Annotated in this window: 114 protein-coding genes, 1 tRNA gene and 1 other annotated feature (2 of these 116 running past the window's edge); of the genes, 56 read left to right on the top strand and 59 right to left on the bottom strand. The window is 40.5% G+C overall.

Features of this window, described 5'->3' with window-relative positions; genetic code table 11:
- The 52 genes from DWW85_RS03990 to DWW85_RS03725 form a co-directional block, all read left to right on the top strand.
- Positions 1 to 1,131, top strand: partial view of a ferrous iron transporter B gene (locus tag DWW85_RS03990; protein ID WP_117807585.1) — the final stretch only. 1,359 nt of this gene lie to the left of the window's left edge; 1,131 of the gene's 2,490 nt are visible here — the last part of the coding sequence; its start codon lies off the left edge, out of view; it ends in the stop codon at positions 1,129 to 1,131.
- A gap of 333 nt (positions 1,132 to 1,464) precedes the next feature.
- Positions 1,465 to 1,782, top strand: coding sequence for a thioredoxin (gene trxA, locus DWW85_RS03985; protein ID WP_117807584.1), 318 nt, complete (start codon positions 1,465 to 1,467; stop codon positions 1,780 to 1,782).
- A 114-nt stretch (positions 1,783 to 1,896) separates the two neighbouring features.
- Positions 1,897 to 2,610 (top strand): IMP cyclohydrolase, encoded by a 714-nt coding sequence (locus DWW85_RS03980; protein WP_117807583.1) that lies wholly within the window; start codon positions 1,897 to 1,899, stop codon positions 2,608 to 2,610.
- Positions 2,611 to 2,637: 27 nt separating this feature from the next.
- On the top strand, positions 2,638 to 3,816 hold the full coding sequence (locus DWW85_RS03975) for a phosphoribosylaminoimidazolecarboxamide formyltransferase (RefSeq protein WP_117807582.1): 1,179 nt from the start codon (positions 2,638 to 2,640) through the stop codon (positions 3,814 to 3,816).
- A gap of 16 nt (positions 3,817 to 3,832) precedes the next feature.
- Complete coding sequence (locus tag DWW85_RS03970) at positions 3,833 to 4,663, top strand: tetratricopeptide repeat protein (RefSeq protein ID WP_117807581.1); 831 nt, start codon at positions 3,833 to 3,835, stop codon at positions 4,661 to 4,663.
- A 27-nt stretch (positions 4,664 to 4,690) separates the two neighbouring features.
- A complete protein-coding gene (locus tag DWW85_RS03965; RefSeq protein ID WP_117784869.1) occupies positions 4,691 to 5,491 on the top strand; it encodes a GTP pyrophosphokinase family protein in 801 nt (266 codons plus the stop codon).
- A 3-nt stretch (positions 5,492 to 5,494) separates the two neighbouring features.
- Positions 5,495 to 6,877, top strand: a complete 1,383-nt coding sequence (locus tag DWW85_RS03960; RefSeq protein ID WP_117807580.1) for an RsmB/NOP family class I SAM-dependent RNA methyltransferase — start codon at positions 5,495 to 5,497, stop codon at positions 6,875 to 6,877.
- On the top strand, positions 6,874 to 7,632 hold the full coding sequence (locus DWW85_RS03955; RefSeq protein WP_226801008.1) for an SDR family NAD(P)-dependent oxidoreductase: 759 nt from the start codon (positions 6,874 to 6,876) through the stop codon (positions 7,630 to 7,632). The genes DWW85_RS03960 and DWW85_RS03955 overlap by 4 nt, the downstream gene beginning before the upstream one ends.
- A gap of 77 nt (positions 7,633 to 7,709) precedes the next feature.
- On the top strand, positions 7,710 to 8,285 hold the full coding sequence (locus DWW85_RS03950; protein WP_117807578.1) for a hypothetical protein: 576 nt from the start codon (positions 7,710 to 7,712) through the stop codon (positions 8,283 to 8,285).
- A gap of 9 nt (positions 8,286 to 8,294) precedes the next feature.
- Positions 8,295 to 9,281 carry an RluA family pseudouridine synthase gene (locus tag DWW85_RS03945; protein ID WP_117807577.1) on the top strand — a complete coding sequence of 329 codons (987 nt, stop codon included), beginning with the start codon at positions 8,295 to 8,297 and terminating at the stop codon, positions 9,279 to 9,281.
- 58 nt (positions 9,282 to 9,339) lie between these two features.
- The gene (locus DWW85_RS03940) at positions 9,340 to 9,873 is read left to right on the top strand and encodes a Holliday junction resolvase RecU (protein ID WP_008400805.1); all 534 of its coding nucleotides are present in this window, start codon (positions 9,340 to 9,342) and stop codon (positions 9,871 to 9,873) included.
- 129 nt (positions 9,874 to 10,002) lie between these two features.
- On the top strand, positions 10,003 to 11,259 hold the full coding sequence (gene hisZ, locus DWW85_RS03935) for an ATP phosphoribosyltransferase regulatory subunit (RefSeq protein WP_117784865.1): 1,257 nt from the start codon (positions 10,003 to 10,005) through the stop codon (positions 11,257 to 11,259).
- Between the two features lie 67 nt (positions 11,260 to 11,326).
- Positions 11,327 to 11,974 (top strand): ATP phosphoribosyltransferase, encoded by a 648-nt coding sequence (gene hisG / locus DWW85_RS03930; protein ID WP_021943839.1) that lies wholly within the window; start codon positions 11,327 to 11,329, stop codon positions 11,972 to 11,974.
- A gap of 2 nt (positions 11,975 to 11,976) precedes the next feature.
- A complete protein-coding gene (gene hisD / locus DWW85_RS03925; protein WP_021943840.1) occupies positions 11,977 to 13,266 on the top strand; it encodes a histidinol dehydrogenase in 1,290 nt (429 codons plus the stop codon).
- A 110-nt stretch (positions 13,267 to 13,376) separates the two neighbouring features.
- Positions 13,377 to 13,970, top strand: coding sequence for an imidazoleglycerol-phosphate dehydratase HisB (gene hisB, locus DWW85_RS03920; RefSeq protein WP_117784862.1), 594 nt, complete (start codon positions 13,377 to 13,379; stop codon positions 13,968 to 13,970).
- A gap of 9 nt (positions 13,971 to 13,979) precedes the next feature.
- Positions 13,980 to 15,242, top strand: coding sequence for a bifunctional phosphoribosyl-AMP cyclohydrolase/phosphoribosyl-ATP diphosphatase HisIE (gene hisIE, locus DWW85_RS03915; RefSeq protein ID WP_008400812.1), 1,263 nt, complete (start codon positions 13,980 to 13,982; stop codon positions 15,240 to 15,242).
- Positions 15,243 to 15,287: 45 nt separating this feature from the next.
- Positions 15,288 to 17,921 carry an alanine--tRNA ligase gene (alaS, locus tag DWW85_RS03910; RefSeq protein ID WP_179960542.1) on the top strand — a complete coding sequence of 878 codons (2,634 nt, stop codon included), beginning with the start codon at positions 15,288 to 15,290 and terminating at the stop codon, positions 17,919 to 17,921.
- 133 nt (positions 17,922 to 18,054) lie between these two features.
- The gene (gene rpsU, locus DWW85_RS03905; RefSeq protein ID WP_008400815.1) at positions 18,055 to 18,231 is read left to right on the top strand and encodes a 30S ribosomal protein S21; all 177 of its coding nucleotides are present in this window, start codon (positions 18,055 to 18,057) and stop codon (positions 18,229 to 18,231) included.
- A gap of 417 nt (positions 18,232 to 18,648) precedes the next feature.
- Positions 18,649 to 18,831 (top strand): hypothetical protein, encoded by a 183-nt coding sequence (locus DWW85_RS03900; RefSeq protein ID WP_117807575.1) that lies wholly within the window; start codon positions 18,649 to 18,651, stop codon positions 18,829 to 18,831.
- 321 nt (positions 18,832 to 19,152) lie between these two features.
- Positions 19,153 to 20,406, top strand: a complete 1,254-nt coding sequence (yqfD, locus tag DWW85_RS03890) for a sporulation protein YqfD (protein WP_117807574.1) — start codon at positions 19,153 to 19,155, stop codon at positions 20,404 to 20,406.
- Positions 20,407 to 20,428: 22 nt separating this feature from the next.
- Complete coding sequence (locus DWW85_RS03885; RefSeq protein WP_117807766.1) at positions 20,429 to 21,460, top strand: PhoH family protein; 1,032 nt, start codon at positions 20,429 to 20,431, stop codon at positions 21,458 to 21,460.
- An 8-nt stretch (positions 21,461 to 21,468) separates the two neighbouring features.
- The gene (gene ybeY, locus DWW85_RS03880) at positions 21,469 to 21,981 is read left to right on the top strand and encodes an rRNA maturation RNase YbeY (RefSeq protein WP_117807573.1); all 513 of its coding nucleotides are present in this window, start codon (positions 21,469 to 21,471) and stop codon (positions 21,979 to 21,981) included.
- On the top strand, positions 21,968 to 23,053 hold the full coding sequence (locus DWW85_RS03875) for a DUF3048 domain-containing protein (RefSeq protein ID WP_117807572.1): 1,086 nt from the start codon (positions 21,968 to 21,970) through the stop codon (positions 23,051 to 23,053). The genes ybeY and DWW85_RS03875 overlap by 14 nt, the downstream gene beginning before the upstream one ends.
- A gap of 116 nt (positions 23,054 to 23,169) precedes the next feature.
- A complete protein-coding gene (locus DWW85_RS03870) occupies positions 23,170 to 23,634 on the top strand; it encodes a hypothetical protein (protein ID WP_117807571.1) in 465 nt (154 codons plus the stop codon).
- 37 nt (positions 23,635 to 23,671) lie between these two features.
- Complete coding sequence (locus DWW85_RS03865) at positions 23,672 to 24,940, top strand: aminoacetone oxidase family FAD-binding enzyme (protein ID WP_117807570.1); 1,269 nt, start codon at positions 23,672 to 23,674, stop codon at positions 24,938 to 24,940.
- Positions 24,927 to 26,564, top strand: coding sequence for an FAD-dependent protein (locus DWW85_RS03860; protein ID WP_117807569.1), 1,638 nt, complete (start codon positions 24,927 to 24,929; stop codon positions 26,562 to 26,564). The genes DWW85_RS03865 and DWW85_RS03860 overlap by 14 nt, the downstream gene beginning before the upstream one ends.
- A 15-nt stretch (positions 26,565 to 26,579) precedes the next feature.
- Positions 26,580 to 27,437 (top strand): glutamate 5-kinase, encoded by an 858-nt coding sequence (gene proB, locus DWW85_RS03855; RefSeq protein ID WP_117807568.1) that lies wholly within the window; start codon positions 26,580 to 26,582, stop codon positions 27,435 to 27,437.
- Between the two features lie 102 nt (positions 27,438 to 27,539).
- The gene (locus DWW85_RS03850) at positions 27,540 to 27,761 is read left to right on the top strand and encodes a DUF896 domain-containing protein (RefSeq protein WP_117807567.1); all 222 of its coding nucleotides are present in this window, start codon (positions 27,540 to 27,542) and stop codon (positions 27,759 to 27,761) included.
- Positions 27,761 to 28,336: a 5-formyltetrahydrofolate cyclo-ligase gene (locus DWW85_RS03845; RefSeq protein WP_181986494.1), complete on the top strand. Its 576-nt coding sequence runs from the start codon at positions 27,761 to 27,763 to the stop codon at positions 28,334 to 28,336. Before DWW85_RS03850 ends, DWW85_RS03845 begins: the two co-directional genes overlap by 1 nt.
- Complete coding sequence (miaB, locus tag DWW85_RS03840) at positions 28,329 to 29,780, top strand: tRNA (N6-isopentenyl adenosine(37)-C2)-methylthiotransferase MiaB (RefSeq protein ID WP_173783609.1); 1,452 nt, start codon at positions 28,329 to 28,331, stop codon at positions 29,778 to 29,780. Before DWW85_RS03845 ends, miaB begins: the two co-directional genes overlap by 8 nt.
- A 48-nt stretch (positions 29,781 to 29,828) precedes the next feature.
- Positions 29,829 to 32,426, top strand: coding sequence for a DNA mismatch repair protein MutS (mutS, locus tag DWW85_RS03835; protein WP_181986504.1), 2,598 nt, complete (start codon positions 29,829 to 29,831; stop codon positions 32,424 to 32,426).
- A 9-nt stretch (positions 32,427 to 32,435) separates the two neighbouring features.
- On the top strand, positions 32,436 to 34,481 hold the full coding sequence (gene mutL / locus DWW85_RS03830) for a DNA mismatch repair endonuclease MutL (RefSeq protein ID WP_117807564.1): 2,046 nt from the start codon (positions 32,436 to 32,438) through the stop codon (positions 34,479 to 34,481).
- A gap of 31 nt (positions 34,482 to 34,512) precedes the next feature.
- Positions 34,513 to 35,454: a tRNA (adenosine(37)-N6)-dimethylallyltransferase MiaA gene (miaA, locus tag DWW85_RS03825; RefSeq protein ID WP_117807563.1), complete on the top strand. Its 942-nt coding sequence runs from the start codon at positions 34,513 to 34,515 to the stop codon at positions 35,452 to 35,454.
- A gap of 20 nt (positions 35,455 to 35,474) precedes the next feature.
- Positions 35,475 to 36,761 (top strand): methionine gamma-lyase family protein, encoded by a 1,287-nt coding sequence (locus tag DWW85_RS03820; RefSeq protein ID WP_021943857.1) that lies wholly within the window; start codon positions 35,475 to 35,477, stop codon positions 36,759 to 36,761.
- Between the two features lie 61 nt (positions 36,762 to 36,822).
- Entirely contained in the window at positions 36,823 to 37,530 is a 708-nt protein-coding gene (radC, locus tag DWW85_RS03815; protein ID WP_117807562.1) for a DNA repair protein RadC, read from the top strand.
- On the top strand, positions 37,517 to 38,374 hold the full coding sequence (gene mreC, locus DWW85_RS03810; RefSeq protein WP_117807561.1) for a rod shape-determining protein MreC: 858 nt from the start codon (positions 37,517 to 37,519) through the stop codon (positions 38,372 to 38,374). Before radC ends, mreC begins: the two co-directional genes overlap by 14 nt.
- Before the next feature lie 44 nt (positions 38,375 to 38,418).
- Positions 38,419 to 38,925 carry a rod shape-determining protein MreD gene (gene mreD / locus DWW85_RS03805; RefSeq protein ID WP_117807560.1) on the top strand — a complete coding sequence of 169 codons (507 nt, stop codon included), beginning with the start codon at positions 38,419 to 38,421 and terminating at the stop codon, positions 38,923 to 38,925.
- Positions 38,926 to 38,944: 19 nt separating this feature from the next.
- Positions 38,945 to 41,782, top strand: a complete 2,838-nt coding sequence (locus tag DWW85_RS03800) for a penicillin-binding transpeptidase domain-containing protein (protein ID WP_117807559.1) — start codon at positions 38,945 to 38,947, stop codon at positions 41,780 to 41,782.
- A gap of 65 nt (positions 41,783 to 41,847) precedes the next feature.
- Entirely contained in the window at positions 41,848 to 42,645 is a 798-nt protein-coding gene (locus DWW85_RS03795; RefSeq protein ID WP_117807558.1) for a septum site-determining protein MinC, read from the top strand.
- Between the two features lie 50 nt (positions 42,646 to 42,695).
- Entirely contained in the window at positions 42,696 to 43,490 is a 795-nt protein-coding gene (minD, locus tag DWW85_RS03790) for a septum site-determining protein MinD (RefSeq protein WP_117784848.1), read from the top strand.
- Between the two features lie 18 nt (positions 43,491 to 43,508).
- On the top strand, positions 43,509 to 43,832 hold the full coding sequence (locus tag DWW85_RS03785) for a cell division topological specificity factor MinE (RefSeq protein ID WP_021943864.1): 324 nt from the start codon (positions 43,509 to 43,511) through the stop codon (positions 43,830 to 43,832).
- Positions 43,771 to 44,916, top strand: coding sequence for an FtsW/RodA/SpoVE family cell cycle protein (locus tag DWW85_RS03780; protein WP_173783613.1), 1,146 nt, complete (start codon positions 43,771 to 43,773; stop codon positions 44,914 to 44,916). Before DWW85_RS03785 ends, DWW85_RS03780 begins: the two co-directional genes overlap by 62 nt.
- Positions 44,917 to 44,926: 10 nt before the next feature.
- Positions 44,927 to 45,322 (top strand): methylglyoxal synthase, encoded by a 396-nt coding sequence (locus DWW85_RS03775; RefSeq protein ID WP_021943866.1) that lies wholly within the window; start codon positions 44,927 to 44,929, stop codon positions 45,320 to 45,322.
- A 17-nt stretch (positions 45,323 to 45,339) separates the two neighbouring features.
- The gene (locus DWW85_RS03770) at positions 45,340 to 46,311 is read left to right on the top strand and encodes a serine hydrolase (protein WP_021943867.1); all 972 of its coding nucleotides are present in this window, start codon (positions 45,340 to 45,342) and stop codon (positions 46,309 to 46,311) included.
- Positions 46,312 to 46,365: 54 nt separating this feature from the next.
- Positions 46,366 to 46,785, top strand: coding sequence for a twitching motility protein PilT (locus DWW85_RS03765; RefSeq protein ID WP_117807557.1), 420 nt, complete (start codon positions 46,366 to 46,368; stop codon positions 46,783 to 46,785).
- 54 nt (positions 46,786 to 46,839) lie between these two features.
- A complete protein-coding gene (locus tag DWW85_RS12665) occupies positions 46,840 to 48,231 on the top strand; it encodes an HlyD family efflux transporter periplasmic adaptor subunit (protein WP_181986493.1) in 1,392 nt (463 codons plus the stop codon).
- 12 nt (positions 48,232 to 48,243) lie between these two features.
- On the top strand, positions 48,244 to 48,939 hold the full coding sequence (locus DWW85_RS03750; protein WP_117807556.1) for a YggS family pyridoxal phosphate-dependent enzyme: 696 nt from the start codon (positions 48,244 to 48,246) through the stop codon (positions 48,937 to 48,939).
- A gap of 12 nt (positions 48,940 to 48,951) precedes the next feature.
- On the top strand, positions 48,952 to 49,545 hold the full coding sequence (locus DWW85_RS03745) for a cell division protein SepF (RefSeq protein WP_021943871.1): 594 nt from the start codon (positions 48,952 to 48,954) through the stop codon (positions 49,543 to 49,545).
- A 60-nt stretch (positions 49,546 to 49,605) separates the two neighbouring features.
- Positions 49,606 to 50,352: a DivIVA domain-containing protein gene (locus DWW85_RS03740; protein WP_117784844.1), complete on the top strand. Its 747-nt coding sequence runs from the start codon at positions 49,606 to 49,608 to the stop codon at positions 50,350 to 50,352.
- Between the two features lie 89 nt (positions 50,353 to 50,441).
- Positions 50,442 to 50,957, top strand: coding sequence for a signal peptidase II (lspA, locus tag DWW85_RS03735; RefSeq protein WP_117807555.1), 516 nt, complete (start codon positions 50,442 to 50,444; stop codon positions 50,955 to 50,957).
- 3 nt (positions 50,958 to 50,960) lie between these two features.
- Entirely contained in the window at positions 50,961 to 51,878 is a 918-nt protein-coding gene (locus DWW85_RS03730; RefSeq protein WP_117807554.1) for an RluA family pseudouridine synthase, read from the top strand.
- Positions 51,879 to 52,050: 172 nt separating this feature from the next.
- On the top strand, positions 52,051 to 52,665 hold the full coding sequence (locus tag DWW85_RS03725; RefSeq protein WP_117807553.1) for a cytidylate kinase-like family protein: 615 nt from the start codon (positions 52,051 to 52,053) through the stop codon (positions 52,663 to 52,665).
- A gap of 127 nt (positions 52,666 to 52,792) precedes the next feature.
- On the opposite strand, the gene DWW85_RS03720 is transcribed toward DWW85_RS03725, so the two are convergent.
- Positions 52,793 to 53,848 carry a tyrosine-type recombinase/integrase gene (locus tag DWW85_RS03720; protein ID WP_117807552.1) on the bottom strand — a complete coding sequence of 352 codons (1,056 nt, stop codon included), beginning with the start codon at positions 53,846 to 53,848 and terminating at the stop codon, positions 52,793 to 52,795.
- 312 nt (positions 53,849 to 54,160) lie between these two features.
- Here DWW85_RS03720 and DWW85_RS03715 point away from each other — a divergent pair, with 312 nt between their 5' ends.
- Complete coding sequence (locus DWW85_RS03715) at positions 54,161 to 54,916, top strand: ATP-binding protein (protein WP_117807551.1); 756 nt, start codon at positions 54,161 to 54,163, stop codon at positions 54,914 to 54,916.
- 163 nt (positions 54,917 to 55,079) lie between these two features.
- On the opposite strand, the gene DWW85_RS03710 is transcribed toward DWW85_RS03715, so the two are convergent.
- Positions 55,080 to 55,406 (bottom strand): LysM peptidoglycan-binding domain-containing protein, encoded by a 327-nt coding sequence (locus DWW85_RS03710; RefSeq protein ID WP_117807550.1) that lies wholly within the window; start codon positions 55,404 to 55,406, stop codon positions 55,080 to 55,082.
- Between the two features lie 281 nt (positions 55,407 to 55,687).
- On the opposite strand from DWW85_RS03710, the gene lexA reads away from it, so the two are divergent.
- Positions 55,688 to 56,311, top strand: a complete 624-nt coding sequence (gene lexA, locus DWW85_RS03705; RefSeq protein ID WP_008400862.1) for a transcriptional repressor LexA — start codon at positions 55,688 to 55,690, stop codon at positions 56,309 to 56,311.
- A 192-nt stretch (positions 56,312 to 56,503) separates the two neighbouring features.
- Here lexA and DWW85_RS03700 read toward each other — a convergent pair whose 3' ends face one another.
- The 37 genes from DWW85_RS03700 to DWW85_RS03520 all read right to left on the bottom strand — a co-directional run bounded on the left by DWW85_RS03700 (position 56,504) and on the right by DWW85_RS03520 (position 94,175).
- Positions 56,504 to 57,691 carry an HD-GYP domain-containing protein gene (locus DWW85_RS03700; RefSeq protein WP_021943888.1) on the bottom strand — a complete coding sequence of 396 codons (1,188 nt, stop codon included), beginning with the start codon at positions 57,689 to 57,691 and terminating at the stop codon, positions 56,504 to 56,506.
- Between the two features lie 19 nt (positions 57,692 to 57,710).
- Positions 57,711 to 58,064, bottom strand: a complete 354-nt coding sequence (gene rsfS / locus DWW85_RS03695) for a ribosome silencing factor (protein WP_021943889.1) — start codon at positions 58,062 to 58,064, stop codon at positions 57,711 to 57,713.
- A gap of 70 nt (positions 58,065 to 58,134) precedes the next feature.
- Positions 58,135 to 58,734: a bis(5'-nucleosyl)-tetraphosphatase (symmetrical) YqeK gene (gene yqeK, locus DWW85_RS03690; RefSeq protein WP_021943890.1), complete on the bottom strand. Its 600-nt coding sequence runs from the start codon at positions 58,732 to 58,734 to the stop codon at positions 58,135 to 58,137.
- 62 nt (positions 58,735 to 58,796) lie between these two features.
- Positions 58,797 to 59,459, bottom strand: coding sequence for a nicotinate-nucleotide adenylyltransferase (gene nadD / locus DWW85_RS03685; RefSeq protein ID WP_117807549.1), 663 nt, complete (start codon positions 59,457 to 59,459; stop codon positions 58,797 to 58,799).
- A 1-nt stretch (position 59,460) separates the two neighbouring features.
- The gene (gene yhbY / locus DWW85_RS03680; RefSeq protein ID WP_021943892.1) at positions 59,461 to 59,751 is read right to left on the bottom strand and encodes a ribosome assembly RNA-binding protein YhbY; all 291 of its coding nucleotides are present in this window, start codon (positions 59,749 to 59,751) and stop codon (positions 59,461 to 59,463) included.
- A 66-nt stretch (positions 59,752 to 59,817) separates the two neighbouring features.
- Positions 59,818 to 61,107 carry a GTPase ObgE gene (obgE, locus tag DWW85_RS03675; RefSeq protein ID WP_117784837.1) on the bottom strand — a complete coding sequence of 430 codons (1,290 nt, stop codon included), beginning with the start codon at positions 61,105 to 61,107 and terminating at the stop codon, positions 59,818 to 59,820.
- Positions 61,108 to 61,201: 94 nt separating this feature from the next.
- Positions 61,202 to 61,489 carry a 50S ribosomal protein L27 gene (gene rpmA / locus DWW85_RS03670; protein ID WP_004850948.1) on the bottom strand — a complete coding sequence of 96 codons (288 nt, stop codon included), beginning with the start codon at positions 61,487 to 61,489 and terminating at the stop codon, positions 61,202 to 61,204.
- Positions 61,490 to 61,494: 5 nt separating this feature from the next.
- Positions 61,495 to 61,821, bottom strand: a complete 327-nt coding sequence (locus DWW85_RS03665; RefSeq protein ID WP_117807548.1) for a ribosomal-processing cysteine protease Prp — start codon at positions 61,819 to 61,821, stop codon at positions 61,495 to 61,497.
- Between the two features lie 6 nt (positions 61,822 to 61,827).
- Entirely contained in the window at positions 61,828 to 62,136 is a 309-nt protein-coding gene (gene rplU / locus DWW85_RS03660) for a 50S ribosomal protein L21 (RefSeq protein WP_008400876.1), read from the bottom strand.
- 104 nt (positions 62,137 to 62,240) lie between these two features.
- Positions 62,241 to 63,407, bottom strand: a complete 1,167-nt coding sequence (locus DWW85_RS03655) for a ribonuclease E/G (RefSeq protein WP_117807547.1) — start codon at positions 63,405 to 63,407, stop codon at positions 62,241 to 62,243.
- Entirely contained in the window at positions 63,407 to 64,105 is a 699-nt protein-coding gene (locus DWW85_RS03650) for a TIGR03936 family radical SAM-associated protein (RefSeq protein WP_117807760.1), read from the bottom strand. The genes DWW85_RS03655 and DWW85_RS03650 overlap by 1 nt, the downstream gene beginning before the upstream one ends.
- Positions 64,080 to 65,948 carry a TIGR03960 family B12-binding radical SAM protein gene (locus DWW85_RS03645; protein ID WP_117807546.1) on the bottom strand — a complete coding sequence of 623 codons (1,869 nt, stop codon included), beginning with the start codon at positions 65,946 to 65,948 and terminating at the stop codon, positions 64,080 to 64,082. Before DWW85_RS03645 ends, DWW85_RS03650 begins: the two co-directional genes overlap by 26 nt.
- Before the next feature lie 20 nt (positions 65,949 to 65,968).
- On the bottom strand, positions 65,969 to 67,333 hold the full coding sequence (locus DWW85_RS03640) for a PFL family protein (protein WP_008400880.1): 1,365 nt from the start codon (positions 67,331 to 67,333) through the stop codon (positions 65,969 to 65,971).
- Between the two features lie 36 nt (positions 67,334 to 67,369).
- Complete coding sequence (locus DWW85_RS03635) at positions 67,370 to 67,642, bottom strand: ACT domain-containing protein (protein ID WP_008400881.1); 273 nt, start codon at positions 67,640 to 67,642, stop codon at positions 67,370 to 67,372.
- Between the two features lie 116 nt (positions 67,643 to 67,758).
- Positions 67,759 to 68,562, bottom strand: coding sequence for an MBL fold metallo-hydrolase (locus DWW85_RS03630; protein ID WP_021943899.1), 804 nt, complete (start codon positions 68,560 to 68,562; stop codon positions 67,759 to 67,761).
- A gap of 86 nt (positions 68,563 to 68,648) precedes the next feature.
- On the bottom strand, positions 68,649 to 70,049 hold the full coding sequence (locus DWW85_RS03625) for an ASKHA domain-containing protein (RefSeq protein WP_117807545.1): 1,401 nt from the start codon (positions 70,047 to 70,049) through the stop codon (positions 68,649 to 68,651).
- The gene (ilvA, locus tag DWW85_RS03620; RefSeq protein ID WP_021943901.1) at positions 70,049 to 71,278 is read right to left on the bottom strand and encodes a threonine ammonia-lyase; all 1,230 of its coding nucleotides are present in this window, start codon (positions 71,276 to 71,278) and stop codon (positions 70,049 to 70,051) included. The genes DWW85_RS03625 and ilvA overlap by 1 nt, the downstream gene beginning before the upstream one ends.
- 108 nt (positions 71,279 to 71,386) lie before the next feature.
- Positions 71,387 to 72,361, bottom strand: a complete 975-nt coding sequence (ftsY, locus tag DWW85_RS03615; RefSeq protein WP_021943902.1) for a signal recognition particle-docking protein FtsY — start codon at positions 72,359 to 72,361, stop codon at positions 71,387 to 71,389.
- A 13-nt stretch (positions 72,362 to 72,374) separates the two neighbouring features.
- On the bottom strand, positions 72,375 to 75,932 hold the full coding sequence (smc, locus tag DWW85_RS03610; protein ID WP_117807544.1) for a chromosome segregation protein SMC: 3,558 nt from the start codon (positions 75,930 to 75,932) through the stop codon (positions 72,375 to 72,377).
- A gap of 3 nt (positions 75,933 to 75,935) precedes the next feature.
- Positions 75,936 to 76,628, bottom strand: a complete 693-nt coding sequence (gene rnc, locus DWW85_RS03605) for a ribonuclease III (RefSeq protein WP_117807543.1) — start codon at positions 76,626 to 76,628, stop codon at positions 75,936 to 75,938.
- Between the two features lie 2 nt (positions 76,629 to 76,630).
- Complete coding sequence (gene plsX / locus DWW85_RS03600) at positions 76,631 to 77,647, bottom strand: phosphate acyltransferase PlsX (protein WP_021943905.1); 1,017 nt, start codon at positions 77,645 to 77,647, stop codon at positions 76,631 to 76,633.
- 235 nt (positions 77,648 to 77,882) lie between these two features.
- Entirely contained in the window at positions 77,883 to 78,065 is a 183-nt protein-coding gene (gene rpmF, locus DWW85_RS03595; protein ID WP_008400890.1) for a 50S ribosomal protein L32, read from the bottom strand.
- Between the two features lie 13 nt (positions 78,066 to 78,078).
- A complete protein-coding gene (locus DWW85_RS03590; RefSeq protein WP_117807542.1) occupies positions 78,079 to 78,594 on the bottom strand; it encodes a DUF177 domain-containing protein in 516 nt (171 codons plus the stop codon).
- 97 nt (positions 78,595 to 78,691) lie between these two features.
- Positions 78,692 to 79,879: an acetate kinase gene (locus tag DWW85_RS03585; RefSeq protein ID WP_117807541.1), complete on the bottom strand. Its 1,188-nt coding sequence runs from the start codon at positions 79,877 to 79,879 to the stop codon at positions 78,692 to 78,694.
- A gap of 112 nt (positions 79,880 to 79,991) precedes the next feature.
- Complete coding sequence (gene coaE, locus DWW85_RS03580; RefSeq protein ID WP_117807540.1) at positions 79,992 to 80,675, bottom strand: dephospho-CoA kinase; 684 nt, start codon at positions 80,673 to 80,675, stop codon at positions 79,992 to 79,994.
- Positions 80,662 to 83,298, bottom strand: a complete 2,637-nt coding sequence (polA, locus tag DWW85_RS03575) for a DNA polymerase I (RefSeq protein WP_117807539.1) — start codon at positions 83,296 to 83,298, stop codon at positions 80,662 to 80,664. Before polA ends, coaE begins: the two co-directional genes overlap by 14 nt.
- Positions 83,276 to 83,884, bottom strand: coding sequence for a zf-HC2 domain-containing protein (locus DWW85_RS03570; RefSeq protein WP_117807538.1), 609 nt, complete (start codon positions 83,882 to 83,884; stop codon positions 83,276 to 83,278). Before DWW85_RS03570 ends, polA begins: the two co-directional genes overlap by 23 nt.
- A 42-nt stretch (positions 83,885 to 83,926) precedes the next feature.
- On the bottom strand, positions 83,927 to 84,424 hold the full coding sequence (gene greA / locus DWW85_RS03565; protein WP_117807758.1) for a transcription elongation factor GreA: 498 nt from the start codon (positions 84,422 to 84,424) through the stop codon (positions 83,927 to 83,929).
- Positions 84,425 to 84,560: 136 nt separating this feature from the next.
- A complete protein-coding gene (gene ilvC, locus DWW85_RS03560; protein WP_008400897.1) occupies positions 84,561 to 85,583 on the bottom strand; it encodes a ketol-acid reductoisomerase in 1,023 nt (340 codons plus the stop codon).
- Positions 85,584 to 85,674: 91 nt separating this feature from the next.
- Positions 85,675 to 86,163, bottom strand: a complete 489-nt coding sequence (gene ilvN / locus DWW85_RS03555) for an acetolactate synthase small subunit (RefSeq protein ID WP_008400899.1) — start codon at positions 86,161 to 86,163, stop codon at positions 85,675 to 85,677.
- Between the two features lie 102 nt (positions 86,164 to 86,265).
- Entirely contained in the window at positions 86,266 to 88,689 is a 2,424-nt protein-coding gene (locus DWW85_RS03550) for a homocysteine S-methyltransferase family protein (protein WP_117807537.1), read from the bottom strand.
- Positions 88,682 to 89,167, bottom strand: a complete 486-nt coding sequence (gene rnhA, locus DWW85_RS03545) for a ribonuclease HI (protein ID WP_008400901.1) — start codon at positions 89,165 to 89,167, stop codon at positions 88,682 to 88,684. Before rnhA ends, DWW85_RS03550 begins: the two co-directional genes overlap by 8 nt.
- 87 nt (positions 89,168 to 89,254) lie before the next feature.
- Positions 89,255 to 90,142, bottom strand: coding sequence for a purine-nucleoside phosphorylase (locus tag DWW85_RS03540; RefSeq protein ID WP_242996019.1), 888 nt, complete (start codon positions 90,140 to 90,142; stop codon positions 89,255 to 89,257).
- Between the two features lie 59 nt (positions 90,143 to 90,201).
- A tRNA-Ser gene (locus DWW85_RS03535) sits at positions 90,202 to 90,289 on the bottom strand.
- 137 nt (positions 90,290 to 90,426) lie between these two features.
- A complete protein-coding gene (locus DWW85_RS03530; protein ID WP_117807536.1) occupies positions 90,427 to 92,064 on the bottom strand; it encodes a peptidoglycan binding domain-containing protein in 1,638 nt (545 codons plus the stop codon).
- Between the two features lie 12 nt (positions 92,065 to 92,076).
- On the bottom strand, positions 92,077 to 92,940 hold the full coding sequence (locus DWW85_RS03525; RefSeq protein ID WP_117807535.1) for a metallophosphoesterase: 864 nt from the start codon (positions 92,938 to 92,940) through the stop codon (positions 92,077 to 92,079).
- 11 nt (positions 92,941 to 92,951) lie between these two features.
- Positions 92,952 to 94,175, bottom strand: coding sequence for a D-alanyl-D-alanine carboxypeptidase family protein (locus tag DWW85_RS03520; protein ID WP_242996017.1), 1,224 nt, complete (start codon positions 94,173 to 94,175; stop codon positions 92,952 to 92,954).
- A 215-nt stretch (positions 94,176 to 94,390) separates the two neighbouring features.
- Here DWW85_RS03520 and DWW85_RS03515 point away from each other — a divergent pair, with 215 nt between their 5' ends.
- Positions 94,391 to 95,419, top strand: coding sequence for a 3-deoxy-7-phosphoheptulonate synthase (locus DWW85_RS03515; protein WP_021943918.1), 1,029 nt, complete (start codon positions 94,391 to 94,393; stop codon positions 95,417 to 95,419).
- A 162-nt stretch (positions 95,420 to 95,581) separates the two neighbouring features.
- Here DWW85_RS03515 and DWW85_RS03510 read toward each other — a convergent pair whose 3' ends face one another.
- The 6 genes from DWW85_RS03510 to DWW85_RS03485 all read right to left on the bottom strand — a co-directional run bounded on the left by DWW85_RS03510 (position 95,582) and on the right by DWW85_RS03485 (position 100,261).
- Entirely contained in the window at positions 95,582 to 95,908 is a 327-nt protein-coding gene (locus DWW85_RS03510) for an SCP2 sterol-binding domain-containing protein (RefSeq protein WP_117807533.1), read from the bottom strand.
- Positions 95,909 to 95,923: 15 nt separating this feature from the next.
- Positions 95,924 to 96,595 carry a DivIVA domain-containing protein gene (locus DWW85_RS03505; protein ID WP_117807532.1) on the bottom strand — a complete coding sequence of 224 codons (672 nt, stop codon included), beginning with the start codon at positions 96,593 to 96,595 and terminating at the stop codon, positions 95,924 to 95,926.
- Positions 96,596 to 96,750: 155 nt separating this feature from the next.
- Positions 96,751 to 97,197: a D-aminoacyl-tRNA deacylase gene (gene dtd / locus DWW85_RS03500; RefSeq protein WP_117807531.1), complete on the bottom strand. Its 447-nt coding sequence runs from the start codon at positions 97,195 to 97,197 to the stop codon at positions 96,751 to 96,753.
- Between the two features lie 14 nt (positions 97,198 to 97,211).
- On the bottom strand, positions 97,212 to 97,718 hold the full coding sequence (ilvN, locus tag DWW85_RS03495) for an acetolactate synthase small subunit (protein WP_021943922.1): 507 nt from the start codon (positions 97,716 to 97,718) through the stop codon (positions 97,212 to 97,214).
- A gap of 13 nt (positions 97,719 to 97,731) precedes the next feature.
- The gene (gene ilvB, locus DWW85_RS03490; RefSeq protein WP_021943923.1) at positions 97,732 to 99,456 is read right to left on the bottom strand and encodes a biosynthetic-type acetolactate synthase large subunit; all 1,725 of its coding nucleotides are present in this window, start codon (positions 99,454 to 99,456) and stop codon (positions 97,732 to 97,734) included.
- An 87-nt stretch (positions 99,457 to 99,543) separates the two neighbouring features.
- Positions 99,544 to 99,807: a binding site (T-box leader), on the bottom strand.
- A gap of 160 nt (positions 99,808 to 99,967) precedes the next feature.
- On the bottom strand, positions 99,968 to 100,261 hold the full coding sequence (locus tag DWW85_RS03485) for a DUF58 domain-containing protein (RefSeq protein ID WP_226801011.1): 294 nt from the start codon (positions 100,259 to 100,261) through the stop codon (positions 99,968 to 99,970).
- 341 nt (positions 100,262 to 100,602) lie between these two features.
- Between DWW85_RS03485 and asnB the strand changes: the two genes are divergently transcribed.
- The gene (asnB, locus tag DWW85_RS03480; protein WP_117807529.1) at positions 100,603 to 102,459 is read left to right on the top strand and encodes an asparagine synthase (glutamine-hydrolyzing); all 1,857 of its coding nucleotides are present in this window, start codon (positions 100,603 to 100,605) and stop codon (positions 102,457 to 102,459) included.
- A 269-nt stretch (positions 102,460 to 102,728) separates the two neighbouring features.
- Here the strand turns inward: asnB and DWW85_RS03475 are convergent, their stop codons facing one another.
- The 14 genes from DWW85_RS03475 to ylqF all read right to left on the bottom strand — a co-directional run.
- Entirely contained in the window at positions 102,729 to 103,331 is a 603-nt protein-coding gene (locus DWW85_RS03475; protein ID WP_347470669.1) for a dipicolinate synthase subunit B, read from the bottom strand.
- Between the two features lie 163 nt (positions 103,332 to 103,494).
- Positions 103,495 to 104,394 carry a dipicolinate synthase subunit DpsA gene (locus tag DWW85_RS03470; RefSeq protein WP_021943927.1) on the bottom strand — a complete coding sequence of 300 codons (900 nt, stop codon included), beginning with the start codon at positions 104,392 to 104,394 and terminating at the stop codon, positions 103,495 to 103,497.
- A 54-nt stretch (positions 104,395 to 104,448) separates the two neighbouring features.
- A complete protein-coding gene (locus DWW85_RS03465; RefSeq protein WP_242996015.1) occupies positions 104,449 to 105,687 on the bottom strand; it encodes a D-alanyl-D-alanine carboxypeptidase family protein in 1,239 nt (412 codons plus the stop codon).
- Positions 105,688 to 105,864: 177 nt separating this feature from the next.
- Positions 105,865 to 106,596, bottom strand: a complete 732-nt coding sequence (scpB, locus tag DWW85_RS03460) for an SMC-Scp complex subunit ScpB (RefSeq protein WP_347470668.1) — start codon at positions 106,594 to 106,596, stop codon at positions 105,865 to 105,867.
- Positions 106,541 to 107,428: a segregation/condensation protein A gene (locus DWW85_RS03455; RefSeq protein ID WP_242996014.1), complete on the bottom strand. Its 888-nt coding sequence runs from the start codon at positions 107,426 to 107,428 to the stop codon at positions 106,541 to 106,543. The genes scpB and DWW85_RS03455 overlap by 56 nt, the downstream gene beginning before the upstream one ends.
- A 62-nt stretch (positions 107,429 to 107,490) precedes the next feature.
- Entirely contained in the window at positions 107,491 to 108,963 is a 1,473-nt protein-coding gene (gene spoIVA, locus DWW85_RS03450) for a stage IV sporulation protein A (protein ID WP_021943931.1), read from the bottom strand.
- Positions 108,964 to 109,106: 143 nt separating this feature from the next.
- On the bottom strand, positions 109,107 to 110,108 hold the full coding sequence (locus DWW85_RS03445; protein ID WP_021943932.1) for an NAD(P)H-dependent glycerol-3-phosphate dehydrogenase: 1,002 nt from the start codon (positions 110,106 to 110,108) through the stop codon (positions 109,107 to 109,109).
- A 51-nt stretch (positions 110,109 to 110,159) separates the two neighbouring features.
- Positions 110,160 to 110,837 carry a glycerol-3-phosphate 1-O-acyltransferase PlsY gene (gene plsY, locus DWW85_RS03440; RefSeq protein WP_021943933.1) on the bottom strand — a complete coding sequence of 226 codons (678 nt, stop codon included), beginning with the start codon at positions 110,835 to 110,837 and terminating at the stop codon, positions 110,160 to 110,162.
- The gene (gene der / locus DWW85_RS03435) at positions 110,837 to 112,159 is read right to left on the bottom strand and encodes a ribosome biogenesis GTPase Der (protein ID WP_021943934.1); all 1,323 of its coding nucleotides are present in this window, start codon (positions 112,157 to 112,159) and stop codon (positions 110,837 to 110,839) included. The genes plsY and der overlap by 1 nt, the downstream gene beginning before the upstream one ends.
- On the bottom strand, positions 112,152 to 113,027 hold the full coding sequence (gene pgeF / locus DWW85_RS03430; protein WP_347470667.1) for a peptidoglycan editing factor PgeF: 876 nt from the start codon (positions 113,025 to 113,027) through the stop codon (positions 112,152 to 112,154). The genes der and pgeF overlap by 8 nt, the downstream gene beginning before the upstream one ends.
- A gap of 17 nt (positions 113,028 to 113,044) precedes the next feature.
- Positions 113,045 to 113,416: a YraN family protein gene (locus DWW85_RS03425; RefSeq protein WP_278286970.1), complete on the bottom strand. Its 372-nt coding sequence runs from the start codon at positions 113,414 to 113,416 to the stop codon at positions 113,045 to 113,047.
- Between the two features lie 30 nt (positions 113,417 to 113,446).
- Positions 113,447 to 114,220, bottom strand: coding sequence for a ribonuclease HII (locus DWW85_RS03420; RefSeq protein ID WP_117807524.1), 774 nt, complete (start codon positions 114,218 to 114,220; stop codon positions 113,447 to 113,449).
- Between the two features lie 62 nt (positions 114,221 to 114,282).
- The gene (gene lepB, locus DWW85_RS13085; protein WP_347470666.1) at positions 114,283 to 115,191 is read right to left on the bottom strand and encodes a signal peptidase I; all 909 of its coding nucleotides are present in this window, start codon (positions 115,189 to 115,191) and stop codon (positions 114,283 to 114,285) included.
- A 5-nt stretch (positions 115,192 to 115,196) separates the two neighbouring features.
- Positions 115,197 to 115,343: the end of a ribosome biogenesis GTPase YlqF gene (ylqF, locus tag DWW85_RS03410; protein ID WP_117807523.1), read on the bottom strand. Its footprint extends 711 nt past the window's final position; the window shows 147 of its 858 coding nt (coding positions 712-858); its start codon lies off the right edge, out of view; the stop codon is at positions 115,197 to 115,199.

Here is a 115,343-nt window from a genome sequence, read left to right as displayed (position 1 = left end):
GGACTGATCCTTGACGGTATAATCGCCGGTGTTGGTGCTGTACTTGGATTTGTACCTCAGATGCTTGTATTGTTCATCTTACTTGCAATCCTTGAGTACTGTGGCTACATGGCACGTATCGCATTCATCATGGACCGTATCTTCAGAAAATTCGGCCTTTCGGGAAAGTCCTTCATTCCTATTCTTGTAGGTGTAGGTTGTGGTGTTCCTGGTATAATGGCATCTCGTACAATTGAAAATGAAAAAGATCGTCGTATGACGGTTATGACAACAACATTTATTCCTTGTGGTGCTAAGGTTCCGTTTATCGCTATGATCGCAGGTGCGATCTTCGGTGGATCTTCACTGGTTGCTACAAGTGCTTACTTTATCGGTATTGCAGCAATTATCTGCTCCGGTATCATCTTAAAGAAGACAAAGATGTTCGCAGGAGATCCTGCTCCGTTCGTTATGGAGTTACCTCCTTACCATATCCCGACAATCGGTTCTGTATTAAGAAGTATGTGGGAGCGTGGCTGGTCATTCATTAAGAAGGCCGGTACCATCATCCTCCTCTCAACAATCCTTGTATGGTTCACAACATACTTCGGTATTCTGGATGGTAAATTCCAGATGCTTTCAGAAGATCAGATCGACCACAGTATCTTAGCTAAGATCGGTGGAGCAATCTGCTGGATCTTCAAGCCACAGGGATGGGGCGACTGGCAGGCAACTGTTGCATCTATTACAGGCCTTGTTGCTAAGGAAAACATCGTTGGTACTATGGGTATCCTTTATGGTGGTGGGGAAGGCACTGTATACAGCGAGCTTGCAAAAGCATTCACAACAGCAAGTGGTTTCTCATTCCTCGTATTCAACTTACTCTGTGCTCCATGTTTCGCAGCAATGGGTGCTATTAAGAGAGAGATGAACAGTGCAAAATGGTTCTGGTTTGCAATCGGATATCAGTGTGGTTTTGCATACCTTGTATCCCTTGTTGTTTACAGAATTGCAGGACTCTTCACAGGTGCATGTTCATTCGGTATCGGCACTGTTGTTGCAATCCTGATCATCGTTGCTTTCTTCTTCCTGTTATTCCGTCCGGATCCAAACAAGAAGGTCAAGACAAGCAAAGAATTCTTAAATGCATAATTATAAAGGCTAACATATAATACACATACAATACGATGCGCGCTTCCCTTTGTGGAAACGTGCATTTTGTGTATCGGTTATTATACAGAAATCAGATTTATATAAATTCCTGTCTGCCGGCTGACGTTCATAGAATTGACAGACAAGATGACAAATGTAGATATTTATTAAAACTCCGTGAAATGAGTTGACAAATAAATGTATGATAGAGGAAAATGAATGTATACTATAATACAAGAACACTTACTTGTCAGAAATGTTTTTTGAAAGTACAGATGTAAGATGATTGAGATGTCTGTATAATTAACGAATGACGAATTGGAGGTTTTTACTATGGCAGTTACACATTTAAATGAAAAAGAATATGAAGATCAGGTTTTAAAGGCAAAGGGACTTACGCTGGTTGATTTCTGGGCCACCTGGTGCGGACCATGCAGAATGGTTGCACCGATCATTGAAGAATTGGCTGACGAATTTCCAGAGGTAAAGGTATGCAAGGTAGATGTAGATGAGAATCAGGAACTTGCACTTGCAAACAAGGTTGTATCAATTCCGACATTTTTATTATATAAAGATGGAGAAGTTATAAAGAAAATCGTGGGAGCAGTTCCAAAATCCGAGCTGATCCAGGCAATCCGCCAGTTTCAGTAGATAAGAATGCAGTCCAAAACGCTTGCAAAAGAAAGCATATTATTATAAGATGAAAGACAGCGACCAGATAAATGGGTACATGAATTGACTAATTTACTAAACGGAGGTTTACAAATGAAAATGTTATCATTATCAGAGGAACTTAAGGGTAATTCTTATCCCGGCAGAGGAATCGTGATCGGACGTTCGGAAGACGGAACAAAGGCAGTTACTGCATACTTTATCATGGGTAGAAGTGTGAATTCCAGAAATCGTGTATTTGTTACAGAGGGCGAAGGAATCCGTACAGAAGCATTTGATCCATCCAAGCTTGAGGATCCGAGTCTTATCATTTACGCACCGGTTCGGGTTCTTGGCAACCGGACGATTGTAACAAATGGTGATCAGACCGATACGATTTATGATGGAATGGATAAAGAGCTTACATTTGAACAGTCACTGAGATGCCGCGAGTTTGAACCGGACGGTCCAAACTATACACCGAGAATTTCCGGAGTTATGCATATCGAAGGCGGACAGTATGACTATGCAATGTCTATCTTAAAGAGCAATAACGGAGATTCATCGGCATGCAACCGATATACATTTTCATATGAGAATCCAGCAAACGGAGAAGGACATTTTATTCATACATATATGCATGATGACAATCCACTTCCAAGCTTTGAGGGAGAACCGAAGTTAGTTGGTATATCAGGTGATATCGATATATTTGCAAATATGGTATGGGAAAGCCTGAATGAAGATAATAAGGTATCTTTGTTTGTCAGATATATTGATATCGCAACAGGAAAGTATGAGACAAGAATCATCAACAAGAATAAATAATCATCATGAATCGGGAGGAAATACAGAATGAACGAAATTCAATTAAAATACGGATGCAATCCAAATCAGAAGCCATCAAGAATCTATATGGAGGATGGAAGTGATCTTCCGGTTACAGTATTAAACGGTAAACCGGGTTACATAAATTTTCTGGATGCATTTAACGGATGGCAGCTTGTAAAAGAATTAAAGGCGGCAACAGGACTTCCTGCAGCTACATCTTTTAAGCATGTATCACCGGCAGGTGCAGCGGTAGGACTTCCTCTTACAGATACACTTGCAAAGATCTACTGGGTAGATGATCTTGGTGAACTGTCACCGCTTGCATGTGCATATGCAAGAGCCAGAGGCGCAGACCGTATGTCATCCTTTGGTGATTTCATTGCATTGTCAGATGTCTGCGATGCAGATACAGCCCGTCTCATTAAGCGTGAAGTATCAGATGGTGTAATTGCTCCTGGGTATACAGACGAAGCTATGGAGCTTCTTCTGAAGAAGAAGAAAGGTAATTATAATATTATCCAGATCGATGAGAATTATGTTCCTGCTGAGATTGAACGCAAACAGGTATTTGGAATTACATTTGAGCAGGGAAGAAATGAACTGAATATCGATAAGGATCTTTTATCCAATATTGTAACAGAGAATAAAAATATACCGGAAGAAGCTCTTATCGATATGAAGATTGCACTGATCACATTAAAATACACACAGTCTAATTCTGTATGCTATGTAAAAGGTGGACAGGCAATCGGTATCGGAGCCGGTCAGCAGTCCAGAATCCACTGTACAAGACTTGCCGGTCAGAAGGCAGATAACTGGTGGCTTCGTCAGTCTCCACAGGTTATGGGACTTCAGTTTGTTGATGGACTTGGACGTGCAGACAGAGATAATGCGATTGATGTATATATGGGTGATGAATATGAGGATGTTCTCCGTGATGGCGAATGGCAGAAGCGTTTCAAGGTAAAGCCGGAAGTATTCACAACAGAAGAAAAGAAAGCATGGCTTGCCGGAAATCAGAATGTTACACTTGGTTCTGATGCATTTTTCCCATTCTCAGATAACATTGAACGTGCGAAGAAGAGTGGTGTTGCATACATTGCTCAGCCGGGTGGATCTGTCAGAGATGATCTTGTAATCGAAGCATGTGATAAATATGGAATGGTAATGGTATTTACAGGAATCCGTTTATTCCATCACTAATCAGGAGTTTATTGCTATGGCAGGAAGAAATCGTAGAAGACGCAGAAAAAGAAAATCCAATATAGATTTTGGCAAAGTGTTTTTCTTTTTAGTCACCTGTCTGGTCATTGTTTTTGCGGCTGTTGTAATATTATCAAAGATCATATCGCATAAGGACCGCTATTTTGATGAAGGACTGGCATTTTATCAGAATGCAGAATACGATAAGGCACTTGACCGGTTTGCCGATGCACTTTCTGAAAAACAGATCTTTTCTCAGAATAAAGACAAGAATACCAGACTGTATATGGCAGATATTTATATGAAGACCGCTGATTATGATAAAGCGGTAGAAGAATATGATACTATTTTACAACAGACATCTGCAGATAAAAAGAATGTCGGTAAAATGAAGGAGATCGCTCAGGCATTGGCTGACTTTTCGGACAGCAATTATGCCGGGGCACTCCCGGTTCTGGAGCAGTATGTAAAGGATTATCCGGAATTATATCTGTATATAGGAACCTGTTATGCATCTATGAATGATGCAGAGCATATGTTTGAGAATTATGAAAAATACATAGATAAATATGGATATAATTCATATCTGTATGCCCAGTATGCCGCTTATTATATCAGTATCGGTGAGATGGACAATGCATATGGGTATATTAATAATGGACTTGCAAGCGATAATACCTTCCAGAAAGAGTTGCGTTTGCAGGAGATCAGTTATTATGAAAAGATCCAGAACTATGATAAGGCTTATGAACTTGCGAAAGAATTATATGAGCTTTATCCGGAGTATCAGGATGGTGTAGATGAATATAATTTCCTTTATACCAGAGTATCCCGTGATGATGAATAGTTAGAATTGGCAGGAGGCATTTTATTCGTGGAAATACAATTATGGAAAGAGATATTATCTCCGTATGAGCAGGCTGTAGATGAACTGCTCTTGAAATTTAAGCATATTATAAAAGATTATCGAAGTCAGGGACTGTATTCTCCAATTGAGAATGTAACCGGACGTGTAAAAAGAATTTCAAGTATTTTGGATAAGATGCAAAAGAAACATATTCCGATGGATCATATCGTGGAAGAGATGGATGATATCGCCGGAATCCGTATCATGTGCCAGTTCGAAGAAGATATTTACAAGGTTGTAGAGATCATAAGGAATCGCAGGGATATGTCAATCCGGGAAGAAAAAGACTATATCACGAATGCAAAAACAAGTGGGTACAGAAGTTTTCATATTATATTAAATTATGATGTATATACGATTAAAGGGCTTCAGACGATTCAGGCAGAGATTCAGATCCGTACAATGGCGATGGATTTCTGGGCAACGATAGAGCATTCCCTTCAGTATAAGTATCGTCATAATATGCCGGAACATATCCGGAAAAAACTGTTAAATGCAGCAAATGCAACTGTGGCGCTGGATCAGGAAATGTCATCTGTCCGGGGTGAGATTATGGATGCACAGAATTCGTTTAATTATAAGGCATCTATCGTTGCAGATATTTTAACAAATATTCAGAATTTGTATTATGTAGGCAACCAGCGTGAGGTTGTGAAGATACAGAATGAATTTTATGATATTTACCAGAAGGATGATCTGGAAAAGCTGGAGGATTTTTCCAAACAGCTTGATATTATCGCAGAAGGATACAAAGCACAGGGGTTATAGATTATGAACTTACCGGAGTCATTTACAAACAGGATAAAGACACAGTTAGGAGACGACTATGATGCATATATGAATTGTCTGGATCAGGGCATGCATCATGGACTTCGCGTGAATACAAATAAAATCAGTGTGGAAGATTTCTTGAAAATCTCTCCATTTGAATTAAAGCCTGTACCATGGACAACAAATGGTTTTTATTATGATGATAAAGCATGTACACCATCCAAACATCCATATTATTATGCAGGTCTTTATTATATTCAGGAACCGAGTGCGATGGCACCGGCGAGTATTCTTCCTGTTGAAGATGGGGATGTGGTTCTTGATATCTGTGCAGCACCGGGAGGTAAATCAACCGAGCTTGCAGCAAAACTTCATGGCACCGGGTTTCTGATCTCAAATGATATCAGTAATTCCAGAGCTAAGGCATTATTAAAAAATCTGGAATTATTCGGGATCGGTAATATGTGTGTGGTAAGTGAAGCTCCGAATAAGCTGAGCACAAAATTCTATCAGACCTTTGATAAAATTTTGATTGATGCGCCTTGCTCCGGTGAAGGAATGTTCCGTAAATCCCAGTCAATGGTAACAGCGTGGGAAAACAATGGTGTTGAGTTATTTGCCGGTTTACAGCGTGGAATCTTAAATGAAGTTGTAAAAATGTTAAAACCGGGTGGAACCATGCTGTATTCGACCTGTACGTTTTCTCCGGAAGAAAATGAACAGTCAATCGAATATCTTTTATCACTGGATGATACATTAGAATTAGTCGAAGTTCCGAAGTATCCGGGTTTTTGCAATGGAAATCCTGCGTGGGGAAAGACCGAAAATGCAGAACTTGAAAAATGTGCAAGATTATGGCCGCATCATATCGAAGGGGAAGGGCATTTTGTTGCACTTATTCATAAAAAAGAGGCAGAACAGACACAGGTATTTCAGTCATGGATACACAGAGGCTGTAAACCGGATAAAAATGCAGAAGAATTCCTTGCGCACGTTTCATCGGATGCCGGGATCCGGTCTGCATATATTGAGGAAAATAAAGGAAGACTGTATTATATGGCAGAACATATGCCGGATGTATCCGGGCTTCGGATGTTAAGACAGGGATTGTTCCTTGGCGAGATCAAGAAGAACCGGTTTGAACCGAGCCAGTCACTTGCTATGTATCTGAAACAAGGACAGTTTGATAATGAAGTAAATCTGACTTCTTCAGATGACCGTGTTTTAAGATATCTGAAAGGCGAGACGATCGAAGCATCGGATCAGAAAATTAAAAATGGATATGTGCTTGTTCTGGTGGACGGATATCCGCTTGGATGGGCAAAAAATACAAACGGAACGTTAAAGAATAAGTATTTATCTGGATGGAGGATGATGTCATGAGTAAAATAGCAGTCGTTACCGGAGCTTCTTCCGGACTGGGCAGAGAGTTTGTTGTTCAGATCAGTGAAAAATATAAGACAATCGACGAGATATGGGTGATCGCCAGGCGTGCAGAACGCTTGTATGCCTTAGAAAGAGAGATTGAAGGCAAGAAGATTATTGTTCTCCCGCTGGATATCACAAAGCAGGAAGATCTTGAAGCCTATAAGAAGATGCTTGCAAAGGAACATCCATGGGTACGTGTTCTGGTGAATGCAGCAGGATATGGCATTATGGGACATGTAGAAGATGTTGTATGCGAAGAACTTACCGGAATGATCGATGTTAACTGTAAGGCTTTAGTTGCCATGACGAAGATCACTCTGCCATATATGAAAGAACAGAGCAATATCATTAATATTGCATCATCAGCGGCATATCTGCCACAGCCATCCTTTGCTGTATATGCAGCAACAAAATCCATGGTTAGAAGCTTTTCAAAAGCATTAAATAAAGAATTGGAGGACAGAGGTATTACAGTGACAGCAGTATGTCCGGGACCGGTCAATACAGAGTTCTTTGATGTTGCCGAGAAATATTCCCATACAAAGGCATTTAAAAGATTGTTCCGTGTAGAAGCAAAGAATGTGGTAAAACGGGCGTTATTTGATGCGTATTACCTGAAGACAGAATCTACCTACAGCATAACGATGAAAGCGTTTAAGATCGTAACAAAGCTGCTGCCGAATGACTGGATCGTTTCCATGATCAAATAGAGACAGATATCCGGTAAATACAGAGATTTGCCGGGGTATGAAGAACATTATAATAAAAACAGAACAGGACAAAAGCAATGGAAAAAGGACAGTATGGATATATAAAAAAACATAAGAAAAAGATCATAACCAGTATTATTATACTTGGTGTTATGATCCTGACAGGAGTAATTCTTTCGCTTGCCATGTTTAAAACAACAAAAACCTTGATCATCATACTTCCGATATTGATCAGCCTGCCATTTGCCAAACAGATCGTAGCACTTATCATGTGTTCCAAATTCAAGCCTTTAACAGAGGAAGAACACAAGAAGATAGAAAAAGGGATCCATTATGAGAACCGGGACGGCATCCTGTATGATATCTCGCTCAGTCGATATGAAGGAATATTGTTTTTCCCTGCCGTGATCGTGCGGGATGGCAGAATGTTATTCTTATATCAGAAAGCATTTGACAAGAAGATTCCGGATGTGGAATTCCTGAAAAAAGAAATTACACGTTCCTTTGAAATGATAAAGAAACCATATGTTATCGTTACAGCGTTAACCGTGGATGAATTTATAAAGAAAGCGGAAACGATCAAAGAACCGGATGAAGATTATCTGGTAAAGGATCAGTCTATGCGTGAAAAATTATTTGAACTTGGTGTATAGGAGTCGGGCATGAAAGAGATCATTATATCGCAGAACGAAGCGGGACAGCGTGTGAACAAATTTCTTTTGAAATATCTGAATAAGGCACCGTCAAGCTTTGTTTATAAGATGATACGAAAGAAAAACATCAAATTGAACAATAAGAAAATTGAAGGAAACGAATACGTCTATATCGGAGATACGATCCAGATCTATATGTCTGATGAAACGATCGCCAATTTCAGGGAAGATGTCAGTGGAACACACAGCACTTCCTCTAAAAAGAAGATTCCGGTTGAGATCATCTATTTGGATGAAAATATTCTGATCGCAGACAAACCGACTGGCGTCCTGTCACAGAAGGCATCAAAAGATGATTACTCTTTTAATGAAGCATTGATCGACTATCTGCTTGATAGTGGGCATATCACAACTGAAGAACTGAGAACTTATCGTCCGTCTGTATGCAATCGTTTAGACCGCAATACATCCGGACTCATTCTTTGTGGGGTGAGTCTTACCGGAAGTCAGGAATTATCCAGAATTATAAGAGAACATTTATTACATAAATATTATTATACACTTGTACGGGGACGTGTGACACAGAAGCTTGACAGTACCTGTTATTTACAGAAGGATAATGCAAAAAATATAGTTCGGATATCAGATTACCCATGGAAACAGGGCAAGAGTGAAGAAATTCATTCAATCTTTTATCCGGTAAAAAAAAATGATGATTATACATTGGTAAAGGTTGAGCTTATTACAGGTAAGTCTCATCAGATCCGTGCACAGTTAAAGCATCTGGGATATCCGGTAGTCGGCGATACAAAGTATGGCATACCTGTAGTGAACCGGTATTTTGCAGATGCTTATCATGTAAAGCACCAGCTTCTTCATTGCGGAAACATTATATTTAAAGAAACAGACGGTCCGCTTTCTTATCTGGGCGGAAAAGAGTATTCGGCATTTCTTCCGGAACCGTTTCGGACGATCGAAAAAGATTTATTTAGGTAATTTGGAAAATAACTTTGATAAAAGCAGAATCGGATAAAAGATAAAGAGGCAGAATCGGATGGCAACTTGGAATTCCAGAGGACTTCGTGGTTCCTCACTTGAGGAACTGATCAATTATACAAATGAATATTATCGGGAAAAGAAGCTGGCAGTTGTCCAGAAGATCCCGACTCCGATCAAACCGATCCGTATGGATAAAGACAGCAGCCAGATCACGCTGGCATATTTTGAAAAAGATTCTACGGTCGATTACATCGGTGTCGTACAGGGCATTCCGATATGCTTCGATGCGAAGGAATGTGCGGTTGATACGTTTTCTTTACAGAATATACATGAGCATCAGTATCATTTTATGAAAGAGTATGAGGAACAGCAGGGAGTCAGCTTCCTGATCATATTTTTTACGCATAGAAACAAATATTACTATTTACGTTTTTCGGAATTAAAGACTTATATGGATCGCGTGAACGAGGGACATGCAAAGAATTTCAAATATGAAGAACTGAATCCGGATTTCTTTATTCATGCAAAAAATGGAGCACTGGTTCATTATCTGGAGCTTCTGGATAAAGATTTGCAGTTAAGAGCATAAAGGATCAGGAAAAATCTTGACAAATGCCAACGTCTCACCTATAATGAGCACATTGTTGAAATAACTAATTATCGTGTTATCACTTTAATACGATAAAGCAAATAGGCATGGATAAAAGGAGGAAAAGAGATGCAGGATAAACTGTTACAGACTCCGGACGGAGTAAGAGACACCTATGATGTAGAATGTAAAAAGAAAAGAAAGATTATTGAGAAGCTGCATCATACTCTGGAGTTATACAGCTATCATGATATAGAGACACCTACATTTGAGTATTTTGATATATTTAACCGTGATAAGGGATCTGCACCGTCAAATGAAATGTACAAGTTCTTTGACCGTGATAATAATACGCTGGTATTACGCCCGGATATCACACCTAGTATTGCAAGATGTGTAGCAAAATATTACAAGGATGAACAGCTTCCGATCCGTCTGTGCTATACAGGAAATACATATTCAAACCCAAGAAAATTGCAGGGAAAATTAAAGGAAGTTACACAGATCGGTGCTGAGCTTATAAATGATGATTCTTCTGCAGCAGATGCAGAGATCATTGCAACTGTTGTTGATTCTTTTAAGGCGCTTGGAATCGACGAGTTCCAGATCGAGATCGGACAGATCGATTACTTTAAGGGAATCGTTGCAGAAGCCGGAATTACAGAAGCCGAAGAACTTCAGATCAAGGAATACATCAATATTAAGAACTTCTTTGGTTTGGAAGAATATCTGAAGAAACTGGATCTGAGTCCTGTTTTAAAGAAAGCCTTTCTTGCATTTGACTCTTTATTCGGTGGAGAATCCATGTTAGAGCAAGCAGAAAAGCTGGTTACAAATCCGGTATCACTTGCAGCTGTTCACAGATTACAGAGAATCTATAAGGCATTATGCTGTTATGGATATGACAAATATATCGGCTTTGATCTCAGTATGTTAAATGGTTATAACTATTATACCGGCGTGATCTTCCGCGGATATACCTACGGAACCGGAGATGCAGTTGTAAAGGGTGGCCGATATAATAACCTGTTAAAGCAGTTTGGCAAAGATGCACCGTCTATTGGTTTTGCATTTACCGTAGAAGAACTGATCATGGCACTGTCCAGACAGAATATCGAGGTTTCGGTTGAATATTCGAATACGATCATTCTCTATGATATCGAGAATCAGGAGCCCGCGATCAGTCTTGGTAAGAGTCTGCGCCAGAATGATAAGAAGATTGAATTGATACGCAAATCTGTCAGAAAGTCAGTGGAAGATTATCTGGAATATGCAAAAAGAGAGCATTTTTCCGGACTGTTTTATTTTGAAAACAGTGATACGGTCAAGGTATTTGATCTTGTGTCCGGTGATGAGAACGAGGTGGCTATCGCATCCTTGAAATAAGCGGACAAAAACAGAAAGAAATTCAAAATTAGAATTTGATCGATGGATAGATTGGAGAGATAAATCAATGAGATATTTAACATTTGCACTTGCAAAGGGCAGACTTGCAAAGAAAACCCTTGCATTGCTTGAACAGATAGGAATTACCTGCGATGAAATGAAAGACCCGGATACCAGAAAGCTGATCTTTGTGAATGAAGAAATGAAGCTGAAGTTCTTCCTTTCAAAGGCAACAGATGTACCAACCTATGTAGAATACGGTGCAGCAGATATCGGTGTAGTTGGTAAGGATACGATATTAGAAGAAGGCAGAAACCTGTACGAGGTAATGGATCTCGGATTCGGTAAATGCCGGATGTGTGTCTGTGGTCCTCATAAAGCAAAAGAATTATTGAAGAAAAATGAGATCATCCGTGTTGCCAGCAAATATCCGAATATTGCAAAAGATTATTTTAATAATCAGAAGAACCAGACGGTTGAGATCATCAAATTAAACGGTTCGGTCGAGCTTGCGCCGATCGTTGGCTTATCAGAGGTGATCGTTGATATCGTTGAGACTGGAAGTACTCTTCGTGAAAACGGACTGGAAGTTTTAGAAGAAGTTTGTCCGTTATCTGCAAGAATGGTTGTAAATCAGGTAAGCTTAAAGATGGAAAATGAGAGAATCAGAAAGCTGCTTGCTGATTTAAATTCGTTGATTAATAAGGAGGCATAAAAATGAGAATTGTAAATCTGACGGAAGAAACCAGAAAGAACATTTTAAAGGATCTGTTAAAAAGAAGCCCAAGCAATTTCGGATCTTATGCAGATACAGTAGAGAAGATCGTAAATGATGTCAGAGATCGTGGAGACGAGGCATTATTTGGATATACCAAGCAGTTTGATAAAGCAGATATCAACGCCGGAAATGTTCTGGTTACAAAAGAAGAGATTGAATATGCTTATACACAGGTAGATGAGAAACTGATCGAGGTTATCAGAAAAGCAAAAGAAAACATTCGCACCTATCACGAAAAACAGCGTCAGTACAGTTGGTTTGATTCTGATCCGAAGGGTATCATGCTTGGACAGAAGGTAACAGCATTGGAATCTGTCGGAGTATATGTACCGGGTGGAAAAGCTGTGTATCCATCTTCCGTATTGATGAACATTATGCCTGCAAAGGTAGCAGGTGTTAAAAATATTATAATGACCACTCCTTGTAACAGCGAGGGTGAAGTATATGCGACTACACTGGTTGCAGCAAATGAAGCCGGTGCGACTGCTATCTACAAGGCAGGCGGCGCACAGGCAATCGCGGCTCTTGCATATGGAACGGAATCCATTCCAAAGGTTGATAAGATCGTAGGACCCGGAAATATCTTCGTTGCACTTGCAAAACGTGCGGTATACGGACATGTCAGCATCGATTCGATCGCAGGTCCATCCGAAATCCTTGTAATTGCAGATGAGACAGCAAATCCAAGATATGTTGCAGCCGATCTGTTATCACAGGCAGAGCATGATGAGATGGCATCCGCCATTCTGATCACAACTTCAAAAGAACTTGCCGAAAAGGTATCAGCTCAGGTCGATGAATTTATAAAGGTATTATCCAGAAAAGAGATCATTCGGAAATCCATTGATACATACGGCTATATCTTATTAGCTGATAATATGGCAGATGCGGTTGAAGCAGCAAATGCAATTGCTTCCGAACATCTGGAGATTGTAACTGCAAATCCATTTGATGTTATGACAAGGATCAAGAATGCTGGTGCGATCTTCATCGGTGAATATTCATCCGAACCACTGGGTGATTATTTTGCCGGACCGAACCATGTACTTCCAACAAACGGAACAGCGAAGTTCTTCTCCCCGTTAAGTGTGGATGACTTCATTAAGAAATCAAGCATCATCTATTATTCCAGAGAAGCTCTTGAAGAAGTACATGAAGACATTGAAAGCTTTGCAAAATCAGAGCAACTTACAGCACATGCTAATTCTATTGCAGTAAGATTTGAATAGTGGTATAATATGAAACCAAGATTGCACAGGCGTCTGTATTATCAGTCCGCCTGTGCTTGTAGTTGCCAAAGTATCGGGAGAAAAATGTATAAAAACAAGGGAGAAAAGATATGGCGGATAGAGCAGTAAAATGCACAAGAAAAACCAGCGAGACAGATATTGTTCTGGAATTAAATCTGGATGGAAAGGGAGATGCAAAGATCGATACCGGTATCGGATTTTTCGATCATATGCTGACAAGCTTTGCCAAGCACGGATTTTTTGATCTGAATCTGACCGTAAAGGGTGATCTGTATGTGGATTGTCATCATACGATAGAAGATACGGGAATTGTTCTCGGAAAAGCGATCAAAGGTGCGCTTGGAGATAAAAAATCCATTAAGCGATTCGGTAATTTCTTTCTTCCTATGGATGAAACGCTTGTTATGTGTGCGATCGACCTTTCCGGAAGACCATATCTTGTTTATGATCTGAACTTGACAACAGAGCGGGTTGGATATTTTGATACACAGATGGTAAAGGAATTCTTCTATGCAGTATCCTATGGTGCGGAGATGAATCTGAACCTGAAGCAGTTCTCCGGTTCCAATGACCATCATATCATCGAAGCAGCTTTTAAGGCATTTGCAAAAGCTTTAGATGAAGCAACTTCTATAGACGACAGATTAAATGGTAAAGTGTTATCTACCAAAGGTTCACTTTAAGGAGGTACTATGAGTTATAAGAAAATTATTCCATGTCTGGATCTTGAGAATGCACTTGAAATGGCAAAGTTCTATAATGATGCCGGTGCAGATGAGATTGCATATTTTGACAGTAAAGCAACAAAGGAAGGCAGAGAAGCGAATATTGCAGTTATCAAGGAGATCTGCAAGAATGTCGATATTCCATTGATCGCATGTGGTGGAGTAAGAAGACTGGAAGATATCAAGAAGATGTTATATGCAGGTGCTTCCAAGGTTTGTATGAAATCAGCAGCATTAAATACACCGGAGCTTGTAACGGAAGCCGCTGACCGTTTTGGTTCAGAACGTATCATCGTAACGATTGACCTGAGCGAATGTAAAGAGCCTGTAGCCTATGCAGAGCAGCTTAAGGAACTCGGAGCGGGTGAGCTCCTGTTATTACATAATAATATGGTTCCTGAATATATGGATATCGTAAATGAGATCAAAAACCGTGTAGCACTTCCTGTTATTGTTTCCACCTATTCAACAAATGGGGAAGCAATCTGTGAGATGCTTGAAAAGACAAATGCTGAATCCATTTCTTTATATAATCTGAAACAAATGGATATAATGGAGATAAAGCAGGAATGCAGAAAAGAAGGCATTCCGGTTAATACATTTGAAAGTGCAGTATCCTTTGATGAATTCAAGCTGAATTCTGACGGGCTGATTCCATGTATCACACAGCATTATAAGACCGGGGAAGTTCTTATGATGGCATATATGAATAAGGAATCCTTTGAAAAGACGATCGCAACCGGCAGAATGACATATTACAGCAGAAGCAGACAGGAGCTTTGGACAAAGGGTGAGACATCCGGTCATTTCCAGTTCTTAAAATCATTAAAATTAGACTGTGATAAAGATACCCTGCTTGCAGAGGTTTCCCAGATCGGTGCAGCCTGTCATACCGGCAGCCCGACCTGTTTCTTTACGGATCTGGTTAAGAAGGAATACGATAATACCAATCCGTTAAAGGTATTTGAAGAAGAATACGATATTATCGTTGACAGAAGAAATCATCCAAAGGAAGGTTCCTATACAAATTATCTGTTTGACAAAGGAATTGACAAAATACTGAAAAAGGTTGGCGAAGAGGCAACAGAGATTGTAATTGCTGCCAAGAATCCTGATTCAGATGAAATAAAATATGAGATATCAGATTTCTTGTATCACCTTATGGTTCTTATGGTTGAAAGAGGTGTCAGTTGGACTGATATTACCAAAGAACTGGCTGATAGAAGGTAGGAGGAGAAAACAGTGGAAAAATATGGCGTAAATCAGTTAAGAAAAATGTTTCTGGAATTTTTTGAGAGCAAGGGACATCTGAAGATGAACAGCTTCTCACTGATTCCACATAATGATAATAGTTTGTTATTGATCAACTCAGGTATGGCACCATTAAAGCCTTACTTTACAGGACAGGAGATCCCTCCAAGAAGACGTGTGACCACCTGCCAGAAGTGTATCCGTACCGGTGATATCGAAAATGTAGGTAAGACTGCAAGACATGGTACATTCTTTGAAATGTTAGGTAACTTCTCATTCGGCGATTACTTCAAGCATGAAGCAATTTCATGGTCATGGGAGTTTCTGACCAAAGTTGTAGGCTTAGATGAGAACCGTTTATATCCATCTATCTACGAGGATGATAACGAAGCATTTGATATCTGGAATAAAGAGATCGGAATTGCACCGGAGAGAATTTTCCGTTTTGGGAAAGAAGATAACTTCTGGGAGCATGGCGCAGGTCCTTGTGGTCCATGTTCCGAAATCTATTATGACAGAGGCGAAAAGTACGGATGCGGTAAGCCCGGCTGTACAGTAGGTTGTGACTGTGACCGTTACATGGAAGTATGGAACAACGTATTTACCCAGTTTGAAAATGACGGCCATAACAACTATACAGAACTGGTTCAGAAGAATATCGATACCGGTATGGGACTGGAGCGTCTGGCTGTTGTTGTTCAGGATGTAGATTCCATCTTTGACGTTGATACGATCAAAGCGTTGCGTGATAAAGTATGTGAGATGGCTGGCGTGAAATACATGGAAGACGAGAAGACAGATGTATCGATCCGTGTTATTACTGATCATATCCGTTCTGTTACCTTTATGGCATCTGACGGTATCCTTCCATCAAATGAAGGACGAGGTTATGTATTAAGACGTCTTCTCCGTCGTGCAGCAAGACATGGCAGATTACTTGGTATCGAAGGCAGATTCCTTGCAGAACTTTCAAAGACAGTAATCGAAGTTTCTAAGGATGCATATCCGGAGCTGGAAGAAAAGAAAGCACATATCTTTACCTGTATCAATACAGAAGAAGAAAACTTCAATAAGACGATCGATCAGGGATTATCAATTCTGAACGGCTTCGTTGAGGAGTTAAATAACAGCGGCAAAAAAGTAATAAATGGCGAAAATGCATTTAAGTTATATGATACCTATGGTTTCCCTCTTGATCTGACAAAAGAGATTCTGGAAGAAAAGGGCATCGAGGTTGATACGGAAGGCTTTAATAAGGCTATGGACAAGCAGAGAGAGACTGCTCGTAAATCAAGAAAAGTATCAAACTACATGGGAGCAGATTCAACTATTTATGAAGACATCGACACAGCTCTTACAAGTAAATTCATTGGTTATGACAAGGTAGAAGCATCTTCCAATATCATTGCCATAACAGCAGAATATAAAGAGGGCGATCAGGTAACATCCGAACTGGTTGATGTTATTCCCGAAGGCACAAACGGTTCGATCATCACAGCAGAGACACCATTTTATGCTACTATGGGTGGTCAGATCGGTGATTCCGGTGTGATCGAGACAGAGAGCGGACGTTTCATCGTTAAAGATACGATCAAGGTTGCCGGTGATAAGATCGCACATCTTGGCTATGTTGAATCCGGTGAATTAAAGAATGGAAGCACAGCGAAGCTTTCTGTAACAGCAGACAGACGTGCACTGATATGTAAGAATCATTCCGCTACACATCTGCTCCAGAAAGCCTTAAAGATGGTCCTTGGTGATCATGTAGAACAGGCTGGTTCTTATGTATCCGAAGACCGTTTAAGATTCGACTTTACACATTTCCAGGCTATGACTCCTGAAGAGATCGCCAAGGTGGAAGCAATCGTAAATGAACAGATCGATAAGGATCTTAAGGTTAAGACAGAGGTTATGAGTATTGAAGATGCCAAGAAGACAGGTGCTATGGCATTGTTTGGCGACAAGTACGGCGAGAAGGTTCGAGTTGTATCTATGGATGACTTTTCTGTTGAGTTCTGTGGTGGTACTCATGTTCCAAATACCGGTGTGATCGGTACATTTAAGATCATCTCTGAAATGGGTGTTGCTGCCGGAGTAAGAAGAATCGAAGCACTGACTTCTGTTGGCGCATTTAATTATTATAAAGAGATGGAAGATGAATTAAAAGCAGCGGCAAAGGCAGCAAAAGCTGAACCTGCAAAGCTGGCTGAAAAGATCGAGACAATGCTCGCTGAGATCAAAGCTCTTACATCTGAAAACTCCAAGTTAAAGGATAAGCTGGCAAAGAATTCTGCCGGAGATGCACTTGCAGATGCAGTAGATGTAAATGGCGTAAAGGTTCTTGCTACCTGCGTAGAAGATACAGATATGAATGCACTTCGTAATCTGGGAGATGATTTCAAGAACAAGCTTGGAACATCGGTTGTCGTTCTTGCTTCCGCAAAGGATGGTAAGGTAAATCTGATCGCTATGGCAACAGACGATGCTGTAAAGAAGGGAGCACATGCAGGAAATATTATCAAAGCGTCTGCAGCACTTGTAGGCGGTGGCGGCGGTGGTCGTCCAAACATGGCTCAAGCCGGGGGAAAGAATTCTGCCGGTATTGCAGATGCACTTGCAAAAGCAGTAGAAATAGCCAAAGAACAGTTAAATGCCTAAAAATAGAAAATAATAAAATTTTTTGTTGACGTTTCAATAATATATGTTATAATTGACTTCGTGCTTAAATAATACCCAAACAGTTGTTATTTTATTAGCATAGTACACAACTGGAGGGAGGTCAGGTGAGAGAATGTCAAATGTAATAGTTAAAGAAAACGAAACATTAGATAGCGCTCTTCGCAGATTCAAGAGAAATTGTGCGAAGGCTGGTATCCAGCAGGAGATTCGTAAGAGAGAACATTACGAAAAGCCAAGCGTTAGACGTAAAAAGAAATCAGAGGCAGCTAGAAAGCGCAAATATAAATAATCTATAGTTTGGATTAGTAAATATGATTTTTTTGAGTACCGAGCAATCGGTACTCTTTTTTTGCGTAAATGAGCCAAATACAGATTTCGTGTTTACACGAAAATCTGTATTTGGCGAATGAGCGGCATCGAGCCGATAGGCGAGATGGTGCGGCGTAAGAACATGAAATGTTCTTATAGACGCAAAAAAAGAATATATAAAACGGATGCGAAACATTTAGGCGAGATGGTGCGACGTAAGAACATGAAATGTTCTTATAGACACAAAAAAAGAATATATAAAACGTATGCGAAACAATTAGGTATGATGGCACGGTGTAAGAACATGAAATGTTCTTACAAACGCAAAAAAGTTGACGCTGACATCACTATAATATATGATGAAATTAATATACAAAAACGAAGGGGACAAACGAATATGAAAAACGCAATTAATATTCTTGCAATAATCTTTGCCTGGGGAGCACTGATCTTAAGTATTTTTGCATTTGGCGATATGACCGGAAATATATTAAAGGCAGTTACCTATGGAATGATTGTAGGAAATGCCGTTCTGGTTAATTTTATCTGTGTCCATAATCTTAAAGAGAATAAAGAGTAAGTCATAATCTGATACCCAACCAACATAATATAGATATAAAGTTAGTGGGATATCAGATCATGCAGCTTCCATTTAATCATAACAGTCTATATGATGTGCCGGATGTCACCCCGGACATAAAAAAAAGTTCATCCAAAATCACTATTCATGATAATCACATTATCTATATTGAAAACTATAAATGTATTATATCCTGTTCGGATACCCGGATCCTTGTAAAAACAAAAAAAAATACTATATCGATAAATGGAATTTGCCTGAAAATTGAATATTATTGTCCGGAAGAACTGAAGATATCAGGCAACATTCTATATATCAATTATGAATAATATTGTGTACATAGAAGGGGGAAACCGGATGTTTGATATTATATTAAGGTATCTGTATGGATTTGCAAAAATTCATCTTCGCGGCATTCATATCAACCGTTTTGTAAATCTGTGCAAAGCCAGAGATATTAAACTTTGGAATCTGGAGCAGAAAGAAGATGAAATATTCTTTTTTACTGCTTCAAAGGATATAGCACGATTGGAAGAACCTGCACGGAAAACAGGAAGTGATGTAGAGGTTCTAAGAGTATATGGTATTCGCGAGTTTATTCGAAAAAATAAAAAAAGAATTCCGTTTGTGGCTGGGTTTATCTTGTTTGCTGTTCTGATCTATATTCAATCGTTATTTATATGGGAAATTTCCGTTTCCGGTGAATCAGATTATACATCGGATGAGATACTACAACATATCAATGAATATTATGTGCAGACCGGAACTCCAAAGTCAAAAGTAGACTGCGCAGAGCTGGAGAAAAATCTCCGGAAAGACTTTGAAGATATCGCCTGGATATCATGTGCGCTTACGGGAACAAAGCTGTCGGTGGAGATCACGGAAACATTGAATGTATTTACGGATACCTCCATGAAAGAACCATGCAACATCATTGCTTCACAGGACTGTACGATCACGGAGATCGTAACAGCATCCGGAACACCGGTAGTAAAGGCTGGAGATGATGTGAAGAAAGGCGATATCCTGATCTCTGGTGCAGTTTATCTGTATGATGATAATAATGAAGTTCTGGATACAAATTATGTATCTGCAGAAGGAACTGTATATGGAATCTGTGTATATCATTACAAAGATATAGTTCCGTTATCCTGCTATTCCAAAGAATATACAGGAAATGAAAAGAGCTATTATTCCTTTGGTGCATTTCAGTACAGCCTTACCCCTTATGTACCAAAATGCTCTTTCGAAGCATATGATTTGTTCAGTGATACGAGCCGGCTTCATATAGGTAAGAATTTTTACCTGCCATTTCAGATAGAAGCATACACAATAAAGGAGTACCGGTTAAAAAAAGAAACAGTATCCATGGAAGCGGCGGCTGCGTCAGTAAAAGAAAAATTAAGTCGTTATATTGGCAATTTGCAAGAAAAAGGGGTGCAAATAATAGAAAATAATGTTAAAATAACGAATAGCGGAGATGAATGTCTTGCGGAAGGAGATATAACCGTAAGACAGTTGATCGGGATTCCGCATGAATTACAGATTATAAGTGAGGAACAGACGCTTGAGTGAATTCAGCAAATCAATTACAGTTATGTCCGAATACGTTCAGAATGTATTTGGACAATTTGATGTACATGCAAAAAAAATAGAAAAAGCATTTCATGTTTCTATGATCCTGCGCGATGATAAGCTGAAGGTTTCAGGAGAAGAAAAAGACGTGGAGCAGGCGGTTCATGTACTGATTCAGTTATTTGCAGTTGCAGCCAGAGGTACTGCGATCGATGAACAGAAGGTTGATTATACGATTGCCATGTCTAAGGATCATCCTCAGGAAACACAGGAAAATATTGCTGATCTGGATCGGGATATCATATGTCACACGATCAATGGCAAACCGATCAAACCAAAAACACATGGACAGAAGGCATATGTAAATGCAATCGATAAATCCATGATCGTATTCGGTGTAGGTCCTGCTGGAACCGGTAAAACATATCTTGCAATGGCAAAAGCGATCACTGCTTTTAAGAATGGTGAAGTAAACCGGATCATTTTGACACGCCCGGCAATTGAAGCTGGCGAAAAGCTTGGATTTCTTCCGGGAGATTTGCAGAGCAAGGTCGATCCTTATTTAAGACCGCTTTATGATGCATTATATGAGATCATGGGACCGGAGTCCTTTGCCAAGAATATGGAAAAAGGTCTGATTGAAGTAGCACCACTTGCATATATGCGGGGACGTACACTGGACAATGCTTATATTGTACTGGACGAGGCACAGAATACAACACCGGCACAGATGAAGATGTTCTTAACCCGTATTGGTTTTGGATCGAAAGCAATCATTACCGGTGACCTTTCCCAGAAAGACCTTCCGTTTGAGACAAGATCGGGACTGGAAGTAGCTTTGACCGTTATCAAAAATATCGAAGAAATCAGTGTCTGCCATCTGACAAGTCTTGATGTTGTAAGACATCCGCTGGTACAGAAGATCGTAAATGCATATGAGGTTTACGAGGAGAAGCAGAACAGGCAGAAAAAACAGCGTTCGGAGCAGGAAAATCGTAACCAAAACGATGGCAGACGATACGGAGAGAGCCGAAATAATAAAAGAAAAAGGTAAGAAATACAATGTCATTAAATATAGAAAATGAATATGGAGAAATCCAGATCCCTGATTATGAACATGTGATCGAAACAGTGATCGGACAGGCTCTGGATTTTATAAAGTGTCCTTATGAATGTGAGATTTATGTATTGCTCACAGATAATTCGGGCATACAGACTATCAATAATTGTCAGAGAAATATCGATGCACCGACAGATGTATTGTCATTTCCTCTGATTGATTATAAAGAACCGGGAGATTTTAGTGTTGTAGACGGGGATACCTGTGATTATTTCAATCCGGAAAGCGGAGAACTGATGCTTGGAGATATCATTATTTCCATGGATCGCGTATATGAACAGGCAGAAAGCTACAATCACTCGAACACCAGAGAACTGGCATTTCTGGTAGCGCACAGTATGCTTCATTTGTTTGGTTATGATCATATAGATGAAGAAGAGCGCAAACAGATGGAAGATCTTCAGGAACAAATACTTAATGAGAAAGGATACACAAGGGATTATGAAGAAAACTAAATATGCAATTGCTTTAGCAGCATTAGGAGTTTTATCACTTGGTGTTATGGGATGTGGTAAGAAAGAGACATCAACAGAAGCAACCACAGAAACCACAACGACAGAAGCAACAACAGAAGCTACCACAGAGGCAGCAACAGAAGTACAGCATGAGGGCGTATATAACGACCTGACTGGCGAATGGGTTACAGACCGGACGGAAGAGTACGGTCGTCCGATCGCAGTTATGTTAAATAATATTTCTGACGCTATGCCACAGTGCGATATAGGTAAAGCAGATATCGTTTATGAGATGAAGGTAGAAGGTGGAATCACCAGACTGCTTGGTATTTTTAACGATTATTCCAATCTTGAAAAACTTGGATCAATCAGAAGCTGCCGTCCATATTATGTAACCGTTGCTATGGAATATGATGCAATCTATATGCATTACGGTCAGTCACCACAGGGTGAGGAAAAACTTTCAAGCTCAGGAATCAATAATCTGAGTGGCTTAAGTTCAGAAGGTGGAGTAACATACTACAGAGCATCTGACAGGGTATCACCACATAATGTATTTACAGATACAGAAAAGATCAAAGCCGGCATCGAACAAAAAGGATATGAAACAAAGCATAGCGATAGTTTCAAGAGTGTGTTCTCATTTAATGAAGAGATCACAGCTCCTGCTGGCGGCGAAAAGGCAGAAAAGATTACAACTCCGATCAGCAATTACACAACACCTTGGTTTGAATATCATGCAGATGATGGCCTCTACTACAGATTCCAGTATGGCGGAGAACAGACAGATGGAAATACAGGTGATCAGCTTAAGTATGAAAATGTCCTGATCCAGTTTGCTCATTATACAAGCATTGATGATCATGACAGACAGCAGCTTGATCTGGTTGGTGAAGGAACCGGACTTTATGCATCCAATGGAGTGATCGTTCCTGTAACATGGAAAAAATCATCTGAAAATGCGATCACAAAGTATTATACAGAGGATGGCAATGAATTAAAGCTGAATCCTGGAAAAACATGGGTGACAGTATTTGAAAAAGACAAAGCTGACAGCGTAACATGGGAATAAGCAAATAAATATATAAGAAAAAAGGAAAACAGGCAGGTAAAAGCTAATAATTACCAGCCTGTTTTTTGCATAGATCTGATGGATGTGCAGATAATCATGATAAGAGGTGATTATCTGTGAAAAAAATTTTATTGATTCTTGGTGGGATGCTCATTCTGTTTTTGCTTGCTTTTTGCTGTTCCTATACGATATACCAGAAAACTGACAGCTTTTCGGATGATTCATATGCCGTAGAAACAATAACAGGCAAAGGACGATCCGGCAAACGACAAGAGATTCAATACGATCCAATTTCAGAAGAAAAAACATCAGAAGAAAAAACACCAACATATGGAACGACAACCGGAGAACGATCGTTGTCCGAAGATGCTTCCACACAGGTGGCGGCGGAGTCGTATCGTTTTCTGGTAAATGAATTAAATGGATATGTAGCGGTTTTTACAGCAAATGGCAGTTTGTATGAATTTACCGATATCCGGATCAAGGATCTGGACAACATTTTAAAAAACAGGATCATAAATGGTATTAAATTTCAAAAAGAGAAAGAATTGTTTACTTTTCTTGAATCATGTTCCAGTTAATGCTAGAATATGGATGGTTTAAAAGGAGTAAATAAAAATGATATATGACTTGATCGTAGCAGGTGCAGGTGCTTCTGGTATGACTGCAGCTATCTGCGCAACGGATGCAGATATTTACAAACAGTTTCAGCATAAAGCAGATCAGACCCGGAAGCGTTCTGTACTGATCATTGAGAAAAATAAAAAGATCGGAAAAAAACTATATGCAACCGGAAATGGCAGATGTAATCTGTCAAACAGCAGTTTTCGTCTGGAATGTTATAACAGTAAAAATGAATTTTTCCCATATAAGGTGATCGGAGCAAAGGATTATCAGATTGTAAATCAATTTGCGGAACAGCTTGGTGTAGCTGTCAGCGATGAACACGGATATTATTATCCAATGTCCAGACAGGCATCTACGATCGTCTGGGCGTTCAACGACCGTCTGAAGAAAAATCAGATCCAGGTTCATACCGGAGAAATCGTTATAGGTCTGGAAGAACAATCCGATCATACATATTGTATTCAGACGGATCAGGGACACTATTATGCAAGAAATATAGTTCTTGCATGTGGTGGAGCTGCAGCACCTGCCCTTGGTGGTACAGATGCAGGCTGTAGTCTGTTAGATCAACTGGGTATTCCGTATTATCCATTTCAACCGGCACTCTGTAAGCTTCAGGTAAAAGAAAAGATGTCTGGGTTGGCAGGTGTTCGTTCAAAGGCACTGGTAACAGTAATGGATGCATCTTCCGAAATCCACGCACAGGAATTTGGCGAGGTCCAGTTTACCGGTCAGTCATTATCAGGAATTGTTATATTTAATCTCAGCCATACAGCCGGGGAGATGCTGCAGGATGGTGAGAGCGTTAGTCTTTGTCTGGATCTTGTACCGGATATAAATGAAGCTGATCTGTATATGCATTTCAGGAAATTCCGGACAAATAATCCGGAAAGGTCACTTCAGGCGTGTCTGAATGGCTTTGTACATGAAAAACTTGCGACTTATATACTAGAACAATGCAGATGGAAACAGGAAAGAATATCGGAACTAAATGATGTTGAACTGCAGAAGCTGGCAGATCAAATAAAGAAACTGACCTTTCATGTCACAGCAACAGCCGGAGCAGAAGATGCACAGGTATCAAGAGGCGGCGCAGACACTCATTTTATAGATCCGGAAACTATGAAGCTTACTGTACAGGAGCATGTATATGTGATAGGGGAGCTTTTGGATACCGACGGAATCTGCGGCGGCTATAATCTGATGTGGGCGGTCATAACTGGGATGAAAGCGGGATTTAGTATTTATGATTCGAATTAATAATATTAAGTTAAAAATTGGATACAAAAACGAAGATATTGAACAGGCAATCCGGAAAAGTTTAAGGATAAATAGCTTTCTATCCTATAAAATGGCTAAATTATCGATTGACAGCCGGAAGAAGGATCAAATCCATTATGTTGCCTCTGTAGATGTGACCTGCGGTCAGGAAGAGAAAATCCTGAAAAAAGTTCATAATAACAATATTATGTTAATTAAAGGGACGGATTATAAAATCCCTGAGTATGGATCGATGCCGATGCAGTATCGACCGGTTATTATCGGAAGCGGTCCGGCAGGTTTGTTTGCAGGTCTTTTTCTTGCAAGAGAGGGCTATCGACCGATCATTCTGGAACGTGGTATGGCAGTTGATGAACGAACAGCCTGTGTAAATGGATACTGGAAAAAGGAACATCCGTTAAATCCAAACTGTAATGTTCAGTTTGGTGAAGGAGGGGCCGGAACATTTTCTGACGGTAAATTGAATACTGTAATTAAGGATAAATCAGGAAGAAGGACCGCGGTTCTTAAGACATTTGTCGAATTTGGTGCAGATCCGTCAATCCTATATGTGAATAAGCCTCATATCGGTACAGATGTGTTATTGACTGTAGTCAAGAATATTAGAAATGAGATTATAAGGCTGGGTGGAGAGGTGCGATTTGAGCAGCTTGTAACAGATATAGAAGTGATAAATCCTGAGACAACGCTCTTACATATAAAGAAGCTTTTGAAACCGGAAGAAACATATGAATTAAAAAGCAATGCGGTGATACTTGCGATCGGTCACAGTGCAAGAGATACCTTTGAAATGCTCTATAAGCGTGGAATTCCGATGGAACAGAAGCCGTTTGCAATGGGACTCCGAATCGAACATCCAAGAACCTTTATCAATGAAGCACAATATGGATATCATCCCGATTATGAAGATTTACTGCCGACAGCAGATTATAAGCTGGTGCATCAGGCAGCAAACGGACGGGCGGTCTACTCCTTCTGTATGTGCCCCGGTGGTTACGTTGTAAATGCATCCTCAGAATCCGGAAGGATATGTGTCAATGGTATGAGCTACAGTAACCGGAAAGCGGATAATTCAAACAGTGCGATCGTTGTGAATGTTACGCCGGAAGATTATCCGGGAGATCATCCGCTTGCCGGTATGTATTTTCAGAGAGAGCTTGAAGAAAAGGCGTATCAGGCAGGAAAAGGAGCAGTTCCGGTACAACGTTTCGGTGATTTTAGAATGAACAGAATGTCTGAAATAGCCGGCAAGATCAAGCCTTGCATAAAGGGGGCTTATACGTTTTCCAACCTGAATTGTTGTTTGCCAGAGTATATCAGAGATGCTATAATAGATGGTGTTTTATCATTTGACCGGGTGATATCCGGTTTTGCAGATGATGATGCAATATTAAGCGGCGTGGAAGCAAGAACATCTTCGCCGATAAAGATACTACGCGATGCAGATCTGACATCTGCACATACTTGTATTTATCCATGTGGAGAAGGTGCAGGTTACGCGGGAGGTATAACATCCGCAGCCGTTGACGGAATAAAAGTTTTTGAGGCAGTTATGTCGAAATTTATGATACCGGAAGCATCAACCGGAAATCAGAGAATGTGAGGTTTCAGATTTAAAATGGAAGATCGTTTATACTTAAAAAATAAAAAAAGAATCGTGATCAAGATCGGTTCATCTTCATTGATCCATGAGGAGACGGGTGGGCTTGATTACATAAAACTTGAAAAACTGGTACGGATCATCAGTGATCTGAAAAATCAGGATAAGGATGTTGTATTGGTATCCTCCGGTGCAATCGGTGTTGGTTCGAAGTCGTTAGGGCTTCAGAAAAAGCCAAAGACAACATCACTCAGACAGGCATGTGCAGCAGTTGGACAGGGACAGCTCATGATGGTATACCAGCGTCTGTTCTATGAATATCACCAGATCGCAGCTCAGGTTCTTCTGACGTTTGATGTAATCACATCTCAGGAAAGAAGACATAACGCTGTAAATACTTTTAATGAATTATTACAAATGGATGTTATTCCTGTAGTTAATGAGAATGATACAGTTGCAATTGAAGAAGTGGATATAAACTTTGGAGATAATGATACCCTTTCCGCTATCGTAGCCAACATGATCAATGCTGATCTTTTATTATTATTGACAGATATTGATGGCTTGTACACGGACGATCCAAAAAATAATCCGGATGCAACATTGATCCCTGTCGTAGAACGCATCGACGATAAGATCAAAGCAATGGCAAAGGGCGCCGGCTCCGGATATGGAACCGGTGGTATGACGACAAAGATTTCTGCGGCGAAGATTGCTGCAAATTCAGGAGCAGATATGCTTATTTTATCAGGAGATGATATAGGAAATCTCGGTCGGGCATTAAATGGCGAATCTGTCGGAACCTTATTTAAAGCATATAAAGAGCCGAATTTTGATGTCGTAAGATACATTACACATAAGGAATATCTGCAGTAGCAATGGATATAGTGTGTACCATCGTATCATATATAAGATGGGTCTGATCAAACAGAAGCAGTATCCGATTCCGAAATAACAGAAATGAACAGGTGAATAAGAATGGACGAAAAAAAGATTGCAAGAATCAATGAATTATATAAGAAATCCAAGACTCCGGCAGGACTTACGTTGGCTGAAAAGGAAGAACAGAAAAATCTCAGACAGGAATACATTTTTGCCATGAAACAGAATCTGAGAAGTGTATTAAATAACATTGATATCAAAGAACCGGATGGTAGTATTACCAGGCTGGAAGATATCGATCCAACAAAAAAAGTATGATGGAACAGACAAAAGCAGAACTAAGAAAACAATATAAACAAAAGCGGCGTGCCTTAACACCGGAGCAGGTGACCGTTGCTTCAGCGCAGATCAGGAAGCAATTTCTGAATTCACATGAATATAAAGATTGCAATCATCTGCTGATCTATGTCAGTCAGGATAATGAAGTGGATACAGTCGAGATTATAAAGCAGGCACTTACAGATGACAAAGTCGTTGCTGTGCCAAAGGTATACGGAGATCATATGCATTTTCATCGGATCCATGGAATGAGCGATCTAAAGGTAGGTGCGTATGGCATCTTAGAGCCTGCCGGCTGTGAGATGCTTCATCCGACGGAAGGAATTCTGATCGTCCCGGGAATTGTATTTGATAAAAACGGACATCGGATCGGATATGGCGGTGGATATTATGACCGTTATATGAAGCTTCATCCGGAACTTACTGCGGTTGCATTTGCCTATGATTATCAGGTGTTGCCGGAGATTTCATGCGAATCATTTGACGAAAGACCGGATCAGCTTCTGACTCCGTCAGAGATATACAGCTTTATGGAGAACAATAAATATGATTAATGAAATAGATAAAAAAATAGATAAAATCGATATAACAGAACCTTGTCCTGCCGAAGAACCATTTCGGCAATATTATTTTATAAAAAAAGCAAGGGGGTATTACCGGGAGCTTGCGAAAAAAGCAGGAAGAAACCTGACCTGTTCGATCCAGACCTATGGATGTCAGATGAATGTAAGAGACTCCGAGAAGTTGACCGGTATTCTGGAAGAAATCGGATATACAAGCAGTGATTCTGAGGATGCAGACCTTGTTATATATAATACCTGCACAGTCCGTGAGAATGCGAATCGAAAAGTCTACGGACATCTTGGAATCATGAAACATGACAAAGAGACACATCCAGATAAGATGATCGGGCTTTGCGGATGTATGATGCAGGAACCGGATGTTGTAGCTACAATTCAAAAGAAATATCGATTTGTAGATATGGTATTTGGTACGCATAATGTATTTAAACTGGCTGAAATCTACTGCAACCGTATCGAAGCCGGCGGACAGGTAGTGGATATCTGGAAGGATACCAATCTTGTTGTGGAAGATCTTCCGGTTAAGAAAGAATTCCCATTTAAGTCCGGTGTCAATATTATGTTCGGATGTAATAATTTCTGTACATATTGTATCGTGCCATATGTTAGAGGCAGAGAACGCAGCAGACAACCGGAGGACATCATAAGAGAGGTTAAGCGGCTTTCAGAGGAGGGTGTAAAAGAGATCATGCTCCTTGGTCAGAATGTGAATTCTTATGGAAAGACGTTAGAAGAACCGATGACATTTGCCGAATTATTGCAGAAGGTGACAGAAGTTGATGGAATTGAACGTGTTCGTTTTATGACCTCCCATCCAAAGGATCTGTCCGATGAATTGATCGATGTGATCGCGGCAAATGAAAAGATCTGCCGTCACATCCATCTTCCGATGCAATCCGGCTCATCCAGGATATTAAATCAGATGAATCGTCGCTATACAAAGGAATCCTATCTGGAATTAGTAGACAAGATCCGCAGACAGATTCCTGAAATATCACTTACAACCGATATTATTGTCGGTTTTCCCGGAGAAACAGAAGAAGATTTCTTAGAGACAATGGATGTAGTGAATCGGGTAAGGTTTGATACAGCATTTACATTTATATACTCCAAGCGTACCGGAACACCGGCAGCAACATTTGAGGATCATGCAACAAAGGAAGAGATCCAGAACCGGTTTGATCGCTTGATCAAGCGAGTATCAGAGATCAGCGGTGAGGAGATCTGCCGTTATAAAGGGCAGGTCATGCCTGTACTGATTGAAAGCGTCAGCGAACAAAATCAGGAACTCTTAACCGGTCGTCTGTCAAATAATATTCTGGTACATTTTAAAGGTGATCCGTCTATGATCGGCGAGATCCGGGATGTTTCGCTGGATGAATGTAAAGGCTTTTATTATATGGGAAATCTTGTATAAACCGAATTTATAGAATAGGGGTAAAAAACAGTGGCAGCTTTAACACCAATGATGCAGCAGTATATGGAAGTGAAGAATCAGTACAAGGACTGTATATTATTTTACAGACTTGGTGATTTCTATGAAATGTTTTTTGATGATGCCCTGACCGCATCCAAGGTTCTTGAGATCACTTTGACCGGAAGGGACTGCGGACAGCCGGAACGTGCACCGATGTGCGGCGTTCCATATCATGCCTGTGATGTCTACCTGAATAAGCTGATCGAGAATGGTTTTAAGGTAGCGATCTGTGAACAGGTTGAAGATCCAAAGCTTGCAAAAGGCATAGTTAAACGTGAGGTTATCCGGGTGGTAACACCGGGTACCAATATGTCAAATGCAATTCTTGATGAAACAAGAAATAATTATCTGATGAGTATTGTTGAAAACGATGGTGCATTCGGAATTTCACTGGTAGATATCACGACCGGTGAGTTTAAGACAGCGAGAGTTCCATCCTTATCAAAGCTTACGGATGAGATCAACAAATATTCTCCTGCCGAGATCATCGGCAATCATTCTTTCATGAATTGTGATCTGGATTTCATTTATCTTAGGGAGAAAATGAAAATTTCCATTTCTGAAGCGCCGGAGCATTATTTCAATCAAATGCTCTGTGAAGATGCAATTATGAGGCAGTTCGGAGTTAATAATATGGACGGACTTGGACTGAAGGATTTCCCTGACTGTATTTTATCCTCCGGAGTTCTGCTTCAGTATCTGCATGAGACACAGAAGAATTCCCTTGCACATATCAATCATATCGTGCTGTATTCCATCGACGATTTCATGATTCTTGATTCCGCAACCAGAAGAAATCTGGAGCTTTGTGAGACACTTCGTGACAAACAGAAACGAGGTTCTTTGTTATGGGTATTGGATAAAACCAAGACAGCAATGGGTGCGAGAATGCTTCGAAGCATGATCGAGCAGCCTTTAATATATAAAAAGGATATCGAAGCAAGACTTGATGCAGTAGATCAGTTAAATAATGATATGATCAATCGTGATGAGATGCGGGAATATCTGAACCCGATCTATGATCTGGAACGACTGATGACAAGGATTTCCCTACGATCCGCAAATCCACGCGATATGATCGCATTTAAGACATCCCTTTCATATCTGCCGTATATCAGACAGCTTTTACAGATCTATCCGGATGGGCTTCTTGCAGATATTTATGAGAAAATGGATGAATTACAGGATATTTATGACCTGTTAGAGCGTTCAATCAACGACGATCCTCCGATACTGATTCGAGAAGGCGGTATTTTCAAGGATGGTTATCTGGAAGAAATCGATACTTTAAAATCGGCAAAGACAGATGGCAAGACATGGCTTGCAGAATTGGAGGAACGGGAAAAGCAGAAGACAGGAATAAAGAATCTTCGCATCAAGTTCAATAAAGTATTTGGCTATTATTTTGAGGTGACTAATTCCTATAAGGATCTGGTACCTGAATATTTTATAAGAAAACAGACACTTGCAAATTCAGAACGATATACAACAGAAGAATTGGACAATCTTGCAGGTTCGATTCTTGGTTCTGAAGATAAATTATATGCACTGGAATATGAAACCTATGTTGCACTCAGAGATAAGATTGCGGGTGAGATCCTGCGTGTGCAGAATACAGCAAGACAGATTGCTTTATTAGACTGTCTCTGTTCGCTGTCATATGTGGCATCTGCCAATCAGTTTGTTCGTCCGAAGATTAACGAAGATGGTGTAATTGATATCAAAGAAGGTCGCCATCCTGTCGTTGAGAAGATGATGAACAACGGGATGTTCATATCAAATGACACCTATCTGAATAATTTTGAGAGCCGAATATCGATCATAACCGGACCGAATATGGCTGGTAAATCCACCTATATGCGTCAGACGGCACTGATCGTTTTAATGGCGCAGATCGGAAGCTTTGTTCCTGCTGCTTCAGCAAATATCGGTATCTGTGACCGTATCTTCACCAGAGTAGGGGCATCCGATGATCTTGCAAGCGGGCAAAGCACTTTCATGGTAGAGATGAGTGAGGTCGCAAATATTCTTCGAAATGCCACGAAGAACAGTCTGCTGATCTTAGATGAGATCGGACGAGGAACCAGTACATATGACGGACTTAGTATTGCATGGGCAGTTGTGGAATATATTAGTAACAGTGAACTGCTTGGAGCAAAAACGTTATTTGCCACCCACTATCATGAACTGACAGAATTAGAGGGTAAGTTATCCTCTGTAAACAACTACTGTATAGCAGTAAAAGAAGACGGTGATGATATCGTATTCTTACGAAAGATCGTAAAAGGCGGAGCGGATCGAAGCTATGGTATTCAGGTAGCCAAGCTTGCCGGAGTACCGGATATCGTGATCAATCGTGCAAATGAGATCTGCAACCAGCTTATCGATACGGATATAACGACGAAATTAAAAGATATCAAGATAACAAATGATTTTCATAAAAGTGCTTCCGATACCCAGATGTCATTTCTGGCAAATCCGGAAGAGAGTGCCATTCTGGAGGAGATCAAGAATGCAGATCTGTCCAACATGACACCGATGAAAGCATTGTTATATCTGAATGAATTACAGGAGCGAATCCGTTAAGGAGAACCTATGATAAAATTACTGGATCAATATACAATTGATAAGATCGCAGCCGGTGAAGTGATCGAACGTCCCGGCTCGGTTATAAAAGAATTAGTGGAGAATTCCATCGATGCGGGTGCAACTGCGATCACCATCGAGATCAAAGAAGGCGGTATGAGCTTTATCCGTATCACAGACAATGGATGTGGTATCTCAAAGGAGGAAGTTCCGGTTGCCTTCCTTCGTCATGCAACCAGTAAGCTTCAGACGGCGGATGATCTGTTAAAGATCGCATCCTTAGGCTTCCGTGGCGAGGCGTTATCTAGTATAGCCGCAGTTGCCCAGGTAGAGCTGATCACCAAGCAGGAAGATGCGCTTACCGGAACCAGATACCAGATCCACGGCGGAAAAGAGATCTCAAATGAGGAAATCGGCGCACCGCTTGGTACAACGATTGTTGTAAGAAATCTGTTTTATAATACACCTGCCAGAAAGAAATTCATGAAGACGCCTGCAACAGAGGGCTCGTATATCTACGATCTTGTCTGTCGTATGGCAATGTCACATCCGGATGTTTCATTTAAGTTTATTATGAATGGAACAGATAAGCTATTTACATCCGGCAACGGCAGACTAAAAGAGATCATCTATCATATATATGGTAGAGATATTACGAATAACCTTCTGGAAATCCATGCAGCAAATGATCAGGTAAAGATCACAGGATATCTTGCAAAACCGAGTATATCCAGAGGTAACCGTTCATTTGAAGATTATTATGTAAACCAAAGGTATATAAAGAGCAATATATTAACAAAGGCAATCGAAGATGCATATCGTACCTTTGTTATGGTTCATAAATTTCCATTTACAGTTATCAATTTTGAGATTGATCCATCTCTGATCGATGTAAATATCCATCCTGCAAAACGGGAATTGAAGTTCATAAATGAACCGGATATGTATGATTTTACTTATATCAGTGTCAGAAAGGCGCTGTTATTTAAAGAACTTATCCCGACTGTTACACCGGGAAAGGATAAGCGACCGGAGACACTGGCAGAACGAAAGGTGGAGAAGCGCCCGGAGCCATTCGAAACAAACCGGAGGGCCACAGAGCTTCCTCCGCAGCCGGCAAAGCCAGCGCAGCAGGAAAAGCCAGGCATGCCAATGCAACCGGCAAATTCAGGTATATCTGCTCAACCAACGCCGACACCATCTGTAACGATGGAAAACAGAAGCAGCTCGCCGGTTGAAATCCAATATTTGAAAGAAGATAATCAGTCTGGTAAAAATATCACATATAATATGGTTGCTGAAAATATTGTTCCGTATTTGACACAACCGGAAAAGACAGCATTAAATTCTGCTGAAACGAGTGTACAGACTAACGAAACATCAGAACAGAAGAAACAGGAACCGATCACATCGGAAGCTAAGATTAAATACGAGCAGATGGATATGTTTGAAGATAAATTCCTGACACCGGAAGCTAAAAAAAAGCACCGGATCATCGGGCAGTTATTTAAGACATACTGGCTGATCGAGTACGAAGATAAGTTCTTTATCATGGATCAGCATGCCGCACATGAAAAGGTAAAATTTGAGGAATTAATGGCAAACTATAAGAATAAGACTGTCATTCCTCAGTATCTGATGCCACCTGCGATCGTATCCTTGAGCGGAACAGAATCAGAGTTCTTACGGGAAAATCTGGAATTTTTCCAGAATCTGGGATTTCAGATCGAAGGTTTCGGCGGAAAAGAATACAAGCTGTCAGCCGTTCCGGCAAATCTGTTCGGATTAGACGGCAGAGAATTATTTCTGGAATTTATCGGAGAGTTATCCGAAAACGGACAGAAGCAGACGATTGATACATTTATCAGTAAACTTTCCACAATGGCGTGTAAAGCTGCGATAAAGGGGAATACTTCCATTAGCTTTAAGGAAGCAGACATCCTGATCGACCAGTTGATGAAGCTTGAAAATCCATATACCTGTCCGCATGGCAGACCAACCCTGATCTCCATGACAGAGACAGAACTGGAAAAGAAATTCAAACGAATTGTTTAGTAATTAAACTTATATAGAAACGGAGCAGCAAATGAAGCCTCTTGTTATATTAACCGGACCGACAGCCGTAGGTAAAACAAATCTGTCGATCGGTCTTGCAAAAAGAATAAACGGTGAGATCATTTCTGCAGATTCCATGCAGGTCTATCGAAAGATGGATATCGGAACTGCCAAGATCATGCCGGAGGAAATGGATGGCATTCCCCATCATCTGATCGATGTATTAGATCCGAAGGAGCCGTTTAATGTTGTATTATTTAAAGAACTTGCAACAAAGGCGATGGATGATATCTATGCCAGAGGACGGATACCTGTCATTGTCGGCGGAACCGGCTTTTATATTCAGGCAGTTTTATACGATATTCATTTCGATGAAAATGACGATGATAAAAGCTACCGTACTTATCTGGAACAGCTTGCGGAAAAACATGGAAATCTCTACCTTCATCAGATGCTTGAAAAAGTGGATCCGGCGTCAGCCACAGCCATTCATTATAACAACCGCAAACGTGTGATCCGGGCATTGGAATTCTATAAAGAGACAGGAATCCCGATCTCCGAACATAACGAGAAAGAATCCAAACGGATTTCTCCATATAATTTTGAATATTTTGTGTTAAATGATGCAAGATCAAAATTATATGATAGAATAGACAGGCGAATTGACATCATGGTAGAACAGGGATTGATCGAAGAGGTAAAGGCATTAAAGGATCAGGGATATACAAAAGATCTGATATCCATGCAGGGGCTTGGATATAAAGAGATCCTCGATTATCTGGATGGTGTAACATCTCTGGATGAAGCCCTCTATATCTTAAAACGTGATACCAGACATTTCGCCAAGCGTCAGATCACATGGTTTAAGAGGGAAAAAGAAGTCACCTGGGTGGATAAGAGTGAATTCACATCAGAAGATACCATTATGGATTTCATGCTTGAACAGTTGCGGTCAAAGGGAATTATTTCATAAAATAAAATGGAGCAGATAAAATGAACACATTATTAAAAGATTATTATACATCCTTACACATTGATGAACGGGTATTTGATTACTGTCAGAAGATTGAAGACAGCTTAAAGGACCGTTTTGCAGCAATCGATGCCATCTGTGAGATCAACCAGATGAAGGTCATCAAAGCCATGCAGGATAATCGTCTGGCGGAAGCGCATTTTGCAGGTTCCTCCGGATATGGTTATACCGATGACGGACGAGATGCACTCGAACGGATCTATGCTGATGTATTCCATACGGAAGATGCGCTGGTCCGTTCTCAGATCACCTGTGGAACACATGCGATCTGTACGGCGTTATTTGGTAACTTAAGACCGGGAGATGAACTGCTTGCAATCTCAGGAAAACCATATGATACGATGGATGAGATCATCGGACTTCGCCCTTCACCGGGTTCTTTGGCAGAATATGGTGTTACATATGCCCAGGTAGATCTGACACCGGAAGGAGAGTTTGATTTTGAAGGAATCCGAAATGCGATCAATGAACACACAAAGCTTGTGGAGATCCAGCGTTCCAAGGGTTATGCCGTACGTCCGACTTTATCCTGTGAGAAGATCGGAGAAGTGATCACATTTGTAAAGAGTATCCGTCCGGACATCATCTGTATGGTAGATAACTGTTATGGTGAATTTGTTCAGGATAAAGAACCAACAGACTATGGTGCAGATCTGATCGCAGGTTCCCTGATCAAGAATCCGGGTGGCGGACTGGCTCCGATCGGTGGTTATATCTGTGGTAAGAAGGAATATGTGGAAAATGCCGCATACCGTCTTACAACTCCGGGACTTGGCAAAGAGGTTGGTGCATCTTTAAATAATACAAAGGCTTTTGCACAGGGCTTATTCATGGCTCCATCGGTTACGGCAAGTGCTTTAAAGGGTGCGATCTTTGCTGCAAATGTATATGAAAATCTTGGTTTTAAGACAGTTCCGAATAAGACAGAGGATCGTTTTGATATCATACAGGCAGTTGAACTTCAGACACCGGAACGTGTGGTTGCTTTCTGTGAAGGGATTCAGGCGGCTGCACCTGTTGACAGCTATGTAAAGCCTGTACCATGGGATATGCCGGGATATGATTCTCCTGTCATCATGGCGGCCGGTGCATTTGTATCCGGTTCTTCAATTGAACTTAGTGCGGATGCCCCTATGAGAGAACCGTATGCTGTATATTTTCAGGGAGGACTTACCTATCAGCATGCAAAATTTGGAATTGTAATGACATTGCAAAAAATGGTAGAAAATAATCTTATAGTGTGGTAGATTTAGTTCGAATGTCACCTTTCTTTCAGGCATTGGAGAGGCGGAGAGAAAAGGAGGACATATGAATTCTAATTTTACAATGCGGGATATGGCTGTTACAGAGCGACCATATGAAAAATGTCAGCAGAGTGGTCCTTCCGCTTTGAATGATGCCGAACTGCTTGCAGTCATACTTCGAAGCGGAAGCCGAAAAGAAAATGCACTGGTTACAGCCCAGCGTATTCTGAACCGTCATTCGGTTCATAAAGGCTTAGTCGGGTTGAAGCATCTGACATTGGAAGAACTGATGTCGATTGATGGGATCGGACATGTAAAAGCGATCCAGATGCAATGTATCGGTGAATTATCAAGACGGATAGCGGAAGCGGAATATAAGCCATTTCTGACATTTGGCAATCCGCAGAGTATAGCAGATTATTTTATGGAACGTACCAAATATCTGGATAAAGAGCGGGTTTACAGCCTGCTGTTTGATTCCAGACATTGTTTGTTGGGAGAAAACTGTATATCAGAGGGAACGATCGATCATGCAGTTATATCTCCAAGAGATATCTTTATAGATGCCTTAAGCTATCACGCAGCATATATTGTTTTGCTGCATAATCATCCATCCGGGAATCCGGAACCAAGCAGACAGGATATCTGCTTGACAAAGAGAGTAGCAGAAGCAGGCAGAATGCTTGGAATCCTGTTATCTGATCATATTATTATAGGGAATAATTGTTTTGTCAGTCTGGCAGAAAGAGGAATGTTGAATGAGACGTCGTAACAGAAAAAGAATAGAAATAACTCCAAAATATTTTTTGCTTGCATTAACGATAGTATGTGTAGTTTTAATGATCGCATCACTGTTTTTTGACAGTATAATGCCATCAGTCCGTAATGCAACAAACACGTTTATTCTTCCAATGCAAAAAGGAGTAAATACAGTAGGAAGCTGGGTAGAATCCAAGGCAGAAGCACTGAAAAATTACGAAGATATCGTGGCGGAAAACGATCAGTTAAAGGAACAACTGGATACCTATAGATCCACACTTGCCCAATATGAACAGAACTCTTATGAGCTGGACCGGCTGCAGAAGCTGTATGAGCTGGATGCACAGTATACTGATTATGATAAGACAGGAGCAAGAGTTATATCTAAGGATACCGGAAACTGGTTTGATGTCTTTTATATTGACAAAGGAACCGATGATGGACTGTCTATTGGTTGTAATGTATTATATGGAAATGGTCTGTGCGGAATTATCACAGAGATTGGAGCGGATTATGCAAAGGTCCGTTCGATCATCGATGATACAACAAATGTAAATGCAACAATCCTGCCGGCTCAGGCAATCTGTAATGTATCCGGAAGCCTAACGAATTATGCAGACGGCTACCTGCTTGCGGAAAATATAGATAAAGATGCAGATATATCAGAAGGAGATCAGGTTGTGACCTCACATGTTTCGAGCAAATATCTTTCTGGAATCAATATAGGCTATATTGCAAAGATAGAAAATGATTCCAACAATCTGACCAAGACAGCGTATATTACGCCGGCTGCTGATTTTTCTAATATTGAAGAGGTTCTGGTGATCCGCCAGACAAAGAAAAATGTTACAGATTAAAAACAATTGACAGAATTAAATGGTAGAAGAAGGTTGAAACAGAATTGAAACGAGTATTTACATTAGGAATTTTGATCATTATATGTTTTGTATTACAGACTGCATTATTTCCCTATATAGAAATTGCCGGAACAGCACCGGATCTGATGCTGATACTGACAGTTTCTTTTGGTCTTATGCGCGGTAGAAAAGAAGGAATGCTGGTTGGTTTTTTCTGCGGTTTTCTGTATGATCTGTATTTTGGATATGCGATTGGACCGTTTATGATACTTTATATGATTCTTGGATATTGCAATGGATTTTTCCACCGTTTATATCTGGTGGAAGATGTTCTTTTACCAATGCTGATCATTCTGATCGACGATCTGTTTTTTAATTTTGCAACATATATTATCTTTTTCTTGTTGCGGAACAGGCTGGAATTTTCAACCTATCTGAAGGATATCATTCTTCCGGAAATGATCTATACAGCATTGATCACACTCTTTATATTCAAGTTTTTTGTATTTGTGAACAAGACACTGAAGCGTCTGGAAAAAGCAAACGAATAAGAACTGGAAGGAAAATACAATGATAAAAGAATTTTTGGATCTGATAAAAGAAAATATTGTAGAACATGTAAAACACCGGTTGTTTGTTGTGACATTGATCGTTCTGGTTCTCTTTGGTGTACTGGTTTACCGTCTGTTTGATCTACAGATCGTAAACGGAGAAAAGTATCAGGAAAGCTTTACCTATAAATCAGTGAAAACAGTCTCGGTGAAAGCAACCCGTGGAAATATATACGATTGTAACGGAAAACTGATTGCTTATAATGAAGCTTCCTATACATTGTCATATAACAGTGCTACCGATCTGTCAGAGATTGCTGCTGCACAGGGAACAACATCCAACGAACTGCGAAATGATATAGTATATAAAACAATCCTGATTCTGGAGCAGAATGGAGATAAAATATCAGTCAGTCTGCCGATCAAGCTGACAGGAAAAGGATTTGAGTTTACAGTATCAGGAACATCATTAAATACTTTTCTTATGAATGTATACAGTGCCAGCTCTGTCGATAAACTGACAGATCAGCAGGCATCCTCAACAGCAGAAGATGTATTCCGTTATATGAGAGGAAAGGATCTCTTCAATATTTCAGATACTTATTCGGATGAAGCAGCATTAAAGATTCTTGCCGTCCGGTATGAGATCTGGCTGAACCGTTACCAGCAATACATGTCTGTCCAGCTTGCGGATGGTATCAGCGAGGAAAGCTATGCAACGATCAAAGAAAATTCAAATGAACTACCAGGCATGGAAGTAAACGTAGAATCCCACCGTGTCTATAATGATGCTATTTATTACGCACATATTATCGGATATATCGGAAATATCTCAAATGAAGAGATGGACAAATATAACGAGAATCTGGATGATTCCGAAAAATATACGGCTGATGACATGATCGGAAAGGCCGGGTTGGAAAGTGAATTTGAATCTTATCTGCGTGGTAAAGACGGATATCAGAAAATGTATGTAGATAATCTGGGGAAGGTGATCGAGGTTATTGATTCGCAGGATTCTGTAGCAGGAAATGACATTTATCTGACGATTGACTCGGATCTTCAAAAATACTGTTATAATGCTCTGGAAAAGGAAATTACTTCCATCCTGCTTGCACATATTAAAAATGTAACAACATCAAATGACAAAGATGATATCCCGATCACTGACGTTTATTTTGCATTATTTGATAATAACATTATCAGCATTGACGATCTGGCAGCAAAGGATGCCACAGATCTTGAGCGTTCAGTAAATGATACATTTCAGAGTTCCAAAAGCTATACACTTGGAAGACTGGATGATATCCTGAATTCAAGTCATATACCATTATATAATCTGACAGACCAGTATCAGGATTATATGGAATTTATCTGCGAACAATTAAGTGATGCAGGCATTTACAGTCCAAGCAAGATATCAAAAACAGATGATACCTATGTATCTTATATCAATAATAATATTTCGCTGTGTGAGTATCTGAAATATGCGATCAGCCAGGGCGCAATCGACATTTCCGGTATTTCAACGAAAAGTGATTATTATGATACAGATGAAATCTACAATGTGCTGACGGAATATATTTTAAAAGAATTTGAAAATAATACCAGTTTCGACAAACTTGTTTTCAAATATATGATAATATCAGGAGAACTTACAGGAAGTCAGGTTATTAACCTGTTATATGACCAGGGTATCTTAAATATGGCAACAGATGAGGACTATTCCGATTATAAGGCAGGATCCATCAGCAGCTTTGACTTTATGTGTAAAAAAATAGAACAATATGAGATAACTCCTGCCATGCTGGCACTGGATCCATGTTCCGGCTCGATTGTTGTGACTGATCCAAATTCCGGAGCTGTAAAAGCAATGACAAGTTATCCAAGTTATGATAATAATCAGCTCACAAATTCCATTGATGCAGATTATTATGCAAAGATTACGTCGGACAAGACAACACCAATGTACAGTAGAGCAACGATGCAGCAGACAGCTCCCGGATCCACCTTCAAGATGATAACTGCATTTGCAGCAATGAATGAAGGCGCAATCGGTATCAATGACGTGATCCAGACCAAAGGATATTTTGATAAAACAGAAACACCTGCGAAATGCTGGATTTATCCATCAGCACATGGAACGATCGGTATATCCAAGGCAATCGAAGAATCCTGTAACTATTTCTTCTATGAACTGGGTTACCGTATGGCAACACAAGATACCGGAACCTATAGCGATATCACTGGTGTAGAACGGCTTCAGAAATATGCAGGTATGTTTGGATTTGACAGCACCTCCGGCATTGAACTGCCGGAAAGTAAACCGCAGATATCAGATGCGGATGCGATCCGTACTGCGATTGGACAAGGTACAAATAACTTTACAGCAACACAGCTTGCCCGATATGTTACAACACTAGCAAACAGTGGTACATGCTATGACCTGAGTCTTGTTTCAGAGATCAAGGATATTAACGGTAACGTTGTATATAAAAATGAGCACAAGGTTCACAACCAGCTCGATTTTCCTGCCGAGCAATGGAATGTTGTCAGACAGGGCATGCGTCAGGTTGTTTCCGTCCATACGAGCAGCAGTGCTTTGATTAATCAGATCAATGTTGCAGTAGCCGGCAAAACAGGTACGGCCCAGCAGAGTGATGCCAGACCGAACCATGCGTTATTTGTATCATTTGCACCATATAAAAATCCTGAAGTTACGGTTACAAGTGTAATCCCGTTTGGATATTCTTCCGGTAATGCAGTCGAATTGACCGGACTTGTATATGCCTATTTATACGATCCGGATGTACTTGAAAATACAACGATCACCGGTAACAACGCACTTTCAGATTAAAAGATAAGATACGTCGGATAAATTCATTTTTGAACAGTTATATTTATGAAAACGAGGTAAGAAACATGAATACCGACGTTATTATTAAGGCGAACAGCCACGGGATCAGAATTATATTTCATAATGATGATCCATTGGAGCAGCTCCTGATGGATATAAAAGAAAAATTACAGCATCAAAATGCATTTTTAAAAAAAGAAGGAAAAATTTCTGTTTCTTTTGAAGGACGGGAGTTGAGCCGAGAGGAGATTGCGCAGATTCTGTTTGCATTAAATCATCTGCCGGAGACTGAGGTGGAATTTATTTGCGATATTCCTGATAAAGGGAGAACAGAGGATCTCTGCAATCAGATTGATATTCCTCCGCACAGGTCAAAACACCGGCAGCCCGCCGCTGTCGGACATACAGCACATGTGGATCATGTTATTAGACATGAAGCTCCTGCTACAGATACGGCCGCTTCAAATAAAAAAGTATCACCAGATGATACCGCAGGTCAGAATGTTTCATCTTCAGAAGATAACAACCTGTTTTTTTACGGAAACATTCGGAGTGGTCAAACACTTGAAGTAAAAAAAAGTATTATAATAATTGGTAATGTTGAAAAAAGAGCAAAAGTTATTTCCGGTGGAAATATCATTATCCTCGGCAACTTGCATGGAAGTGCAGTCGCCGGAAAAGATTTGCAGAAAAAACGCTTTGTACTGGCTCTTACCATGGAACCGGTTCATATAAAGATCGGAACTGTCAGCTATGCAGCAAAACGCCAGTTCCATGATAAATTAAATACAAAGGATGCAGTGATAGCATACTGTGAAAATGACCAACTGATCTTTCAGCCGCTGTCGCAAGCTTCACTATAAGATAAAAATTCTAAAAATCAGTATGAAAAGATAATTTACGGAGGTGTTTTATGAGTGAAGTAATTGTTGTTACATCAGGAAAGGGAGGCGTTGGTAAAACCACAACTTCAGCCAATATCGGCACAGGTCTTGCAGGTCTGAAAAAAAGAGTGGTCATGATCGATACAGATATCGGACTGCGAAATCTGGATATCGTCCTCGGACTGGAAAACCGTATTGTTTATAATCTGGTTGATGTAGTAGAAGGAAACTGCCGCTATAAGCAGGCATTGATAAAAGACAGGAACAATCCGGAGCTTTTTCTAATGCCATGTGCACAGACCAGGGACAAAACCGCTGTTTCTCCGGAACAGATCATAAAATTGATCGATGAAATGCGTTCGGATTTTGATTATATAATCATTGATTGTCCTGCCGGAATCGAACAGGGATTTAAAAATGCTATTGCAGCCGCAGACAGAGCAATTGTTGTTACAACACCAGAGGTATCTGCGATCCGGGATGCAGACCGTGTTATCGGGCTGTTAGAAGCAAATGAGATTACGTCGATTGACCTTATCATCAACCGGGTACGATATGATATGGTAAAAAAAGGTGACATGATGTCTGTCGATGATGTTGTTGATATTCTAGCCGTCAACCTTCTGGGTGTAATACCGGATGATGAACAGATCGTTATATCAACAAATAAAGGAGAACCACTTGCTGGAAGCAATACAACATCCGGCAATGCCTATATCGATATCTGTAAACGGATTCTTGGTGACAGTATTCCCTTGACTGATTACAATACATCGATCCGGCGAAACCCTTTCAAACGGTTATTTCGAAAAAAACATGCATAAAAGGGGTGAGTGGTAGGAATGAAAGATATCAAGGTAATCAACAATGTTGTAAGTTATAATTCTGGTCATTATGCCAGAGAACGTTTAAAATATATCCTGATGGCCGACCGGATCGGATGTACGCCAGATGTCATCACAAGGATCCGGGATGATCTGTGTAAATGCGTTTCTAATTATGTTAATATTGATTCGCCAAATACAACCGTACAGCTTTCAGAATCCTTCCTGATCGCCAAGATCCCGGTTAAAGGAATACATATGAAAAAGGAAAAAGAAAAAGATGAAACACTTCAAACAGATGGACATATCAACGGAGAAAAAGTACAGACTGATCAATTATAATTTTAAACTGATCCTGTTCGTGATCGCAGCCATGATCATGGGAAGCATTACGATCTGCAGCGTTCGTCCGGACTTCCTGACGAAACAATTGATCGGTGTCAGTGCATGTATCATCGGTATGATCGTTGTATCACTGATCGATTATAATTTTATTTGCAAATATTATATGGTACTCTATGTCATCAATATCGGTCTGTTGTTTCTGGTTCTTGTCGCAGGTTCCGGTGGCGGAGATACAGGAGTTCATCGATGGTTTTATATATCAGATTCGTTCACCATTCAGCCATCAGAATTTGCAAAAATCATTCTGATCCTGTGTACGGCTGTATTTCTGGAAAAAAATTATGAAAATCTTAACACGCCAAAAGTACTTGCAAAGCTTGCAGTATTTTTGGCTGTTCCTGTTGGACTGATTGTGGCCGAACCAGACCTTTCAACCTCAATCTGTGTTATGGCAACGCTTTTTATCATCATATTTGTCGGAGGGCTGAGTCTGAAGCTGATCGGTATCATGATTCTGGTCCTGGTTCCCGCATTTGGAGGATTTATCTGGTATATTCAGCAGGATAATCTGCCTCAGTTTTTGAAAACTTATCAGATTAATCGTATTCTGGGACATATATACGGAAGTGAATATGGTGCTTCGTCTGACCAGCAGGATAATTCAGTTATGGCAATCGGTTCCGGTCAGCTATCCGGAAAAGGGATCAACAATTCAACGGTAGCTACCGTAAAAGATACCAATCTGATTTCTGAGCAGCAGACAGATTTCATTTTTTCGGCGGTCGGAGAAGAATTAGGATTCATTGGAAGTGTTATTATTATTGCAATTTTATGCCTGATAGTGTTACAATGTATTCGGGTTGCCAGGCATGCAAAAGATAAAAAAGGAATGTATATTGCGACAGGTATTGGGGCGCTTGTTGCATTCCAGACATTTATCAACATTGGAGTTGCAACAGCACTTTTGCCGAATACAGGACTGCCGCTCCCGTTCATCAGTTACGGACTAAGTTCGCTTGTCAGTATGAGTGCCGGAATCGGACTCGTTTTGAACATAAACCTGCAAAAGAAAAAGTATTAGGAGGAGAGCTATGAATATAGGGTTAATAGCACATGACGCAAAGAAAAAACTGATGCAGAATTTTTGCATTGCATACAGAGGAATCTTAAGCAAAAATGAATTATATGCAACAGGAACGACAGGACGTTTGATCGAAGAGGTCACAAACCTTAATGTTCATAAATATATCGCTGGACATCTCGGAGGGGAACAGCAGTTAGGTTCCCAGATTGAAAATAATGATATTGATATGGTTATTTTCCTGAGAGATCCATTACATCCAAAGGCTCATGAGCCGGATATCAATAATATATTTTTACTTTGTGATATGCACAATATTCCATTAGCAACCAATCTTGCGACTGCAGAGCTTCTGATCAAGGCGCTTGATCGGGGCGATTTGGACTGGAGAGAATTTTACAAATAAACAATGGAGAGTTTGATATGAAATATCAGATAAAACTGCTGATTTCCATCCTGACAATCGGCATCCTGTTTACCGGATGTGCCAGACGAAGCTATGATACCAGTGATCAGCTTGTGCTTGGAATATCAGAAAATCTGCCGCTGTACAGTACAGACAGTTTCGGAGAAAACCATACGGTCATTCCGGATGGTGAAAGCCTGGCGGATGATAATTATAAAGATACAAAAGCTGCGGTACTGTTGAACGATACAACACAGGAAGCGTTGGTTGTCCATAATGCACATGATAAAATATATCCTGCCAGTATGACAAAATTAATGACAGGACTTCTTGTGATCGAAGCGATTGAAGATGGTTCCTTATCGCTTGATGAAACCATTACTTTAAGTCATACCGTTACCTTTCAGGAAAATAACGTCGGAGCTAGTGACCTGACAAAAGGATGTAAAGTTACAGTTAAGAACCTGTTATACGGATTGCTGATCCGTTCCTATAATGATTGTGGTGTTCTTCTGGCAGAACGGATTGCCGGCAGCGAAGATGCATTTGTTGAAAAAATGAATGAACGGGCATATGAGCTTGGAGCTACGAATACGCATTTTGTGAACTGCCACGGCCTGCATTCGGATGACCATTATACAACTGCATATGATCTTTATCTGATCTTTTCAGAATTTATCAAACATGATCTGGCATATCTGATTGATTCCCTGACATCTTATGATTTTACATATACAGATGCAAATGGTGAAACAAGAAGCGTTACATTAGAAGCGACGAATGGATATATTTCAGGTGAATTTCAGTTCCCGGAAGGATATTCTTTGGGATCCTGGAAATCGGGAACGACGACGGCTGCGGGTAATTGTCTGATCCTTGAATTTGTAAAGGATGATACCGGCGACAAATATATCGCTGTTATCGCAGGTGCAGAAGACCGTAGTACGTTATATAATGATATGACAATGTTGATCAATACTGCAAAATAAACAGTTAATCAAATAACTGTTTTAATATATTTTAAATCATTCAGGAGGTTTATTATGATTCAGATTATTACAGGTGATAAAGGAAAAGGAAAGACAAAGGTTTTAATTGACAAGGTCAATAATGAAGTAAAGGTTGTAGCAGGTTCTGTTGTATTTATCGACAATAATAACAAGCACTTATATGAGCTGAGTAATCGTGTCCGTATGATCAACTGCACTAATTATGAAGTTAATAATCTGGAGATGTTTGCAGGGTTTGTTCTCGGAATAATTTCCCAGACAAAAGATATAGAGAAGATTTACATTGATAATTTTACATCTGTTGCTTATGTCAATAAAGAGCAGGTAAAAGTAGCACTGGATATCATTAATAATATCAGTGAGAAATTTAATATCAGTATTATAATATGTTTTGCAACGGACAGTTCCGATGTTCCGGACGAATATAAAGATAATATCATTGCTGCTTTATAGTTCCATATCAACTGTCTTATACGCACATATTATATGGAGTAAAAGGAGATATATATGGCTTCCATAAGAAGAAAGAAGAGAAAATGGCAGCCGGTGAAGATCAGTTTTGGATTTATCATATTTGCAATTATGTTTGTATACATGTTGATTCGTATCATTATGTCGCTTGGTGACCATGATCTGAGTGTATTTCAGGTGGAAGAGAGCAATTATGATACGAATTTTACTGCCACCGGACTTGCTGTGAGAAAAGAAACTTTGAATTACAGCTCTACCTCCGGATATGTCTGCTATTATATCCGGGATGGCGAAAAAGTTGCAAAGGGTGCCAGTGTATATTCTGTTGATGAAACCGGTTCCATGCAGGATGCATTGTTTGATGTTCAAAATAGCGGAAGCAGTGTGTTATCCGATAATGATTATAAAGATCTGAGCAAACAGATTCAGATTTTTAAAGCAGGATTTTCACCGTCAGATTTTTCAGAAGTATATGAATTTAAAAATTCCATGGACAATAAGGTTCTGGAAATGTATGAAGATATGGCGCTTGAGCAGTTATCTTCAAACCAGTCATTTGATTCAACTTTTTCAGCTTCGAAATCAAATGTCAGCGGTATTGTAACCTATTACATGGATGGCTTTGAAGGTTATGATATCAACAATCTTTCAGCAGATGATTTTGATAAAACAAAATATACCAAAGAAATGCTGAAAAAAAGCGATGTGGTTGAGTCCGGGAAACCTATATATAAGATCATAGATGATGAAAACTGGAAGATTGCAGTCATGCTTACGAAAGAAGAATATGAAAAAATCAAAAAGAACGAAACAATCCGGTTTACAATCAATGATTCATCCAGACGGTTATCTGCAAAGTATGAAACAGTTGAACAGGATGGAAATTATTTCATTATTATAAATATGCACCGTTATCTGGCAGAATATGTCGCTGATCGTTATTTGAATATCACATTTGTATTCTCAGAAACAAAAGGACTAAAGATTCCGAATTCAGCGATTACCGAAAAGGATGTTCTGATGATCCCAGTCAGCTATCTGACTGGAGGAAGCGGAACAACCGAGAAAAAATATTTTAATAAGATCGTATTAACAGCGGATGGAACAACTTCGGTTGAACAGATATCCCCTACTATATATTTTACAGATGATCATTTCTGTTATGTGGACCCGGCAGATATAGATGATAATACCGTTCTTGCAGCAAACGAATCAGATATTACATTTAACACATCTACCGCCGGCACATACAAATTAAAAGGTATTTTCTGCGTTACACAAGGTACTGCAGTATTTAAGCAGATCGATGTTATTGTAGATGGTGATGATTATTCGATCATTGATCCAAATACCGCATATGGTATCTCTGCTTACGACAGGATCGCATTGGATGCCACCTCCGTAAAGGAAAACCAGATCATATATTAGGAGTGATGAATGATGTTACAGGAAAATTACAAAAGCGTAGATAAAAAGATCACAGAAGCATGCAAACGGGCTGGTCGGAACAGGGATGCGGTTACTCTGATCGCTGTCAGCAAGACCAAACCGTTAAGTGATATTGAAGAATTATTACAGAATACAGATGCTGAAAATTTTGGAGAGAACAAGGTTCAGGAACTGGTCGATAAATATGAACATATATCCAGACCGGTCAAATGGCATATGATCGGGCATCTGCAGACGAACAAAGTCAAATATATCGTTGATAAGGTCTGCCTGATACATTCTGTTGATTCCGTGAATCTTGCAAAAACGATTGAAAAAGAAGCAGCAAAGCATAATGTTGTTGTTCCTGTTTTAATAGAAGTAAATGTTGCAGGGGAAGAAAGCAAGTTTGGTGTATCCGTTGAGGAAACGGAAGACTTGATCCGGCAGATCAAAGACTTTCCTCATATACATATTGATGGACTGATGACGATTGCACCATTTGTAGCCAATCCGGAAGAGAATCGCGTGCACTTCCGTCGCCTTAAGGAATTATTACTTGACATCAATTCTAAAAACATTGATAATGTTCATATGAATGTCTTATCAATGGGTATGACAAATGACTATGAAGTAGCTGTCGAGGAGGGTGCTACCATGGTCCGAGTTGGAACCGGTATCTTCGGTGAAAGAAATTATAATATTTAAAGGAGAACCATTATGGCAAAGAATGGAAAAAAAAGCTTTCTGGATTTTTTCAAAGTAGATGAGTCCAGTGATGAATATGAAGATGATTTATTTGAAGATGATGAATATGATGACGATGACGAAGAGGATTTCGAAGAGGATTATGTTCCAAAGACCAAAGCTGTAAACGGACGTGCATCTTCCTTTACCGCTGCATCACAGACGGCAGCCCAGCCTGCAAAAAAGCAGAAATTTACAAAAGCTGCCAGAACATCAGCTCCAGCATCATCAGGCAATTCAAAACTTGTATCTTTTAACAACAGAAGCCAGGGAGGTTCCCAGCAGGTATTTGTTATTAAACCAGATGAATTTGATGATGCCCAGATGATCATTGACCATTTAAAGGGTGGTCAGGCGATTGTGATCAATATGGAAGGTATGGAGTTATCAACAGCCCAGCGTATCATTGATTTCATTGCCGGCGCATGTTATTCCTTAGATGGTTCATTACAGGCGATATCCGGTAATATATTTATTGCAGCACCTGCTGACATCTATGTATCAGGCGATCTCAGAGAAGAGTTATTAAATGATGCTTTTCTTTCTCCTGAATTAGGAAAATATTAAGTCAATTTTGATATCAGTCTGTATCAACATATTCTGAAGGTATGATAGGGAGGATTACAAATGCTTACACCTGTTGATTTACAACAAAAGAAATTTCAGCATGGCATGGGGTATACAAAAAAAGATGTTGACTCATTTTTTGACATTGTTGTCATGAGTTATACGGAATTATATAAGTCTAATGCTGAATTAACAAATCAGGTAAAAACACTTACCGATAGTCTGGTTCATTACAGAACAACAGAATCGAAGCTTCAGAAATCACTTATGCTTGCAGAGAAGAATGCAGAAGAAGCTACGAAGAATGCAAATGACAAGGCTAAGATCATTGAAAATGATGCCAAAATCAAGGCAAATAACATAGTTCATCAGGCACGGGAAGAGCTGGATCGGATTGAAGACAGCATTGAAGGAATCAAACAGCAGTATCGTGATTATACAATGGCATTTAAAAATCTGATGGATTCTCATCTTCAGTTTCTTGCTACCAATCCAATTAATGAAGAATTGGGAGTAGACTTTGATGAGATCATGAAGGATGCCAAGTATTTCAACGGAAATGCTGCCGTCTATACACCAGGTTCATCTGGCAGTGAAAACGCCGGATCAAGTTCCTTTGCATCCTTTGGAGGAGATCCTCAGGGCAGAGAAGAATCTACACTCGGCGGTGGCGGAGGCTCAGGAATGGGCGATTCCACACTTGGTGGAAGTGCAGACAGCGGCAATGTTGCCAGTGATTCTTCTGTTTACACAAAAAATTTAGGTGGTGGATCATTTGTTGATCCATTCAAATTCAGAAACGAATAATATAATAGAATTTTTCTTTAATTCCCTGTCTGAATGAATGTCGGACAGGGAATTGCTAATAAAAGATATACTCCAGAAAGGTAACGATAATGAAAAAAAACAGTATTCTTGCATGTATAAGTATACTTCTTTTGATCGGACTGGATCAGTTTGTGAAATTTCTGATCACAAGTCATATGGCTTTATATGACACAAAACCTGTTATCAAACAGGTTTTTCATATTACATATATTCAAAATAAAGGAGCTGCATGGGGTAGCTTGCAGGGAAAGCGTTATTTTCTGCTGGCAATAACCATTCTTGTTCTGGCATTTCTTGTATATTTTTATGTTCGGATGTTAAAGCTGAATAAGTACAAAGATCTTCGTATTTTATTTATTTTTGTTTTTTCCGGAGCTGTCGGAAATATGATCGATCGTATCCGTCTTGGTTATGTAATAGATATGTTTGATTTCCGTCTGATTAATTTTCCGGTCTTTAATGTTGCAGATATCTATGTAACCTGTAGTATGATCATCCTGTTGGTTTTTATCCTGTTCAAATACAAGGATAATGAACTGGACGATCTATTTGGAAAGTCAAAGAAAGATTCAGAGCAGGAATAATATATGGAAACTTATAATATTGAAGCAGATGAAAACTGGAAAAGCAAACGGGTTGATAAAAGTTTAGCTGATTACTTTAACGATTATTCGCGCTCATTTCTGAAAAAACTGTTAGATGATGGAAATGTACTGGTGAATGATAAAAAGGCAAAACCAAGCTTGAAAATCGCGTCTGGTGACAAAATAGATATTACGATTCCGGATATTTTACCTGTAGAAATTGAACCGGAAGATATTCCGCTTGATATCGTATATGAAGATGATGATATCATCATTGTAAACAAACCAAAGGGCATGGTCGTTCACCCGGCTCCCGGACATTATTCCGGAACACTGGTAAATGGTCTGATGTATCATTTCAAGGATTCTTTATCTGGCATTAACGGAGAACTTCGTCCCGGTATCGTGCATCGAATTGATATGGACACAACCGGGCTTCTTGTTGTCTGCAAAAATGATGCTGCACATAATTTTCTGTCGGAACAGCTTGCCGTTCATTCGATTACAAGAAAATACTATGCGATCTGCTATAATTATTTTACAGAAGATGAAGGTATGGTAGATCTTCCGATTGGAAGACATCCAACCGACCGTAAAAAAATGGCGGTTAATTATAAGAATGGCAGACATGCAGTCACCCATTATAAAGTTCTGAAAAAACTGAAAAACAATTTCTGTCTGATCGAATGTCAGTTGGAAACCGGACGGACACATCAGATCCGTGTCCATATGGCATATATCAAGCATCCGCTTTTAGGAGATTCCGTATATGGCCCTAAAAATCAGCCATATCACCTGCAGGGGCAGACACTTCACGCCGGTGTACTTGGTTTTATTCATCCGTCTACAAAAGAATATGTGGAATTTTCAAGTGAACTCCCTGAGTATTTCCAGAAACTGTTAAAACAACTGGAGCTTTAAAATTCGTTTTCTATTAAAATTAATATAAAACGAATTTTTTGATTTACATTTTTTTGTGGAAATGTTATAATTTTTACTATAAAAAGTAAACAAATTTATAGTTTTTATACAGAAAACAGTTGTTTATTCTTTATAGCAAATTAAAATCATACTTGCAAAGGGGGCTTTTATTATGGCTTGCAACAAAATCATTACAATAGGACGACAGTTCGGAAGTGGCGGAAGAGAAGTCGGACAGAAACTTGCTGAAAAGCTTGGTATTCCATTTTATGATAAGGAACTTTTAAAGATCGCGGCAAGAGATAGTGGCATCTGCGAAGAATTATTTGAGAATTTTGACGAGAAACCAACAAACAGTTTTCTCTATACATTGGTAATGGATCCGTATTCATTGGGATTCGGAACATCCGGCGAGTTACCACTGAATCATAAGGTATTCCTGGCTGCATTTGACACGATCAAATCTATTGCGGAAAAAGATGGTTCCTGCGTATTTGTAGGTCGTTGTGCCGATTATGCTTTAAGAGATTATTCCAATATTGTAAATGCATTTATCTATGCAAATATCGATGATCGTATAAAACGTATTGCGCAGAAATATGAACTGACTGATGCGAAAGCTAAGGATCTGATCCGTAAAGAAGATAAGTCACGTGCATCTTACTACAACTATTACACATCCAAGCGTTGGGGCGAGATGAAAGGCTACGATATCTGCCTGAATTCCAGCCAGTTTGGAATTGATAATTGTGTAGATATGTTATACGATGCCGTTACCAAATATTAATGCAATATATAATACATATAATTAATAACCATTCATACAGGTATTCTTGATAATACTTTATGACTCGGATAAATGACAAATGATTTTACATAATGAAAAATGCGCTGAGAAAAACTCAGCGCATTTTTTAATTGTCGCGTTTTTCCCGCAACTGAACACGATTTCTTGCACTTCGTCGTCTGTCCTCATCCATATCTGCATAATGTTTTCTTGTCGTATTTACATCACTGTGTCCAAGGACATCAGCAACCAGATAGATATCACCGGTTTCCCTGTATAATTCTGTACCATAGGTACTTCTTAATTTATGTGGAGTGATATGCTTCATAGGGATAACACCTTCAGAATATTTCTTCACCAACATTTCAACAGAACGAACAGACATTCGTTTTCTCTGACTGGATAAGAAGAGAGCATTTTCATGTCCGGACACCGGCTCTATATGTTTGCGTTCCTCAAAATAATCCGTCAAAGCATCTGTAACTTCATCACCGAAGTAGACATAAGATTCATAACCGCCTTTTCTGGTTACCTTCACTCGACCATTATTAAAATCCACATCATTCAGATCGATGCCGACACATTCCGATACCCTTATGCCGGTTCCCAGCATAAGGGTTAGAATTGCAAGATCACGAACCTTTGTTTTTGCATGATATGCCTGTTGGTGCTCGGTTAAATGATCACCATATTCAACAGCATCTAAAAAATCCGCAATCTCATTTATGTCTAATCTGGTTATTGTTTTTCCATGAATCTTTGGCATATCTACTTTTTCAGCCGGATTTGAACTTATACGGTTATTTTTATAGAGATATGCATAGAATACCCTTAATGCAGATAATTTGCGTTTAATAGCCCGTTCAGCGTTCGTATAGACCTTTCCATCCTTTTCATAATACTTAAGATATTCCAAATATTCTTCAATATCTTCAGCTTCGAGGGCTGCGATATCCTCCAATGTAATATCAATCGATTTTCGTCCTCGAAACTGTGGGCATTCACTGCATAAAAAGTTATAAAATGTTTTTATATCTCTGGCATATCCAAGCCGTGTTCTGGATGAAGTTCGATTTTCAATTCCACGAAAAACAATCTTAACATATGAAGGAAGCTCTGCTAGAATATTTCGTAGAAGAATTGTATTTTTTATATTGATGTCATTTGTATATTCGTTTGCCATTTGGAATTACCTTTTTCCTTTCTACTAGCAATATATTTACATATTATTTATTGATTCCATGTATTTTTTTTCGTAAAACCTGAGTTTAGCGAATAGTTACGTCTGTTAAATTAGTTATATCACACTCTGACTCCAAATGCAATTCTTTATTTCATGTCAAACAAAAATCCGTTTTATTCTTGTAGAATTTCCTTCATATGTTGTTAAGATTGTCTTTCGAAGAATTGTATAGATATCTCCTTGAAACAAATTTCATTTATAAGTATAATATACACGGTTATGAAACAAATCTTATCATTTTGAGGTAATTATATGAATTTACAAAAGTTATTAAGTTATACTAGACGTGCCATCGATTCATATGAAATGATCGATAATGGTGATAAAATTGCAGTTGGAATTTCTGGTGGTAAGGACAGCCTGACTTTACTCTATGCTCTGGCTGAATTACGACGATTCTATCCAAAAAAATTTGATCTGATCGCTATTACAGTTAATCTCGGTTTTGATAATTTTGATACTACAAAGATCGAACAATTATGCAAAGAACTTTATGTTCCTTATTATATTGTAGATACAGAAATATATGATATAGTATTTAATATCCGTAAAGAGAAAAATCCATGTTCTCTATGCGCGAAAATGCGAAAAGGTGCATTAAATCAGAAACTAAATGATCTCAGATGTAATAAGATCGCTTATGCGCATCATAAGGATGATTTTATTGAAACCTTTTTAATGTCCTTATTATTCGAAGGAAGAATCCATACTTTCTCACCAAAAACATATCTGGATAAAAGCAAATTGATGGTCATTCGCCCTCTTATGTATATAAACGAAGGTGAAATTATCTCTTTTAAAAATGATATGCAGCTTCCTGTGATTAAAAGTCCATGTCCTGCCGATGGATATACGAAACGTGAATATGCAAAACAGGCACTGGCGGAGCTGGAAAAGGAAACTCCCGGTTGCAAACAACGGATTTTTTCCGCTATTGAACGAGGAACTATGGATGGCTGGCCTGTAAAGATTGACAATCCAAGACTTTACAATAAAGATGCCAGATAATCGGATTTAAGTATAGAATTTATTCTGTATTCTATACTTGTTTTATGATTATATATATACTCCTGTTTTTAAAAATAAAAAGTATCTGTTTTTATGTTATATGGTAAATCTTAATTCAAACAGACAGTCAATATAACATTGCATAACAGATACTTTTTATTATTTATTCGTAATCATTTACTTTATAATATGGAATCAGTAAATTAGTTCCATCTACGATGACATCTGTATTCAGATTATTCATCGCAAGCACTTCATCGATATAATCCTGTGTGGAAGCATACTCTTCCGTCTTGTATTCATTTGCGATGTCCCAAAGGGTATCTCCTTCTTCTATGGTGATACATTTATAATATTTCTTACTTGCGTTCGATGCGCTGGTTGACGGTGAATCCTTATGTGATATAAGGATATACAATACTGTAACCAGAATAATACCTGCTATAATGAAAATCTTCTTTGTACTGATAAATCTTACTACGTTCTTCATGTTCTTTTCCTCCTTAAAACTCAATTCTATATATAATATAATCTTCTGAACAAATGTTTGAATAAATTATATCGAACAGTTGTTCATTTGTCAATATATTTTCGAACATTTGTATGGATTACTCGAAAATACATTCGTCATATCCCGATGACTCCTTTATAATACCAATATGGATGGGGAAAAAAACACACACAAGAAAAAGAACATTTGTTTGCAAAACAAACAATTGTGTGCTACTATTATTTATATAAGTTTTTAAATACATTTAGGAGGATTTACATATGGGTAAAGAAAAGCTCACGGATAAGCAAACGCAGATCCTTGAATATATACGTCATGAGATTCTTGCAAAGGGGTATCCGCCATCAATCAGAGAAATCTGTCAGGCTGTTGATCTGAAGTCTACTTCTTCTGTACATGCTCAGTTATCATCATTAGAGGCAAAGGGCTATATCAGAAGGGATCTGACAAAGTCCCGCTCAATTGAGATCATAGACGATGATTTTTCACTTACCAAACGGGAACTGGTAAACATCCCTATCGTTGGAACGGTTTCTTGTGGTCAGCCTATCCTTGCTGAACAGAACATCGAAGACTATTTCCCTGTTCCACCGGAATATATTCATAATACGAATAACCAGACCTTTATGCTTCGTGTAAAGGGTGACAGTATGATCAATGTAGGTATTTATGAAAAGGATCTTGTAATTGTTGAGCAGTGCTCTTCTGCCAGAAATGGCGAAATCGTCGTTGCATTGATCGAGGATTCTGCAACAGTTAAGACATTTTATAAAGAAAATGGTTATATCCGGTTACAGCCGGAAAATGATTATATGGATCCGATCCTTGTCGAACATTGCGAGATCCTAGGCCGTGTGATAGGTCTGTTCCGCAATTTTATCTAATCATACTTAATTTGTTCAAATTTTTTATAAAAATGCACCTCAAACGATATCAGGCATAACAAATACCTGACAAACTGATATTCTACCTGTCTACTCGACAAGAGGAATATCAATTAAGAGGTGCATTTTATTATATCGTGAGCATAGCTCACATTAAATTCTATTTGTGTCTGACATTTATATCATCTTTAATTAATATACCTGTTTATCCGGCTGTCTCTCTGCGATCTCCTTGAATGCGTCAAAGTTCTGCTTGAACAGCTCTACAACCTGTGGATCAAAATGCTTTCCGGACAGGCTTACGATCTCATTATACGTCTCTTCTACGGACCATCCGCGCTTGTAGTACCGTTCAGAGGTAAGTGCATCGAAAACGTCACATACCGCCATTAAACGGCTGATATAGGCAATCTCCTCACCCTTCATACCTAGATATCCTGTTCCGTCCCAGCGTTCATGATGCTCCTTTGCAATCGTTCTTGCAATCTGCATGATCTCACCCGGACAATGCTCCAGAAGTGCATCACCATAGAGAACATGACTTTTCATGATCGCAAATTCTTCATCTGTCAGTTTACCGGGCTTATCCAGGATCTCCTCACTGATCATAAGCTTTCCGATGTCATGCATCATGGCAGCCGTTGACAGCTTATCTACGTAATCATCATCAAAACCGGATGCCTTTCCGAGCACCCGCATGTAATCTGCTACACGTTTGATGTGTTCTCCTGTATATTTGGATTTACTCTCGGATAATTCAGCAAATGCAAATATCAGCTCTTTCTGATTGCTCTTTACTTCTTCTGCGTTATCAATTACGGAATTCAGCATCGTAGAGTTCCTGGATACAATGAAATATGCAACGAGTGACAGGATCAGAATCGTGATCACACATGGAAATACCGATAAGACCATGCTGTCTGTATAGTCCAGATAAATCGGTGCAACCATGAAATCACAGTATGTAAGATTGATAAAATCTGCAAGGATAACACCGACAGTAGACATCAGCGCAGTAAATACGACCAGCGTCTTATTATAATATAACGATGTCAGCAGGATTGGGAAGATCCAGACAACCAGTGCCATATGGGAAAATACAGAGCTCAATATCATACAGTTAAAAACTGCGATACATATGACTACATATTTGATTGCCTCATTCCTGTCATGCTTGAAAAAGTCAATAACAAGTGTTGGAATAAGCGAAAAAATACAGCAGAGAACCATACATATCGTAACCACTACAAGGTTACATTCTCTGCTGAAAAATGCAAATGCCCATAACGCAACTATCAGTGCAACAAAAAAACGCATACACTTCGCTGCTATATGATTGATCTTTATATAATTGTCTTTTAATAATCTGTTATCGTTCATACCTACCCCAAAAACATATCTATGAAAGTAAATCCTTTGTTACATCGGCTGCATCATTCCAGATGCGTTCGATATCATAGAATCTGCGTGCCTCATCCGAAAAGATATGAACAATTATATCATAATAATCTAACAAAATCCATCCTCCCTGTGAATATCCTTCCACACTTTTTAAAGAATATCCGGCTTTGTGCATTTCTTCTTCCACACTGTCGCACATCGCCTGTACCTGATTCTTGTTTGTTCCGTCTGCAATAACAAAATAATCAGCTACAGCAGAGATCTTTTTAATATCAAGTATCTTAATATCAAAGGCTTTTTTATCATCCAGGGCTTTATAAACAATTGCTGCCATTTCCTGTGCTGTATTCATATATGACGCTCCTCCTGCTCTGTATATTGATTTTAATATTGTACCCCATCCGTTTATTTATGTTGCCTGTTTAAATATCGTCTTCTTTCAGCTTATCCGCTACCGATTGATGAGCAACATAATAATTATAGGTATCGATTGACATCGGATCAGTATCATCCGTTGTGGTCTCAAGATACGATAAAGTATTTTTCAGTATATGAACGATGCATTTGTCAATATCGGTAAATGCTTCCTTCCGGATCTCCTCGATCTCCTTTAATGGTTTCCGGTTCGGCTCGATATAGTCTGCAACAAACAGGATCTTCTCAAGCATATTCATTGCCGGTTTTCCGGTGGTATGACATGCGATCGCAGACAGGATATCCGGATCCTTTACATCGTACTTTTCTCTTGCGTAGAATGCCCCAAGCTTGGCATGTAAGAGTTCCGGATTATTATATTCACATTCGCTGATCGGAAGATTATTCTTCGTACAACGCTCGATCTTTTCTTCCGGTGAAAGGCACTTTGCACAATCATGTAACAGTCCTGCAGTCAGTGCTTTTTCTACATTTACACCATGTACCATAGCCAGACAGCCTGATACATATTCTACCCCTAACGAATGCTCAAATCTTCGATCTGTCAGTTTCTTCTGAAGTTTCTCTCTCATTTCCTGTCTGTTCATTGTTCTGCCCCTTCTCCTGTAAATTGTTCCTGAACTATATTATACTGTTTTACCAATCTGCGTCAATTATTTGTCTGTTGATCAAGATTTTGATCAAGGTTTTCATCCGTCTGATATAGCCCATATTTCTTAATATAGCGGCATACTGCCATTGGTACGGCTCCTGATATATCCTGTCCGTTTTTAACAGCTTCCCGGATGCCGGACGATGACACATCAACCGGATGGATCTGCATCTGTCTGATATCCGCATCTGCATATATTTTCTTTAAATGCCGGATCTTGGCATCGATATCTTCCGCCTGGATCTGATCTCTCGTTGTAACGATCAATTTAGAGAGAGAAAGAATCCTGTCCGGTTCTCTCCAGCTGTCAAATGCAAGGATCGAATCCCCACCCATGATGAAATACCATTCCGTATCCGGATACTGTTCATGTAGCTGTGCCAGTGTATCAACGGTATAGGTAACTCCGCCACGCTGTAATTCCAGATCCGAACAACGAAGTCTGTCATGATCCTTTACTGCAAGCTCTACCATATGGAGTCTGTCTTCATTTGTAACCGATCTGTCCCACTTCTTGTATGCCGGGATATGATTCGGCATCAGCCAGATCTGATCCAGTGCAAACTGCGCCAGAGCCTGTTTTACAAGCTCCAGATGGCCGTTATGAACCGGATTAAAGCTGCCTCCTAAAATACCAATCTTCATGTTCTGATCTTTCATATTATTTTGGAAGCTCGATCTTCTTATGCTCTTTGGATGGACGATAGAATACGATCTTACGGCCGATGACCTGAACGACTTCTGATTTGGTACGTTCTGCGATCATGGAAGCCATTTCTCTCGGATCATCCAGACAATTCTTTAATACTGAGATCTTAACCAGCTCTCTTGCCTCTAACGCTTCATTTACAGACTGTGTAAATTCCGGTGTCAGGGAACTCTTGCCGATGTTTAAGATCGGATCGATATTCATTGCCAGTCCTTTTAAATATGCTCTCTGCTTACTTGTCATAGTATACTCCTAACTTATATCCTGTAACCGGCAGAATCACCTGCCGGTTTGTTATCACATTTATCTTTATTTATAATAATCAAATTCCAGTCCATACATACGAACGGTATCGCCTTCGCCGATTCCAAGCGCTTCCAGCTGGTCTAAGATACCGTTTGTCTTTAAGAATTTCTGGAAGAACTCAAATCCTTTTTCTGATTCCAGATTCGTATATCCAAGCATACGTTCAATACGAGGTCCCTCGATCACATATACGTCATCTTCTTCATTGTAGCTGACCTCAAAAGGAAGATCCGGATTATCATGGAAATCGAGATCAACCTCCGGTTCGAATTCGACTACATCATCCGGTGCATTCTTTACAAGGTCGTTGACATACCATAAAAGCTCGGAAATACCCTTACCGGATACTGCTGAGATTGGGAATATCTTCACACCGTCTTTTTCGAATTCTTCCTTTAACATCTCGATCACAGTCTCGTAACCGATCTCATCTAAGGCATCAATCTTATTTGCCGCTATAACCGTTGGACGGCTTTCGATATCCTTGTTGTATTTTTTCAATTCTTCATTAATGATCTTTACATCATTGACCGGATCTCTGCCATCGATGGAAGCTGCATCTACAATGTGGATGATGACCTTTGTACGCTCAATATGTCTCAGAAATTCCAGACCTAGTCCGACACCTTCTGCCGCACCTTCGATAATTCCCGGAATATCCGCGATAACAAATCCGTTATGTTCACCAAGATCTACTACGCCAAGATTTGGTGTCAGTGTCGTAAAATGATATTCTGCAATCTTTGGTCTTGCATTTGTAACTCTTGCAAGGAAGGTTGATTTACCTACGCTTGGGAAACCAACAAGACCGACATCTGCGATACACTTAAGTTCCAGATCGACGATCAATTCTTTTGCCGGCTGTCCCGGCTGTGCGTACTTTGGAGCCTGCATGGTTGACGTAACATAATTACGGTTACCTCGCCCACCTCGTCCACCCTTTAACAGTACGACCGGTTCTTTCTTATCTGCCATATCAAGGATCACTTTTCCTGTCTCAGAATCCTTAATGACAGTTCCTGGCGGAACTTTTAATACAACATCTGCACCATTTGCGCCATGACAGTTTCTCTTACCGCCCGGTTCGCCATCCTGTGCTCTGTACTTTGTTATATGTCTGAAATCAGTCAGGGTGTTCAAACCTTCATCTACTACAAAGATCACGTCTCCACCTTTGCCGCCATCTCCGCCATCCGGACCTCCGTCCGGCACGTATTTCTCACGACGGAAGGATACATGTCCGTCTCCGCCTTTTCCTGCTCTGATAAATATTCTGGCTCTGTCTGCAAACATTGCTTTCCTCCTTTATACATACATCCGTATGTAAAGAAAAAGCCGGAATAAACTATATTTACTCCGGCTAATAACATGCATAAACTAAGTAATATTACTCATTTACTACAGGGTAAATAGAAACCTGCTTCTTATCTCTACCCTTTCTCTCAAATCTAACGATACCATCAGCAGTAGCAAATAATGTATCATCTCCGCCGATACCAACGTTAAGACCTGGATGAATCTTTGTTCCACGCTGTCTGTAAAGGATGTTTCCAGCCTTAACGAACTGACCGTCAGCGCGCTTAGCTCCTAATCTCTTAGACTCGGAATCTCTGCCGTTCTTAGTAGAACCCACACCTTTTTTATGAGCAAAAAACTGAAGTTCCATCTTCATCATTTCAATTACACCTCCTTAAAGGTTATACAAACAAAATCACTATAGGATTCACTGATATCCGTAATACCTGTCTCAAACACTCCCATGATCAGTAAGGCATCATGTCCCGGCTGTTCATCAAACAGAAACTTCATATCTCCGTTTTTCTGATCGCTGTCTACATGAAATGCTTCCTCACAAAAGCGTTCAACAGAATTCACAACCGTGATCGCAAGTGCCGATACAGCACTACATACGATATCAGATCCTGAATCTGCATATCCTGCATGACCGGATACATAAAATCCCATTGTGTCTGAATTAGCGTTTTTATAAATGGTTACCTTTATCATAACAGATTATGCGTTGATTGACTTGATTTCAACCTGTGTATAAGCCTGTCTGTGACCATTCTTCTTATGATAGCCAGTCTTTCTCTTGTACTTGTAAACAACTACCTTCTTAGCCTTGCCATCACCAATTACAGATGCTGTAACGGTTGCGTTTGCAACTGCATCACCACATTTAACGTCTGAATCAGTACTTACTAAAATAACGTCGTCAAATGTTACTTCGCTGCCAGCTTCTGCTCCAAGCTTCTCAACTCTGATTACGTCTCCTTCAGCTACCTTGTACTGCTTACCGCCTGTTGCTATAATTGCGTACATAGGGTTTACCTCCTTAATCAAACTCGCCAGTTGTGGTGTCGCATAAAAATATGCGAACTTATACCTCACTGTGCGGCACACTAGTACACTCTACCATTTTGGTTTTATTTTGTCAACTGTTCTTTCAACGATTTGCGAATTTTTTTTCGGGTCAATTCTACCAGAGAAAGCTTAGTAACATCCACAAATGCTGCCGGAACAGAATCCTTTGCCAGCTCCTGTTCAAGGATATCTTTTATAATATCCATTGAGCCCGATTGCTTCATATTTATAAAATCAACTACGATGATCCCCGACAGATTCCGCAGTCTTAACTGTCTGCATACCTCGACTGCCGCTTCAGAATTGATACGGAGCAAATGTTCCTCAAAAGAATGTTTATCGACCGATTTACCGGTATTTACATCGATCACGACCATCGCTTCTGTCTGTTCAATCACCAGATATGCGCCCGACTTCATCCAGACCCGTTCCTTTTTCAGATTTTCCAGATCTCTTGGCAGATTATATAAAGTCAGCAGATTACAGTTCTTATCATTATACATGGTAAGCTTCACATCCGTAATCTGTTTCTCTGACAGATAGGTCTCGAATTCATCAAATACCGCCTTCTGATCCGTTACGATCTCTTGAAGCCCTGCATTATGCTTTAATATAAAATAATCGAGATATTCCGCATCATTCTTATACAGACAGGAATAACAGGTTCTGGTCTTTGCTGTCTGTATGATCTGTTCTAATTTTTCAGATAGTTCGTTTAAATCCGACAATATAACTTTATCCGGCAGCTCCTGACAGACAGTTCGTAAGATACAGCCAAATTCATCCGGCAATACTCTCTTCGCCAGTTGGTGCAGATGATCTCTTGTCTCTTTCTTTCGGATCTTCCCGGATATACCAATCCTGCCTGATGTATTCACAAGAAGATTTTCTGTCTTCAATTCAATTTCCGACGTAGCGACCGGATTCTTTGTCTTGATCGCATCCTTGCTTACCTGTATGAGAATCTCGTCTCCGGCTTTTAACACAGAATCTTTTTTTGCATTTAAAAATATATGTTTATTATCAGTGATACTATAATAGCACGGAAGCCCTGTACCGATATCGACAAAGGCTGCGTCTATATTGGATACGATATTTTCTACCTTGCCGACATAGATATTCGACAAGATGGACTGTCGGTCAAATAACATCAGATCAGACAACTTTCCATCCGAATAGACAGCTTCCAGTATATGATCTTCATAATTTGTTATTACAAGCTTATTCATCAGAATTCTTCACCTGCCATATAAAGCGGCTGTAATGAGCCATCTTTGTCATAATACGTTTCCAGTCGGTGAATATAGATCTGGAAGAAATCATAGGTCTCACCGCAAAGGTCATATAATGCCTTTACCACTAATTCCGGTTTCAGATTATAGACACTTCCGGTCTGCAACAGCATGTAGATACTGTCTTCTCTCCGTTCAAGCTTTAAAATACCCGGACGGATATTTTCTTCTTTTTCACTCTTTTTTGTTTTCTTTAATACAATAATCTCGTCCCGTTTATTCAGTTCTTCAACGGAAGCAAGTAGTTTTTCACTGAGATCATTTTGCTCCCGGAATGTAATCTCATAATCCGATGCAGCAACGATCGACATAGCATTCTTTGCATTCTCCGGGATCTGCACACATTTCGTAACATGTATCTCATCAACGGATACCGCATTTAAAGCTTCGATCATCTCAGCCGAAGTTGTCACAGAATTAAATTCTGCATCAAAATATTCACCATCCGATGTAATCCCAAGTGCAAGCGGTGCTGCAAATGAAATGATCTGGTGTGGAGAATAACCTTTGGAATAACTGATATCCAGCTTTGCCCGGCGGATCTCCTTCTGGAAATAACGCATGACATCCAGATGACCGATAAATTTCAGATTTCCAAGTTTGGAGTATTTAATTCTTATTTTCAAAACAAACACCTCCTCCAAACTTCGCTGCGCCGCAGCCGGAACACTTCATCCGGCAGTTTGGTGTAACGACCTCTGCCTGTGCGCGCTCCCATTCCTTTTCCATAAACTTTCTTGTCACTCCGATATCTATGAAATCCCACGGGAGGATCTCATCTACACATCTGTCACGATAGGTATAGAAGCCGATATCAATATGATTCTTTTCAAGCGCATTGTCCCAGTTTGATTTATCAAAATATTCCGTCCACGCATCAAAAATCTGTCCGGACTGATAGACATCATAGATTACCTGACAGAGCTTACGGTCACCTCTGGCAAGCAAACCTTCTAAGATGGTGATATCCGCTTCATGGTATGCGAATTTCAGACTCTTGTGGTTCTTTGCTTCACGGAATTTATCTTTAACAAAATACGCACGCTTCTGGAATTCCTCCGGTGTTATCATCGGCGCCCACTGGAATGGTGTAAATGGCTTTGGTACGAAATAAGATGCGGAAGCCGATACCATGACACGACCATCCCGTTTCTCTTTTGGTATATTTGCAAAATACAGTTCACTGATCTCCTCTGAGAGGTCTGCAATACCTGTAATATCATCATAAGTCTCTGTCGGAAGTCCCATCATAAAGTACAGCTTGACCTTATTCCAGCCGCCAAGGAACGCCTGTAACGAACCGTTTAATATATTCTCTTTTGTCAGACCTTTATTTATAACATTTCTTAATCGCTGTGTTCCGGCTTCCGGTGCAAATGTCAGGGAATTCTTCTTGATATCCTGAATCTTCTGCATAACATCAAGGGAAAATGCATCGATTCTGAGGGATGGAAGGGAGATATTGACATGATTGTTGTCCATCTTCTCGATCAAGCAGTCCGTAAGCTCCGGAAGTGACTGATAATCACTGGAGCTTAACGAACTGAAGGTAATCTCCTCCTGACCGGTATTATCTAACATAGCCTCTGCATAATGTTTCAGTACGTTTACATCCCTTGGTCTGGTCGGACGATAGATCATCCCTGCCTGACAGAACCGGCATCCACGGATACATCCCCGCATGATCTCTAATACAACACGGTCCTGTGTGACCTTCATATAAGAGACAACCGGCTTCTCAGGATAGACAGCGGATGACATATCCGTAACCACCTGCTTCAGAATCGTCTTTGGAACGCCTTCATATTTCGGTCCAAAGGATGCGATCGTTCCATCCTCATGATAAGTGACATCATAAAGAGCCGGCACATAAAGCCCCGGAATCTGTGACACCTTGATCAGGAATTCTTCTCTTGTCATATCGGAATGTTTATAGATCTTATATAATTCGATCAAATCACCATACACTGTTTCGCCCTCTCCGATATAGAAAATATCAAAGAAATCAGCGATCGGTTCCGGATTGTAAGAACAGGGACCACCTGCGATCACGATCGGATCCCCTTTTTTCCGGTCTTTCGACCAGATCGGAATCTCAGCCAGATCAAGCACCTGCAAGATATTCGTATAACACATTTCGTACTGAAGAGTGATGCCAAGAAAATCAAACTCTTTTAAAGGATCTTGAGACTCTAGGGCAAATAACGGAATGTGCTGTTCTTTCATAACCTTATGCAGATCCGGCCACGGAGAATAAACACGTTCACACCAGGTATCTTCTCTCCGGTTGAACATGTCATATAAAATCTGGATGCCGAGATGGGACATTCCGATCTCATACACATCCGGGAAACACATGCAAAATCTGACATCGACCTGTTCCTTGTCCTTCATGACACTGTTATATTCCCCTCCGATATATCTGGCAGGTTTTTCGATACTCATTAAAATCTCATCTGATAATGCAAGCTTTCTCATTTTATTCTCCGTTATTTATATTAGTTCTTGAAACTGTGGATAGGTGCAGGGATTCTGCCTCCACGGTTGATAAATTTTTCACATGAAAACCGGTTGACCGGCATGATCGGTGCATAGCCAAGCAGTCCACCAAATTCAGCCTGATCACCAACGCCCTTACCGATAACAGGGATCAGACGTACAGCCGTTGTCTTCTGATTGATCATACCGAGTGCCATCTCATCTGCAATGATACCGGAAATGGTAGCTGCTGATGTATCACCGGGAATTGCGATCATATCAAGTCCAACAGAACATACACAGGTCATTGCCTCTAATTTTTCAAGAGAAAGTGCACCTGCTGAAACCGCATCGATCATACGCTGATCTTCACTGACAGGGATAAATGCACCACTTAAACCACCAACATAAGAAGAAGCCATAACACCACCCTTCTTTACCTGATCATTTAATAAAGCAAGTGCTGCTGTAGTTCCTGGAGCACCGGCATATTCCAGACCAATCTCCTCAAGAATCTCACCAACACTGTCTCCGATTGCGGGTGTAGGTGCAAGTGACAAATCTACGATACCAAACGGAACACCGAGACGTTCGGATGCTTCCTTTGCAACAAGCTGTCCAACTCTTGTAACCTTAAATGCTGTCTTCTTGATCGTTTCACAGAGAACCTCAAAATTCTCACCACGAACTTCTTCCAATGCACTCTTAACAACACCGGGACCGCTGACGCCGACATTGATAACGCAATCGCCCTCTGTAACGCCATGGAATGCACCAGCCATAAACGGGTTATCATCCGGTGCATTACAGAATACTACGAACTTGCAGCATCCAAGGGAATCTTCCTCTTTTGTAAGCTCTGCTGTCTCTTTTACCATTTCACCGATCAGTTTTACAGCATCCATATCGATACCTGTCTTTGTAGAACCGACATTTACAGAGCTGCATACCTTACCGGTACATGCAAGTGCTTCCGGAATGGAACGGATCAGAAGTTCATCGGATGGAGTCATGCCCTTACATACAAGAGCGGAATAACCACCGATAAAGTTTACGCCTACGGCATCTGCAGCCTTATCCAATGTCTTTGCGATCGTTACATAATCATCTGTTGACTTACAAACAGAACTTCCGATCAATGCGATCGGTGTGATTGAGATTCTTTTATTTACGATCGGAATACCATATTTTCTTCCGATATCATTTCCGATAAATACAAGATCCTTTGCCTTTGTTGTGATCTTGGTGTAGATCTTCTCACAGGTTTCTCCTACATCCGCACCAACGCAGTCTAACAGGCTGATACCCATTGTGATCGTTCTGACATCCAGATTCATCTTGCTGATCATGGCATTGGTTTCAATTACTTCATTTATACTAATCATAGTGTGACCTCTTTTCGCCTATTTCTATTCTAAATCTTAGATTCTATGCATGGTTTCAAAGATTTTCTCATGCTGTACCTTAATCTGTACACCAATCTCATCGCCGATCTCTTTCAGTTCATTTGCGATAATTTCTGTTGACTTTGAAGATTCCTGTATATCAACGACCATCATCATATTGAAGTACCCGCCTACAATTGTCTGTGCAATATCAAGGATATTGACACTGTTCTCTGCAAGGTATACACAGACCTTTGCTGTGATTCCGATGCTGTCTTTACCAACTACTGTAATAATTCTTTTTTTCATGATGTATGTATCCTCCTATATATCACCATTTATTTGGTTTTATAATAAATTCTTTTGATATGCAAAAGAATCTTCTTCAAATAGTATTTTTATAACTGATGAACGGTTCATCATCATTAATTCCCGACTGTGAGCAAAGCTCCCGGCTGGTCGCGTCTCGCTACCTCAAGTCCAAATTCCCGGACATCCGATGCATATTCATTATCTGAAAGCTCAAGCTTTACCGTTTCATATGCAAGCTCTTCAAAATTATTTTCCTTACTCAGGTGTCCAAGCAGGATTGCTTTGATATGACTGTTTAACAATGCTTTTATTAACTGCCCGGAACGCTCGTTGGACAAATGTCCACGGTTTCCCAGAATACGTTGCTTCAGATAATATGGATATGGTCCCGCCTGAAGCATCCGTATATCATGATTTGCTTCGATCACCATGATATCGGAATTCTTTAATTTATTTACAACATAGTCATCAAAATTCCCCATATCCGTTGCAATGGAAAACTTACTTTTTCCGTCACTGATACTGTAACATACCGGATCAGCGGCATCGTGCCAAATCGCTGATGCATCGATCGACAGATCGTTGATAAAGAATGGTTCATCCGGTTCGATCTCATGGAACAAGCTGTCATCAATCGTTCCAACGGATGACATTTTCTTAATCTCAGAGATTGTTCCCCCTGTTGTATAGATCGGTATGCCATGCTTTCTCGCCATAACACCAAGCCCTTTCACATGATCAATATGCTCATGTGTTACAAGAATTCCATTCAAATCAGAAGGTTTTCGGTCGATCTCATTTAACGCTGTTTCAATTTTCTTACCACTTACGCCTGCATCTACAAGCAGATGTGTCTCTTCATTGCCTACATAATAGCAATTTCCACTGCTACCACTGGCAATACTCAGTAATTCCATATTCTACGCCTCAACTCTGCATCTCCAAAATGTATGAAAAAGCTTCCTGAATATCAGCTTACTCTATCTTTCATACTTATTCCGGTCTAATATGTCCGAAACGGCAGATGCTCGATATATATTGTATTAAAATCCGAACGATTACTCAGATCCACATACCGGATCTTCTCTTTAAACCTGTTTATTGTATCAATAAAACCCGGTTCAATCAAGGACAAATATGCGCCCTCAAGTGAAGTATTGCCAAGAACCTTCATTTTCCCCTGAAAGCTCTGCGGGAATAGTCCCAGTGTTACTGCATTTGTCAGATTTAGATGGAATCCAAAGCCTCCTGCAATACAGACTTCAGCAATATCGGAAAGCTCAATACCGATCTCTCTTACAAGCATCATGATTCCTGAAAGGATTGCTGATTTTCCAAGCTGAAATGCCCGAATCGTCTCCATGTCAATCTTCATGTTGCTTCCCATCGAGATACCGGATTCAAAATACGGTTCCGCAAGCACTCCTTCCGCATCCATCTGTCCCCGTTTTAACAATAATGCCAGCATGTCAAATATATTCGAACCGAATACATTTGCTGTACGAAAACATCCTTCAAACGCTGAACCACAGGCAGCAGAGGTCGCCACTCCGTATTCCTTATTACAGAGAATGATCTCCCCGTTTGTTCCAAGATCAATCAGCATACGATATGAGAAATCACGATCAATCTCTGCGGCAACTGCGCCTGCTGCAATATCTGCGCCGGAAAATGCCGCAATATTCGGCAGACAGATAACATCCGAAGCCGCATTCTCAAAAGATGGAGAAACGATAAAGTCATTCTGTTCTATCACCCGGATATCCGAATTCTTAAGTGTAAACGGATATCCAAACAGATTCTCTGTCGTAAGCCCTTCTGCGATCGAAAGCATCGTTGCATTTCCTGCCAGAACATATCTGCGGATATGATCTACAGCTTCCGGCGTATTTATAAGCATATGGTCAACACCCTTTTGAATATCCGAAAACAAAAGTGACCGCAGATGCTCCAGACCTTCCTTTGTATCTGCCGCTTGAATCCTCGCTACGACATCAGCACCTGTCGCGATCTGTGAGTTAAGCGTACTGAATGAGCATTTAACTGCTTTCTCATTCAGATCCACAAGCTCCATACCGATCGTAGTCGTACCGATGTCAATGGCAATGCCATATGCGGAAGTAACAGGCTTCTTTCTCTGTTCGGTTGGCAGATTCATCTTATGCCCTGTAATACCGGTAAGCTGTTCTTCCTCCAGCCGTATCGAGATATCCCTATCTACAATGTACTGGCAGCTTTTTACAAAACTGCCAGTATCCTGATTCCATACCAGACACCGGTTACAGCGTCCTTTCATGCCGCAGTTTCCTGCGAAGACATATCCTGCCGCAGTCAGTACCTGATACAGATTATCTCCTTTATTACATTTGATCTGTTCTGTTCCGTTTACAGTTACATTTATCATTAATTATAAATTCCTGTTGTCATTTTTTCCTTTGGTCTGTAACCATGTTCTGCGAGCGTATTAATGATCAGCTGCTTATGTTCCGGACCAAATGCTTCCAGTGTGATCACAAGTTCAACTGCCGAATTACGATTGATCGATACAAACTGGTTATGCTCCAGTTTGATGATATTTCCCTGTAAATCTGCAATAATCTTGGAAATATTCATCAATGCGCCCGGCTTATCCGGAAGCAAGGTTGAAACTGTGAAGATACGGCTTCTGGCAATCAATCCGTGCTGTACTAAGGATGCAAATGTGATCATATCCATATTACCGCCACTTAAGATGCTGACAACCTTCTGTCCCTTCACATTCAGATGCTTTAAGGCTGCAACAGTAAGCAGACCGGAATTTTCAACCAGCATCTTATGATTTTCCAACATATCAAGGAAGCAGACGATCAGTTCATTGTCTTCTACTGTGATGATACCGTCCAGATTCTTCTGAATGTATGGGAAGATCTTTGATCCCGGAGTCTTAACTGCTGTACCATCTGCGATCGTGTCTACCATTGGAAGTGTCGTTACTTTCTTATTCTTCAAAGAAACCTGCATACAATTTGCGCCTGCGGGTTCTACACCGATCACTTTGATATTCGGATTCATCATCTTGGCCAGTGTAGATACACCGGTAGCCAGTCCGCCACCACCGATCGGAACAAGAATATAATCTACAAACGGAAGCTCCTTGATGATTTCCATTGCGACAGAGCCCTGTCCGGTTGCAACATCCAGATCATCGAATGGATGAATAAAGGTATAACCCTTATCTTCTGCAAGCTCTAATGCATATGCGCAGGATTCGTCGTATACATCTCCATATAAGATAACCTCTGCACCATATGATTTGGTGCGGTTTACTTTGATCAGAGGAGTTGACGATGGCATAACGATCGTTGCTTTTACCCCATATGCTTTTGCTGCATATGCAACACCCTGTGCATGATTTCCGGCTGATGCAGTGATCAGACCTTTCTGTCTTTCTTCGTCTGTCAGTGTACTGATCTTATAATATGCTCCACGGATCTTATACGCTCCGGTAAGCTGCATATTTTCCGGTTTAAAAAATACTTTATTCCCTGTCAGGTTGCTGTAATATTCGCTCTCTACCAGCTTTGTTGGTAAAACAACTTTTTTAATTATATTATATGCCTCTTCAAATTTTTCTAATGTAAGTTCTTCTGCCATTGTCAGTCTCCTTTTTCTGTATTTCATATTCAGACAGTTATTATCCACCATTGTCATTACTTTTTTATTTTCTAACAGTTACTAGAATAAATTGCACGATTTTCATAATTATAGATCAGCTTCATCCATAAGAATGTCAAGCTCGCTTCGGTCTTCGTCAAAGCCTGAGAACAGTGCTTCCACATATGCGGACGGATCAAAACGCTGTAAGTCGTCAATCTTCTCACCGATTCCGATAAATTTAACCGGAACATTCAATTCTGCCTGAATTGCAATCGCGATACCACCCTTGGCTGTACCGTCTAGCTTTGTGATCACGATACCATCAATCTCCGTTACATTGCTGAACTGTCTTGCCTGCTCTAATGCATTCTGTCCGGTCGTTCCATCTAACACGATCAAGGATTCTACATTTGCATCCGGATAATCTCTGGAAATGATGCGGCGCATCTTAGCCAGCTCATCCATCAGGTTCTTTTTATTATGAAGTCTTCCGGCTGTATCGATCAATAAAATATCGGTATTTCTTGCCTTTGCAGCAGATACCGCATCGTATACAACTGCCGCAGGATCTGCGCCCTCATTATGAGAGATCATCTCTACACCTGCACGATCCGCCCAGGTCTTTAACTGATCGATTGCGGCTGCACGGAATGTATCAGCGGCTGCGATCAGAACCTTTTTACCGCTCTTCTTATACTGGGCTGCCAGCTTACCGATCGTAGTTGTCTTACCGACACCATTTACACCGATCACAAGTATAACTGATTTTTTCTTTTCAAAATCATATGCACTTTCATCCACCATCATCTGATCTCTTATGATATTGATGATCAGTTCCTTGCATGCCGCAGGTTCTTTGATCCTGGCCTCCTTGACACGTTCTTTCAGGTTCTCGATCACCTTTTCCGTTGTCTCATATCCCATATCAGCCATGATGAATGTCTCTTCCAGTTCTTCATAAAAATCATCATCAATATGGGATGCTCCAAACACGGAAGAAAAACTGTCTACGATACTATTTCTTGTCTTACTGAGTCCTTCTTTTAATCGTTTGAAAAATCCCTTCTTTTCCTCAGCCATAGCTTATACCTCCTTATTTGTCCAGATCGTTTTCGATCAGATTTACGGATACCAGAGTGGATACACCCTTTTCCTGCATCGTAATACCATACAGGATATCGGCTGCTTCCATGGTTCCCTTTCTATGTGAAATGACAATAAACTGTGTGTCCTTTGTCAATCGGTTCAGATACTGTGCAAATCGTCTTACATTTGAATCATCCAGTGCTGCTTCGATCTCGTCCAGCAAACAGAATGGTGATGGTTTCAGACTCTGGATCGCAAATAACAGTGCAATCGCTGTCAGTGACTTTTCACCACCGGAAAGCTGCATCATGTTCTGTAATTTCTTTCCCGGCGGCTGTGCAATGATACGGATACCGGTCTCTAAAAGATTGGTATCATCGACCAGTTCCAGTGCACCTCGTCCACCACCGAACAGCTCTTTAAAGACCTTGTCGAACATAACCTGGATCTCTTTGAACTTCGTATTGAACTGTTCCTGCATGGATACATTCAATTTCTCGATCACATCTAACAGATTCTTCTCTGCAAGAACGATATCATCATGCTGTCCCTTTAAAAACTCATATCGTTCTGATACTTCTTTATAGTCCTCGATCGCATTGACATTGACATCACCAAGTGATTTGATCTTTGCTTTTACTGCGGTGATCTCTTTCTTTAAGGATGAAAGATCGTTTAATTCCTCATCCCGGAACTCTGCCGCCATATTTAATGTCAATTCATATTCTGCCCACATATAATTTGACAGCTCATCCGACTTCTCCGTATTCTTCTCAATCGCTGAATCAAGCTTGAATACTGCCTTTTCCAGACCTGCGATCTTCTCGGATAATTCTTCCCGGATCGCAAAGAATTCTTTATGACTGGCTGTCATATCATCCCGTTCTTTATGATATGCTGCAAGCTGTTCTTCCTGATCAGATACTTCATCGGAATCTTTCTCGATCGTCTTACGGATCGCCTCTGCCTGTTCTTCTAACTTCGTGATATCTGTGCCTGTCGCCTGTACCTGTGTTATATAGGATGCCAGTTCTTCCTGTAATTTCTCATCATCCAAACGGATACGTCTTATATTCTCCTGAATAAAGTCATCCTTCTGTTTTACTGAGTTATATTCGATCAGTAATTCAGATACCTTCGTATTTGCCGCTGCAAGCTTGCTCTGTGCTTCGATAGCCTTGGCTTCCAGTTCCTTGATCATTTCTTCACACTGAACCTTGGCAGCTTCATGCTTCTTATTATTATCAGCAAGCTGATCTTTATTTGTATTGATCTCCGCTATCTGACTGTTCAACTCATTGATTTCTTTCTGGATCGATGCAAATGCTTTCTCAGACTCTGCAAGCTTGGATGCTACCTGCTCCATATTTAAAGACAACGTATTCTTCTCAAGATATGCCTGCTGAAGTCTTGTGTTTAAGCTCTCAATCTGCGCGCGGAGTGCATCTCTTGACGTTTTTAATTCTTCATCCAGTCCGGCTGCATCCTTTGCGATCAGATTTAACTCATCGATCTTTTCCCTGATCTCATCCAATTCTCTCTTTCGTCCAAGAAGATTACTGGAATTACGGAAAGCACCACCTGTCATTGATCCGCCCGGATTGATCAGTTCACCTTCGATCGTAACCAGTCTCAGAGACTGATTGTATTTTCTCGCAACTGCAAGTGCATGGTCGATGTTATCTACAACCACGATCCTGCCAAGCAGATTCTTAACGAGTCGATCAAATTTTGCATCTGCCTTTACCAGAGAAGAAGCGATACCGATCACACCCTGTTCTGACAGAACTTCATTTCGAACCTGTCCACGGTCTGTGATCGTATTTAACGGAAGAAAAGTTGCACGACCATATTTGTTCTGTTTTAAGAACTGAATGATCTTCTTTGCCGTGCTGTCATCCTCCGTAACAATATTCTGAATGCTTCCGCCGAGTGCAGTCTCGACAGCAACCTCATACTTCTTATCTACATCGATTATATCAGCAACAACTCCAATAATGCCCGGATTGTTCTTTTTCTGCTCCATAACACGACGGATGCTGTTGCCATAGCCATCATAGCGTTCTGTAATATTCCGGAGTGCTTCCATCTTGGATCTGGTCGCTGATAATTCTTCGTTTGTATTATGTATCCGCTCACGATTGACTTTATTTCTGCTCTGATTTTCTTCCAGATCCTTTTCTGCAGTTTCGAGTTCCTTGATAATGCCGGATACATTCTGATCCAATACAGATAGCTTTGCCTGTAACTCATCATGTTCCTTCCGGTCGTTATTATCATCACTTTTAAATTGCAGATATCTCTGATTTAACTGGGTCTTACGGAAGTTGATGTTCTCAAGCATCGCATCATATCTTCCGACCTTCGCCTGAAGATTTCCACTCTCATGGATATATTCGATGATGTCGGATTTACATTCTTCGATCTTATCCTGACATTCATGGATATAGGCATCCAAGCGGCTGCTTTCTCCTTTTGCAGTATCCAGAGAACCGGAAATGGTTGAAACCTGATCTCCAAGGGCATCCTTTTGTCCTTGATAATTCTCCATCTCTTTCCGATCAGTTTCCCGCTGACGGTTGATCCTGTCAATCTGTTCCTGTATATTCTTATCATTCTGTCGGGAGTTCAAGATCTGCTGGTTGATAACGTTGATCTCACCTTCCAAACGTTCATTTTTTAACCGGAGCTCATGCACCTGATTCTTGGATGCATCGATTGCCTGATTGATCTCCTCTAACGCCTGCTCGATACGCTCATATTCTTCCTTTGTATGCTCCAGTTCTTCTTTATTCTGCGTGAGATCATTATTTAAGATTTCCCGATTCTCTGTATCTTTATCAAGAATCTCTTTTAAATGCTCCATTTCAAGGAAAAAAGCATTGATATCCAGTTTCTTCAGTTCGTCCTTAAACAACAGATATTTTCTCGCTGTTTCTGACTGCTTCTGTAATGGACCAACCTGCTTTTCCAACTCATATAAAATATCATTGACACGACTTAGATTGTCACGCTCTGCCTCTAATGATTTCTCGGCTGCCGCTTTGTTCTTTTTAAATTTTACAATTCCTGCCGCTTCATCGAACAGTTCCCGTCGTTCCTCCGGTTTACCATTTAAGATCTTCTCAATCTGACCCTGTCCGATAATGGAATATCCCTCTTTACCGATACCGGTATCAAAGAACAGCGAATTTACATCCTTTAAACGACTGACTGTACCATTAATAAGATATTCACTTTCTCCCGAACGATACACACGTCTGGCAACCGTTACTTCATTATAATCAATCGGCAGATGATGATCACTGTTATCTAACGTGATCGCTACATAAGCAGAACCCTGTGGCTTACGAAGCTGTGTACCGGAGAAGATTACATCCTCCATCTTAGAGCCTCGGAGACTCTTTGCACTCTGTTCACCAAGTACCCAGCGGACAGCATCCGCTACGTTACTCTTCCCCGAACCATTCGGTCCAACGATACAGGTTATTCCATGATTGAATTTGAATACGATTTTATTTGCAAATGATTTGAAGCCGTTTACTTCAATACTTTTTAAATACATATATTAACCCTGCTTTTTCTTTATTTGTAACAGTGCATTATATGCTGCCGTCTGCTCCGAAGCCTTTCTGGATGCTCCTTCACCTGTTGCAACATGCTCCCCGTTAATGCACACCTCGGATATATAAGATTTATTATGATCCGGCCCCTTCTCCTCTAACAAGGCATAAGTAAGGGTTTTTTCTTCTTTCTGCGCAAGCTCCTGCAAGGTTGACTTGGCATCATAAAACAGTGAATGTGTCTCAACATCATCAAGTAAAAACCGGTGGACAAATTTCTTTGCCTCATCTAAGCCGCCATCCAGATAGATCGCACCGAGAACTGCCTCAAACAGATCACACATGATTGAGTTCCGATTTCTTCCTCCGGTCAGATCTTCTCCCCTGCTTAACAGAACATAATGTCCAAACTTTAGTTCCTTGGATATCTGAGACAAGGTAAATTCACATACCAGACTTGCTCGGAGCTTTGTTAATTTTCCTTCCGGGTAATCCGGATAATTTTTATAAAGATATTCACTTACAACAAATTCCAAGATTGCATCCCCAAGGAATTCCGATCGTTCATAGGATTCTACTTTATTGATCTTCCGCTCATTTGCATAGGACTTATGTGTTAACGCTGTTACAAGCAGTTCCAGATCATGAAAGGTATACCCAATGATATCTTCTATATTATGAAATCGTTCTGTGTTCATAATTACTTCGCCACTTCTTTTCCAATATTCTCGGCAATTTTTTCATTTACACCATTTTCCTTGAAATTAATACACTGGAAAATAGCGCTCTTAACCTCTTCGTTATGAGAATTACCGTGGATCTTTACAACAAGGCCCTTTAAGCCAAGCAACGGTGCACCACCTTTGTTCTTCGCATTAAAACGTTCCTTCAAGCCGTTCAATGAACTCTTGATCAGAAGTCCTCCGATCTTGGTTTTAAATGAAGACATGATCGTATTCTTGATCTCACCTAAAAGCATCTTTGCAAGGCCTTCATACAACTTTAAGATAACATTTCCGACAAATGCTTCACAGACAATAACATCTGCTGCACCATTTGGAATCTCTCTTGCCTCGATACTTCCAACAAAATTAATGTCCTTACATTCTTTTAATAATGGATATGTCTCTTTTACAAGAGCATTTCCCTTTTCTTCTTCATCGCCGATATTTACGATTGCAACTCTTGGATTCTTTACATGCTCGATATTCTCCATATAGATAGAACCCATCTTGGCAAACTGTAGCAGATGCTCCGGTCTCGCATCGACATTCGCTCCACAGTCGATCAGAAGGGAATAACCCTTTGATGTAGGAAGTAATGGAGCAAGTGGTGAACGCTTTACACCTTTGGAACGTCCGACTACCAACTGTCCACCTGCAAGGATCGCACCTGAGCTTCCGGCTGAAATAATCGCATCAGCTTCTCCGTTTTTTACCATATTCAGACCAACCACCAGTGAAGAATCCTTCTTGCTTCTGACAGCCTGTACCGGGGCTTCATGACAGGTGATCTCCTCTGTTGCATTTACAACCTCGATCTTTGACTGATCGTAAGTATATTTTGCAAGTTCCTTCTTTATTACATCTTCTTTACCGGTCAGTATTATCTGTGCCTTTGCGCCTTCATTGATCGCTTCTACTGCACCTCTTATGATCCACTCCGGTGCATAATCTCCACCCATGGCATCTACGACTACTCTTGTTACTTCGCTCATCTTATTCCTGTTTCCTTTCTATACCTGAACTATTCCGGCATTTCCATATTTCTTATTATACGAATCGGAGTCCAGACTCCTACGCAGACCAACCCCAGGGTTTGTCAGAATAGGACTCTGCTCTGACCGTATAAATGCACAAAGCTATTATATATTTTGCCTTTCTTAAAGTCAACAGGGGATATCGGTGCAAAAAAATAAAGCCTTCCGATCGCTCGGAAAGCTCTATTTATAATTACTCACCTACTGAGATAATCTCTTTCTTGTTGTATGAACCACAATTCTTACATACTCTATGTGGAACCATTAATTCGCCACACTTGCTGCACTTTACTAATGCAGGAGCAGTCATCTTCCAGTTAGCTCTACGCTTATCTCTTCTGGCCTTTGAACTCTTATTCTTTGGACAAATTGACATTAATCACACCTCCTCAACCTTTCAAGATGTTTGCAAAAACTGATAATCTTGGATCCGGAACAAAATCATCACAATCACATGTTTCATGATTCAGATTTGCTCCACACACTTTGCACAGACCTTTGCAATCATCTTTGCATAATATCTGCATCGGGACTAAAGTCATTAGTTCCTTCTGTAAAAGCATGTCCATATTAATAATGTGATCTTCCAGATAATCTAATTCCTCGATCTCATCAACTTTATCTGTTTCAAAGATAGCCATATCGATCATCTCGTCTATGTCCACTTCAAAATCCTCTGTAATTTCATCCAGACAACGGTCACATAGCATCTTAAGTGTGACAACACAGCCGCCCTTAAGACTTGCTTTTCTCTTACCTTCATTTCTGACAGTAAGATGAAAATCCTTTACACTATCGACTACATATACATTTCCGTTGAAAGAAAATTCCTTCAATTCAGATATAACATCGTAGTCTTTTACCTGTCCTTCTGTCGATAAAATCTCTGATAAATCAATTAACATAATATCTCCTAAAAATCGCACATTGGTTATTATACATATTTGAATACTCTTTGTCAACGATAAAATCACATATTTTTTGCCATATTTTTCTTTTTCGTTACACTAAAGCAACAGTCTCTCTTGCAATCGCAAGCTCTTCATTTGTAGGGACTACGAATACCTTTACTTTTGAATCAGGTGTAGAGATCAGCTTTTCATCTCCCATAACCTTATTTGCTTCCTGATCGATCGTAATACCCATGTATTCCATATCTGACATTGCAAGGTTTCTGACATATGGATTATTCTCACCGATACCGGCTGTAAATGCAATCGCGTCTACTCCACCCATTGCTGCGGCATATGCACCGATATACTTCTTGACACCATATGCAAATACATCAAGTGCAAGACGACATCTGTCATTTCCTTCTTCCATACCCTTGCCGAGATCTCTGAAATCACTGAATCCACCGGAGAGACCATAAACACCGGACTTTTTATTTAAGATCGTATTGATCTCTTCGATATTCTTTCCTGTCTTGTTTGCAAGGAATTCGATAATGGCAGGATCGATATCACCGGATCTTGTTCCCATGATCACACCTGCAAGCGGTGTCAGACCCATGGTTGTATCTACTGATTTTCCACCCTTAACCGCTGTAATACTGGAACCATTGCCAAGATGACATACGATGATCTTTGTATCTTCGATATTTTTTCCAAGAAGCTCTGCTGTTCTCTTTGATACAAAGCTGTGGCTTGTGCCGTGGAAACCATATCTTCTAATCTTATAGTCTGTATAATATTCATAAGGAATACCATAGATATACGCTTTATCCGGCATTGTCTGATGAAACGCTGTATCAAATACACCGACATTCGGGACACCCGGCATCAGCTTCTGGCATGCACGAATACCGATCAGGTTTGCCGGATTATGTAATGGCGCAAGATCGTTACATTCTTCAATCGCAGCAATTACTTCATCTGTAATCACAACAGACTTGGCAAATTTCTCACCACCATGTACGATTCTGTGACCTACCGCATCGATCTCGGACAGATCAGTGATCGCACCTGTCTCTTTATCTGTTAATGCTTCTAATACATAACTGACTGCTGCATTATGATCCGGCATAGGAAGATCCTTTGTATATTTCTCTTTTCCTGTCGTTGTATGGGTAAGTCTTCCATCTACAGCGATACGTTCACATAAGCCCTTTGCAAGAAGTTCTTCTGTATCAGAATCGATCAACTGATACTTCAACGATGAACTGCCACAGTTAATAACTAAAACCTTCATATTAAATATCCTCACTTTATATATTTTGTTCTGACCGGCACAACGCCTGTCGTATATAACATAATTTATTTATACAGTTATCTGCTTGAATCTTTATGTGTCAGACAACACATTATATTCTACATTCATCTAATATGTGCTTCAAGTCTTTTTTCGTATTTTCAAGCGACCCGGAATTATCAATCTTATAGTCGCAGGCTTCCAGATAAAAACCTTCCGACTCCTGTGAATCGATAACCGCCTGCGCTCGTTCTTGGGTAAAGCCACGATATTTGCAGAGTCTGGATATCCGGACATCCAAGTCTGCATAGACATAGCACATCTTATCACAGATACTCTTATATCCATCCTGAATCAGCAAAGCAGCTTCAATCACGAACAGCTTTTTTCCGACATCCTTCTGTTCCTCAATCCGGCGCACGATTTCTTCTTTCACTAATGGATGTGAGATACTGTTCAGCAAAGCCAGCTTATCTTTATCGTGGAATACGATATCTCCAAGCTTCTTTCTGTCAATCGAGCGGTTAACCGTTGATTGACCGTTGTCTGTCACTGCATTCCCTTCAGCAGGTGCAGATATATCTATATCAGCATCCATCAAAACCTCCATACCAAATGCATCCACAATTCCCTGATAAACCGTTTTTCCGGGTTCCATCAACTCATGTGCCAGACGGTCTGCTTCTATTATATATGCATCATATTCTTCCTTTAATATCGTAAGAACTGCTGTCTTTCCGCAACCAATGCCTCCTGTTAGTCCAAGGATCAGCATCTCATCTTTATTTCGCATCATACCAGTTATCTCCTTCACTGATACCGATCTCAAGCGGTACTGCCATGTCGGCTGCACCCATCATTTCCTTTTCCATGATCTCTTTTACAATGTCAATCTCATCCTTTGCAGTCTCTACCAGAAGTTCATCATGGATCTGTAAGATCAGGCGGGATTTCAGTCCTCGTTTTTTCAGTTCCATATTCACACGGAACATAGCAATCTTAATAATATCTGCCGCTGTTCCCTGAATCGGCGAATTCATTGCAACACGTTCACCAAAGCTTCTGGTCATGAAGTTTGAAGACCGAAGCTCCGGTACAGGACGGATACGACCGAACATCGTCCGCACAACACCATATGCTTTTGCTTCTTCCACCTGACGGTCAAGGAATGACTTTATATTCTTATAGGTTGCAAAATATTTCTCAATATAATCAGCCGCTTCTTTTCTGGATATTCCAAGATCCTCCGACAAACCAAATGCACTGATCCCATAAACAATACCGAAGTTAACTGCCTTTGCATTTCTTCTCTGCAAGGATGTTACCTGATCGATCGGAACATCGAACACCTCAGAAGCTGTCGTTGCATGGATATCTACATGATTCAGAAAGGCATTCTGCATAACCTGATCTCCGGACAAATGAGCAAGTACACGAAGTTCAATCTGAGAATAATCAGCATCTACAAATACATATCCATCCTCCGGAATAAATGCCTTTCGAATCAGTCTGCCAAGTTCCAGTTTCATAGGAATATTCTGGAGGTTCGGATCAGTCGAACTGATACGACCGGTCGCTGTGATCGTCTGGTTAAAGGTTCCGTGAATCCTGCCATCTTCTGATATATATGCCGTCAATCCCTGCGCATAAGTGGAATTCAGCTTTGTAAGCTGACGATATTCCAGTATCGCAGGTATGATTGGATGGTCATTCTTTATCTTTTCCAGCACATCAACGCTGGTGCTGTATCCGGTCTTGGTCTTCTTGCCACCGGAAAGTCCCATATCTTCAAATAAAATAACACCTAACTGTTTTGGCGAATTGATATTAAACTCTTTTCCTGCATAACCGATGATATCAGTATGCAGGTCGTCGATCCTGCTCTGCAGCTTTACGCTGTAATCATCCAAAGCTTTTCGGTCAACCCTGATTCCCCGGTGCTCCATATCATAAAGTGTATATACCGTTGGCATTTCGATCTCATTATAGAGGGTAAACATCTCCTGTTTTTCCAGATGTTCCATCAGAAGATCACCTACAAGATATGGGATCAACGCCTTATATGCAAATAATTTCTGAAAGGTTTCATTTGCAAAAGAGAACAGATTCAGTTCATCTTTTCCAACCAGTTCTTTTTCAGACGGCAGTGTTGCACCAAGATAATCCCTTGCGACCGCATCATAGGAATATACATCCTCCATCGGATTTAAGAGATATGCCGCTACACCGATATCATGCACCTTTGTATCACTCTCATCAAACGGAAAGACTGACAATGCTTCCTTTAAATCCAGAATATCGATCTGCATACCGTTCCTGGTGGCTGATACTATATTCTCTGTCAGTCTGTCATGCTCCATTCCATTCAGATTCGACAAAATATAGACCTCTTTATCAGATATGGCAGCAGACAGCCCGAATAAAGTTCCATCCTTCCAGATTGGATATAAACCGATCTTATCTATATTTTTCATCTTATCGGCAAGAAAACCATCTATCTGCTCCGTTGTTTCAAGCAAGGTGATAACCGGATCGATCTCCGCCGTCTCTGTCACTGTGCCAAACTTTTTTAACAGACTGTTAAAGCCTAATCGTTTAAAAATCTTATATGAATCATCATTGAATAATGATTCGATCGTCATTTCATCCAGAGAAATATCCAGCTCGCAGTCCAGTTTGATCGTTGCAAGATCCTTTGACATAACTGCAAGATCCATGTTCTCGGTCAGATTCTTCTGAACACGCGGAGGCTTTACCGTATCCAGATGATCCAGAATATTCTCCATGCTTCCGTATTCAATCATCAGCTTTGCCGCTGTCTTTTCTCCGATTCCCGGAACTCCGGGAATATTATCAGAGGTATCGCCCATAAGCCCCTTCATATCTATAAACTGAACCGGTGTAACACCATATGCCTCAACAACATCCTTTGCATAATAATTTTCTATCGTTGTGCCGCTTGCTTTTGTTTTTGGGATCCGCACAAGGATCGTATCTGTTGCAAGCTGCAGAAGATCTCTGTCACCCGATACAATCACAGTTGCATAGCCATTTCGTTCTGCCATCCTTGATATCGTACCAATGATATCATCTGCCTCATAACCGCCTTTTTCCACAATCGTGACATGCATAGCTGTAAGCACTTCTTTCATAAGCGGAACTTGTTCACGAAGTTCCTCCGGCATCGGCTTTCTAGTTCCTTTATATGCGCTGTATTTCAGATGACGGAATGTCGGTTCATGCACATCAAATGCTACACACATATGATCCGGTTTTTCCTCGTCCATGATCTTAAATATAATATTAAGAAAACCAAGAACTGCATTTGTATGCAGCCCTTCATAGTTTGTGAGATCCGGCAGACCATAGAATGCACGGTTTAATATACTGTGTCCATCAATTAATAATATTTTCTTCATTTTCCAAATCGTCCTTCTCTGCCGTTTCTTCGGCGACTTCCAGATAGTTTTTGTGTGTCTGGTTATATCTCTTTATTTTATCCATAAACTGTACGTTTTTATCACTGGTTCCGGGAAGATCATCCTTTTTATATAAAATTTTCTCCAGATATTCGATCATATATTTATTGTCAAAAAACAGCTTTTCTCCAAAAGTATCACTATAATAATATTCTGTCTGCGATTTCTGTTTGGCATTCTGCTCATAATGATATACTTCTTCCAGAACTCCACTATATACCCATACAAGTCCGATCACAATTGCAGCCAGAACCAGAACGATTGTAGAGGTTGCAATTCGTTTAACGGCTGTCATACGTGTCATTTCTTCATCCAGCTTATCATCCAGTTCCTTTTTGAAGTTCGTGGAAAGATTTTCTTCATTGTCCAATTCTTTCATACCAACGATCAAGGTATAGTAGATTTCCAATTCTTCCGAACAGTTTTCACAATTTTTGACATGCTTAATAAACTCCTTCAATTCATCGTCCGGGAGTTTGTTCTCTATGAATGCCATGATCTTTGATTGTGCTTCCAAACATGTCATCTGACTGTCACCTTCTTCATCCTGTCCGTATATTTTTATCTTCTATCGAATATGATCCTGGGATTCATCGGTTGTCTTAACAATCTCCCGTATCACAATATGGAAAGGGTCGCCCTTTCCCGGAACAACCTCTACACGGTCACCGACTTTATGACCAAGCAATGCTTTCCCCATCGGAGATATATTGCTGATAATACCATTTAATACATCTTCGCGGACTGTCGTTACGATACGATAAGTATCTTCTTCATCATCTTCTTCAAAATAAACACGAACAGTATTATTCAAACCTACTTCATCATCTGCTGACTCATCTTTTATGATCTCAGCAGTTCTTACCATACGATCCAGATAACGGATTCTTTTTTCATTCGCATTCTTATCCTTCTTCGCTGCATAATACTCGAAATTCTCACTCAGGTCGCCCTGTGCTCTTGCTTCCTTTACAGCTTCCAGCTTTTCTTTTCGAACTACTACTTTTCTATATTCGATTTCTTCTTCCATCTTCTTGATGTCAGATTCTGTTAACTGATTAAACATAAAACCAACCACCCTGTTCACATTTTTGCTAACAGTATAGCACAAAACATTTTTGGATACAACAAAAGCAGATCTTACGTCCGAAAACATAAAATCTGCTCCTGTTATTATATGAAATAAATTTATTTACTTCAGATTAGTTGTTGATGAGCTTGTCTTCACCATTCCAGCTGTACAGCTTTCTGATGCTCTCGCCAACGATCTCTGATGGATGCTCAGCAGCTTTCTTTCTCATAGCCTTGAAGTGAACCTGACGTCCTGCAGGTGACATATCAAGTAAGAATTCCTTAGCAAATGTACCATCCTGAATATCAGAAAGAACTTTCTTCATAGCCTTCTTTGTATCTTCTGTAATGATCTTAGGACCTGTTACATAATCACCATACTCAGCAGTATTTGAGATAGAATATCTCATTCCCTTGAAGCCTGACTGGTAGATCAGATCTACGATCAGTTTCATCTCATGAATACACTCAAAGTATGCATTTCTTGGATCGTAACCGGCTTCGCAAAGTGTCTCGAAACCAGCCTGCATAAGTGCACATACACCACCGCAAAGAACTGCCTGCTCACCAAAGAGGTCTGTCTCTGTCTCTGTTCTGAATGTTGTTTCAAGAACGCCGGCACGAGCTCCGCCGATACCAAGTGCATAAGCTAATGCTCTGTCAAGAGCCTTTCCTGTGTAATCCTGCTCTACAGCTACAAGACAAGGTGTACCCTTTCCTGCCTGATACTCAGAACGTACTGTGTGACCAGGTGCCTTAGGAGCGATCATGGTTACATCAACATTCTTAGGTGGAACAATTGTTCCGAAGTGGATATTGAAACCATGAGCAAACATTAACATATTGCCTTCTTCAAGGTTTGGCTCGATATCGTTCTTGTACATATCAGCCTGTAACTCATCATTAATAAGAATCATGATAATATCTGCTTTCTTAGCAGCTTCTGCAGCTGTATATACTTCAAATCCCTGTGCTTCAGCCTTTGCCCAAGACTTGCTTCCTTCATAAAGACCGATAATTACGTTACAGCCTGATTCCTTTAAGTTAAGTGCATGTGCATGTCCCTGTGAACCATAACCGATAATAGCGATTGTCTGTCCGTCCAGTAATGATAAATTACAGTCTTCCTGATAATAAATTTTTGCTTCTGCCATTATTTTGTCCTCCTGATATAAATGACTTCTTTATAATAATTAACTGCATAATTGCAATCAATCTATCAATAGTTAACTAAGGTGCGCATGATTAATCCTGACGCTGACCTCTCACCAGTCCTGTCAGACCGGTACGAACCAGTTCAATGATCTCAAATCCATCTAACAGTCCGAGAAATGCTTCACACTTCGAGGTTGCACCTGTTAGCTCAATGATCATGGAACCTTTTGAAACATCAACGATGTTTGCTCGGAATATATTTGCAATGGACATGATATCCTGACGGGTATCCTTATCACTTCTCACCTTTACGAGTACAAGCTCTCTGCATACTGATTTGCCCGGCTCCAGTTCAACGATCTCTACGACATCCTCGAGCTTATTCAACTGTTTCTTGATCTGGCTCAGACTTGCATTATCTCCGCTTACTGCTACAGTCATTCTGGAATATGCAGGATTCTCCGTAACACCTACCGTAACGCTGTCGATATTATAACCTCTGCGGCTGAATAAACCTGAAACTCTGCTCAGTACACCTGATGTATTATCTACAAGAAGTGACAAAACTATATTATCCATCAATAAGTACCACCTTTCAAACCTATGAAACGGCTGTATAATCAATACAGCACAAATCCTTGTTTTATTATAGTTATCTTGTCAATTATTGTCAACGAAGAATTACTCAATATCAAGCAATCTTTTTACAACCTGAACACATTCTGCCGCATCCTCTGAATAACCATCTGCATGAATCTCCTCAGCAAAGCTCTCTGTGATAACAGCTCCGCCGATAACGACCTTAATATCCAGATTTTTTGCTTTTACCAGTTCCACGACATCCACCATTTTCATCATAGTTGTTGTCATCAGTGCCGAAAGTCCGATGACCTTGGCATCATTTTCTATGGCTGCATCAACGATCACATCCGCAGGTACATCCTTTCCAAGATCGATAACCGGGAATCCGTAGTTTCGAAGCATCAAGACAACCAGATTCTTTCCGATATCATGGATATCTCCCTCTACGGTAGCAACCACGATCGCAGGCATTGACTTTCCATCATCCTCCCGTACGATAAGTGGTGTGATATGATTGATCGCAAGCTCCATCGTCTCTGCGCTGGCGATTAACTGTGGCAGAAAGTATTTTTTCTGTTCAAATAATTTTCCAACACGGTTAATTGCCGGAATCAGCTCATCATCAATAATCTTCTGCGGATCTATCCCCTGTTCCAGTTCTTTTTTGACATCTTCTGTAATATTTCTTTTATTTCCTTTTACAACATCTGTGTAGATAACACTTTTTTCTTTTTCATCCTCCTGACTGCCTCCATTCTGTACAGGTGCAGCCGTTGTGATCCCGAGAGGTTTTACATTCTGGATATACCGGATATCTCCTTCGTCTTTGTTAAGAAGCATATCCGATGCATATGCCATATTCATAAGCATGGTCTGTGACGGATTTGCAATTGCCATCGTAAGACCATTCTGGATCGCCATCGTAAGAAAAGCTGCATTTACAAACATACGCTCCGGCAATCCAAATGAGATATTCGAAAGTCCGCATATCGTAGCAAGCCCCATATCATGACAATAACGGATTGTTTTCAGGCAGTTGACAGCAGCAGCTTTCTCTGCTCCGACTGTTGCAACCAGACCATCGACCACAACATCCTCTTTCTGAAAGCCCATCTTATAAGCAGCATCCAGAACTGTATGTATAATACTTTCTTTTTCATCACTGTCCTTTGGAAGTCCCTCATCAGAAAGCGGAAGCAGAATGAACATCGCACCATATTTTCTGACCAACGGAAGGATCTCCTGCATTTTTACCTTTTCCAGAGATACAGAATTCACAAGTGCACGTCCCGGATAGATACGAAGTGCCGCTTCGATAACAGCAGGGTTACTGGAATCAATACATAACGGAAGATTCACTGCCTGTGACACCTCATATACAACCCTTACCATCATTTCTTTCTCATCAATACCATTCATGCCGACATTAATATCAAGAATTGATGCACCCTTTTCCATCTGTTCTTCTGCCATCGTCATAACAGTATCGAGAACTCCTTCCCGAAGCTCCGCCTGCAGTTTCTTCTTACCGGTTGGATTGATTCGTTCTCCAACTACCATAAAAGAACCATCTAAATTGATCTGTCTTGTCATGCGTTCTGATGATAGCAAACGTTCTTTCTTGTCTGATATCTCAGGAATATCCATTGTCTTTGCCATATCGGAAAGTGCTTTGATATGGGCAGGAGTTGTTCCGCAGCAGCCGCCGACCATACCAGCTCCTGCTTCTATGATCATCTTCATATCTTCTGCAAAGGTTTCCGGTGTCATGGCATATACACTTTTACCATCCACAAGTTCAGGCATACCGGCATTCGGCTTCGCAAATACGGGGACAAATGCTACCTCTTTCATGGCAGCCACAAGCTCTGTCATCTTGTCCGGTCCTGTGGAACAGTTTACACCTATTGCATCCACGCCAAGATTCTGTAATACATTGACCGCGGTTACCGGATCCGTTCCATACAAGGTTCTTCCGTCCTCGTTAAATGTAAGGCTCGCCATGATAGGGAGATCACAGATCTCATTTGCAGCGATCACAGCAGCTCTGGTTTCGGCAAGGCTCATCATTGTTTCTACAACAAGAAGATCACAGCCCGCCTCAACAAGAACTTTGATCTGTTCTTTATAGATATCAACCAGCTCTTCAAACTGAAGTTTTCCCATCGGATACAGCATCTCACCTGTCATGGTAAGATCACCTGCGACATAACCATGCCCGCACTCGGCAACGGCCTGCTTTGACAGAGCTACCAGATCCATATTCATCTGATAGAGATCAGTTTCCAATCCATATTCACGAAGTTTTAAACGATTACAGGTAAATGTCGGAGCATATAAGATATCTGTGCCTGCATTCAGATACGACGTCTGAAGTTCCAGCATAACTTCTTTGTGCTCCAGTATGTATTTTTCCGGACATACACCAAGTGGCATGCCTGCATTCATCAGATTTGTTCCGGTTGCTCCATCTAAGATCAGTATTTTCTCATTGAACAGTTGTCTAAATTCGTGTTTATTCATTCGTTATCACACCTTCGTCGTCTATTTTGTTATCTCCGTCTGCCGCTGTCGTTGCAAGCATATCACATCGTTCATTCATCGGATGTCCTGCATGTCCCTTCACCCAGTGAAAGGTTACTGTATGCGGCTCTTTTGCTTTTAACAGTCGTTCCCACAGATCCCGGTTCTTTACCGGTTCATTCTTACCACGTTTCCAGCCCTTCTTGATCCAGCCCCATATCCAGCCTTCATTAAATGCCTTTACAAGATACTGGGAATCTGAATATAATTCCACATTACAGGGTTTTATCAATGCTTCTAACCCAACAATAGCTGCCATAAGCTCCATGCGGTTATTGGTCGTCTTATTATAGCCCTGTGAAAATTCCCGTTCATGGAGCGTTCCTTTTCCATCTATAAACTGGATAACCGTACCATATCCGCCCGGTCCGTCCGGATTTCCTCTCGCTGCACCATCTGTATATATCTTTACATCCATTCTTTTCGCACCTCATATCTATTCTAATTAATCCATATCCGCTTATAAATGACTGATTATCACTTTTCATCAAATGATCGGAATATTTTATTCTGTGCCATCACTATAACTTTCGATCAATTCTGTAAGGAGTCTGCTCATTTTATCAGACATCTCCTTACTGCGATCCAGAATATCCTCATGCTTTAATTCAGCACCAAGTCCTGCCGCTTTATTTGAAATTGCCGAAAAACCGGATACCCGGATTCCCATATGGCAGGCCGCGATTGCCTCACATGCTGTACTCATACCAACCGCATCTGCACCAAGCATATGAAACATCCGTATCTCGGCCGGCGTCTCATATTGAGGTCCTGATGTCTGAAGATAAGTACCTTCCACAGTATGAAATCCCATTCTCTCAAATATTTTCCTGCTTATCTGAATTTTTTCTTCGTCATATATATGGCTCATATCCGGAAATCTGACACCAAACTTGTCTATATTCCTTCCAATCAAGGGAGATGGAACAAAGCTTGATATCTGATCCGAAATGATCATGATATCTCCCGGTACCAGCTCTTCACTGATTCCTCCTGCCGCATTGGTAAGAATCAGCCACCGTATTCCAAGAAGCCCCATCAGCCGGATCGGTTTCACGACATCCTGCATGGAATATCCCTCATAGTAATGAACTCTGCCCTGCATGACAACAATCGGTTTTCCACAGGAATAACCAAATATAAATCGTCCCTTATGGCCGGCAACTGTCGAAACAGGGAAGCCCGGAACCTCTTTATAATTAATATACACCGGATCATCCATGGTAAATGCATCACCCAGTCCACTTCCAAGTACGATCCCTATCTCCGGCTTCATCTTTATTTTACCAGTGATATAACGAACAGCCTCATCATACATAAATAACATCTCCTTATCCCAGTGCCGCAGCTCACCTGTACCCAGTCTCTGAAATACATAATTCTGATTTTCCACATATATCCATATGGTAAAAAAGCTGACACCCATCTGAATGTCAGCTTATTTTCATAAAACGGAGATAGAGAGATTTGAACTCTCGCGCCGGTTGCCCGACCTACCGCTTTTCGAGAGCGGACCCTTCAGCCACTTGGGTATATCTCCTTTTCCTATGACTTTGCTATAATACCATTAATACACAAAATATACAACTATTTTTTATTTGTAAAATACGATTTCGCCTGTATTAAATGAGTTGTGCTCACAATATCAACCTGCTTTTTTCTGATAAAATAAACATCTTAATAATAACAGATCACAGGCATACCTGCGTATATATTTTCATAAATAACCGCTGCTTTCTGATATGGCAGATTAACGCAGCCATGCGAACCGCCGGAATAATAAATGTCTCCGCCGAACTCATCACGCCATGTCGCATCATGAAGCCCGATTCCACGATTAAAAGGCATCCAGAAATTCACCTTTGTCTCGTAATCTTCACCTCTGAGAACCGATGGTGATTCCTTATATGTAACCGAATATAATCCATCCGGTGTACCATGACCGTTCTTCACGCATCCGGTAACACAAGGGGAATCTGTGACCAGTTTTCCACTTACAATCAGATAAACATGCTGGTTCGACAGATCGACCTCTACATAAGAATAACCGATATCCCCGTATTTGTTATATGCCGCTCCTACCTGGGAAAACTCCGGTGTACGCTCCTGTGATTTCCCACTTGCAAGTGCTTCCCGCAAGCCCTTTGTCTCCGCTTCCACATCAATTGCCCATCCATAACGATTGCCTGTTTCTTCTACATATCTTCCGGTATAGGTCTGAAAGGTTCTCGTTGTTCCGACAGTATCATATGTCTCTGCAAGTTGTCTCACATATGCCTGAACCGATTTCTTTTTGAACTTCCATTTTCCGTTATCATAATAGAGCCAGCTGCCAAATGTTGATGCATCAAGCGTCCATGTTACACGATCAATGCTGTAGTTGATCTGAACCGCAAGATATGTTTCCAGTGCTTTTTTCCGGTCTGCGATCTCCGTACTGTCTGCCGTGATCTCTGCATTCTCATAACACGCTTCTTTATCAAGGTCTGTAGTAGCTTTCACCTGTTCAAGTGCCGTTTCTATCACTTCCTGCACCTTATCTGTATCCAGATAACTGCCTTCTGTCTCTGGTATGATAACCGCCTCGCTCTTTTCAACTACTACATAGGCATCCTTTGGCTTATTCATATTCTTTTCCTGCATACAGTCCTGATTTTTTAAGAACTGATACAACTTTTCTTTATCATATGTTACTTCGTAACTGGTTTTATAATCTTTCCGATTATCATTCAGATACAAAAACCACAGAAAGCCATTTTGTTTCTTCTTGATGCTTTTCTCATTGGAAACTGCCTGTATCGTCATATCGATATCTTCCGGACGGATCACAAATGATGCATGTTCTCTGCCGTTTACGCTTAAAGAATATTCACTCATATATGTATCGATCGTGTTTTTTACAGATTTTACTGTATGATAGGATACATTCTGTCCGTCAATATATGTATTCTTGTTAAAATGAAAACTAAACCAGATCGACAATGTAAGATAACAAAGTAAAATAACTCCGCCCACAGAAATTGATATAATAGCAGCGATCTTTTTTCCTTTTTTCCGTCTATCGATCTGTTCATAGACACTCTTATCGACAAAGACATCCGATGGTATGGCAGCAGCCGTGGCAGCAACCTCCGGCTGGTCTTTTGTTTCTATTTCTTGAGTCTCTGTCTGGTCTGTCTCTTTGACTGCTTCCATCTCAGCCCCAGTCTGCTCAGCCTCTTTGTCCGCCACGTTTTCGGTTTCTTTGTCTGCGCCGCTTTCTGTTGGCTCTGCTTCACTCTCTGTCTGCTCTACTTCTTTGTATTCCTCACTCATAATCTTCCCCTGTTATTCTCCTTCCAGATGGATCACGCATATCTCCGGTTTATTATTGACCCGGAACTTTAAAGTATGACCACCAAGTCCACCTGTTAAAATCATTTTTTTATTACGATATTCATACATACCCCGGTAATATTTCGGAAACAGCCGTACCATCGGTGATATCACTCCCCCCAAAAACGGAAGTATGATCATGCCCCCGTGTACATGACCGGATAACACCAAATCTGCTCCCCATTCCGCATAAACCGAAAAATAATCCGGGTTATGCGCCAGTAGAATCGTATATGCATCCTGATGCCTTGTTGGAAGAAGCTTCACCAGATAGTCCGTCTCCATCTTCTGAAGCCGGAATCTTCTGTAATAAGCTGCATCCATGTCAAGCCCCACGATCTGAATGTTGTCAGATGCCAGAGTAGCTTCCTCATTTATAAGCCAATGAACGTAATTCTTTGTCTGTTCATACAGGCATTCCCATATATCTCCATACTGCTCTGTATATAAAACGGTTCGCATCTCATGATTTCCCTTTGAAATATAAACAGGGAATTCACTTCCAAGCTTTTGCAGAAGGTCTATCGCAACACCCGGTCTGACATCTTTCTTTCCGACTATAACATCTCCTGCAATCAAAACTGCATCAGGAGCAATCTTTTTTATCTCTTTTATGAGATCCTCATTTTTATCTCCGAATTCTGCATTATGAAGATCTGCGATCATCGCAAATGTAGCAGACTTTTTTATCCTTTTATCCGTGATTGTATAATGAGATACCGAAAGCATATGATTCTCCCGTCTGCTTTCGATCAGAACTGCGCACAGACAGATAATCGCAAATATACAGATGATACTGATAATATCGAATAACATTTTCTCTTCCTCTAGGAACGAAAGGCAAGATATAATACTTTTTTAAAGCTGTAGCCAAACGTCATTTTCTTTATATTTTCTGCTGCAACGACCTCGACTGAACCAAGGATACGACCATTGATTGAATATTCTATATGACCGACAACATATCCTTTTTTTATCGGTGCTGTAAGCGGTTCATCCTGAACCAGTATCTTCTTTACATCATCTGCCTTTTCCCCGCGAAGCAGAACGGATGAGAAGTCCGATACACTGTCAATCGCCAGCTCGTCACTGATACCATTTTCTATAGAAACGCTACGGGTGTCAAGTACATTTTCATCTTTATACAGATTGCAATTTGCATATCCATAATCTAATAGCTTGCAGGCCTCTTTATTTCTGATATCCTTTGTTTCAGCTCCCATGATGACTGCGATCAATGTAATGCCGTTTCTGTTCGCCGTCGCCGACATACAGTATTTAGCTGTCGCCGTATATCCGGTTTTAAGCCCGGTTGCCCCGGTATACATATTTAGGAATTTATTTGTATTAGCAAGGTCAAATCTTGACTCTCCCCTTGCGGTTTTATGTACGATTGAATCCATCCAGATACCGGAATAATTCAGGATCTCAGGATGTTCGTCAATTAACTGTCTGGACATGATCGCAATGTCTTTTGCCGATGTCTCATGTCCATCTGCATCCAGTCCACATGCATTGACGAAATGTGTATGCTCCATTCCAAGTTCCTTTGCCCGGTCATTCATTCTCTGAACAAAGGCTTCCTCGCTTCCTGCCGTGAATTCTGCCATAGCAACTGCCGCATCGTTTCCTGATGCAATAATGATACATTTTATCATATCTTCAACCGTCTGCTGTTCCCCGGTCTCAAAGAAGCATTGTGAACCACCCATAGAAGCTGCATGTTCACTCACAGTTACAATATCAGACATCTGATAATCACCTGCCTTCATTGCCTCAAAAATCAGAAGCAGCGTCATTACCTTTGTGACGGATGCAGGTTTCCTTGCTTCATCTGCATTTTTCTCATATAATACCGTTCCTGTCGTTGATTCCATAAGGATACATGATTGTGATTCCAATTGAAGTCCGGACTGATCTGTCGCTATTTCATCTGTTGCTGTTCCATCTGTTACAGCAACACTATATATTACCGATTGGCCGATATGTCCGACTACAAGTGCTATTCCAAGAACCGTACCTGCAAATGCTCTGCCTATCCTCTTTCCCATTTTTACCCGTTTCAATAACATCCCTCTAATCTGTTCATTTATACAATTTATGCTTAAAAAAATGAATAAAGAATGTTTGTGTTGATATTTTTCTTTCATAATTAATTATATTCTGCTATAATACTACAGAATTATGCGCAATATGCGGTAATTTAAGAAATAATGACACTTTCGTCATTTATTAACTGGACAAATTATAACAGGAGGAAAAATCAATGAGTATGAAATTGGTCAAACGAGTACCAACCGGTGAAGAGATCAAAGAGTTATATCCTCTCTCACAGGAACTCAAAGACATTAAAGCAAAACGAGATGAAGAGATCAGAAAAATTTTTACCGGAGAAGACAAGCGATTTATATTTATAATTGGTCCATGTTCCGCTGATAACGAAGATGCTGTATGCGACTATCAGAACAGACTGGCAAAGGTTGCAGAACAGGTCAAAGATAAAATTCTTGTAATTCCACGTATATATACGAACAAACCAAGAACAACGGGTGATGGATACAAGGGGATGTTGCATCAGCCGGATCCGAATAAGGCTTCTGATATGTTAGAAGGTTTATATGCAATCCGTAAAATGCATATCCGCGCGATCAAAGAAACCGGACTCACAGCAGCAGACGAAATGCTCTATTCCGAGAACTGGCAATATGTTGACGACATCTTATCCTATGTAGCGATCGGTGCACGTTCCGTTGAGGATCAGCAGCACAGATTAACGGCAAGTGGAATGGACATTCCGGTTGGCATGAAGAACCCAACCAGTGGGGATTATACTGTTATGATGAATTCTTGTCTTGCTGGACAGCATCCGCATACTTTCTTATATTCCGGATGGGAAGCCCACACAGACGGAAACCCACTGACCCATTGTATATTAAGAGGTGCATTAAATAAACATGGTCGTTCCATCTCAAACTACCACTACGAAGATCTTCGTCTTTTATATGAATCATACCAGAAGTTCAATCTGGTAAATCATTCATGTATCGTTGATGCAAATCATAACAATTCAGGCAAAAAATTTGATGAGCAGCCACGAATCGTAAAAGAAGTTATCCACAGCCGCAATTACGATCCTGATATCAAAGAACTTGTAAAAGGTGTTATGGTTGAAAGTTATATCGAAGACGGTAATCAGCCGGTTGGTGGAGGATGCTATGGCAAATCCATCACAGACCCTTGTCTCGGATGGGATAAGACAGAACGTCTCTTAAAGGAAGTTGCTGATCTGTTATAAAAATCTGATACCATGTAATGCAATGATATCAAACATCTTTTAAGTTGAGATGTAATGCAACGATATCCAAGCTTCTTTTATAAATAAAGATGTAACACATCGTTTATAGCTATAAAGGCAAAAAGAAACCTGCCAGTTAATATCTGACAGGTTTCTTCTTTTTTACTCTTTGATGATGCGTGACAGGAAATTTCTTCCCAATGACACATCACCAGCAATATTTAATTTTCCTGTAGCATATGCATAAATCGGATCCATTACTCCATTTATCACCCGTTCCAGACTGGATATTGTAACGATAAACTGAACATTTCGTTGTTTATATTCCCCCGAAATGACCTCAAGTGTACCATCTTTCAAATGAATATAAAAATGTCCACTGTCACGTCCAATAACATCAAACTGGAAATAGGTATCATCCTGTAATCCATCTATGTTCCTATGTACTGATAATTTATGAAAATAATCGAGACATTCCCTATATGTCATACAAATCAGCCTGCTTTATAAGAATTCGAAATCGTCATCCTCATCGCCATCACCGATCAGAACCTGATTGCGTTTAACGCCTTCTTCGATTTCTCCTACGATTACTTCGTCTTCTTCATCCTCTGTTACAGCACTCTTCCCTGCAAATGCCTGTGGCTTGCTTTCCTCTTTTGGCTCTTCCTTTGGCTTCATCTTCAGCTTCTGAGGTTCTGCTGTTGTCTGAGACTTCATCTTCAGCTTTGTAATCGGATCAGCTTCTAACGCATCTTCATTGATTGATGAAGCTGTCGTGCTGGCTGTTGCTGTTACAGTACCGCCATTTGCCTTAAGCTCTTCCATCTCCGCTTTTAACTTTGCAAGTTCTGCCTTTGCATTGGAAAGAACTTCATTTGCACGTTTCTTTGCATCGTTAATGATTTTGTTTGCTTCACTGTTTGCCGCATTCTGTTCCTTTTTGGAACCCGGAGCAGCCTGCTCTAACTGTTTCTCTAATTCATAGATCTTTACACTATTCTCTCTGAGAGAATTCTGAGCCAGTTCATTTTCTGCTACAGCGGCATCATATTTTGCCTGTAATGAAGCAAACTCATCCGATACTTCTCTCATAAATGAATTTACTTCATCTTTATTATAACCAAAAAGTCCCTTTTTAAAGGTCTTTTCTTCAATGCTTTCCTTTGTTAACATTATAGCGCTTCTCCTTTACGTGTTTATTTAACATAACCTAAACTCAATTATATTAATTCTTTGTATGTTTTTCAAGAAATAATCGTATGTTTTTGAAAAAAATTTACAATTTTTCATGCAAGATATTCAATTTGGATCCATTCCCATGTATTTTTTTACATTTCACGGCTATCAAACAGGATCGTAAACGGTCCATCATTGGACAGATCCACTCTCATGTCCGCACCAAAAATACCGCTTTCTGTAACTGCGATTTTTTCCCTGCAAGCAGACAGGACATATTCATATAACGCATTTGCTTTTTCAGGGTTGCCTGCCTTTGTAAAAGATGGGCGGTTTCCTTTCTTACAGTCTGCACATAAGGTAAACTGTGATACGATCAGAAGCTCACCGTTTACATCTGTAAGAGAAAGATTTGTCTTGCCATTTTCATCCGCAAATATACGAAGTCCCAGCAGTTTACGGATTAATTTGTCTGCAGCTTCTTCTGTATCTTCTTCGAATACACCTACAAATACCAACAGACCTTTTCCGATCTTTCCTACCTCTTTATCATCTACTGTTACACTTGCATGATTCACTCTCTGAATCAGAAATCTCATAATTTTTATCCCCTTTAGCGCTCCGACATGCTGATTGCTTCTACTGCAACGCTTCCTCCACGGACAACCTCGATCCGATTTGGAAAACTCTGCTTGAATAACTTGATCGCATCATTGTTCTGATTTTCTGTCTGTAAACATTCCACCAGAATATTCTTTCTGTCATAGTCCGTGATCTTGAAGTTAAATGCATTTGCAATACGGAATACTTCATCCTTATCATCGGTATTACATTCTTTTACCTTGATGAATAAGATCTCTTTATTATGGATCGGAATATCCGTATAATCAACCACCTTGATTACTTCCACGCTGCGGTTCAACTGCTTCTTTACCTGTTCAAAAGTACGATCATCACTGGTAAAACTGATCGTCATTCTGGATACCGTCGTATCCTCTGTTTCTCCTACAGTCAGACTGTTCAGGTTATAGGATTTACCGGAAAACAGACCGGAGATTCTTGCAAGTACACCTATTTCATTTTCAACATATAAACATATCCATCTTTTCTTTTCACTCATCTGTCTATCCTCCTTAACAATCCATGATCATATCATTTAATGACTTGCCACCCGGAACCATAGGGAATACATTTGCAGTCGGATCAATATAGAACTCTATAACTGTAGGTCCCTTTGTATTTGCCTTTGCCTGCTCAAATGCTGCTTTGATCTCTTCTTCCTTTGTAACACGGATTCCAAGCGCCTCATAGCTTTCCGCCAGTTTTACAAAATCCGGTGTATATTTCGGACAGCATTTGTCAGGATTCTGGCAGTCATGATTACAGCTCTTTCTGTATCTCAGACAGGTACTGCTGTAACGCTTGTTGAAGAACAGCTCCTGCCACTGACGTACATTTCCAAGATAACCATTGTTTAAAATACAGATCGTGATCGGAAGCTCCTGTGCAACCGCAGTCGCCATCTCCTGAATATTCATCTGTACACCACCATCACCGGAAATGCAGATAACATTCTTATCCGGGTTACCGATCTTTGCCCCGATGGCAGCAGGAAGTCCATATCCCATCGTACCAAGACCGCCGGAGGTTAAGAGCTGGTTCTCACCGCCAAGTGCAATATACTGTGTTGTCCATAACTGGTTCTGTCCTACATCTGTAGTAATAATGAGATCGTCATACATCTCGTTGATCGTCTTAATGATCTTCTCAGGTGTAACACCTTTATAAGAATTCATGTTGATCGGATACTGTTTCTTCACTTCCATGATCTCAGCAACCCAATCGGATATATCTAATTTCTTTGCATATTTTAACATCTTCGTGATCGCAAGCTTTGCATCTGCTACGATTGGGATGTCTACCTCGATATTTCTGGAGATTGATGCTGCATCGATATCGATATGTATGATCTTTGCATTCTTTGCAAATGTGTCAATCGTACCGGTGATACGGTCGTTAAATCTGGTTCCGATTGAGAATAAGACATCACATTCCATGATTGCTTTATTGGATGCGAGATTTCCATGCATTCCGATATTACCAACATATAAAGGATGGTCCGTCGGAATTGCTCCCTTACCCATGATCGTAGTAACAACAGGGATTCCTGTTAATTCACATAATTCCTGCATTTCTTTTCTTGCATGTGCGATATTCACACCGCCACCGATCAGAAATACCGGTTTCTTTGCATGGTTTAATTCTGCCAGAGCCTTCTTAAGCTGACCAGAATGTACACCCTCTGATGGCTTATATCCTCTGATATTTACTTCATCCGGATATTCATCCGAACCCATTGCAAGCTGGATATCTTTTGGTATATCAACCAGTACAGGACCCGGCTTACCGGTTCTTGCGATATAGAATGCATTCTTGATAATTCTTGCCAGATCTTCTCTCTTTCTGACTGTTACTGCATATTTGCAGATGTTTCTGGTGATACCTACGATATCGACCTCCTGAAAGGCGTCGTTACCGATCAGATTCATCGGTACCTGTCCGGTAAAACATACCAGAGGAACACTGTCATAATTTGCTGTTGCAATTCCTGTAACCAGATTCGTTGCACCAGGCCCGCTTGTAACCAGACATACACCAACCTTTCCGGTTGATCTTGCATATCCATCTGCTGCATGAACAAGTGCCTGCTCATGTCTTGGAAGAATCATATCGATTCCCTCTGCATCGTATAATGCGTCAAATAAGTCGATCGCTGTTCCACCCGGATAGGCAAACAGTGTATCAACATGTTCTTCCTGTAATGCTTTTACAAACATCTGTGCTCCATTAATCTCCATAACCTATATCCTCCTTTAATTGTCATCCATATAAATTTCCAAAAAGAGCGTTTCCCATCCACTAAAAAAGCCCTAAGCCGTATATCAGCTTAGGGCGAATAATCATATCCGTGGTACCACCTAAATTCAGGTTCTTCCTGCTCTCATCCAATACTTACAAATCTTATCTGCGTTATATTGTATTCCTATAACGGGGAAATCCGTTGAATCCTACTCAGCACTTCTTATGAAGTCATGCTTTTCAGTCCACTGCTCGAAGGCTACTTCCATACATCCTAGCTGAAGATTCTCACCACCATCTTCTCTCTGGGAGCCGGTCCTGTATGTACTCCTCCTTGTCATTGCATTTGACATATAAACTGTTGTTACTTTAGCATAAATGAGAAAAAAAGTCAATGCGTTTTCTGGGAAAAATCACCAAAACACCTGCATCAAACATACAGGACAATCCCCTTTTCTAAACGTTCGATCTCAAAGGCTGCATCCCGGTTGGCATCATATGTAATAAAGATCACCTTTGCAAACCGATGAATATCATGACGGAATTATCATTTGGTGTATCCAGTTCTTTTACCATGGTCTTTCCCATCTTAGCTGACATTTTCCAATGAATATTTTTGATACTGTCACCTTTCATATATTCCTTGATCTGAAGGATCTCTGAAATATCATTTCCTTTTACATGCTTGTAATTCACATCATTCTCGCTCACAAGACTGCCTTCTACATCATACAGATCCATGGAACACTCTTTCGGATATTGATAAAACATACTATAACAGATTGATCTCCGTTGAATCATCATTATCATTATTGTCCTGATCACTGCTGGAATCTTCTGATTCTGAATCCTGATTATCGGAACCACTGACCGCACCGTTACCAATGGTACTGTTATCATCCTCAGAATAGAAGCCCGGTGTAACTTCAACCGGAATAAATCCAAACCCATTTCTTCTAATTTCTCGACATATGAAGCAAGCGTAACATCTGTAACACTTTGTGTTGATTTTACATCTGCATAAATATTTCTTTTTTATTTTGTATTTTTCGGCACTTTTGTTTTGTATTTTTCGGATTTCTTTTTCTGCATATTTTACTGCCCTGTTTCATACAATTATACGACGAAACCGAAACGAGTTATCTATGTGTTCTATTTCTGGATTTTATAATGTACATGGCAGATACCTGGAAACGCCCGGACATTTTCATGATATTCTGTCTGCCATGAATGCAAAGCAAAAGCATCGCGGGCCGGATGATGATGGTATTCTTCTGATGGATACATGCGGACTGTCTCATACAAGATTATCCATCCGGGATATCAAAGCCGGACTTCAACCCATGTCCCGCACTGTACAGGGAAGAACGTTCACTATCGTATTCAATGGAGAAATCTATAATACAGATGAACTGAAAAGGGAACTGATCTTACGCGGTTATTCCTTTTCCACAACATCCGATACCGAGGTACTGCTGTTTTCATACATATACTATGGGCCTGACTTTGTAAAACATATCAATGGTATATTTTCTTTTGCGATCTACGATCATGCCGAAGAAGCCATTTTACTTTACCGGGATCCATTCGGTGTAAAGCCTTTATATTATACCTTTTTATCTGACCGGACACTTGTCTTTGCATCAGAGCGAAAGGCACTGTTCTGTTATCCCGGCACATTTCCAAGACTGGATAAAAAAGGCTTATGTGAGATTTTTGCTCTTGGCCCGTCAAAAACACCGGGCTGCGGTGTCTTCAAAGGAATCGACGAACTAAAACCCGGTCATTATATCCGATATGACCGATTCGGCTGTTCCATCACTTGCTATTTTCGGATTCAAAGCATACCTCATACCGATGACTATCAGACAACCGTGGAAAAGACCTCTGATCTGTTAAACGCTGCAGTAAAACGACAGATCGTATCCGATGTTCCGATCTGTACCTTTCTGTCCGGCGGTATCGATTCCTCGATCGTCAGTGCCATCTGTGCGGAAGAACTAAAGAAACAGGGGCAGGTACTCGATACCTATTCCTTTGATTTTACCGATAATTCACGCTATTTTAAATCAAATGCCTTTCAACCGGAACAGGATCGGCCATATGTAGATCAGATGGTCTCTTTCCTCGGAACGAAACATCACTACCTGACCTGCAATATGGAAGAGCTTGCCGACCTGCTTTATGATTCCGTTCTTTCCAGAGATCAGCCGACCATGGCAGACGTTGATTCATCCCTGCTGTATTTCTGTAAGCTGGTATCTGAAAACAATAAGGTTGTGCTGACCGGAGAATGTGCCGATGAAATATTTGGCGGATATCCATGGTTCTACCGGGAAGATCTGCTTGCATCCGATACTTTTCCATGGATGACCGATCTTACACCAAGAAAGCAACTGTTGGATCCGGAATTTGCAGATGCCCTGCAGATGGATGACTATGTGAAAAATCTTTACCATCAAATCATCTCCGAGATTCCGGTGCTGCCGGAAGAATCCGATATCGAGAAATCCCGTCGCCGGATCGGTTACATGAATATCCGGATGTTCATGCAGACCCTGCTTGACCGTATGGATCGTACCAGTATGTATCATGGTCTGGAGGCAAGAGTACCATTTGCTGACATCCATCTTCTGCAGTATGTCTTTAATGTGCCATGGAAATACAAATACCGAAACCAGACAGAGAAAAGCCTGCTCCGTCATGCCGCTGTAAATCTGGTTCCAAATGAAATCCTGTTCCGGAAGAAAAGCCCGTATCCTAAGACCTATAACCCACTTTATGAAACGATCCTTGCCGACCGGTTAAGAGAAGTGATCCACGATCCTGCAAGCCCTGTCAACCGGTTTCTGGATAAAAAAGCAGTTCTACAGTTTCTGGAATCTCCGAAGGATTATGGGAAACCATGGTATGGCCAGTTAATGGCAGGCCCGCAGATGATGGCATACCTGCTGCAGGTCAACTACTGGTTAAAGGAATACCAGATCGCTGTTGAACTCTGATTCCTGTTTTATACCATAAATAAACACAGGCAGAAACTTGTGCCCGGAAAAACCCACAAGGGTGCCCATATAAATAACATCGACATTCGCGTAATTTCGTTGCGAGACCCACGCTAACTGTCAGCATCAAGCCCATGTCTGAACCCGTCAGGGTGAGTTTGGGCGACTGCTGACAAATAAGTGCGCGTGTCGAGCAGAAATGAAGCGAGTCGTGTATTTATATGGACACCATCGTGGTTTTTTCCGGGCACAAGTTCCTGCCTGCGTTATCACTTGTCACATAATACCGGCTGAAGCTGCTTCCCCTTTAAAGCCTCCTCTATCGTATCCGGTATCAGAGACAGTTTTCCGATCAGAGAATTTGGTTTCTTTACGGGATCATCCTGAAAGAATGGAACAAAATAAATATTCTTCATATTCATCAACATTCCGATATTCTTAAAATTCATCCCCATCGCATCATTTGTTGAAATGCTGATAATCAGCGGTTTATTATTTCTGATATGCGCCTTCGCTGCCATCAGCACCGGAGAATCCGTGATACCGTTACATAACTTTGCAAGTGTGTTGCCTGTACATGGAGCGATCACCAGTACATCCAGATATGCTTTTGGTCCGATCGGTTCTGCCTCCTGGATGGTAAAGATCCCTTTCTTCCCTGTTATCCTCTGAATGTCTTTTACAAAATCATCCCCTCTGCCAAATCTGGTATCGTACGTTGCAGACCGTTCGGAAAAGATCGGATATACCGATATTCCAAGCTTTGTCATTTCCTCTATCTCTATCTTTACTTTATCAAAAGTACAAAACGAACCGGTTATTGCAACGCCGCAATTGCACCCTGATAAACTCATATCTATAATCCTTTCCATTCAATACAATCCATAAAATCATTCTGATCCATACTGTTTTATCAATTCCAAGCTGTTGTGTCTGGTTCCAACTATTTAACAGAACCAGACAAATACTACTGTCTGACAATGATTTTATGTTTATTATAGTGTATGCAGGATCATAAATTATGTGACTGTTTTATCAAAGATACGACAAAACTGCCTCGCCCAGAATCTCACCGGAAGTTTTTGGTGAATACCGTCCCGGAATCCCCAGACTGTGTTTATAACAGATCCCCTGCTCATCCAGATATGCAAAATCCGTTCCGCCCGGTTTGGATGCTATATCCAAGATAACAACATCCGGACGAAGCTTTGACAAGACTGCCCGATCAAGCACAGGCGCCGGTATCGTATTGTAACAGAAATCAAATGTATCCAGCTTTTCACAGGAAGCCAACTGATTCAACAATATCGTATGGCAGTCCCCCATGGCTGCCTTAATACAGGCTTCCACACTTCTGGCTGTAACCGTCACCTCCGCTCCCATACGAAGCAGCTTCTGTGCAAGGACACGCCCGCATCTTCCATAACCGGTAACCAGACATTTGCTGTTTTCTATATTGATATCACTCATCATAAAGCTTTCCGTGATCGCACCTTCTGCCGTTGCAACCGCATTTTTTAGTGCAACACAGTCATCTTTCATATAATCATGACATGGTATACCTGATTCTGCACAGGCTTTTGTCAGTTCCTGTGAGATCACGCCCCCACATACCAGACCAAAATCCCCCACCATGAAAGCAAGTGCTTCTGCCGTAAGCCCTGAGCAGCCATTGATATGGATACCGTCCTTTGTAACCGGAACCGGAAGCAACAGCCCGGTTTCTTTTAAAGTATCATCGGTCTTGAGATTTCCAATTATATCCTGTAATTTTTCTCCGGTATCTGCAAGTTCCGGCACCTTCCATGTAAAAACCGGATAGCCCTGTTCTTTTAAATATAAGACCAGATAGTGGCAACGCAGGTCACCACCCACTACAACAAACTGTTTCAAATAATAACCTCCCTGTTTCTTTTCATCAATCTTATGCTCCATATTATATAGTAACCTGTCATCTGTTGTCCGTATAATACAACTATAATTCAACGATCAGGAATAATTTCTGTCAATATAATACTTTATGTACCCACTTATAAAATCCTTCCATGTCATTCCGGATATTGTTTCTGTAATAAATACCGGATAAATAGCATAGACCTTACCGTTAATTGACAGAACAACGGAACCAATCTGCATCCCAGTTTGCAACGGAAGTCCAAGTTTCTCCGGCAGAATATACCGGACAGTGATCTGCTCATCTTCCCGCAGTAACAATGTTTCTGAAAAGCTGCAGTTCCATGCGATCGTGGCCTTTTCTGCATCCTGCTGTCTTCTGTAATTGGGATCATACTGAATAGGAATGTCCGTTTTTTGCAGGATATCATCTTTTATGGTATGTTCCTGATAATGATCCAGTCCATAGTTCATAAGCTTTTTCGTATCTGCCCATTTATAAGTTTTATTCCCCGGCCAGCCGCATCCAAGCAAAGCTACGATGAACAGTTTTCCATCCCTTTCTAACGCTCCAACATAACAGTAACCGGCTGTTCCTGTAAAGCCGGTTTTACCTGTCAGTGCTCCATCCATCATATTCAGAAATGCATTATGATTATTGCAGGTAAAACTTCTGGTTCCTGCAAGATTGGTAAAAGAATAGACAGACGTTCTTGTGATCGTAAGAAATGTATCCTTTTCAGGCGACTCTTTGATACAATACCGCAGGATCCGAGCCAGGTCAGCAGCCGTTGTTCCATGTATTCCATGTTTATCCTTTGCATCTAAGCCATTTGGCGTAATAAAATGTGTCTTCATGCAGCCAATATCCTCTGCCTTCTGATTCATCAGCTCCGCAAATTGTTCCACACTTCCGCCAATATGCTCTGCGATCGCAACCGCACTGTCATTATGGCTTTCCAGCATCAGCGAATACAGAAGATCTTTTAACTTATATTCCTCTCCCTCTCTGATATTAAGCTGTACATCCGGCATCTTTGCTGCATAGGAAGATATGACCACCGTATCGTCCAGATCACCATATTCAAGTGCAAGGATACAGGTAAGGATCTTCGTCGTACTGGCATTTGCCCGTACTTCTTCACCTGCTTTATCATACAGGATCCTGCCGTTTTCTCCATCCATCAGAACAGCCGACAATGCATGAAGATCATTGTCTGTGATCTTTTGCTCTGTATCTACCTGAAGGGTATTACTGTTCTGTTTGCTGCGGTTATTCCAATGAACTATCCTTTGCTGCTGCGGCTGCATCACAAATGCTTTCGCAGGAATCACAGAACAGAGCAATACTGCAGCGACAAGGATCCATACAAACAGAAAACCTGCGGGAATCTTCTGTCGCCTTCTTCCTGCAGGTTTCTGTTTTCTTTTATGATATTTGAAATATAACCCTAACATACGATCACCGGATATATTCTTTCTTCATAAAAATATATTCCGGATCTGTCGGTTTTATGACTCATTATCCAGCCCGAGTGTGATCTCATTTGCCTCTTCCTGTGCTTCCTTCTTAAAGTCCTCGATCTTATCCGGACTGATCATCGGAAGCTCCTCTGTCGATGCAACGCCGAAGCTTCGCAGGAATTCCTCTGTCGTTCCAAACAGGATCGGTCGTCCCGGAGCATCCAGTCGTCCAACCTCATCTACCAGTCCGTATTCCATCAGTTTATTGATCGCATGTGCACAGGAAACTCCACGGATGGCTTCAATCTCCGGTCTGGTGATCGGCTGCTTATAGGCAACGATCGATAGGGTTTCAAGCAGTACATCCGTAAGATTTGGTTTCTTCGGTGTACAGACAACCTTTGTCAGCACATCGTAGTACTCATTTCTGGTACACAACTGATATGCATTTTCAAGCTCAACCATCTTAATGCCCCGGTCAGACTGATTATAAATTTCCAGCACCTCTTCCATCTGCTTGGACAGCTTCTTTGTCTCCATCTCCAGTGCCTTAGCCAGTCGATCTACTGACACAGACTCCCCAATGGAAAACAGTATTGCTTCAACTGCAGAAACCAGATATTCTGTACTGTATTCTTTATAAACTACCGGCTGTTCTTCTACATTTTCCAGTGTTATCTCATTTACTGTTGCTTCGTTCTCTTTTATCTCACCCATACCCATCTTATCCTCGTTCTGTCTCATTGGCTTCACCATCTGCCTGATGAATGGCTTCTGCATTTGTCTCTATTGAATCCGGCACATCTGCCTCTGTTTTATCTGTATCAGTATTCTGGCTGTTCAACTCATATGCAGCAATGTCATCTCTGGAATCAATGATGATCTCTCCAAATATCTCTTCCTGCCGGATCTGAATGGCTCCAATCTTCATAAGCTCTAATATTGCAAGAAATGTTACGATAATATTCGATCTCGATGCCTGCATTTCAAGCAGTGTCCGGAAATTGATGCCTGCAAGTCCGCGGACCTGTTCCCGTACCTCCGCCATCTTTGCTTCCAGTGAGATCTCCTCTCTCTCGATATTTTTGAACTTACTACGGATCGGATCTACCTTTTCAACCTGTTTCCGCATCACGGATTTGAAGATCTCATTCAGTTTTTCCAGATTCATATCATATTCCGAGATCAGTGCAACCGGATCCACGACCGGCTTGAAATTTTTCACCTCTGCAGGAATGCTTTCTTTTTTATAAAATGCCTTTGCACCGTCAAACTCCAGATCTTTCAGCTCACTTGCCGCATATTTGTACATCTTATACTCCAGCAATCTGCGGACAAGCTCTTCTCTCGGATCCTCTTCCTCCTCATCCTCTTCTGTTACCTTCGGAAGAAGCATCTTGGATTTGATACGAATCAGAGTCGCCGCCATGACCAGGAATTCACTCATAACATCCAGGTCTTCCTCTTCCATATGATTCACATAATCCAGATATTGCTCTGTGATCGTTACAATCGGTATATCATAAATATTTACTTTATTCTTTTCGATCAGATGAAGGAGTAGATCAAGTGGTCCTTCAAATACATTCAGTTTTACATCGATTGCCGACATATTGTCTCCCTTTATCCCATACAGACGCCATCAAGGTTTTTTCGCATCTGTTCTCTGTATGCCTATATAATAATGCAGACCAGTCCGCCATTTCCATCATTTACGATCTTCTCCATGGTATCCTGAAGCTTCTGCTTGCTTTCTACATTCATCTTATTTGTCTTTGTATTTAATCCATCCTCTACAAGCTGCTCGATCGACTTGCCAAAGATATTCACATCCCAGATATCTTCTCCATTCTCTCCGGTGCTTGTTTTGATATATTCGACCAGATCCTCCGCCTGCTCCTTCGTACCAACGATCGGTGCGATCTCTGTTGTAATATTCGCTTTGATCATATGAACCGATGGTGCCTCTGCCTTGATCTTTACTCCATATTTGTTGCCTGCCTTAATCAGCTCCGGTGTTTCCAGTGTAATATCCTTCTTTTCCGGCATTACCAGACCATAACCGCCGTTTTTCACACTGTCAAGTGCATTTATAACCCCATTGCAGAACTTTTTCTTTTCTGCCATATCTTTGATCTCTGTAATAAAATCATACTCATTATGGATTTCTGTCCCAAGCATATCGGAAAGCATCTCATAATAATATCTTCCATAGATCGTAACCTGAACACTCAGCGAACCGTCTGCAAGATTTACATTGTTATATGTATACTTTTCCACATATTCATTTTCCGGAAAAGCAAAATGAACCATATCATATATGTGCTGATTGCTGTTCATGATGTCCATGGCATTCTCGATCACACTCTTTTTGATCTTATTGTCATTCTCGGATACCTCCAGCCACTTTGGTATCACAAAATTAATACAGGTGATAGGAAAACTATACAGCATCGAAGTAAAGATCGCATTGATATCATTTCTGCTCAACTGATCACAGTTTACGGGAAGAACCGCAACACCATATTTATCTACCATCGTTGCTGCAAGCTCTTTTGTTTCTTTTGCTCCCGGTCGATTTGAATTCAACAGGATCACAAACGGCTTTCCAATAGCTTTTAATTCCGCTATCGTTTTCTCTTCTGCTGCAAGATAGTTTTCTCTTGCCAGATCGCCAAAGCTACCATCACAGGTCACCACGATTCCGATCGTTGAATGACTGTTGATCACCTTCCTGGTTCCGATCTCTGCCGCTTTTGCAAATGGAATATCATAATCAAACCATGGAGTCTTGACCATCCGTTCTTTTCCATCCTCCATCTGACCTTCCGCTCCATCTACAACATAGCCAACGCAGTCGATCAGCCGGACACGCATATCGATCTCATCATCTACCCGGATCTCGACGCCTTCTTTGGGTATGAATTTGGGTTCTGTCGTCATGATCGTCTTACCGGACGCAGACTGTGGCATTTCATCCAGCGCAATCTCACGGTCATTCTCATCTTTTATATTTGGAATGACCATCATTTCCATAAACCGTTTGATAAATGTTGATTTTCCGGTTCGTACCGGACCTACAACACCTATGTAAATTTCACCATTTGTTCTGGCATTGATGTCGTTGTACACATTAAAGCCTCCCATATATACCTCCTGCATTTCTTACACATTTTCCGTTTCTGCTCCTGTATTTGTATCATAAAAAATGGAAATACAAAATCTGTTTCCTATGTAAAGATTATCATATAAGTAATATATGAAAGAGCTTTTACAAGTATGTCAAAAACTTACTCCTCTACAGATATCTCTGCCTTTCTGTCTCTGGTAAGCAGATCCACAACTGCTTCACGGGCAGGCTTGCCCTCGAATAATACCTTATTTACCTCTTCAACGATCGGCATATCGACTCCGTACTTCTTTGCAAGCTTCAGTGTCGCCTTTGCAGAATATACCCCTTCTACTACCATCTTGACCTCAGCCATTGCTTCTTTGTAGCTCTTGCCCTGTCCGATCAGATAACCGGCATTCCGGTTACGGCTGTGCTTGGACGTACAGGTAACGATCAGATCACCCATACCGGATAAACCGGCAAGTGTCTCTACATGTGCTCCCATCGCAGTTCCGAGTCGTAAGATCTCTGCCATTCCTCTGGTCATTAACGCTGCCTTCGTATTATCTCCAAAACCAAGACCATCCGTAATTCCTGCAGCCAGCGCAATAACATTCTTAACAGATCCGCCAAGTTCGATTCCGGTTACATCTGTACTGGTATACACACGGAATACATCATTCATAAACGTATTCTGGATCAGCTTAGCAGTATCCATATCGCGTGCTCCGGCTACTACTGTTGTCGGAATACCAATACCAACCTCCTCTGCATGGCTTGGTCCGGAAAGAACTGCAACCTTTGCTCCAGGGATCTCACTCTCGATGATCTCTACGATCGGAGTCAGGGTTGCCTCCTCAATGCCCTTGCTGACATTGACGATCAACTGATCGTTTGTAATGTAAGGCGCGATCTTCTTTGCTGTGCTCCGGATAAATGGGGACGGAACTGCACAGACGATCATTTTTTTCCCTTTTATCGTCTGTTCCAAATCTGTTGTAAATGTGATTGTTTCATTCAGATGAACACCTGGAAGACGATCCCTCTGCTCCCTGTATGTGTTCAGCATTTCAATCTCTTTTTCATCAATGGACCAGACGGTAACATCATGTCCATTCCCCGCCAGCAGGTTTGCAAGTGCAGATCCCCAGCTTCCTGCTCCTAAAATACCTATTATCATACTAAATACCTCTCCATCTTTATAACTTTGTGGTCGATATAATTTAACATACTATGCCTGTTCTTCTGTTGTCTTATTTCTTCCCTTTAAAGAGAATTTATTCTCTGTTCCTTTGATCAGTCTGACAATATTCTGTTTATGACGATAGATTGCAAGCAAGGTAATAAGTCCTAAAACAATGCAGCTTTCAAGTTTCATCGAATCGGATGTAAAACCATAAGAACCTGTATATGCAAATATTGTATAGGAAACTAAAAGTCCCAGGACAAGGCAGATAGAACCTACGGATACATATTTGGTTACAACCACACAGAATACGAATAATCCTAGTTCAATAAGCGCAACTCTCCAATCCAGTAAACCGATTGCGATTCCGGATGTCGCTGCAATTCCTTTACCACCTTTAAACTGCATGTAAAACGGAAAATTATGTCCAAGTACAACGCCTGCCGCTGTATAGATTACAAACAAATATACGTTTTCAATGCCAAGAGCATTCATGATAATATGTGTGATACTGCATGCGATCACTGATTTAAACAGATCACCAAGGAATACAACTGCTCCAGCCTTCTTTCCAAGTACACGGAGTGCATTTGTCGTTCCTGCATTACCACTTCCATATTCCCTTATATCAATACCATGTAATTTACCGTAAATATAGCTTGTCTGGATGATACCAAAGAAATATCCTCCAACCAGACATATGATTCTCGCCAGTACTAACATTATTTTTCTTTTCTCTCCCTGATAATAAATTTTAAAGGTGTTCCCCGGAAACCAAATGCTTCTCTGATCTTGTTTTCAATATAACGTGTATAAGAGAAATGCATCAGTTCTTTATCATTTACGAATATAACAAATGTAGGCGGCTTAACAGCTACCTGCGTAATATAAAACAGCTTCAGACGTTTACCTTTATCTGTAGGCGGCTGCTGCATCGCAACTGCTTCTGTCATGATCTCGTTCAATACACCAGTCGCAACACGAAGCGAGTGATTCTCGATGACAGCATCGATTGTTTCAAATAATTTCGGAAGTCTCTGTCCGGTCGCTGCCGATACGAATAACAGCTCTGCATAAGGCATATAAGACAGCTTTTCCCGGATCTCCTTTGTAAACTTATAAATGGTCTTGTCGTCTTTTTCCACAGCATCCCATTTGTTTACAACGATGATCATACCTTTTCCACGTTCATGTGCAATACCTGCGATCTTCGCATCCTGATCTGTGATACCCTCTGTTGCATCAATGACCAGAACCGCTACATTACATCGTTCAACAGCCGATACAGTACGGATGATACTGTAACGCTCAATATCTTCTTTGATCTTGCTCTTTCTTCGAAGTCCTGCAGTATCAATAAACACATACTCCGTTCCATTTCTGACGATTTCGGTATCGATCGCATCTCTTGTCGTTCCGGCAATATCAGATACGATCACACGGTTCTCACCCAGGAGCTTATTGATGATCGATGACTTACCTACATTCGGCTTACCGATAATGGCAATTCTAGGTCTGTCATCTTCCTCTTCATTTTTTGATTCTTCATCAAAATGAGACACAACTTCATCTAACATATCTCCGATTCCAAGTCTGGATGCACCGGATATTGGAACAGGATCGCCCAGTCCGAGATTATAGAACTCATATACATCATTCATATATTTCTCAAAGCTGTCCACCTTGTTTACAACAAGGATCACCGGCTTCTTCGATTTACGGAGCATCTGGACTACCTTATGGTCATCGTCCACAAGTCCCTGTCTGACATCTGTCATAAATATGATAACATCAGCAGTCTCAATGGCGATTTCTGCCTGCTCCCGCATACTTTTTAAAATAATATTGTCGCTTTCCGGCTCAATTCCACCGGTATCTATGATCGTAAAATTATAATCGAGCCAGCTCACATCTGCATAGATTCTGTCTCTGGTTACGCCAGGCGTATCTTTTACAATTGAAATTTTCTCTCCTGCCAGTGCATTGAACAGGGTAGATTTACCTACATTTGGACGTCCAACGATGGCTACTATCGGTTTACTCATTTACGTTTCCTCCGTCTGCTGTCGATTTCAGCATGATAACAGCTCCCAGATTGCCACGTTTCCCATGGCTCGCCCTGTGTGAAAACAGGAAATCCGGATTGCAGCATGTACATATGTCGGTTACATTTATATGGTCAGGCAATATACCTGCACCAGTCAGATTATAATAATTTGCCCGATGTAAATCAAGCAAATACTTACCATTTCCAATTTTTTTTGTCATTTTATCATACTGTTCCGGTAAATAAGCATCCTGAAATGCCTCAGCTACATCCTCGCTTACCTCATAACAGTTCTGACAAATAGACGGTCCGACCGCACAGATCAGATCCGAAGCCTCACATCCATACTCCTTATTCAAGGCTTCGACCATATGGAGGCTGATGTTCTTAACGGTTCCGCGCCAGCCGGAATGATTCATGGCTACAACCTCTTTTACAGGATCATAGAAGAAGACCGGTGCACAATCCGCATAAAACGTGATCAATGGCAAATCCTTTACATTCGTCATCAGACCATCTGTTTCCGTTATATCCGATTCTCTTGTGATACCTTTTCCGGCATCTTCCTCTGTTATTTTACGGATCACAGTTTCATGTACCTGATCAGAAAATACCAGTCTTCTGTAATCATATCCGACTGCCTGTGCCAGCCTCCTGTGATTCTCCATAACTGCATCCATATCATCTCCACGATGAAAGCTCAGGTTCATCGTAGAATATATTCCTTCACTGACCCCACCAAGTCTCGTTGAAAATCCATGAACGATCCCCGGCAGTTCCAGATTCTTAAATACAATATACGGAACTCCGTTTTCCTCTTTTATCTCTGTTGTCTTATCCTGATTGATATATGTTATGTTATACATTTTCATACCTCATAACCTTAATAATATCCCTGATAAGGGAAGGCATCTTTCATATGATGGATCTCATTCTCCGCCACCGCAACCACATCGAATCGTACCGGTGTATTGTAAGGATCATATCCATATCGTTTCATATAATATAGGGCTACCCTGCTGATCTGACGCTGTTTGACAGGTGTTACCGCCGCCTCCGGCGATCCGTATCTGCTGTTGCTCCGATATTTTACTTCTACAAATATCAGATACCCATCTTTTGATACGATCAGGTCGATCTCTCCGGATGCGACCCGGTAATTTCTCGCAAGTATCCGGTAACCTGCATCTTTCAGATATGATGCAGCCATCTCTTCATATTCTGTTCCCTTTTTTCTTGTATTATAATGGTCGATACAGTTGTTCTCCTTTTTTCTGTCTATCTTCTATTCTTTCCAGAAATGTGTGATAAAAGATCTTCTGTGGATCTCACATGGTCCAAGTAATTTTAATGCTTCTATATGCTCCTTAGATCCATACCCCTTATTCTTTGCAAATCCGTATCCCGGATAGATCTCATCATAAGAAACCATCAGACGGTCTCTTGTTACCTTCGCTATAATACTAGCGGCAGCGATCGAAGCAGATTTTGCATCTCCTTTTATGATCGAAACCTGTGGGATCTCTACCTCCGGTATCTTAACCGCATCGTTTAATAACAAATCTGGCTGAACCGTAAGCTTACGGATTGCGATCCGCATGGCTTCATAATCTGCATTTAAAATATTGATCTGATCGATCAGCTTCTCATCTGCCATACCGATTCCGTAAGCAACCGCTTTTTCTATAATCTCATCATATAATTCTTCACGCTTCTTTTCAGAGAGCTGCTTGGAATCATTCAGATACAGAATATCACAATCCTTTGGCAGGATCACAGCCGCCGCTACTACCGGACCTGCCAATGGGCCACGACCTACCTCATCAATTCCACAGATATACTGACAGTCAGCATGCTGTCTCTCATATTCAAACATATGCTCCATCCGGTCGAGCTCTTTTTGATATGCTGCAATCCTCTTTTTCACTGAAAGGATCAGTTTTTTTACACCCTCACGGTCATCCTCTGCATATTTTTCTATTACTTGTTTTACTGCATTCACATCTGCATTTGAAAATTCTGCTTTAATCTCTGTTATGCTTTTTCTTTTGTTCTCCATCTTATCCTCATATAAGCATAAATGGCTGTTGTTTCTTACACACAGCCATTTATCTGCACTTATTATTCTTCTTTATTCAGAAAACCGAAGCCTCCGGTAAACCGGAATACTGCTTTCCCCACAAATTTATTCTTATGGATATTACCGACATCCGACAACCGACTGTCCCGGCTGTTATTCCGGTTATCACCCATAACGAAATACTCATCATCACCAAGTGTGACCGGTTCTGCCGCAAGCCCTCTGTGATTTTCTTCTATGACTTCTTTTCCATAATCTTCCTCCAATGGTTCATCATTGATATAGATCACACCATCTTCATCAATATATACGGTTTCACCCGGAAGTCCAATGATACGTTTGATATAATAGGTATCATCTTCTTCCTCGTATGGAAATACAACAATATCAAAACGTTCCGGATCTTTAAAATGATAGGACAGTTTATCGATCCAAAGGCTGTCACCATTATGAAGGGTATCATTCATGGAATCTCCGCTCACCTCTGTACGCTGTCCAACATATGTAAGGATCAACCAACATACTGCAACGATCGCCAGAATATATAAAGCGAGACTGATTAAATCTTTTACGATATTGATCTCTTCTTTCTCCTGTTTCTTCTTTTTCTTGTCTTTTTTCTTCTTTTTTCTCGGCTGTTCTTCTTCCTCCAGTACATGAGTATTGGAGGATGCATCTGAATCAGCAAAATAATTCGTTACTGTTTCTCCGGCTTCATTTACAACATCAGACGCTGCTTCATTCTTTTCTTCCGTCTCTGCCTGCTCCGAAGGAATTGTTTCTGTTTCTTCCTTCTTCTGCTCCGGATCTATTCCCTTTTTCTTTAACTTTGCAAGCTGCTTTTCACGCTTCTTTTCAAGCTTTTCAATCTCTTTTTCCCGTGCTTTTTTTGCGGGATCATCGTCAAATATAGCATTCAGTGCTTCCACACGTTCGTTATCATCTTTCATATCAACTACTTATCCTTTACAACAGCCGGTCGTTCCAGTGATATCCTGCCAAGCTTCCCTGCCCGGAAATCATCCAGTAGCTGCGCTGCAGCTTTATCGATATCCAGTTCGCCGCCTTTTTTTATACATGCCCTTTTTTCTGCGATCTGTTC

Origin of the sequence: Clostridium sp. AF17-21AC (assembly GCF_003461365.1) — a bacterium.
Classification (GTDB): Bacteria; Bacillota; Clostridia; order Lachnospirales; family Lachnospiraceae; genus Coprococcus; species Coprococcus ammoniilyticus.
The sequence above is the reverse complement of the archived record's forward strand: the minus strand, read 5'-3'. Positions and strand labels throughout refer to the sequence as shown.

Excerpts from the sequence above, each read along its gene's own strand:
- trxA (WP_117807584.1), top strand. The coding sequence starts at position 1,465 with ATGGCAGTTACACATTTAAATGAAAAAGAATATGAAGATCAGGTTTTA.
- DWW85_RS03980 (WP_117807583.1), top strand. The coding sequence starts at position 1,897 with ATGAAAATGTTATCATTATCAGAGGAACTTAAGGGTAATTCTTATCCC.
- DWW85_RS03975 (WP_117807582.1), top strand. The coding sequence starts at position 2,638 with ATGAACGAAATTCAATTAAAATACGGATGCAATCCAAATCAGAAGCCA.
- DWW85_RS03970 (WP_117807581.1), top strand. The coding sequence starts at position 3,833 with ATGGCAGGAAGAAATCGTAGAAGACGCAGAAAAAGAAAATCCAATATA.
- DWW85_RS03960 (WP_117807580.1), top strand. The coding sequence starts at position 5,495 with ATGAACTTACCGGAGTCATTTACAAACAGGATAAAGACACAGTTAGGA.
- DWW85_RS03955 (WP_226801008.1), top strand. The coding sequence starts at position 6,874 with ATGAGTAAAATAGCAGTCGTTACCGGAGCTTCTTCCGGACTGGGCAGA.
- DWW85_RS03950 (WP_117807578.1), top strand. The coding sequence starts at position 7,710 with ATGGAAAAAGGACAGTATGGATATATAAAAAAACATAAGAAAAAGATC.
- DWW85_RS03945 (WP_117807577.1), top strand. The coding sequence starts at position 8,295 with ATGAAAGAGATCATTATATCGCAGAACGAAGCGGGACAGCGTGTGAAC.
- DWW85_RS03940 (WP_008400805.1), top strand. The coding sequence starts at position 9,340 with ATGGCAACTTGGAATTCCAGAGGACTTCGTGGTTCCTCACTTGAGGAA.
- hisZ (WP_117784865.1), top strand. The coding sequence starts at position 10,003 with ATGCAGGATAAACTGTTACAGACTCCGGACGGAGTAAGAGACACCTAT.
- hisG (WP_021943839.1), top strand. The coding sequence starts at position 11,327 with ATGAGATATTTAACATTTGCACTTGCAAAGGGCAGACTTGCAAAGAAA.
- hisD (WP_021943840.1), top strand. The coding sequence starts at position 11,977 with ATGAGAATTGTAAATCTGACGGAAGAAACCAGAAAGAACATTTTAAAG.
- hisB (WP_117784862.1), top strand. The coding sequence starts at position 13,377 with ATGGCGGATAGAGCAGTAAAATGCACAAGAAAAACCAGCGAGACAGAT.
- hisIE (WP_008400812.1), top strand. The coding sequence starts at position 13,980 with ATGAGTTATAAGAAAATTATTCCATGTCTGGATCTTGAGAATGCACTT.
- alaS (WP_179960542.1), top strand. The coding sequence starts at position 15,288 with ATGTTTCTGGAATTTTTTGAGAGCAAGGGACATCTGAAGATGAACAGC.
- rpsU (WP_008400815.1), top strand. The coding sequence starts at position 18,055 with ATGTCAAATGTAATAGTTAAAGAAAACGAAACATTAGATAGCGCTCTT.
- DWW85_RS03900 (WP_117807575.1), top strand. The coding sequence starts at position 18,649 with ATGAAAAACGCAATTAATATTCTTGCAATAATCTTTGCCTGGGGAGCA.
- yqfD (WP_117807574.1), top strand. The coding sequence starts at position 19,153 with ATGAATAATATTGTGTACATAGAAGGGGGAAACCGGATGTTTGATATT.
- DWW85_RS03885 (WP_117807766.1), top strand. The coding sequence starts at position 20,429 with ATGTCCGAATACGTTCAGAATGTATTTGGACAATTTGATGTACATGCA.
- ybeY (WP_117807573.1), top strand. The coding sequence starts at position 21,469 with ATGTCATTAAATATAGAAAATGAATATGGAGAAATCCAGATCCCTGAT.
- DWW85_RS03875 (WP_117807572.1), top strand. The coding sequence starts at position 21,968 with ATGAAGAAAACTAAATATGCAATTGCTTTAGCAGCATTAGGAGTTTTA.
- DWW85_RS03865 (WP_117807570.1), top strand. The coding sequence starts at position 23,672 with ATGATATATGACTTGATCGTAGCAGGTGCAGGTGCTTCTGGTATGACT.
- DWW85_RS03860 (WP_117807569.1), top strand. The coding sequence starts at position 24,927 with ATGATTCGAATTAATAATATTAAGTTAAAAATTGGATACAAAAACGAA.
- proB (WP_117807568.1), top strand. The coding sequence starts at position 26,580 with ATGGAAGATCGTTTATACTTAAAAAATAAAAAAAGAATCGTGATCAAG.
- DWW85_RS03850 (WP_117807567.1), top strand. The coding sequence starts at position 27,540 with ATGGACGAAAAAAAGATTGCAAGAATCAATGAATTATATAAGAAATCC.
- DWW85_RS03845 (WP_181986494.1), top strand. The coding sequence starts at position 27,761 with ATGGAACAGACAAAAGCAGAACTAAGAAAACAATATAAACAAAAGCGG.
- miaB (WP_173783609.1), top strand. The coding sequence starts at position 28,329 with ATGATTAATGAAATAGATAAAAAAATAGATAAAATCGATATAACAGAA.
- mutS (WP_181986504.1), top strand. The coding sequence starts at position 29,829 with ATGATGCAGCAGTATATGGAAGTGAAGAATCAGTACAAGGACTGTATA.
- mutL (WP_117807564.1), top strand. The coding sequence starts at position 32,436 with ATGATAAAATTACTGGATCAATATACAATTGATAAGATCGCAGCCGGT.
- miaA (WP_117807563.1), top strand. The coding sequence starts at position 34,513 with ATGAAGCCTCTTGTTATATTAACCGGACCGACAGCCGTAGGTAAAACA.
- DWW85_RS03820 (WP_021943857.1), top strand. The coding sequence starts at position 35,475 with ATGAACACATTATTAAAAGATTATTATACATCCTTACACATTGATGAA.
- radC (WP_117807562.1), top strand. The coding sequence starts at position 36,823 with ATGAATTCTAATTTTACAATGCGGGATATGGCTGTTACAGAGCGACCA.
- mreC (WP_117807561.1), top strand. The coding sequence starts at position 37,517 with ATGAGACGTCGTAACAGAAAAAGAATAGAAATAACTCCAAAATATTTT.
- DWW85_RS03800 (WP_117807559.1), top strand. The coding sequence starts at position 38,945 with ATGATAAAAGAATTTTTGGATCTGATAAAAGAAAATATTGTAGAACAT.
- DWW85_RS03795 (WP_117807558.1), top strand. The coding sequence starts at position 41,848 with ATGAATACCGACGTTATTATTAAGGCGAACAGCCACGGGATCAGAATT.
- minD (WP_117784848.1), top strand. The coding sequence starts at position 42,696 with ATGAGTGAAGTAATTGTTGTTACATCAGGAAAGGGAGGCGTTGGTAAA.
- DWW85_RS03785 (WP_021943864.1), top strand. The coding sequence starts at position 43,509 with ATGAAAGATATCAAGGTAATCAACAATGTTGTAAGTTATAATTCTGGT.
- DWW85_RS03780 (WP_173783613.1), top strand. The coding sequence starts at position 43,771 with ATGAAACACTTCAAACAGATGGACATATCAACGGAGAAAAAGTACAGA.
- DWW85_RS03775 (WP_021943866.1), top strand. The coding sequence starts at position 44,927 with ATGAATATAGGGTTAATAGCACATGACGCAAAGAAAAAACTGATGCAG.
- DWW85_RS03770 (WP_021943867.1), top strand. The coding sequence starts at position 45,340 with ATGAAATATCAGATAAAACTGCTGATTTCCATCCTGACAATCGGCATC.
- DWW85_RS03765 (WP_117807557.1), top strand. The coding sequence starts at position 46,366 with ATGATTCAGATTATTACAGGTGATAAAGGAAAAGGAAAGACAAAGGTT.
- DWW85_RS12665 (WP_181986493.1), top strand. The coding sequence starts at position 46,840 with ATGGCTTCCATAAGAAGAAAGAAGAGAAAATGGCAGCCGGTGAAGATC.
- DWW85_RS03750 (WP_117807556.1), top strand. The coding sequence starts at position 48,244 with ATGTTACAGGAAAATTACAAAAGCGTAGATAAAAAGATCACAGAAGCA.
- DWW85_RS03745 (WP_021943871.1), top strand. The coding sequence starts at position 48,952 with ATGGCAAAGAATGGAAAAAAAAGCTTTCTGGATTTTTTCAAAGTAGAT.
- DWW85_RS03740 (WP_117784844.1), top strand. The coding sequence starts at position 49,606 with ATGCTTACACCTGTTGATTTACAACAAAAGAAATTTCAGCATGGCATG.
- lspA (WP_117807555.1), top strand. The coding sequence starts at position 50,442 with ATGAAAAAAAACAGTATTCTTGCATGTATAAGTATACTTCTTTTGATC.
- DWW85_RS03730 (WP_117807554.1), top strand. The coding sequence starts at position 50,961 with ATGGAAACTTATAATATTGAAGCAGATGAAAACTGGAAAAGCAAACGG.
- DWW85_RS03725 (WP_117807553.1), top strand. The coding sequence starts at position 52,051 with ATGGCTTGCAACAAAATCATTACAATAGGACGACAGTTCGGAAGTGGC.
- DWW85_RS03720 (WP_117807552.1), bottom strand. The coding sequence starts at position 53,848 with ATGGCAAACGAATATACAAATGACATCAATATAAAAAATACAATTCTT.
- DWW85_RS03715 (WP_117807551.1), top strand. The coding sequence starts at position 54,161 with ATGAATTTACAAAAGTTATTAAGTTATACTAGACGTGCCATCGATTCA.
- DWW85_RS03710 (WP_117807550.1), bottom strand. The coding sequence starts at position 55,406 with ATGAAGAACGTAGTAAGATTTATCAGTACAAAGAAGATTTTCATTATA.
- lexA (WP_008400862.1), top strand. The coding sequence starts at position 55,688 with ATGGGTAAAGAAAAGCTCACGGATAAGCAAACGCAGATCCTTGAATAT.
- DWW85_RS03700 (WP_021943888.1), bottom strand. The coding sequence starts at position 57,691 with ATGAACGATAACAGATTATTAAAAGACAATTATATAAAGATCAATCAT.
- rsfS (WP_021943889.1), bottom strand. The coding sequence starts at position 58,064 with ATGAATACAGCACAGGAAATGGCAGCAATTGTTTATAAAGCCCTGGAT.
- yqeK (WP_021943890.1), bottom strand. The coding sequence starts at position 58,734 with ATGAACAGACAGGAAATGAGAGAGAAACTTCAGAAGAAACTGACAGAT.
- nadD (WP_117807549.1), bottom strand. The coding sequence starts at position 59,459 with ATGAAAGATCAGAACATGAAGATTGGTATTTTAGGAGGCAGCTTTAAT.
- yhbY (WP_021943892.1), bottom strand. The coding sequence starts at position 59,751 with ATGACAAGTAAGCAGAGAGCATATTTAAAAGGACTGGCAATGAATATC.
- obgE (WP_117784837.1), bottom strand. The coding sequence starts at position 61,107 with ATGTTTGCAGACAGAGCCAGAATATTTATCAGAGCAGGAAAAGGCGGA.
- rpmA (WP_004850948.1), bottom strand. The coding sequence starts at position 61,489 with ATGATGAAGATGGAACTTCAGTTTTTTGCTCATAAAAAAGGTGTGGGT.
- DWW85_RS03665 (WP_117807548.1), bottom strand. The coding sequence starts at position 61,821 with ATGATAAAGGTAACCATTTATAAAAACGCTAATTCAGACACAATGGGA.
- rplU (WP_008400876.1), bottom strand. The coding sequence starts at position 62,136 with ATGTACGCAATTATAGCAACAGGCGGTAAGCAGTACAAGGTAGCTGAA.
- DWW85_RS03655 (WP_117807547.1), bottom strand. The coding sequence starts at position 63,407 with ATGAATAAGCTTGTAATAACAAATTATGAAGATCATATACTGGAAGCT.
- DWW85_RS03645 (WP_117807546.1), bottom strand. The coding sequence starts at position 65,948 with ATGAGAAAGCTTGCATTATCAGATGAGATTTTAATGAGTATCGAAAAA.
- DWW85_RS03640 (WP_008400880.1), bottom strand. The coding sequence starts at position 67,333 with ATGATTAGTATAAATGAAGTAATTGAAACCAATGCCATGATCAGCAAG.
- DWW85_RS03635 (WP_008400881.1), bottom strand. The coding sequence starts at position 67,642 with ATGAAAAAAAGAATTATTACAGTAGTTGGTAAAGACAGCATCGGAATC.
- DWW85_RS03630 (WP_021943899.1), bottom strand. The coding sequence starts at position 68,562 with ATGGAATTACTGAGTATTGCCAGTGGTAGCAGTGGAAATTGCTATTAT.
- DWW85_RS03625 (WP_117807545.1), bottom strand. The coding sequence starts at position 70,049 with ATGATAAATGTAACTGTAAACGGAACAGAACAGATCAAATGTAATAAA.
- ilvA (WP_021943901.1), bottom strand. The coding sequence starts at position 71,278 with ATGGCAGAAGAACTTACATTAGAAAAATTTGAAGAGGCATATAATATA.
- ftsY (WP_021943902.1), bottom strand. The coding sequence starts at position 72,361 with ATGGCTGAGGAAAAGAAGGGATTTTTCAAACGATTAAAAGAAGGACTC.
- smc (WP_117807544.1), bottom strand. The coding sequence starts at position 75,932 with ATGTATTTAAAAAGTATTGAAGTAAACGGCTTCAAATCATTTGCAAAT.
- rnc (WP_117807543.1), bottom strand. The coding sequence starts at position 76,628 with ATGAACACAGAACGATTTCATAATATAGAAGATATCATTGGGTATACC.
- plsX (WP_021943905.1), bottom strand. The coding sequence starts at position 77,647 with ATGAGCGAAGTAACAAGAGTAGTCGTAGATGCCATGGGTGGAGATTAT.
- rpmF (WP_008400890.1), bottom strand. The coding sequence starts at position 78,065 with ATGTCAATTTGTCCAAAGAATAAGAGTTCAAAGGCCAGAAGAGATAAG.
- DWW85_RS03590 (WP_117807542.1), bottom strand. The coding sequence starts at position 78,594 with ATGTTAATTGATTTATCAGAGATTTTATCGACAGAAGGACAGGTAAAA.
- DWW85_RS03585 (WP_117807541.1), bottom strand. The coding sequence starts at position 79,879 with ATGAAGGTTTTAGTTATTAACTGTGGCAGTTCATCGTTGAAGTATCAG.
- coaE (WP_117807540.1), bottom strand. The coding sequence starts at position 80,675 with ATGATGCGAAATAAAGATGAGATGCTGATCCTTGGACTAACAGGAGGC.
- polA (WP_117807539.1), bottom strand. The coding sequence starts at position 83,298 with ATGAAGAAAATATTATTAATTGATGGACACAGTATATTAAACCGTGCA.
- DWW85_RS03570 (WP_117807538.1), bottom strand. The coding sequence starts at position 83,884 with ATGACATGTTTGGAAGCACAATCAAAGATCATGGCATTCATAGAGAAC.
- greA (WP_117807758.1), bottom strand. The coding sequence starts at position 84,424 with ATGTTTAATCAGTTAACAGAATCTGACATCAAGAAGATGGAAGAAGAA.
- ilvC (WP_008400897.1), bottom strand. The coding sequence starts at position 85,583 with ATGGCAGAAGCAAAAATTTATTATCAGGAAGACTGTAATTTATCATTA.
- ilvN (WP_008400899.1), bottom strand. The coding sequence starts at position 86,163 with ATGGATAATATAGTTTTGTCACTTCTTGTAGATAATACATCAGGTGTA.
- DWW85_RS03550 (WP_117807537.1), bottom strand. The coding sequence starts at position 88,689 with ATGAATAAACACGAATTTAGACAACTGTTCAATGAGAAAATACTGATC.
- rnhA (WP_008400901.1), bottom strand. The coding sequence starts at position 89,167 with ATGGATGTAAAGATATATACAGATGGTGCAGCGAGAGGAAATCCGGAC.
- DWW85_RS03530 (WP_117807536.1), bottom strand. The coding sequence starts at position 92,064 with ATGAGTGAGGAATACAAAGAAGTAGAGCAGACAGAGAGTGAAGCAGAG.
- DWW85_RS03525 (WP_117807535.1), bottom strand. The coding sequence starts at position 92,940 with ATGTTATTCGATATTATCAGTATCATCTGTATATTTGCGATTATCTGT.
- DWW85_RS03520 (WP_242996017.1), bottom strand. The coding sequence starts at position 94,175 with ATGGGAAAGAGGATAGGCAGAGCATTTGCAGGTACGGTTCTTGGAATA.
- DWW85_RS03515 (WP_021943918.1), top strand. The coding sequence starts at position 94,391 with ATGAGTATGAAATTGGTCAAACGAGTACCAACCGGTGAAGAGATCAAA.
- DWW85_RS03510 (WP_117807533.1), bottom strand. The coding sequence starts at position 95,908 with ATGACATATAGGGAATGTCTCGATTATTTTCATAAATTATCAGTACAT.
- DWW85_RS03505 (WP_117807532.1), bottom strand. The coding sequence starts at position 96,595 with ATGTTAACAAAGGAAAGCATTGAAGAAAAGACCTTTAAAAAGGGACTT.
- dtd (WP_117807531.1), bottom strand. The coding sequence starts at position 97,197 with ATGAGATTTCTGATTCAGAGAGTGAATCATGCAAGTGTAACAGTAGAT.
- ilvN (WP_021943922.1), bottom strand. The coding sequence starts at position 97,718 with ATGAGTGAAAAGAAAAGATGGATATGTTTATATGTTGAAAATGAAATA.
- ilvB (WP_021943923.1), bottom strand. The coding sequence starts at position 99,456 with ATGGAGATTAATGGAGCACAGATGTTTGTAAAAGCATTACAGGAAGAA.
- DWW85_RS03485 (WP_226801011.1), bottom strand. The coding sequence starts at position 100,261 with ATGATGATTCAACGGAGATCAATCTGTTATAGTATGTTTTATCAATAT.
- asnB (WP_117807529.1), top strand. The coding sequence starts at position 100,603 with ATGTGTTCTATTTCTGGATTTTATAATGTACATGGCAGATACCTGGAA.
- DWW85_RS03475 (WP_347470669.1), bottom strand. The coding sequence starts at position 103,331 with ATGGAAAGGATTATAGATATGAGTTTATCAGGGTGCAATTGCGGCGTT.
- DWW85_RS03470 (WP_021943927.1), bottom strand. The coding sequence starts at position 104,394 with ATGGAGCATAAGATTGATGAAAAGAAACAGGGAGGTTATTATTTGAAA.
- scpB (WP_347470668.1), bottom strand. The coding sequence starts at position 106,596 with ATGCAGAAGCCATTCATCAGGCAGATGGTGAAGCCAATGAGACAGAAC.
- DWW85_RS03455 (WP_242996014.1), bottom strand. The coding sequence starts at position 107,428 with ATGTCGGCAATCGATGTAAAACTGAATGTATTTGAAGGACCACTTGAT.
- spoIVA (WP_021943931.1), bottom strand. The coding sequence starts at position 108,963 with ATGGGAGGCTTTAATGTGTACAACGACATCAATGCCAGAACAAATGGT.
- DWW85_RS03445 (WP_021943932.1), bottom strand. The coding sequence starts at position 110,108 with ATGATAATAGGTATTTTAGGAGCAGGAAGCTGGGGATCTGCACTTGCA.
- plsY (WP_021943933.1), bottom strand. The coding sequence starts at position 110,837 with ATGTTAGTACTGGCGAGAATCATATGTCTGGTTGGAGGATATTTCTTT.
- der (WP_021943934.1), bottom strand. The coding sequence starts at position 112,159 with ATGAGTAAACCGATAGTAGCCATCGTTGGACGTCCAAATGTAGGTAAA.
- pgeF (WP_347470667.1), bottom strand. The coding sequence starts at position 113,027 with ATGTATAACATAACATATATCAATCAGGATAAGACAACAGAGATAAAA.
- DWW85_RS03420 (WP_117807524.1), bottom strand. The coding sequence starts at position 114,220 with ATGGAGAACAAAAGAAAAAGCATAACAGAGATTAAAGCAGAATTTTCA.
- lepB (WP_347470666.1), bottom strand. The coding sequence starts at position 115,191 with ATGAAAGATGATAACGAACGTGTGGAAGCACTGAATGCTATATTTGAC.